Source organism: Clostridium sp. Marseille-Q7071 (genome assembly GCF_965112025.1).
Window position 1 is genome coordinate 2688973 of record NZ_CBCOPR010000001.1, and the last position, 115343, is coordinate 2804315.

Consider the following 115343-nt stretch of genomic DNA (forward strand, 5'->3'; position numbering starts at 1 on the left):
TGCTGCATTAAGACTTAAAGAAAGAAATATAGAACTTAATAAAGAACTGATGGGAAAAATCAATGAGGGAATAAATAAAGCAAATGAAAAAGGCAGTAGGGAGTCTCTAATTTTATATGAAAATATTGGATTGATTGCCAGTATAAAAAATAGAACTATAATAACTGCCATAGATAAAAATGAAAATCAATCAAATGTAATAACAAACATTGACAGTGTTGTATTACTATAGGCTGGACCATGTGTGGAGGCCATATTCTTATCGAAGGACGGAGATAAGAAAAGTTTAAATTATAGGGGGAAAATAATATGTTAAATGCAATGTATTCAGGAATTTCAGGATTAAATGCTAATCAAAGAAAGTTAGACGTAATAGGTAACAATATAGCTAACTCAGGAACTACATCTTTTAAAAGTTCAAGAGTTACCTTTCAAGATAGTATGAGACAAAGCATATCAAAGGCAACAGGCTCAAGTTTAAATGTCGGTGGTACAAATCCTAAACAAGTAGGTATGGGTGTTCAACTTCAAAGTATAGATGTAAATACAGGACAAGGTAACCTTCAGCCAACAGGAAGACCTCTAGATGTAGCTATAGACCAATCTGGATATTTTATAGTTTCTAAAGGAGCTGTAACAGGAAAAATTGGACTTGATGCTACTAATAATTCTATTAATGGTGGTGATATGGAAAACTATTTCACTAGAGATGGTGCCTTTAGATTAACTAGTGAAGGATATTTAGTAACTCCAAATGGATATAGAGTAATGGGATATGTAGTTAATGGCTCTATAACTCATAGTGCAGACGGAATAAAAGCTACATTTAAGAATGCAGATGAGGCTTTGACAGCAGGTACTGATTTAGTTCCTTTAGCAATACCAGAAACAGTAGAAAAAGATGGCAAAGAAATGAAGATACAAAGTTATTCAATAGAAAAAGATGGTCTTTTAAAAGCTACACTATCTGACGGCAGTGTTACTGTGTTAGGTCAGCTTGCTATGGCTACCTTTAATAATACAGGAGCACTAGAGGCAGTAGGACAAAATATGTACACTCCAACTAGTAACTCAGGAGCTGCAATAGTGAGAACTGGAAAGGGTGCTGCAGCTGATAATGGTAAAGCTTATGGTGATATGATTCAAGGATGTCTTGAAATGTCAAACGTTGACCTTGCTGAGCAATTTACAGATATGATAGTTGCTAGTCGTTCTTTCCAAGCTTGTAGTAAGGTTATAACTACAGGAGACGAAATACTTCAAGAGCTAGTTAACTTAAAAAGATAGTTAAAGCAGCTGACAAAGGATAATTAACAATTATAGATATTTCTCAGCATACTGAGAAATTGATAATCTACATTTTAGAAGTTATCCAGTAACTTTTAAGATAAGAATAATTCTTTACTTAAAAGATAATTAAAACAATTAAAAAATAATTTGCAATTATGGATATTACTCAGCAGCATGAGGGTTTGTAATCTATACTCTAAAATTTATGAGTAACCCTTAAAATAAAAAGTAATTTGCTGCTTAAAAATATAATTTTAAAATTCTCATATGCTGCTGATAAGTATCCTAAATTGTTCATTATCAATTCTCAATTCTTAAATTAAAGAACTAATTAAAATTAAATTGACAGAGAAAAAATTGTAGCTATGGATATTAATTAAATTTAAAATTCTCAGGTCACTGAGAATTATCCTAAATTGTCCATTCTCCATTTTCAATTGTCAATTACCTAAGTAGGTGAAGTTATGATAAAGGTTACTACACTTAATAAAAAAGATATAGTTCTTAATTGCGACCATATTGAAAAGATGGAAGCAGTACCAGAGACAATTATTACTTTGACCAACGGAAAGGTGTATTTATTAGCTGACACCATTGATGAAGTTGTGGAAAAGGTAATTGAATATAAAAATAAAATTTACAATTCAAAATTTTAGGAGGGTATGGATGTGAAAAAGCAAGATTTGCTAACAATAATTGGACTTGTTACCGCTATAGCACTTATGATTCTAGGTATGCTAGGTGGAAGCAGTCTCATGATATTCTTTGATCCATTCTCCATTGCTATAACAGTAGGGGGTTCTGTAGGAGCACTTTTAGTTTCTTACCCAATGAAGGAAATTAAAAGGCTTGGTAAGGTTATAGTTGAAACTTTTAAAGAAGAAACTACTTCAAAGGTAGATACAATAACACTTTTCACCAACTTATCGAGAAAAGCAAGAAGAGAAGGATTATTATCACTTGAGGATGATATAGCAAACATTGAAGATGAATTTACGAGAAAAGCACTAAACATGGTAGTTGACGGCATTGAGCCTGAGGCAATAAAAGAAATAATGCAGCTTGAAATTGTGGAGCTTGAAAAGCGTCATGAGGATGGATCTGCAATGCTAAAATCCCTAGGAGCTTATGGACCAGCTTTTGGTATGTTAGGTACACTTATTGGACTTATACAAATGCTTGCAGACATGAATGATGCTGCAAACTTAACAAAAGGTATGGGAAAAGCACTTATTACTACTTTTTATGGTTCTATTTTAGCGAATATAATAGCTATACCAATGGCACAAAAACTTGATTATAAAACTGCTCAAGAGGTTAATGGCATGGAGATGATTATTGAAGGTGTAATTGCTATACAATCAGGGGTGAATCCAAGAATTGTTGAGGATAAATTAAGTGCTTATTTATCACCATCAGAAAGAGCAGAAATTAAGGCTATGGGTGTAAATAACAATGAGGTGGCAGAAAATGTCTAAGAAAAAATCTGAAATTAAAACAGATGCCTGGATGAATACTTTTGCTGATACCATGACTCTGCTTTTAACTTTCTTTGTTTTGCTCTATTCATTTTCAACGGTAGATGCGGAAAAATTTCAACAAATATCAGCATCTTTTCAGAGCATGTTTTCAGGTAAAGCTAATACTAGCATGCTAGAGTTTAACATAGCATCTGGACAAGTACCTGTGGTAGGTAAACCTGAAAACACCACTGATTCTTTAAATGTAGATAATCAGGATATACAGGATAATTTATATGAGCAAGTATCTAAGTTAATTTCAGAAAGCAATCTTCAAGATGATGTGAAGGTTTTTGAAAATGAAAAAGGAATCAACATACAGCTAAAGGAAACAGTGCTTTTTGAATCTGCTAAGTCAGAATTGCTTCCAAATAGCAAGAAGATATTGAATGAAATTAACACATTAATAGCAAAGATAAATAACAATATAATAATTGAAGGTCATACTGATAATCTGCCTATTAGTACGGAACAGTTTCCAAGCAATTGGTATTTATCTTCTGCAAGGGCACTAAGTGTATTAGACTACTTTCTTATTGATAAAAAGCAGCCAAATCCTGAAAGATTTATTGCTAATGCTTATGGTGAACACAATCCACTAGTACCAAATGATAGTGATGAAAATAGAGCAATGAATAGAAGAGTTAATATTATTATTGTTACTGAGGAAAAGGAGTAATAACTTATGGGTGAAGATAATAAAAAAAGCAATGTTTTTAAGATTATTTTAATAGTACTTTTAGTCTTACTATTGATAGGAGGAGCAGCTTTTGCAGGATTTTTTATAGCCACTAAAAATTCTCCAAAGAATGATCCAAATGCAGTAGCTACTGGAACTAATGTTTTAAAAGATGAAGTTTTCTTTGAAGTAGACGAACTTTTAGTAAATTTAGCGGATGAAGGTAAGCCAAGATATTTAAAAATTAAAATAGCACTAAGCTATCAAAATAATGGAGGACTTACTAAAGAACTTGAAACTAAAAAGCCAAAAATAAGAGATGTAATTGCAAACATTCTAAGAACAAAGAAAACCACTGATTTATCACCAGAGGGAATAGATCCACTAAAAAAAGAACTGAATGAAAAGGTGAATGAAATCTTAAGCGAAGGAAAAATAGTTGATGTGTATTTTTCAGAAATTTTAGTTCAGTAGGTGAGACATAAATGGATGTGCAGTTTTGGAAAAGCCTAATACAGCTTTTGATTTTCCTACCTTTTATACTATTTTTAATATATCTACTTGGTAAATTGACTAATAAATTTTATATTTCTCCACCAGGTAGATATATGAAAATAGTAGAAAGGCTTCAATTATCCAAGGATAGTTTTATCATGGTTATTAAAATTGGAGATAAAGGATATTTAATGAGCTCAAGTAATAATAAAACAGAAATTCTAAAAGAATTAACTGAAGAGGAGCTTTTAAAAGCGGAACAAAACAGTAAGCAGTATTATGGTACTAACTTTAATAACAGCTCTAATTTTGTAACAAATTTAATAAGGAAAAATCATAAGAAGTAGCAATTAAACAAAAATGAAGAGGACGATTTTATGAAAAGTAAGTACAGTAAATATTTAAAAGTGATTTTATTTGCAGCTATAATAATATTCTTTAGCTATAAGGTTGCATATGCTACTGCTGGAAATAGAATTCCTATTCCAGATGTGAGCATTAATTTTAATAACGGAGATACTAATCCAAAGGAATTTGTAGATAATATAAAGCTAATATTACTGCTTACAGTTCTTACACTACTTCCTTCTATAATAATAATGACTACAGGATTTGTAAGAATTGTAACTGTATTATCACTGCTAAAAAATGCACTAGGAGTTCAACAATCTATTCCAAGACAAATTACAATTGGACTTTCACTGTTTTTAACTTTCTTTGTAATGGCACCAACTTTTGGAAAGATTAACAATGAAGCTATTACTCCTTATATAGATAATAAAATTTCTACAGAGGTGGCTTACGATAAAGCGGTACAGCCTCTAAAGGATTTTATGTTAAAACAAACAAGGGCAAAAGATTTAAAGTTATTTTTAGAGGTTGGTAAATTAGAGGATACTGTAAAAACTATAAAGGATGAAAATAATGTAGAAGTTCCATCTTATGATGAGGTACCTCTATATGCAGTAGTACCTGCTTTTATAATAAGTGAACTTAGAACTGCTTTTGAAATAGGATTTCTTTTATTTATACCATTTTTAATTGTGGATATAGTAGCCTCTAGTGTACTTATGGCAATGGGGATGTTTATGCTTCCACCAGCAATGATATCACTACCTTTTAAACTGTTGTTATTTGTATTAGTAGATGGATGGAATTTAATTTCTCAATCTTTAATTATGAGTTTTAAGTAGTGAGGTGAGGGTATGTCAGAAACTTTAGTAATATCTCTATTAAAAGATTTAATAAAAACATCTCTTGTTATTGCAGCACCAATGCTTATAGTGGCTACAGTGGTAGGTCTTATCATAAGTATTTTTCAAGCCACTACACAAATACAAGAGCAAACACTAACCTTTGTACCTAAGATTATTGCAGTGGCTTTAATTGGACTTTTAATGTCTAGCTTTATTATAAATACTATGACTACTTTTACAGAATATATTTTTTCAATTATAGCTAATATGTGATTTTAGGTGGGGGAAATTTTGATAGATTTAACAAACATAAGTGAATTAATAGTATTTATATTAGTATTTTGTAGGCTGACATCCTTTATTATGTATGTGCCAGCTTTCTTTCCAAGTGGTACTCCACAAAGATTTAAAATAGGCTTATCTTTAGTACTAACTTTTATATTTGTACCACTTATTAATATAACTAATTTAACAGTAAATAATTCTGCCGTTTTTATAGTATTAATTGGAAAAGAAATACTTATAGGACTTGCTTTAGGTTTTATAACCACATTATGCTTTAGTGTAGCACAAATGGCAGGACAATTATTAGATTTTCATGTTTCTTTTTCCATGTCATCATTATATGATCCTATATCTAATGAAACAGTAAGTATATTAGGAAGAGTTTTTTATTGGATGTGTTTAATAGTATTTTTATTAATAGATGGACATCATATAGTAATAAATTGCTTAGTAGAAAGCTTCCAATTAGTGAATATAGGTGGACTAGCTCTAAAACCTGAATTAGCTACTTATATGATTCAAGTAATAATAGAGTTTTTTACTATTGGTCTGAAGATGGCAATACCTATTGTACTGATAATTATTATAACGGATTTTACTTTAGGTCTTGTGGCTAGAGTAATGCCGCAGCTCAATATAATGATGCTTGGTATGCCTATAAAAATATTAGTAGGATTAGCTTGTTTTACATTATCTCTTCCAGTATTTATGAAGATGATTGTAAATAATTTTGATACAGTGCTTGAGGCAATAAAAGGATTATTCAATATAATGCCTTGTATATTTGTGTTTTTCGCTAGTGAAAGTGGTGAGAAAACAGAAGAGGCAACACCAAAGAAGAAAAGCGATGCTAAGAAAAAAGGACAAGTTGCCAAAAGTAAAGAATTAACTTCTGCACTAGGACTTTTAGTTATTACCCTATTAATATCAATTTTGGGTGGATATATAGTAAATAGTTTAAAAGAAACTTTAATTATGTTTTTAAGAGATTATCCTACGATTTCTATAGATAATAATAGCTTAAGGGGGATATTTATAACTTCTTTCATTAGGATAGCTATAGTATTTTTACCTGTGGCTGTACCAATAGCAATTATGGGGATTTTGGCCAATGTAGCGCAATCCGGTAAAATACTTACCACAGAGCCATTAAAACCTAAGCTAGAAAAAATTAATCCTATTAGCGGATTTAAGAGAATGTTTTCCTTAAAAGCAGTAGTAGATTTAATAAAAAATTTAATCATTATTATAATTATCGCTTATGTTGGATATAAGTTTATACTTTCAAATTATGAGCAGGTATTAAACTTTGGCGGTTTTAGGATAGAAGCAATTTTAACTTCTTTTGGAGAATTGATAGTTGATATATTATCCAAGGTAACCTTAGTTATGATTATTATAGGTGTTATTGACTTTGTATATCAAAAGTATCAATTTAATAAGGATTTAAAAATGACTAAACAAGAGGTTAAGGAAGAATTTAAACAGCAGGAAGGAGATCCTGTTGTTAAAGGTAAAATAAAACAAAAGCAAAGAGAAATGTCCATGAAGCGGATGATGCAAACTATTCCAGATGCTACAGTAGTTATAACTAACCCAACTCATATAGCGGTAGCATTAAAATATGAAGAAAATACAAAATCAGCTCCTAAATTAATTGCAAAGGGACAAGATAATATAGCTATTAAAATTAAAGAAATTGCTAAAGAAAATAACGTTCCAATAATTGAAAACAAGCCCTTAGCAAGACTTATATACAATGAAGTGGAGTTAGATACGGAAATACCATATGAAATGTACCAAACTGTTGCAGAAATTTTAGCCATAGTTTACAAACTAAATAAGAAAACTAAAAGCTAACATACTTTATCAATGCACAATGCACAGCTCACAATGCACAATTAAGAGAAATTTAATAAAAAGAAATCAATTTAAAACTTCTTCAAAAGGAGAAGTGTCTATAATTGCAAATTGTGTATTGTGAACTGTGAATTGATAAAGCTTATATAGTAAAAAGAACAAGAAGAAAAATAAACTTATAGTAGAGGATGAGAATTATGAGATTTTTTCAAAACTTTGATATAAAGAAAAATTCAGATATTATTATAGCCTTTGGAGTTATTGGAATTGTACTTATGATTATAATTCCTCTTCCTCCAGCACTTTTAGATATCTTCTTAGCAATAAATATTGCAATATCCGTTATTATAATGCTCATTACGATGTTTACCACTAGCATACTTCAATTGTCAGTGTTTCCAACACTGTTACTAGTAACAACACTATTTAGATTATCACTTAATATATCTTCTACTAGGCTAATATTAGGCGATGGATATGCCGGAGATATAATAGAAACCTTTGGACAGTTCGTTGTTAGAGGTGACTATGTAGTTGGTATTATCATTTTCTTAATTATTGTTATTATACAGTTTGTAGTTATTACTGCTGGGGCTGGTAGGGTATCAGAAGTATCTGCAAGATTTACTCTTGATGCTATGCCAGGTAAACAAATGAGTGTTGATGCGGATTTAAATGCAGGGATGATCAGTGAGGAAGAAGCGAGAGAGAGAAGAAAAAATCTCCAAAGAGAAGCAGACTTCTATGGAGCTATGGACGGAGCATCTAAGTTCGTTAAAGGAGATGCTATAGCAGGTATTATAATCACCATAATAAATATTGCTGCAGGTATTATTATTGGGGTAGCAATGAAGGGATGGAGCATAGGCGATGCAGCGGCTAAATATACTATACTTACCGTTGGAGATGGATTAGTATCCCAAATACCAGCATTATTAATTTCTACTTCTTCAGGTATATTAGTTACTCGTTCTGGTAGTGATGAAAACTTTGGTAAAGAATTAGGAGCACAGTTAACAGCTTTTCCTATGGTTATAGCAATGGCATCAGCAGTTTTACTTGTACTTGCTATCATACCAGGTATGCCAAGTGGAATATTTATTTTACTATCAGCAGCTAGTGGATACAGCGCTTATTTATTACATAAGGATGAAAAACAAAAAGTTATTGATGAGATGGAAACAGAAGAAAGAGAAATCATCGAAACGGAAAAACGTGAACCTGAAAATGTAATGAATTTAATTTCAGTAGAACCACTAGAAATAGAAATAGGTTATGGACTTATACCATTAGCCGATGATGCTGCAGGAGGAGATTTGGTGCAAAGAATTTCTTCTGTAAGAAGGCAATGTGCTATAGAAATGGGAATAGTTGTACAGCCAATAAGAATTAGAGATAATTTAAGGCTAAAAACCAATGAATACGTAATTAAAATTAGAGGAACGGTAATAGCAAAATCAGAGCTTATGCCTAATATGTTCTTATGTATGGACCCAAGCAATGAAGAGATTACAATGCCAGGAATTAGAGCTATAGAGCCAACCTTTGGAATACCGGCACTTTGGATTAATAAAGACCAAAGGGAAGAGGCAGAAATTAAAGGATTAACGGTAGTTGACCCAACTACTGTAATGATAACCCACTTGACAGAAACTATTAAGTGTCACTGTTATGAACTATTAGGTCGTCAAGAAACTAAGATGATTATAGATTCAGTTAGTGAAAAATATAGCACAGTAGTTGAAGAGTTAATTCCAGATTTAATGACTATAGGTGAAGTACAAAAGGTATTACAGAGTTTATTAAAAGAAAAGATATCAATAAAAGATATGGTAACTATATTAGAGTGTTTAGCAGATAATTCTAGAAATACTAGAGACATAGAATTACTAACTGAATATGTAAGATTTGCACTAGGAAGAAGTATATGTAATGAACTTGTAGATGAAAACAATAGTATTACAGTATTAACTTTATCACCGGATATAGAGAATATGGTATCTAATAGTATTCAAAAATCTGTTCAAGGTTCTTTCCCAGCAATGAACCCTGATATAACTACAAATATTTTTAATTCTTTAAGAGATCTTTTGGATGTCACATATTTTAATAATAATATTCCAGTGATATTGGTTTCACCTAAAATTAGACCAGCTTTTAGAAAACTTATAGAGATGGTTTTTCCAAGCCTTATGGTATTATCCTTAAATGAAATACCAAATGATATTGAGATAAGAGCTGAAGGAGTTGTATCTGTATAATGATAATAAAAAAATATGTTGCTACCAATATGAATGAAGCTCTTACTAGAATTAGACAGGAGCTAGGAAAAGATGCGGTTATTATAAGTCAAAGAAGAATTAAAAAATCTGGCATTAAAGGCTTCTTTGGGAAAAAAGTTTTAGAAGTTACAGCAGCAATAGAATCGAAGGAAAAAGAAAATTTTGAAGTAGATTTAGATATTAAGAATTCAAAAGAACCTCGGGAAGATGAGAAGAATCTAATCGATGCCATCTTAAAAAGTCAAATATCAAGAAATACTGATAAGTTTAGTGAAATTAAAAACGTTAAAAATGATGAAAAGCCTGTAGAAGAGAAAGAGAATAGAGAAATATACAAAGAAGTTATGGAAATGAAAAATATGATTACTTCTTTGTTAAATGGTGAAATAAATAGTTCTATAGGAAATACAGATAAAACAAACTTAGGATTAATTTTAGAAGATGCAGATGTTTGTAGGGAAGTAACAGAGGATATATTAAACTCCATAAATGCTGAGGGAAGTGAAGAGGAAAAACTAGAAGAAATAAAGAAAATAATAGAAGATATGGTTAGTATTGAAGAATTAGATGTAGAAGGTACAGTAGTATTTATAGGTCCCACAGGAGTAGGAAAGACTACGACCATTGCTAAATTAGCAGGGAGATTAGCTTTAGTTGAAAAAAAGAAGGTAGGGTTAATTACTATCGATACTTATAGAATAGGGGCAGTAGAGCAATTAAAGACCTATGCTGAAATTATGAACATTCCTTTCAAAGTAGTATTTACCATGAAAGATATGGAAGCTGCTATAGAAAGTATGAAAGATTGTGAGGTTATTTTAATTGATACTACAGGCCGCAGTAGTAAAAACACCATGCAACTGTCAGAGCTTAGAGCATTTGTCGAAAAGACAAATGCTAAAAGTATAAATCTTGTTGTTAGTGCTACTACAAAAAATAAAGATATCAAAATTATTGCTGATTCATATAAAGCTTTAAACTTTAATAGAGTAATAATAACCAAATTAGATGAAACTTCAACTTATGGATCAATATTAAATATTATTAAGGAAGTTGAAGTACCCTTAAGCTTCATAACTACAGGTCAAAATGTTCCAGAGGATATTAAATGTCCAGAAAGTAGTGAGATTGCTAGCTTAATAATAGGGGAGAAAAATATATGTTAGATCAGGCATCAACATTAAGACAATTAGCAGAGGAAAGTTATAAAATTAATTGCAAAAATGAAAATAGAACTACTAAAATATTGACTATTACTTCTGGTAAAGGAGGAGTAGGAAAAAGCAATATAGTGGTGAATTTAGGCATTACTCTTCAAAAAATGGGAAAAAAGGTATTAATATTTGATGCAGATATAGGTATGGGTAATGATGATGTATTAATTGGATGCTTTCCTAAATATAACATTTTTGATGTGATTTTTAATAACAAAAATATTGAAGATGTAATAATAGAAGGACCTTTAGGAATTAAACTCTTACCTGGAGGATCTGGTCTTTCAAGGGTGGATGATTTAACAGAGGTACAACGTAAAAGCTTTTTAAATAAACTAGAAAATATAGAGGGCTTTGATTATATTTTGATGGATACCGGTGCAGGAATAAACAGAAGTGTCTTAGGATTTATAGCTTGTAGTGATGAGTTCATAGTAGTAACCACACCGGAACCAACTTCATTAACAGATGCTTATAGTCTTATTAAGGCTGTAAGTCATTTTAAAATTAGAGAAAATGGAAGTGTAATAATTAATAGGGTTTTAGATGAAGAAGAAGGGTCAGACACTTTTGCAAAATTTAGCAACGCTTCATCAAGATTTTTAAATATCAAATTAAATTTTTTGGGTATGGTTTCTGAGGATGCTAAATTAGTGAAATCTGTTAGAACACAAAAACCACTTTGTATTAATTATCCAAACTCAGAAGCAGCAAGGGATATAGAGAATATTGCAAAAAAATTAGAGGGACTTGTACTTAGAGAACATAATCTAGGAGTACAAAGGTTATTTAAAAAGATATTTAGTATTTTTTCATAGGGGGATAGCCATGACATCAAATATAAATTTTTATCCTAACAATAGAATAAAAGTTATCACTGAAGAAGGATATGCAAAAAGCATAATTCAAGATGTGGATGAAAGGACGTTATCCATAGGATTACCAATAATAAACCACACTTATGTAGCCATGAGACAGGGAGAAGTCTATGAGGCTATATATAATGATGGAAATGGAAATGTTTTTAAGTTCAAAATAGATGTAATCGGACGTAAATTTGAGAAGATACCACTTATAGTTATAAGTAAGCCTTATGACATACAAAAAATACAGAGAAGAGAATATGTAAGGATTAATTATACAGGTATAGTAAATTATTATTTAACACCTAATTATCCAACACAGAACTTAAGAAATTATGATATTTTAGATTTTAATGTGGGATATGCATTAGACTTAAGTGGCGGTGGTATGAAGATAAAAATCGCAGAAGAAGTTAAGAATGGTGACTATATTATAGCTCAGTTAAAAATTGACGGTGAGGATATTATAGCATTGAGCAGGGTTGCTAGAGTAGAACGTGATAAAGATGAAAAATATATTTGTGGATTAAGTTTTTTAACCATTGAAGGAAATGAAAGAGAAAAATTAATTAAATATATATTTAATGAAATGAGAAAAACGCTTAAGACTAATAGGGGTGATGGACGTGAATAGTGCTGTAGAAGCAAAGGGGGAAGTTGTAAAAAAGTATATACCACTAGTAAAATATATTGCTTCTAGAATTATCATGGGGAAAACTAAGTATGTAGAATATGAGGATTTAGTCAGCTATGGTATGGTAGGCCTTATGGACGCCTTAAACAAATTTGATGAGAGCAAAGGTATGAAATTTTCAACTTATGCAGCAATAAGGATTAAAGGGACTATGATAGATGAACTTAGAAAAAATAGCCCTATTTCTAAAGGTTCCATGGACAAGCTTAATAAGTATAATGATGCTATTGAAAAATTGCAAAATAAATTGTTTAGAGAACCTAATAACTATGAGATAGCAGAAGAATTAGGAATATCTATTCAAGAAGTTACTCAAGTTGAAAACTACATTAATTATATCTCAGTAGTGTCCTTAGAAACTTTAATGTTCAGTGAAGAAGATGAGATTTCATTAATAGGAACTATTGAAGATAAAAAAAGCCCAAGTCCAGAAAAATCTTTAGAAGAAAAAGAGATATTAGAATATTTAGCTAAAGCCTTAGATTTATTGAGAGAGAAAGATAAATTAGTAATTACACTTTATTATTATGAAGGACTTACCTTAAAGGAAATAGGAAAAATTTTAAATGTTTCAGAATCAAGAGTATGTCAACTTCACAGTAAAGCACTAATAAATTTAAGAAAGATATTAAAAAAACTTAAGTACGATATTAATTCTTAAAATATTAAAATCCACAACTTAAAGCAATTGAGAATTGGCAAAGGACAATTGGCAATTAAGATAGAAATTATTTTTATTCAAACTAATTTCTTTAATAGATTTTTTTACTAGCAATACAATTGCTAGACTTTTATAAAAAGTTATTTTATAACTTAAAAGAAGAAATCAATTCAAAACTTCTCTTATAAAAGAGAAGTTTCAATAATTCTCAATTGTCAATTCTCCATTGTATAAGGGGGAGTAACATGCTAATACCATTATTGTTCATAGGTATTATATTAATAATTTTCAATATTAAGGCAATTAAGAAAGAAGAAAAATCTTTTGATAAAGCCTTTAAAGATGCAGAGTTTAGTACAGATGAAATAGATGTAAAATTAGGAGAACTAAGAAGAGAGTTTAGTGAAACTATATTAGAGCTTCAACAAGAAATATTAGAATTAAAAGAAAAATATGATGTTAAGTATAAAGAAAAAACTTACGATAATATATTAGAGGAAAAATTAGAATTAATTAATATGCCTATAATTAAAGAAAAACTAGAGGAAGAACAAAATAAAACAACTAATCTTGAAGAAACAAAGGAAGAAACTTTAGAAAATAATATAAAAATTCAACAAATAAAAGAGCTTTTTGAAAAAAATCTTAGCATAGAGGAAATAGTTGAAAAATCAGGCCTAGGAAAGGGTGAAATATTATTAATAAAGGAGTTATATCTAAAATAAAGGGATATATAAATTTTATTGCTGATAGAAAGGTATTACTAGGTATAGGCATAGGCATAATTATAGGAACAATATTTATGGGATTTTCTAAGTTAAACTATGAGCTTAGTGATGCACAAGTAGAGGTGAAAGCAAGAGCTTTAGGAATGAAATATCCCGATGAGGTAAAAATTATGATTAAGGATGAGGTGAAAAAATGATAAGAGGATTATATAATGCTGCTTCTGGTCTTATAACTAGTGAAGCAAAACAAAATGTAATAATGAACAATATTGCAAATTCAAACACTACAGGTTATAAATCAGAGAATTTATCTATTAAAAGCTTTGATGAAGTTATGATATCTAATAAAGATAGAAGTGTTAATGGTAAAAATTATAGGGTTAATATAGGAGCATTGAGCAATGGAGCAGAAATAAATGAAAAAAATATAGACTTTACTCAAGGACTAGTTAAAGATACAGATAGTAAATTTGATTTTGCACTAGAAGGAAATGGTTTTTTCACTGTTCAAAGAACAGGAGTTAATGATGCAGGCAACTACTATACTAGAGATGGACATTTTCAAGTTAATGCAGCAGGATACCTAGTTACTTCAAATGGAGAAATGGTATTAGGTAGAAATTTAATGACTAATGTATTAGAACCAATAAATGTAGGTAATGGAGAACTTACCTGTGATAAATTAGGTAATATTAAAATAAACGGCAATATGACTCATAGCTTTGGAATTGTAGATTTTGAAAATTACGATGGATTAAAAAAAGTTGGACATAATTTATATCAAGGAAACAATCCACAAGTAGCACAGGGAACTATGGTTAGACAAAATGCCTTAGAAGGATCTAATGTGGAAGTAATCGAAGAAATGGCTGATATGATGGCTGTTATGAGAAACTTTGAAAGTGATATAAAGGTTTTAAAAACACTAGATGAAACTTTAGGTAAAGCAGTTAACGAAATTGGTAAGGTAAGATAGTAGGAGGGGAAGAATTTGTACACTCTTTTAAATAGCAATAGGAGTGCAATGGTTGCACAACAAAGAAAATTAGACACTATATCTAATAACTTAGCAAATGTAAATACAACTGGATATAAAAAGTTAAAAGCTCAATTTTCTGATTTATATCAAGATACTTTAGAGCGTCAAGGATACCCTACTACTGATGGTGCGGAAAACTTGAACTATGGTACAGGGGTGAAAATAGGTAAAGCCGTAAGACAAGTAACTCAAGGAAGTCTAGTAGAAACCGGTAAGAATAGCGATTTAGCTATAGATGGACAAGGGTACTTTAAAATATATATGGCAAATAATACTGCAGCATATACAAGATCTGGAGACTTTAAAGTAGATTCTACTGGAGTTTTAGTTGATGGTAATGGAAATAGATTGAGTGTAATAGACAGAAATGGAAATGAAGTAAATTACCCTAATGGAAGAATGAGACTTACAAATGAAAATCTTACTGTTGATAAAAATGGAGTATTATATAGAAAAGAAAATGAAAATTTTATAGAAGTAGGAAGTATTAAGACATATGATTCAATAGGAGATACTTCTTTACTTTCAGTAGGAGAAAGTTTATTTGTACCTAGGGAAGGTACTACTATGTATGAAACAAGGAATAGAAATATTCAACAAGGTTATTTAGAGAACTCAAATGTCAATGTAGGTGAAGAAATGTCAGATATGATATTAACCCAGAGAGCATTCCAATTAAGCTCAACAGGTCTTAAAACCACTGATGAGATGTGGGGACTAGTAAATAGCCTAAGATAGTGAATTAGAAGAGTTAAGGTATATAAAATAAGTAAGAACATAGAATTTAAAATCACCTTAGGGGAAAGTATAGGCTTCCTTAATAGAAAATTAACTCATACATGATTTTAATTTTCATAACAAAAAATATTTTCTATGAATTAAAAATTAAGAATTAAAGATACGAATTATGTTTTAAACTCCAAGGGCAAAGCCTTTGGAGTTTTTTTAGAATAAATTTTATTTTAAGAAATTCACTAAGAGAGAATCTCATCCTAAAATTTTCATTAGTAACTATTAATTCTTAATTTCTAAGGGGTTAAGCTATTTTTATAGAAAATTTATTTTCCAATGGATATTTTAAGCTTCCACATTGCATCCCTATATAGGGTTCCACAATAAAAATTTAACTTATACATGATTTTAATTTCCATAATAAAAATTCTTTTCTATGGATTAAAAATTAAGAATGAAAAATGAAGAATTATGGTTAAAACTCCACTGCTAAAGCCTTTGGAGTTTTTTTAGAATAAATTTTATTTTAAGAAATTCACCTCTAGTGAATTTTTTCCTGAATTCTTCATTATTAATTATTAATCCTTAATTTCTAAGGATTTAAGCTATTTTTTAGAAAAATTATTTTCCATAGTATATTTTAAGTTTTCATATTGGATGCCTATAACTTATCTCTTAAGGTAGGTTTTTACTAAAAATTCAGAAAAAACATTGATTTTTTAAATTTCAAATAATATAATGATGTATGTAGGATATGTAATCAGTATATGTGATTTATTAAAATTGAATAGTTTAAATAGAGGAGCGAGTAGATGGTAATATATATTAAGAGGAATAACTTCTCATAATATATATGAAGGATTTTTACACGCCGAAAGTATATACTTTTAAGTATAATACTTGGGGATAGAAAGCAAATTTTCTATCACTGTCATAAAATATTATGATGCGCTATTTGTGTAATGAAAATATGAAATTTTTCGTGCATTTATAGCCTATTGTATATAATAAGAATTATTTAGGCACTGAAATTTCAGTGTCTTTTTAGTTTTTTGTTTTCTAATGCTAAAGGTATTACTCAATGAAAAAATTTATAGACAAGTTAATAGGATATATAGAAAATTTGAAAAGTATTATCTATAAATATAATAAATTAATAATCACTAGTTTATTATACTTTATTCTAAAAGAGGCATGTCCTACATATAATGTATAAACATATATACAATTGACAGTCAAGATGAAATTTAGTTTAAAATAAACTAGTTTCTTTAAATATAATTTTTACTAGAAGCTTTATTATAAGTGTATAGATAAAAGGGACAGTTTTGAAAAAATAGAATAATTAATATAATAAATGATTAATATAAAAGTTTTATTGAGGCATATTAAAAAATAAATAGTCATCAGTATACTTGTCTAATTTCCATCATACCGCGCTGTCAGAGCTACATGATGACTAAGTTATCATGAAACCTGTAGACAGTCTGATGTAAAGTTATGCGCTATATTTTTGACTGATTATTTTATTTTATATGCATTAGAGTGTAATTTAAAACGACTTTTAAAACTATCCATCATCTAATGTGTAATTTAAAAATAAAGGAATGGAGGAATTTTAATGGCGGTAGGATATATTTTTGGATGCTTAATTAGTATCATCTTATGGGGATTTGATAGAGAAAAGGTATTTTATAAATTTAATCAATTTATTCATAAAAAAATAAAATCTAGATTATGGATACAATGTTTTTATATAGCATTAATATTAATAGTAGCTTATTTCTTTTATTTGATGAAATATGAAGAACTTTATAATGCAATTACTGCATTTATTGTAATTGAGATTAGTAATACAGAAAGAAAGGCCCTTATTCCTGAAAATCCTGATAAGAGACATTTTTATGATAGCATGTCAATAATCTCATCTGCACTAGTATATGGGTTTATTGGTCCACTATTTTATATATTAATTTTTAATAACGGTATAGCTATTGCATTTACATTAATTCATTATATTTCTTATAGTAACGATTTTAAAATCTTTAATATTTTAGAAAAATATCTATCTATAATACCAACAGTTATTGCTTCCATAATTCTTTACATTATTTATATACCTAGAAATAAGACTATAAAGATTGATTTTAAAGGGGATTTTTTTATTAATATGGTGTCTAGACCTATGCTAAATGTATATATTTTGGCTGCTTATATTGAATCAGTTAATTTTTATTATCATGTAAATAATAATAATGTGGATTATTTAAAATCTTATGGTGTTTATTCTAAAAAGATAGATGATGACTCTATTAAAGATTATTTATCTATTACTTATAGTATTTGCATTGTATCATTTGTGATATTTTGGGTTCATCAAAGTCAAGTTTTACTTAAATTAATGGCTTAAAATGATGTGCAATTGATTATTTATAATAATTAAGAAGAATTGAGGTTGAAATTTATTAAAATTTCAATTGTCTGTACAATATTTGATAATGGGAACTAATTTGGAGTTTATGGCGAACACTGTTCGCCGCTACAGTTAGTAAATAAAAAATAGTAAAAAAAGGCGTAATATACGCCTTTTTTATTTCATTTGACCTATAGCATCTGTTAAAGGAGGAATAACCTGTTTCTTTCTAGATACTACTCCATCTAGATATACAGCATCATCCTTTAATGTTGAACTAAATGCTTTTATAAATAAATCCTTATTTCCAGCCACTAAGAATAATGAACCACCATTAAAAATATCAGTTATCATTAAAGTAATCATTTCAAGATCATTTGTAGAAACTACGTTATTCATAAGTTTCAATAAGTCTTCTTTTAAATCGTTAAAGCCCTCAATATAAGTTGTTGTAACTTGAGCTACACCAATTTTTATATCTCCTATAGTAAAGGTTTTAAAGTCTTGATAGAAAAGTTCTTTAGAAGATTTTCCTTCAAGAGATGTAGCAGCTTTAAACATTTGCTTAGCGAAATCTTCAATATCAATATCAGCTATTTGAGCTAATCTCTTAAGTATTATTTCATCAACTAATGTAGCTGTTGGAGATTTTAATAATAATGTATCAGAAATTATTGCGCCACATAATACCCCAGCAATTTTCTTGCTTGGTCTAATGCCATTTTCAAAGAATATTGATGCAACAATAGTTGAAGTACTTCCAACAGGTTCATTTCTAAAATATATTGGAAGTCCAGTTTGAATATCTGCAATTCTATGATGGTCTATTATTTCAAGAACTTCTGCATCCTCTATACCATCAACAGATTGAGCTTTTTCATTATGATCTAATAATATAACTTTTTTTCTTCTTTGATTGATTAAATGATAACGAGATACACTTCCAATTACTTTATTGTTTTCATCTAATACAGGATAGCTTCTATATCTTGTTTCAAGCATAATATCTTTTATTTCATCAACAAAATCAGCAGTATCAAAGCTTATTAAATTATTCTTAGTCATTACATGACTAATTGGAATGCTTTGAGTTATTAATCTTGAAGTTGTAAAGGTATCATATGGAGTAGAAATTATAGTACATCCAACTTTTCTAGCCTTATCAATAATTCCTTCTAAAGGCTCTTTATTTCCTGTTATTATCATTAAAGAGACTTTCCTATCAACAACACAATGTTGTAGTTCCTCTCTATCTCCACAGATCACAATATCGCCCTCTTCAATTATAGTCTTTGCTATATCTGGGGACATATTAGCTACTGCAATCTTACCATTTAGTACTACACCTTCTTCGTGTAAGTATTCAACTTTTGCAGATAGAGTATCTAATATATTTTCCAGCTTGGTGTTACTTTTAGCTAATATATAGTTATCCCAAATATCTAGATAACTAGAAGCTAGATTAGAAACAGAAGCAATACCAACTAGTCTATCGTTTTCATCTACTACTGGTAAAGTTTTAACATTGTTTTTTTTCATTATGCTCCAAGCCATCTTTAATGATATGTCTGGAGAAATTGGAGCTACAGTATCTATATCTAAATCTGATACTTGAGTTCTTACTGTTTTTATAAGCTTTGGGGCTTCAACACCAAAATAGTCCAATATAAATTTGGTTTCATTATTTAGTTCTCCTAGCCTAATCGCCATAGCAGGAGCTTTTTGAGTTTTACTTTTAAATTCTGCATAGGCTAGAGCAGAACAAATGGAATCTGAATCTGGATTTCTATGTCCTGTAATGTAAATTATATTTTTCAAATGCGCTACCTCCTTAAATAGAATTCCATAAATAAAAGAGTTACTATATGTATTTTATAGCTATAATCCATGTCTGTAAAGGAAAAAATTTAGTATTGCATATTTTTTCATATACTAGTAGGCTCGTACATATATTTTAGAGTAAGATAGTTGTTATTAAATATATAAACTTTAACTTGTACATTGCAGTTTAATTTAATAAGAATTCATAATTTAGTATTACCAATTAATGATGAAATTAATTTCTTTAGATATTTAATTGAGAAATATAATTTTTTAACTATTATCTAATAAAATAATAAATTTTATACTAATGTGAATTCAAATAATTCAATAATACAATTGTATGAATGCATAGATTAAATTTGAAAGTAGTCTATCTATATTGTATGTTGTTTTAGATTATTTATTATTTAAAAGAAAAGGGGGAATAAAAGTGCATGATAAAGAGGCTAGAGGACTTACTAATGATGAAGTAGAAAAAAAGTTAAAACAGTTTGGATTGAATGTTTTACAAAGTAAGGAACAAGTATCAGTAATTAAAATATTTTTATCTCAATTTAATGATTTTATAATTTGGGTTTTAATTGCTGCTACCATAATTTCAGGAATTATGGGAGATAGTGCAGATGCTATAACTATAATAATAATAATATTTATGAATGCTATATTGGGTTTTGTACAAGAATATAAAACGGAGAAATCATTGGAGGCATTGAAAGAGTTGGCTTCACCCACTGCAAAGGTAGTTAGAAATGGGAAAATACAAGTTATAAATTCTATGTATTTAGTTCCAGGTGATTTAGTAATACTAGAAACTGGAGATAGGATACCAGCAGATTGTTTGTTGGTTGAAGATAATAACTTTATGGTAGATGAATCACTGCTAACAGGGGAATCAGTAGGCGTTTATAAAAATGCTAATGATAGAAGTAATAATGATATTTACATGGGAACGATTGTGCTAACTGGAAAGGGCAAAGCAAAGGTATTATCAACAGGAATGAGTACAGAGATGGGGAAAATAGCTAATATGCTCGATAATATTGATAGTGAAAAGTCACCATTAAAGGAAAGGCTAGATTCCCTAGGGAAAATATTAGTTGTGTTATGTTTAGTAATTTGTACTTTAGTAACTATACTAGGAATTGTAAGAGGACAAGATCCCTACAATATGTTTTTATCAGGTGTTACATTAGCGGTTGCGGCAATTCCAGAGGGATTAGCAGCTATTGTAACAGTAGCATTAGCTTTAGGCGTGTCAAGAATGTTGAATAGAAAGGCGTTAATTAGAAAGCTACCTGCTGTTGAAACATTAGGATGTACCTCTGTAATTTGTAGTGATAAAACTGGTACTCTTACAGAAAATAAAATGACAGTAAAAAGTCTATATTTTAATAACAATATTTATAATATAGAGGATTTTGGAAAGAATCCAAATTTGATGTTGAAAAAAGCTTTTACTTATTGTAATGATTGTAATTATAATTTTGATGGTATCACATTAGAGAAGACTTTATTTGGAGATCCTACAGAGACGGCACTTATAACAGCATTTTTTAATAGCGGAAAGGAAATACAAAATTTTATATATAAAGGAAAAAGAGTATATGAAAACTCCTTCAATTCTACAAGAAAAATGATGTCTGTTATCATAGAGGAAAACGGCAAAAATAGTTGTTATGTTAAAGGAGCACCAGAAAGGGTAATTGAAAGATGTAGCCACATTTTAATAAATGGTAAAATAGAGCCTTTTACATACAGCCATAAACAAAATGTAGAAAAGGCAATTGATAAAATGTCTTATAAAGCATTAAGATGCATTGCTGCTGCTTATAAAGAAAATAATCTAGTAAAAAGTGAAGCAGTAGAACAAGACTTAATATTTATAGGTATAGCAGGAATTATTGATCCTCCTAGAAAAGAAGTTAAGGATGCAGTATTAAAATGCAAAGTTGCGGGAATTAAACCCATAATGATAACCGGTGATCATAAAAACACTGCTTTTGCAATAGGTAAAGAAATAGAGATATGTAAAAGTGTTGATGAAGTTATTACAGGGGCAGAGCTAGATAAAATCTCTGATAAAGAACTTCAAAAAAATATAAATAAGTATAAGATATTTGCTAGAGTAAGTCCAAAACATAAATTAAGGATAGTAAAGGCTTTTAAAAAAGAAGGAGTTATTGTTGCTATGACAGGAGATGGAGTTAATGATGCTCCAGCTGTTAAAGAGGCAGATATAGGAATTGCCATGGGTATATCAGGGACAGATGTTACTAAAGAAGCAGCTTCAATGATTCTACTAGATGATAATTTTGCCACAATTGTTTCAGCAGTAGAAGAAGGAAGAGTTATATATGATAATATAAGAAAATTTATAAGGTATTTATTATCTTGTAATTTAGGAGAAGTATTAACAATGTTTTTAGCTTCATTATTTTATCTTGATGTACCCTTACTTCCAATTCAAATATTATTTGTAAATTTAGTAACAGATGGGTTACCAGCTATTGCCCTTGGCGTTGATCCAGCAGACAAAGATATTATGCTACAACCTCCTAGAGCAAAAAATGAAAGTGTATTTTCAAGAGGATTAAAAGAAAAAATCCTTTTGAGAGGAACTTTGATTGGAATTTGCACAGTGGCAGCATTTTTAATAGGTAAATATTATAATATGAGCTTAGAGAGCTGCAGAACTATGGCATTAGGTACATTGATAACTTCGCAGCTAATACATGTGTTTGAATGCAGATCAGAAAGATATTCCCTATTTGAAATAAATCCTTTTACTAACTTATATTTATTAGGTGCAGTAGCTTTATCTATGATATCTTTAGTTTCAATTATTTATATACCGATGTTTCAAGCTATATTCCATACTTCTCCATTACAACTAGGACAATGGTTAATTATAATTTTCTTCTCAAGTATAATTTCTTTTATAAATAGTTTATATATATTCTTATCTCATAAAAAATAGAAAACTGTGGACATTGTGTCCACAGTTTTCTATTTATAACATATGCAATGAATTATAGAAGTTCCTATTTAAATCTTCTATCAGCCCTTACTCTTTGAGGTTTAGGCATTTTACCTTCAGTAGGAACCAATTCTGCTTTATTTGTCATGTTAATTAAATTTATTATAGAAATAGATTCCTTGGTATCTTTATTCTTTTTACTCTTTTTAGGCTTTAGTCCTTGAATTATAACAGAGTGACCTTGAGTTACAGGTATAAATTGTGGCTTTTTAAACCATTTTCTTTTCTTATAAACACAAGTAAAAACATTTTTTGCTGCATCAGGTTTTAATACTATAGTAACTGTTATCCAGTTTAATATTCCAAGAAAACTTTTGGTTTCAGGTTTGATAGAGAGAACTCTACCTTGTAATTGTGTAAGTCTATCACCATATTTATTTAAATATGCGTTAGTATAGCTTTGAGCTAGTTTGTCTTTAAATCCCATAAAAATAACTCCTTTTCAATGATATATATAATTCCAATTATAAGCACTATGACTTATTAATAACAATAATGAATAAAAACATTATATATTAACTTTCAATAATTAACAAGGCTTTATCAATGGAGAATTGAAAATTGACAATTGACAACGGATTGGCCCCCTCAAATGGGACACTATATACTAATTACTAGCTTATCCTTAAACTTACAATTTTTTAGATTATAGAACTCATCAGGAGTTCTATAATCTATTGATGAATGGACTCGTATCGTGTTATATCCATATACATATTTATCAATGATGGCTTCCGCCTCTTCTAAACTATTAAATATCTTGCCAGCTAGACACTCATCTTGAAGATACCTATGATATGACTCTATATGTGCATTATAGTTCGGGCTATGCACTGGAATCCTTTCATGGATCACCTTTTCTTTTATACATAGCTTTTCAAAGTCATGAGCTATAAACTGTGAACCATTGTCCGTACGGACAGTAAGTCCGTCAACAGCATCTTTGATGCTTCTGTTGTATAATGCTGTAAGCAATACTTCTTACGCTGCTTCAGCATTAGCAGAAGGTGATAGCTTGCATGCTATAATACTTCTATCAAAACATCAATAATTGAAGCTAAGTAAGCAACTTCACGTGTACCAGCAATATACACATACTTTGTGTCCATCTCCCAAAGTTGATTAGACTGTTTAACTAAGTGATTCTTACAAACACGTTTATATCTTGTAACTGGCTCCTTAGATTTCTGTATCATCCCTAATATACTCATTAGCCGATATACCTTTTTCTTGTTTATCTTTAAGCAATACCTTCGCTTAAGAACTGCTGTAACCTTCTTGTAACCATAGTGTCGTCCATGGTCACAGGACTTTATTTCCATAATGTACTTTTGTATTACTAAGTCACTTACTTTTACATTATCAATATTATAGCTAAATCATGGAATAACTCCCTCTTTTCTTACAATGGGTGTACTTCCATCTTTTTTAGCTTGTTTTCTTCGATAGTATGTAGCTTCGATAGTATGTAGATCTATTCAGTCCTAGTATCCTAAGAATGCTTGCTGCTGGTGCTCCACATGCTATCCATTCCTCTGCATACTCATAATAATCTATTTCATTTTCTTTTTTTTAATAAATCTCTCAATAATTGTCCATTGTCAATAGTCAATTCTCAATTGTATACATATTAGTATACTATGTTTTTTTATTTAATTCACAATTTGCAAAGATGTAATATCTATTCTTTCAAGGTTTACGGTAAAAAGTTAATGGAGAATTGAAAATTGACAATTGAGGATGAAATTATTTCTAGTAAAATAATTTCTTTAATTGATTTCTAACTAGCAATATAATTGCTAGTTATTCTGTGGCGAACACTGTTCGCCGATACAGTAAAAAGTTACCATGTAACTTCAAAAAACAATCCATTTAAAATTTCTCAGTTTCCACTGAGAAATATCCATAATTGTCCATTGTCAATAGTCAATTCTCAATTATATATATATTAGTATACTATAATTTTTTTATTTAATTCATAATTCACAAACTCTTATTATCTATTGATTCAAGGATTATGGTAAAAAGTTAATAAATTTGTTCCAAAAAACCATTTGCAGGAATATTAATATAATAAGTGATTTTTACCGGGAGGATAGTTATGAAGAGAAGGTTGACTCCAAAGGAAGTTATATATAATTTTGAATTTGGTGGTATTAACTCTAAGAGAGATAAATGTATGTTACCACAATATTCAGAAGCATATAAAAAGATAAAAACCGCCCTTGAAATAGATAAAGAAGGATATAATGTATATTTAGTTGATGATTATTCCATGGATAAGGTTAAAACAATTATAGAATATATTGAAAATGTGCTTAAAGATAGAGATAAGCCTGATGATATATGTTATGTAGTTAAAAATGATGAAAAAAAGCCAATACCTATATTTGTAAACAATGGTTTTGGAAAGAAATTCAAAGCTACCTTAGAGGAGATACAAAGTAGTTTAATAGAATATACTTTTGAATTTTATAATAATTCTATAAGTAAAGAAAAGGAAAAGCTTGTAGATACCATTCAAAAGAAACGAAATGAAATTATAAATAATTTAATTATTATATCTAAAAGTAGTGGATTTGAAATTAAATCAAATGATGGAGGATTTACTTTTATACCCTTAAATGATGGTAGAGAAATGACGGAAGAAGAATATGAAGATTTAGATTCAGATAAAAAAGAATTGATGATATCTAAGGTAAATGAACTTAAACTTAAAGCTAAGGAAATTTTGGAAGAGCTCAAGATTATGGAAGTAAATGAGCTGGAGAAAATAAAAGGTATTATGTATAATTATTTAAACGAAAAATTAGAAGATAAAAGGGAAGAATATAAAAAAGTTTTTCATAGAGATACAGAAGTAATAGAATATTTAGAATATGTATGCGACAGCATAGTAACATATTTGATTGACAACTATAGTATTAACTATGATGATGATGAAGATAAAATAAATGAAATAATTTATAAATATATGATAAATGTAATAGTAGATAATAGTGAACAAAACTCTCCGCCAGTGATTTTTGAAGAAGATCCTAATTTAAATAATCTTCTTGGAAGTATTGAATATGAAAATCACAATGGTATATATGTTTCTGATGTTTCACTGATAAAAGCAGGAAGTTTAATAAAGGCCAATGGAGGATGTTTAATTTTAAGAGTAAATAATCTACTAAGCAATTCACAGGCATACTATTATTTGAAAAAAGTACTTTTAAGTGAAAAGGTAGATTTAGATTATAACAAAGGATATTTAGAGCTCTTGGCTCTTAGTGGATTAAAACCCAAGCCAATTAATATAAGGCAGAAGGTTATATTAATTGGTGATTATGAAACTTATGATTTGCTTTATACTCATGATGAAGATTTTAAAAAGATATTTAAGATGAGAACAGAATATAATCCAATATTGGATATAAATAAAGATGTAAAAGGAGCATTAATCAGAGAAATAAATAGTTTTTCATCAGCAAATAATATAAGGACATTTACAGATGAAGCTATTAAACAAATAGCTAAATGCTTATCGAGAAAGGCAGAAAATAAAAATAAAATTTATTTTGAAAGTTATGAGTTAAACAATTTAATTTTACTTGCTAATAATAAAGTAAAAGAAGAAAATAGAAATGTAATTGATGGAAAAGATATTATTGATATTGCTTATGAAGAGGAGCTTATTGAAAAAGAAATTTTACAAAGTTATAAGGAAGGTAAGACTTTAATTGAAGTTGCTAATAGTAAGGTAGGTCAAGTAAATGGACTTTCTGTTATAGATACAGGATATGTAAGTTTTGGGAAACCTATAAAAATAACTTGCATATGTTATAAAGGAGAGGGAAATATAATTGATGCTCAAAGAGATAGCAATTTAAGTGGAAAGATCCATAATAAGGCATTAAGCATATTAAAAGGGTATGTTAGTACCTTAAATGGAGGTTATACAAAATTACCAGTAGACTTACATTTAAGCTTTGAGCAGATCTATGGAGTTGTTAATGGCGATAGTGCTTCTATAGCAGAGATAATATGCATGTTATCTTCTATAAGTAAGATTCCAATAAGGCAAAATATTGCTGTGACAGGATCTATAAATCAATTTGGAGAAGTTCAGCCTATAGGTGGGGTAAATCAAAAAATTGAGGGCTTTTTTAAGGTTTGTAAGGCTATAGATACTATAGAAAATAAGGGGGTATTAATACCTGCTTCTAATAAAGAGGACTTAGTATTGTGTGAAGAAGTTGAAATGGCAGTAAAAGAAGGGAAGTTTTCTATTTATACAATGAAGTCTGTAGAAGACGCTGTAAGAGTTTTATTAGATAAACCAGCAATAAACTTTGATAAAGTTACTAAAGCAATAAACAAGGAGATTGAAAAATATAATGATAAGAATAATATCCAAGGTAAAGATGGAGATAAAGCTAAAGGAATCAAAGATAAAATTATTAATGAAGAGGATGCCTAATTTAAAAGAGGTAATTCCAGAAACTATTAATGCGGGTTTAGAAAAGGTAGATAGAAAGGTAGATTTAAAAAAAATTAATAAAAAAATAAAAAAATCAATAAAAAAAATCATAGAATAATCTTTATTCATTGGAAAATTAATTTTTGACAATTATAATCAAAAAGATTTTCAGTAGACAGTGAAAATTTAATAGGTCAATTTCTTTTAAAACTATTAGCAAAGTATACTTTATTAAAGATAGTAAAAGCCATTAATTTACAAAATAAAATTTTAGTAAATTAATGGCTTTTATTTAAGAAATTAATTATTCATTATTAATCATCAATTAATTTAACTATACATTAAATCTAAAGTTTACAACATCTCCATCTTGCATTACATAGTCTTTACCTTCTAATCTGAAGTAGCCTTTTTCTTTTGCAGCTGCTTCAGATCCACATTCAACTAGCTTATCGTAAGAAACAATCTCAGCTCTTATAAAACCTCTTTCGATATCACTATGGATTTTACCAGCAGCTTGAGGTGCTTTTGTTCCTAATTTTATAGTCCAAGCTCTAACCTCTTGAACACCAGCAGTTAAAAAGCTCATAAGTCCTAATAATTTATAACTTGCTCTTATAAGTTTATCTAGTCCTGATTCTTCAAGTCCATATTCAGATAATAAATCTTTTCTCTCTTCATCATCAAGAGTAGATAATTCTTCTTCTAATCTAGCACAAACAACTATAACTTGAGAATTTTCACTAGCTGCATATTGTTGAACTTTTTTTACTAAATCATTCTCAACATTTCCTGACATTAAATCATCTTCACTGATATTACAAGCATATAATACAGGTTTAGAAGTTATTAAAAACAATCCTTTTATAAATTCATCCTCGTCATCAGTGACTTCTAAAGTTCTAACAGGTTTATTTTCTTCTAAGTGTTTTTTTATTCTTTCCATTAGAGCATATTCAATCTTAGCGGTTTTATCTCCAGAACGAACAAGTTTTAGAGATTTTTCCATTCTTCTATCTAAAACTTCAAGATCAGAAAAAATAAGTTCTAAATTTATAGTTTCAATATCTCTTATTGGATCAACAGATCCATCAACATGAACTATGTTATCATCTTCAAAACATCTAACTACATGTACTATTGAGGAAACCTCTCTTATGTGAGATAAGAACTTGTTTCCAAGGCCTTCTCCTTTGCTAGCACCTTTTACAAGACCAGCTATATCATAGAATTCAATAGCAGTATGAACTTTTCTTTTCGTATTATACATTTTTTCAAGCACATCTAATCTTTTATCTGGTACACTAACAACCCCTACGTTTGGCTCAATTGTGCAGAATGGATAGTTCGCAGATTCTGCCCCAGCTTTAGTGATAGCATTAAAAAGAGTGCTTTTTCCTACATTTGGTAATCCTACTATTCCTAATTTCATATATATTTTCTTTCCTTTCTCTTCTCTTCCTGTATATTATAAAAGCAAATTGAGTTTTAATTGTATTTCATATGCCTTATATAAAGTTTTTATAGTTTCTCCAAAACCTTAATATTTAAATTAGATATTCAATTTACAAGTTAATATAGATATATAACTACTTTGTAGATTATTATAATATACAATAATTTTACAAATTTATATCTACATTATGACAAATAACTTTTTAAAAACTCAAATAAATTCTTTTAAATTATACTCTACAACGGAATATATTTCAACAATTGTAGGGAAAACTAGGTTTTACAAAAAGTTTTATTATTATGGTGAGTTTAAAAGAAAATAATATTTTTCTAGAAAGAATTGTAATTTAATGTAACAGCATAAAGTGAGGGTTTTCAACATTTTCAAAGCGTTTTAAGAGAAAATTAAGAAAAAACAACAAATATTCTCTAAAAAAGGATTATAAAAAAATCCACCTTTTTGAAGGAATTTTTATATACTCATAGAATAATTTATGTTATAAATATTTAATAGAGTTTAAATTTTATACAAAGGAAGAAAATGATGATAAACGACCTTAATAAGTATAGTAATAATTTATTGAAGGAGACTTTAAAATGGACTTTAAACATATTTCAGTGTTATTAGAAGAGTGCATAGATGCGCTTAATATTAAACAAGATGGTATTTATGTAGATTGTACCCTAGGTGGTGCAGGTCATTCTAATGAAATACTTAAGAAGTTATCAAGTAAAGGAAGATTAATTGGTATAGATCAAGATTTAGATGCTTTAAATGCAGCTAAGGAAAGACTAAAGAATTATGAAAATGTGACTTTCGTGCATAATAATTTTTATAATATAAAAGAAGTATTAGAAGAGTTAAAAATTGAAAAAGTTGATGGCGTTCTTATGGATTTAGGTGTATCTTCCTATCAGTTAGATGAAGCTGAAAGGGGTTTTAGTTATATGAAAGATGCTCCTTTAGATATGAGAATGAATAGAGAAAATAGTTTTTCTGCATATAACGTAATTAATGATTATAGTGAAGAAGAACTTTCAGATGTTATAAAAAGTTTTGGTGAAGAAAAGTTTGCAAAGAGAATAGCTAATTTTATAATTAATAGAAGACCTATTAATACTACTTTAGAACTCTCTAATATAATAACAGCAGCTATTCCAACGAAATTTAGAAGAGAAGGAGGTCATCCTGCTAAAAGAACCTTTCAAGCTATAAGAATAGAAGTTAATAAAGAATTAACTATATTAAATAAAACTATTGAAGATGCAGTTGAATCCTTAAATAAAGAGGGTAGAATTGCTATAATTACTTTTCATTCCTTAGAAGATAGAATTGTTAAAAATAAATTTAAAGAATTACAAGATCCATGTACTTGTCCTAAAGAATTACCTATGTGTGTTTGTGGAAAGACACCAATAGTTAAGTTAATAAGTAAAAAACCTATTGAACCTTCTTTAGAAGAGAAAAATCTAAATTCAAGAAGCAAAAGTGCAAAGCTTAGAGTGGCTGAGAAAATTTAGTTCTAAAAATACTATGGGGGTAGTAAAATGTTAGTAGAAAAAGATAAAAATGTGATAAGTGGCAATACAGTTTTAAAACCTAAGACTACTTCTGTGCCTAAGAGGCAGGAAGATAAAAAACATTCACATAAAACTAAAATAGAAAAGAAACAAATTCTCAAAAGAAGATTAAAGCTTATAAGAAATATAGGACTTAGCTTTGTAGTGGCAATTGTAATTTTATTTAGATATTCTTCTATATATAGAACACAGGGTGATATTATTAAAAAGCAAGAAGAAATATATAATGTTCGTGAGCAAAATGAAAGCATGAAAGTTGAGCTTATCAAATTTAATAATTTAAAGTATATAGAAGATATAGCTACAACTAAGCTAAAAATGAAAAAACCTAATGCTGGAGTTGCTATATATTGCAATTTAGAGCAGGTTGAAGTACCCCATGGTGAAAAAGTCGTTGAAGAATCTAAGGAAGGTTTTTTTGAAAAAATCAAAAATATTTTATTTTAACAGTAAGGTTTTTTGGGGGAGTAATAGTGGCGAAAGGGGAATTGAGAGATAAGGTAATAATTAGAAAGAGATTAAAATATGCCTTATTATTGGCGCTTTTAATATTTATTTACCTCACTTATAGATTAATTACAATAATGTTTATTGAAGGGGATAAATATAAAAGTAAAGGCATTCAACAATGGACAAGTGATGTTAAAATTAATGCAAAGCGTGGAAGAATTTTAGATAGAGATGAAAATGAGTTAGCTATAAGTGCAAATGTATATAGAGTTGACTTGGATTTAAATACTTTAAGGGATTCTTTAAAAGATAAAAAACTAACTATGGAACAAATAGCTCCAGACTTAGCAAACATACTAAGCATGGATAATGATAAGGTGTTAGATATTTTAACAAGACCACTACCAAATGGTAAGCTTAGAGGAGCAGCTATTTTAAAAAGAAGAGTAGAAAAAGATGTAGCTGATGAAATTAAGTCTTATTCTAAGAGTAAAGAACTAAGAGGTGTAGTTGTTTCGCCAGATACTAAGAGGTATTATCCAAATGAGAATTTTGCATCTCATGTTATTGGACATACTAATTCTGATGGAGATGGATTAACAGGTATAGAGTTATATTACAATAAATACTTATCTGGTATGCCAGGAATAAAGATTTCTGAAACTGATAAAAAAAGCGAAGGCTTACCTTATACTATTTCAGATTACAGTAAACCAATAGATGGAAGAGATGTAGTTTTAACTATTGATGAAAAGATTCAATTTTTTGCTGAAAAAGCTGCAGAGCAAGCACTAAGTGATAATGATGCTAGTGCTGTATCAGTATTGGTTATGGATCCTAATACTGGAGAGGTACTAGCTATGGCAAATAAGCCAGATTATAATCTTAACAAACCTTGGCCTGAGAATCTTGATGAAAATGCTATTCAAAAATCTTGGAGAAATAGAGCTGTAAGTGACACCTTTGAACCTGGTTCTATTTTCAAAGTAGTAACAGCAACGGCAGCATTAGAAACTGGTGTTGCAAAAGAAAGTGATACATTTCAATGTGGTGGTTCTTCTAGAATTGGTGGTAGAACTATAAGATGTTGGAAAACAGCAGGACATGGGAGTCAAACTTTTCAAGAGATAATTAAAAACTCTTGTAACGTTGGATTTATGGCTCTAGGTGAAAGATTAGGAAGAGATAATTTAAACAAATATATAACAAAGTATGGTTTTGGACAAAAAACTGGTATTGATTTACCAGGTGAAGCAAAAGGCATAATTAAGCCTACAGAATCTATAACAAATGTGGATTTAGCAACTATTTCCTTCGGCCAAAGTAACACAGTGTCTGCAATTCAATTTATGACTGCTTTTAATGCTATTGCTAATGGTGGAAAGTTAATTACCCCTCATTTAATGAAAGAAGTTATTCATTATGATGAAAATAATAAAAGGATAGTGGATCAAGAGTTTAAACCAAAAGTGAATGAAGGAAATTTTAAGCCAGAGACTATGGCAGATATGAGACGTCATCTTGAAGTGGTTGTAGAAAGTGGAGGTTCTTCAAAGGCTCATATAGCAGGATATCATATAGGGGGCAAAACTGGTACAGCACAAAAAGTTGATCCACAAAGAGGTGGTTATGGAGCCGGAAAATACATTTCTTCATTTGCGGCAATGGCACCAGCTAATGAACCAAAAGTTACCGTATTTATATCAATAGATGAACCTAATCCATCATTATACTATGCTGGTCAAATTGCAGCACCAGCAGGAAAAGGTCTATTTTATGATATATTTAATTATTTAGGATTAAAACCAGATGCTACTTCAGAGGAAGTTAAGGACAGTTTATTAAAAAGTATAGCATTACCAGAAATAAGAGGTTCTAAGAAAAATGACGGTATTAAAATATTAAAAGATAATAATTTAAATGCTAGAATAGAAGGCGATGGCGAGTATATATCAGATATTAGTCCTAAGCCAGGATATATGGTTAAAGAAGGCTCTGAGATTATAGTATATACCAGTGATCAATTAGACTCAGATAACACAGTAGCAGTACCAGATTTGAATGGATATAGTGTAGAAAAAGCCACTGAGCTTTTAGATAGCTTAGGTCTTAAAATAGAGACTCAAGGTGAAGGTGTAGTATCTGAACAAAGTATTGCGCCGGGACAACATGTTAACAAAGGAACAGTAATTACAGTTCATTTACAAATAATTGCGGATTAATTTATCGTATTTCAATTCACAATTTTAATTAATGGAGAATTGACGATGGACAATTGACAATTAAGGTAGAAATTATTTTAAATAAAAATAATTTCTTTAATAGATTTTTAATAAAAGTGACTTGGTCACTTTTAAAGGAAATAAATTTAAAACTTCTCTTGAGAGAAGTATCCATAATTGTCCATTGTCAATAGTCAATTCTCAATTGTATAACGGTAGCATATAATTTATTATGCTACCGATTTGCCATATTTAAACAGAAAGAGGATGTGCACATAGAATTTTAGTGATTTAAAATAAAAAGTCTAAAGAAATTTTCTTAATAAAGCTGAAAGGTTTTAATATTAGAATTTTTGGAGGAATAATAGTGACAAAAGCAAAAACAAAAAATAAAACAATGAATAAGAAAAGAATAAAATATGCATTATTATTTACACTTTTAATATTTATCTACATTTCTTATAGATTATTTACAATAATGTTTATTAAAGGAGATGAATATAAAAGTAAGGGTGTGCAACAATGGACAAATGACTCTAGAATAGACGCAAAGCGTGGAAAAATTTTAGATAGAGATGAAAATGAATTAGCTGTAAGTGCTAATGTATATAGAGTTGACTTAGATTTAAAGGCATTAAGAGAATCTTTAGAAAAGAAAAAATTAACTATGAAACAAATAGCTCCAGATTTAGCACAAATATTGAATATGGATAGTGATACTGTGCTTGAAATTTTAACTGAACCATTACCAAATGGTAAGGAAAAAAATGCAGCTATTTTAAAAAGAAGAATTGAAAAAGAAGTAGCTGATAAGATTAAAGCTTATTCAAAAGAAAAAGATATAATAGGCTTAGTTATTTCAACAGATACTAAGAGATATTATCCCAATGATAATCTAGCATCTCATGCTATTGGACACACAAACTCCGATGGTGAGGGATTAACGGGAATAGAATTATACTATAATAAGTATTTATCTGGTATACCAGGGATAAAAGTTTCTGAAGCGGACAGAAGAAGTGAAGATTTGCCTTATAATGTCTCTGATTATAGCAAACCAGTAGATGGAAGAGATGTAGTTTTAACTATTGATCAAAATATTCAATTTTTTGCTGATAAAGCTGCAGAGAAAGCGTTAGCTGATAATAATGCTAAGGCAGTCTCTATAACGGTTATGAATCCTAATAATGGAGAGATATTAGCTACAGCAAATAAACCAGATTATAATTTGAATGATCCTTGGCCAGAAAATCTTAGTGATAGTGAAACTGAAGCATTATGGAGAAATAGGTCTGTAAGTGATGCTTTTGAACCAGGGTCAATTTTTAAAGTAGTAACAGCTACAGCAGCAATAGAAACTGGACACGTTAAAGAAAATGATAACTTCTATTGTAATGGTTCTTCTACAGTAGGTGGGCGTACTATACACTGCTGGAACACGGACGGACATGGAAATCAAAGTTTTCAAGACATTTTAAAAAATTCTTGTAATGTTGGCTTTATGACTTTAGCAGATAGAATGGGTAAAGAAACTTTAAACAAATATATTGAAAAATACGGTTTTGGCAAAAAAACTGGAATTGATTTACCAGGAGAAACAGAAGGAATAATTAAACCTACAGAGTTAATGGGTGATTCTGATTTAGCAACTATTTCTTTTGGACAAAGTGATACAGTATCAGTAGTTCAATATATGATGGCTTTTAATGCTGTTGCCAATGGTGGAAAATTAATTACTCCTCATTTAATGAAAGAAATTGTTCATTATGATGAGGAGAATAAAAGAGTAGTAGACCAAGAATTCATACCAAAGGTTACAGAAGGAAATTTTAAACCAGAGACTTTGGCGGAAATGAGAAATCATTTAGAAGCAGTTGTAGAAAGTGGTGCTTCATCAAATGCATACATACCTGGTTATCACATAGCAGGAAAGACAGGTACAGCTGAAAAGCCTGATCTTAAAAATGGTGGATATGAAAAAGGTAAGTATATTGGTTCATTTGTAGGTATGGCGCCAGCTAATGATCCTAAGATTACTATACTTATAACAATAGATGAGCCTGATTCATCCCAATATTATGGTGGTCAAATAGCAGCACCGGTAGGAAAAAGTTTATTCTACGACATATTTAATTATTTAGCACTAAAACCAGATGTTACTTCAGAGAAAGATAAGGATAGCTTATTAAAAAACATAGCTACACCTGAAGTGAGAGGAGCTAAAAAAAATGATGGGGTTAAAACTTTAAAGGATAATAATTTAAATGTTAAAATAGAAGGAAATGGTGACTATATAATTGATATTAATCCTAAACCTGGATATATGGTTAAAGAAGGAACAGAAATTACGGTGTATACAGGCAAAGAAATGGAAACTGATACTACAGTAGCAGTACCAGATTTAAGCGGATATAGTAAGGATAAAGCTAGTGAACTTTTAGATAGTTTAGGGCTCCGTATAGAATTTGACGGCGAAGGTACAGTATCAAAACAAAGTATTGCTCCAAGACAACATGTGAAAAAGGGAACAGTAGTTAATGTGACCTTAAAGGTATCTGGAGGTTAATTCAATTCACAATTCACATTTCACAATTGTGGATATTTCTCAGCAGAAGCTGAGAAATTTAGAATTGATTGGTTGTAGCGGCGAACAGTGTTCGCCACACACTAACTAGCAATTGCTAGTTAGAAATCTATTGAAGAAATTATTTTGCTAAAAATAATTTCACCCTTAATTGTGCATTGTTTAAGGTGTTTTTAATTAGCTTATAAGAATTTTTGCTATGAAAACTGAAATATTATATAAATTAAATTTTGACTATATGCAATTTATTGATAAGTCTTTGAATATAGTGTATAAATATATATGTTGATTAATTAAAAGTATTTATACTTTTAATTAATCTGTTATTAACTTTCCATGTTTAGAGAAAAGCTTAAAGGAGTGATATTATGAATTTAAATAAGCTTTTAAAGAATTTTAAGTTTGAATTATTAAATGGAAGCTTAGATATAGAAATAAATAATATACAATACGATTCTAGGAAAATTAATAAAGGAGATGTATTTTTTTGTATAGAAGGACTTACTTTAGATGGTCATAAATATATAAAAAGTGCTATAGATAAAGGTGCAGCTGCAATAATAGTGCAAAAAGAAGTACTAAATTATGAAAATATCACATTAATTAAAGTTGAAGACAGTAGGAAGGCTTTAGCACTAGCTTCATCAAATTTTTATGATAACCCAAGTAAGAAACTTAAGCTTATTGGGATAACGGGAACCAATGGAAAAACAACTTCTACATTTATGATTAAGTCTATATTAGAACAATGTGGTCACAAGGTTGGTCTTATAGGTACTATTGCAAATTATATAGGAGATAAAAAGCTTTATACTGAAAGAACTACTCCTGAATCTTTAGAATTACATCAATTATTCAATGAAATGGTTAAAGAAAATGTTGAATATTGTGTAATGGAAGTTTCCTCTCATTCATTAGAACTGGATAGAGTTTATGGAGTGGAATTTTCAGATAGCATATTTACAAATTTAACTCAAGATCACTTGGATTTTCATAAAACTTTTGAAAACTATTTTAATGCTAAATTGAAATTATTTTTGAATAGTAATATGTCTATAATTAATATGGATGATAGCTATGGGGAAAAAATTATAGATTCAATTGATGGTGATGTAATAACCTATGGATTAAAAAAGAAGGCTATGTTATGGGCTAAGAATTTAAAACTTCATTCAAGGGGAATAGAGTTCACTTTAGTTTATAACGGAGATGAAGAAAATATTAAACTTAGTATTCCAGGTAAATATAATGTTTATAATGCGCTAGGATGTATTGCAGCTACAATACATGAAGGTGTATCTATCCAAGATATAAAGCAGGCTCTTGAAAAGGTAACTGTTCCAGGACGATGTGAGATAGTTACTATAAATCATAATTTAGGATATGATGTAATTGTTGATTATGCCCACACTCCAGATGGCCTTGAAAACATATTAAACTCCGCTAGAGAGTTTACTTTTGGCAGATTGATATCTGTTTTTGGTTGTGGTGGAGATAGAGATAAAAGTAAAAGAGCTATAATGGGCAGCATAGGAAGTAATTTAAGTGATATAGCAGTAATTACTTCTGATAACCCAAGAACAGAAAATCCTATGGAAATAATTGAGGATATAAAAGTTGGATTAAAAAAAGAAAACTATATAATTATAGAAAATAGAAGAGAAGCAATAAAGTATGCTATGAAAATTGCTAGAGATAAAGATGTTATAGTCATAGCCGGCAAAGGGCATGAAGACTATCAAGTACTTAAAGATAAAAGAATTCACTTTGATGAGAGAGAAATTATAAGTGAAATCATAAAGGAGTTGTATGCTTAGATGGAATATTTAGATATAAAGGAGATTACAGACGCCTTAAAAGGTAAGCTTATTGTAAAAGGTACCATAGATAGATTTAATAATGTTGTCATAGATAGTAGAAAGGTAAAGAAAAATGACATTTTTTTTGCCCTTAAAGGAGAAAATTTTGATGGGCATGAATATGTGGTAAATTCTTCATATAAAGGAGCTTCATTATGCATAGTTCATAATGAAGATTTTAGTAAAGAAGACCTTTGTGAGTATACTTCAGTAATATTGGTTGAAGATACTAGAATGGCACTATTAGATTTAGCAAAATATTATAGAGATAAATTAGATATTAAAATAATAGGAATCACAGGTTCCACAGGAAAAACATCTACTAAAGATTTAGTAGCAGCAGTTTTAAGTGAAAAATATAAGGTTTTTAAAACTAAAGGTAATTTTAACAACGAAGTGGGACTACCGCTTATGATATTTAATTTAGATAACTCTTATGATATAGCAGTACTAGAGCTTGGTATGAGTAACTTAAGGGAAATACATAGACTATCTAGAGTTTCAAATCCAGATATGGCAATTATAACTAATATTGGATTGTCTCATATAGAAAATTTAAAGACACAAGAAAATATATTAAAAGCGAAAATGGAAATTACAGACTTTTTTCAGAAGGAAAATGTTTTAATACTTAATGGAGATAATGCTCTACTAAGTGAAATATCTTCAGATAAATATAAAATTATAAAAATTGGTATAGAAAATGATTATAATTTTATGGCAAGTGGAATAATTATAGGTGATAGCAATATAAAATTTAATATAAGAGAAAATAATGTGTTAATTGATGAGACTTTTGTTGTACCTGTTTTAGGAAAACATAATGTACTTAATTCATTATTAGCAATAGCTACAGCTAGAGAATTAAATATGGATTATAAGGATATAAATAAAGGTTTTAATAACTTAGAAGTTACTTCTATGAGACTTGATATATTAAATTGCAATAAGTTTACAGTTATAAATGATGCTTATAATGCAAGTCCTGATTCAATGAAAGCAGCTTTAGAGGTATTAAAGGATTTTAAAGGTGGTAGAAAAATAGCAGTATTGGGCACTATGAAGGAACTAGGAGATGAATCCTATAATGCTCATAAGGAAGTAGCACAGTATGCCAAACTTAAGGGTATTGATTTACTAATAGCAATAGGCGATTTTAAGAAAGCTTTTAAAGATGGTTTTCAAGATAAAAACTGTATATTATTTGAAAATAAAGAAGAAGTAGTAAAATACTTGAATTCTGAAATAAAACTTAATGATGTAATTTTAATAAAAGCCTCTAGATCAATGGAGTTTGAAAGTATTGTAAGTGAAATAGAAAACTTAGATGTTAAGGAGGGGATATAAAATGAGTAAAGTTGTTTATTCTGTATTAGTGGCATTTCTTATATCTTTACTTTTATCACCATTATTGATTCCACTCTTAACTAAATTTAAATTTGGACAGAATATAAGAGATGAAGGACCTAAAAGCCATCTAAAGAAAGCAGGTACTCCTACCATGGGTGGATTAATATTCATTATTGCTTCAGCTATTACTTTATTTGTAGTTCTAAGAACTGTAGCTGATGAGGCAATAATTGCCTTAGTTTCATTAGTTGGATTTGGAATTATAGGAATGCTAGATGATTCTTTAAAAATAATTCATAAGCATAATGAAGGTTTAAAATCATGGCAAAAGATGATACTATTAGTTATTCTTTCAATTTTTCTTGGATACTATGCTTCTACAAGAATTGGAACTGATGTGATAATACCGTTTTTCAATATAACCTTTAACTTAGGACCAATGTTTATACCTTTCATTGTTTTTTACTTTGCAGCGACCACTAACGCGGTTAATTTAACTGATGGATTAGATGGATTAGCTAGTTCAATAACATTATTAGTAATGACTTTTTTTGCACTTGTAAGTTTTGGAATGGGATATTATAATTTATCTATATTTTGTGGAGTGGTAGCAGGAGCATTATTAGGATTTTTACGATATAATTCTTATCCTGCACAGATATTTATGGGGGATACAGGATCTTTAGCTCTAGGTGGAGCTATTGGGGCTGTAGCAATGATACTAAAGCTTGAGCTCTTAGTGTTAATTGTTGGAGGAATATATGTAATTGAAACCCTATCTGTTATTATTCAGGTTATATCTTTTAAACTCACTGGTAAAAGAGTGTTTAAAATGAGTCCACTTCATCACCATTTTGAACTTAGTGGATGGCATGAAAGTAAAATTGTAGCAGTATTTTCTATAATTACTGTAGTATTATGTTTGATAGGATTCTTATCAATTACACCTTAAGGTATCTTAAAAAGCAGCTAATAAATATTCAGGTGTACTTTGTGTCATAGTGAATCAGTATAATTTATAGATACTAATATATTATCTATAGAATATGATTTTGGTCTGGCACAAGATATGTTCAAAATCTTTTACTGATAATTTTGTTTCAGATGCCTAAAATAATATAGGGGGATGAGATATGAAAAAATCCAAGACAAAGCTAGGAGAAATTGATTTTGTGTTATTTGCTACTATTTTAATGTTAGTATCAATTGGGGTGGTTATGGTTTATAGTGCGAGTTCATATTTTGCATCTTTTAAACATAATAATGCGGAGTTTTTTTTATGGAGACAGCTTGCATGGGCAGGCTTGGGGACTTTTGGCATGATAATAACCCTGAACATAGATTATCACAAATATAAAAAACATACAGGAAAACTTATGATTTTAACGGTAATTGTATTGTTACTAGTGTTTCTATTTCCCCCAGTTAATGGTGCTCAGAGATGGATAAAACTTGGGCCAGCATCTTTTCAACCATCAGAAATTGCTAAGTATACAGTGGTGTTATTTACGGCAATGAGCGTTGAACGAAAAGGGGAAAAAATTAAAAGTTTTACTAAAGGAGTTTTGCCATATTTGCTAGTATCTGGATTTTATGCTGGCCTCGTAATTGCAGAACAAAACTTAAGTATAGCTACAGTTATAATGATAGTGACAGTAGGAATGTTATTTGTTGCTGGTACTAAACTAAGATTTATTGGAGGACTAGTAGGAGGACTAGCAGGATTGGTAGGATTAGCAACTTGGCTAAAGCCTTATAGAATGATGAGAATAACAGGTTTTTTAGATCCTTGGGCAGATGCACAAGGAGCAGGATATCAGTTGATTCAATCACTTTTAGCACTGGGGTCTGGAGGGCTTACAGGGGTGGGTATAGGTCAATCAAGACAAAAATGCTTTTACATTCCTGAGCCTCACAATGACTTTATATTTGCAGTTATTGGCGAAGAACTAGGATTTATTGGATGCATGTTCATAATTACTCTATTCATAATATTTTTATGGAGAGGGCTTAGGGCGGCAGTACAAGCGAAAGATGTATATGGTAGCTTATTAGCTACAGGTATAACTGCAGTAGTAATAGTTCAAGCACTTATAAATGTAGCAGTTGTTACTGTTTCTATGCCTACAACAGGGGTGCCTCTTCCTTTTATAAGCTCTGGAGGTTCTTCATTGGTTATAAATATGATGGCAATGGGGATACTTTTAAACATAACTAGACAGAATGCTTATAGCGGTAATTAAAACATTCTAAAAAAAATAACAAGCTAGTATTTTATAGCTTGTTTTCTATCATATTGTGTTATTATAACCCGCCATAGAACCACTATGAGCGGGTTTTGACGTCTTATTTGATATAAAAATAGATTAACATCTTTAGTTTGTTATTTACTTTTATATATGTTATAAGAATAAAATTGACATGGTTATCATGTCAATTTTATTTTTCAGTTCCTAAAATTTCTAGAGTAAATTAATGGTTTTGTAATGAATTTTAATGAAATTAATGTTATTATGTAAGTAATGTAATTTTTCATATAAATATAATGGGTATAGTATAGGTGAAAATAATATGTCTAAATTAAAAAAACAACAAGGTAGTTATATATTAAAAAACAAAGAAAAATTATTAAATAAAAAAAGAAAAATTAAATTTATTAAAAGAGGTATTTTTTTATTTATAGTGTTAACAAGCGTTTTGGTTACTTTATGTTTAAATTTAAGCTATTTTAACATAGCTTCAATAACTGTTAAAGGGAATGAAAATTTGACTAAAGAGGAAATAATAGAAAGGTCTAATATAAAAGTTGGAGAAAACATATTTACACTAAAAACTAATAAAGCCATTAGTAGTGTGAGGGAAAATCCCTATGTAATTACTTCTCATGTTAAAAGAAAATTTCCTAATGAAATTATTGTAACAGTTAAAGAGAGAAAAGCAGCTTTTTATAGCAAATTAAATGAAGAGTTTTATATAATTGACAATGAAGGGATAATATTGGATAAAAAGAAAACCATAGAAAATCCTAATTTGGTAAGATTGGAAGGTATAAATCTTTCAAATCCAACTTTAGGTAGTGAAATTCCTATGGAAAATAAGAAGAAATTAAAGGATATTAATACCTTATCTGATATTATATATGATTATAATTCAACAGATGAGAACGTAAAAATTACCATGATTGAATTAAATAATTTTCTTGATATTAAAATTCATTGTAATAACAACGTTTATATTAAAATTGGTACTGATGACGATATACCAGAAAAATTAGCCAAAGCCTTTAGTATATTAAAGGATAAACAACTTAAAAATATGAAAGGGTATATTGATGTTAGCTTTGATGGAAACCCAGTAATATATAAGCAGGATTAGGAGGGGTTTAATTGAAAAAATTCTCATATCAAATTGCGATAGCACTTATATTTCTTCTTTTAGGATATATGTTAACTACTCAAATCTCAACTATAAATAAACAAACAATTTCTACAGATGAAGAAAAGGCTAATCCAGAAATTATAATTGAAAATGAACATTTGAGAAAGCAAAAGGAACAGCTTGAAAAGCAAATTGATGATCTCAATGCTAAAGCTAAAGAATTTGAAGAAGCAGCAGCAGGAAGAACTGAAGAAAGTACACTTCTTTTACAAGAATTACAACAAACTAGATTACAAACTGGAGCAGTAGATGTAAAGGGACAAGGTATAATTATATATATAACTCCTAAAAAAAATCTATTTGCAAATGATATAAATTTTAGGCCTATATATGATGAACAGTTATTAGGTATAGTTAATGAATTAAATGCAGCAGATGCAGAGGCAATTTCAATAAATGATATAAGATTGACATCACGAAGTGGTATTAGAGATGGTGGAGATAATATCATTATAAACAATGAGAGGATATCCCCTAAGCAGAGAGTTGTAATCAAAGCCATAGGTAATAAAAAATTGTTAGAGGCAGCTTTAAACTTTCCAGGGGTAGTATCAGACAAACTTTTAAAATTGTGTGATGTAACATTTGAAGCTTCAGACGAAGTTATGATAAAGAAAACCAGTGTAAATCAAAAATTTGATTATGCAAAACAAGTTGAAAATAAATAGAGGTGATTAGATGGTAGCATTTATAGGTCTATTAATTGGAATAATATTAGGAATTGTGTGGAATATAAATATCCCTATTAAATTTTCACCATATATATCTGTGGCAATATTTGCCTGTATAGATTCAGTATTTGGTGCAGTAAGAGCTTCTTTAAACAAAGATTTTAGACCAGATATATTTATATCAGGATTTTTCGGTAATGCCCTGTTAGCAGCACTTATGGTGTATCTAGGAGATAAATTAGGTATTCCTATATATTTGGCAGCAGTTATAGTATTTGGAGAAAGAATATTTAACAACTTTGCTGTTATTAGAAGATTACTTATGGATAGAGCAAAATTCCATAATTGAGGTGATTAAATGCAAACTAACGAAGCTACTATATTTTTGTTTATTGCTTCAATTATTGTAGGGTTATTAATTTCTATGAATATTGACCTTGGAAAGTCTAATGCTTTTTTAGATGTTAAGCAATACGAAATTGCTTATAATGAAAGAGGAGATTTACAAAGGGATATAAGCGATTTACAAGGAGAATTAAATGAATTAAATAAAAAAATTAAAAAGTATGAGTACAACTCACAAAATACTTATGGAGTTTTAAATGAGATAAATAAAGAATTAAATGAAAATAAAATGATTTTAGGAACTTTGCCATTACAAGGTGAAGGCATAAGGATTACACTAAATGACTCTCCACAAGTTGGCTTTGGAGGGAAATATGATAGGAATATGCTGATACATGATGCAGATCTTGTTAAAGTGATAAATGAACTTAGAAATGCAGGAGCTGAGGCTATAGCAGTTAATGATTATAGGGTGACTTACAATGCATTCGGAATTTGTTTTGGCTCTAATGTTAATATCAATGGAATAAAGGTAGTAGCACCTTTTTATATAACTGCTATTGGAAATAAAGATGTGATGGAAAATTATTTAGAGACTCAAGAAAATCATGTTAAAAAATTAAAAAGAAGAACATGTTATGTTGAAATTGAAACTTTAAGCAATGTAGAAATACAGTCCTACAATAGCACAATTAAAAGTAATTACTTAAATGAAGTTACAGAGAAATAATATACCAATTTTATGTATTTTTTTGCAGGAATTTTTCAATTTGATGAAGAATATATAAAAGAATATTAATTTTTGTTTTAAGAATCACCATAAGGAGGTCAGAATATTGTCAATTGGACATAATTATGAAGCTATAATGAATAAAATTTCAAAAGAGATTACCTTAATTTCTGTATCTAAGACTAAACCTGTTGAAGATCTAGTTGAAGCTTATGCGGCTGGAGCTAGAGATTTTGGTGAAAATAAGGTGCAAGAGTTAGACATGAAGTATGAACAATTGCCTAAGGATATAAGATGGCATCTCATTGGACATCTACAAAGAAACAAAGTTAAATATTTGGTAGGTAAAGTCCATCTCATACATTCATTAGATAGTGTAAGGTTAGCAGAGGAGATAGAAAAACAATTTTCAGCAAAAAATGAAATTGCTAATGTACTTATTCAAATTAATATAGGAAGAGAAGCTTCAAAAACTGGAATTAAAATAGAAGAGTTAGAAGAGCTAATAAATATTTGTGAAAGTTACAGTTCAATTAAGGTTAGAGGCTTAATGGCTACTATACCTATTGGTAATGAAGAGAGCTGTAGATATTATTTTAGTGAAATGAAAAAAATCTTTGATGACTTAAGTACCAGAAGCTTTAAAAATATCTCTATGGAAATTTTGTCCATGGGAATGACTCATGACTATGAAATTGCTATTGAGGAAGGTAGCAATATGATAAGAGTTGGAGAAGGAATTTTTGGCAAAAGACAGTATAACTAATAATTTAGGAGGTAATCATAAATGGAAAAGAATATGTTTAACAAAGTTTTAACAATTTTAGGAATGGATGACAATATTGATGAAGAAGAAATGGATGAATTTGAAGAGCAAGAAGAAAATGAAGATGCCATTGATATAGAAACTTTTGCTTCAACTACTAAAAAACAAAATAAAATTGTAAATATCCACACAGCAACTTCTGCTAAAGTAGTAATAATAAAACCACAAGAATATGATGAAGCAACAGCTATAGTGGACAACTTAAAAAATAGAAAAATAGTTCTTGTAAATATAAATGGTATAGAACAAAAGGTTGGACAGAGAATATTGGATTTTTTAATTGGAGCTGTATATTCATTAGAAGGAGATCTTCAGCAGGTAGAAAAAGGTGTATTTATACTATGTCCTTCAAATGTTGAAGTCACTAATGATTTAAAAAGTGAACTATCAAGTAAAGGACTTTTTAGCTGGCCTAAATAATGGTGGGACAAATGATAATTAGAATAGTAAATATCTTTTTTGAAGTAATTAAAGCTACAATTTTAATAGAAGTATTATTAACTTGGATACCTAATGGGAGATATAGTAAGGTAGGTCAATTTATAAGAACATTTACAGCTCCAATTATGGAGCCAGCAGAAAAAATAAATGATTTATTTCTAAAGGGTTTTGTTATTGATTTTTCTCCTATAATTGCTTATTTCTTAATATATGTTATACAGGGAATTATATTATCGGTATTGGTAAGAATATAATATGAATATTATAACAAAAGAAGCTTTTATAAATAATTTTTTAGAATATGAGAATAATTCAATATCAAAGCTTTATGATCAAATTATTTTAGCAAAAAAAATTAATGGGACAATATACAGCAAAGTTTTTACATACCCTGATATTTATAAAAAACTTAAGAATATGGAGAATAATCTACAAGTTAAGGTTTATTGTAATGGGGTTTTTGAAGAATTTGATAGAGCAATGTTAGCCTTTGACTGTTATGAAGAACCTCATTATTATCCTATAGATTTATTAAAGATATGTAATAAATCCAAATTTAAAAATCTACAACATAAGGATTATTTAGGTGCAATAATGTCTCTAGGAATAAAAAGAGAACTATTAGGTGATTTAATTCTAGAGGAAGAATGTTGTTATGTACCTGTATATAATGAAATTACAGATTTTATTATACTTAACTTGACTAATATTAACACTTGTCCTTGTGAAGTTATAATAGTAGATGAGTCATTAAAAAATGCACCTAAAATTAAATTTGAAGAAAGAACTATAGTAGTTACATCTTTAAGGTTAGATAATATAATTAGTTCCTTATGTAATGTATCTCGAAGTAAGGCTTTAGAACTTATAGAAGGTAACAAAATATTGCTAAACCATATTGGAATTTCAAAAAAGGATAAATTACTTTGTAGTGGAGATATATTGACTATTAGAGGTTATGGAAAATTTAAGATTTGTGATTTTATAAATAAAACACAAAGCCAAAGACTTAGAATTTCTATAAAAAAGTACAATTAATTAGGGGTGATTTACGTGAGATTAACTTCAATAGATATTAATAATAAAGAATTTAAAAGATCTATGAGAGGATATAATTTAGATGAAGTTGATGAATTTCTAGAAAAAGTTTCAGAGGATTATGAAGGAATTTATAAAGAAAATGCAACTTTAAAAGAAAGAATTTCAGTTTTTGAAGATAAATTAGATCATTATTCAAAAATAGAAGCAACAATTCAAAGTACGCTATTATTGGCACAAAATGCTGCTGAACAAGCTAAGATAACAGCACAAAATGAAGCTGAACTTATACTTAGAAATGCTAATGAATCTGCAAAGAAGATTTTAGATAAAGCACATAGTGATGTACTTCAAATTAATGATGAGTTTGACAAAACTAAGCAAGAGTTTTTAAAATTTAGAACTAAGTTTAGAAATTTTATGGTAAGCCAATTAGAAATGTTTGAATCTTTGGAAAAGGATTTTGATAAGAACTATAATATATCAAATATTATAGAAGAAAATGTAGAAGAAAAGGGCTTAGACAATTTAAAAGAACCAGATTTAGATAAAGAAAATTTAAATTATGATGCTACAGAACTAGAAGAAATAAAGAGCTTTTTTGCTAATAATGATTAAAATCTCACTTTTACAGTGAGATTTTTTTAACTAAAGTTTGGTATAATATGAATATATAGATACAATCTTTAAAGAATTGACTATTGACGATTTTTCTTAATTCACAATTCATGATGCACAATTCACAATTGAGGATATTTCACAGTGAAAACTGAGAAAATTAAAATTGATTCTGTAGCGGCGAACAGTGTTCGCCACATATTATTACATTAATATTAAATTATAAGACAGATAAAAAACTGGCGAACACTGTTCGCACCTACAAAAATGCATTAAAGAAATTATTTTTACTAAAAAAATTTCAGCCGCAATTGTGCATTGCGAATTGTACATTAAAATAATTGGTCGTATTTTAAAAGGAGAAAGTATATGAAAGAAATCTGTATAAATAGTAGAAACAAAAATTATAAGGTTTATATAGATAATGATATTAGTAAAATATTTTTAGCTTTTAATGAGCATAAATTAAAGAGTACAGATAAATTTTATATAATAACCGATGATAAAGTTTATTCATTGTATGAAAAAAAGCTAAAATTGCTAATGAGAAATTATAATTATAAAATTTTTGTTTTTAATCAGGGAGAAGAAAATAAAACTTATAAAACCGTAGAAGAAATTTATAATTTTTTGATAGAAAATAATGCAGATAGAAATAGCATATTAATTGCTTTTGGTGGAGGTATTGTTGGAGATATAGTTGGATTTGTAGCTGCAACATTTATGAGAGGTATAAAATATATAAATGTACCTACTACATTAATATCACAGGTAGACAGTGCTATAGGTGGCAAAGTAGCTTATAATATAAAGGGAATAAAAAATGCTATAGGTTGTTTTTATGATCCTATATTTGTGTTTGTTTCCGTTAACTTTTTAAAGACTTTAAATAAAATGCAATTTATAAGTGGTCTTGGTGAAGTTATAAAATATGGTCTCATAGAAAGTCCAGAGCTATTAAAGTATATAAAAGAAAATATTAAAGCTATAATGGAATTAGAAAATGATAAGTTATTATATATAGTTAAAGAATGTTTAAAAATTAAGGCTTCGGTAGTTGAGAAGGATTATGAAGATTTAGGATATAGAAATATATTAAATTTTGGGCATACTATAGGTCATGCTATAGAGTCAGATTCAAATTATTTAATTCCACATGGTATAGCAGTGGCTTTAGGTAGTTTAACTTCCATAAAAATATCTGAAATGAAATTAAAATTGAATACAAACATCTATAAAGAAATAGAAAATCTCTATAAAAAAATAAATATAGAAACCTTTTACAAAGTTGACAATTTGGACTTGTTTTTGTATTCTATAAAGCATGATAAGAAAATGGAAGGTAATAATATAAAATTTACATTGCTAGAAGATGTTGGTGCTTGTAAAATAAAGATAGATGTTAGTGAAGAGGAAATAATAGAAGCACTAAAGGAAAGCATAGGAAGGAGTTATTAATATGACAATTGGAATAATAGGTGCCATGGAAGAAGAGGTACAAATTTTAATAGATGAAATGCAGGTTGAAAGTAAAATTGAAAAGGCAAATATGTGCTTTAATAAAGGTAGAATTTTTGGTAAAGAAGTAGTAATTGTAAAGAGTGGAATAGGCAAGGTAAATGCAGCTGTTTGTACTCAAATATTAGTAGATGATTATAAGGCAAATGCTGTTATAAACGTTGGAATAGCTGGAGGTATAGGGGAAGAAATATATCCAGGAGATATAGTTATTGCTAGCGATTTAGTTCAACATGATATGGATACTTCAGCTTTTGGAGATAAGATAGGACAAATTCCACGAATGGATGTTTTTGATTTTAAATGTGATAGTAAGCTTATAAAATATGCAAAAAATGCTTGTGAAGATCTTAAGGACCATAAAAGTTTTGTTGGAAGAATAGTATCAGGAGATCAGTTTATTGCAAATGTAGAGAAAATTAGATGGTTAAAGAATGAGTTCGAAGCTTTAGCTTGTGAAATGGAAGGCGCTAGTATAGCTCATGTTGCATATTTAAATAATATTCCCTTTATAATAATACGATCTATATCAGATAATGCAAATAATGGTGCTCATATGGATTATGAGAAGTTTAAAGATATAGCAGTAGAAAACTCCAACAATATATTAAAGAACATGCTAAGAGCTATGTAGGTGAGCATTTTATGGAAAATTTATTAGTAGGAAATAATAGTGGTCCTAAAATAATAGTTAAAGTAAAAGATATAACTATTGGTGAAAAAGAGAAAGTAATAATATCTGGTCCTTGTTCTGTAGAAAATTATAATACTATGAAAGAAATTGGAAAAGAATTAAAAGATATGGGAGTACATATTTTAAGAGGAGGAGCTTTTAAGCCTCGAACTTCTCCTTATGATTTTCAAGGACTTAAATATGAAGGAGTAAAAATTCTTCATGAGGTTGGAAAAGAGTTTAATATGCCTATAGTAACAGAAATAATGGATGCAAGAGATATTGAAAAATGTATAGATTATATAGATATGATACAAGTAGGCTCAAGAAATATGTACAATTATACATTGCTTAAAGAATTAGGCAAGTGTAATTTACCTATATTATTAAAAAGAGGCATGAGTGCTACAATAACTGAGTGGCTCAATGCTGCAGAATATATTATGTCTAGTGGGAATGAAAGTGTAGTGCTTTGTGAAAGAGGTATTAGAACCTTTGAAACCTATACTAGAAACACTTTAGATTTAAATAGTGTAGCGGTAATAAAAGAAAAATGCAGAATACCGATAGTTGTAGATCCTAGTCATGGAACAGGTAGAAGAGAGCTAGTAGAAAGAATGGCTATAGCAAGCATTGCCAGTGGAGCTGATGGAGTTATGATAGAAAGTCATATAGAGCCAGATAGAGCAATTTCTGATTCAAAGCAAACTGTATCTATGGATATAATGAAATCTATAGTTTCAAAAGTTAATGAATTAAAAAATATTTTTTAGGAGATATAACTCTATGGATTTAGTAGTTGAAGGATATAAGAAGTTTAAAGATTTAGTTATTAATGTACCTGGAGATAAATCTATTGCACATAGATCCTTAATAATTGGTTCCATGCCAAAGGGAAATTATAATATTTATAATTTCCCTTTTAGTGAAGATTGTTTATCAACAGTCCAATGTATGAAAGAATTGGGTGTTGACGTTGTTTTACATGAAAATAAACTGTCTGTAACTTCTCCTGGCTATAAAAATTTCAATGATAAAGTAGAAGTTTTAAATGTTAACAATTCTGGAACTGCTGCAAGATTGTTAAGTGGACTTTTGAGTGGATGTAATATAGAAACTACACTAATTGGAGATAATTCATTGAGTAATAGGCCAATGAAAAGAATTGTAGAGCCCTTAAGATTAATGGGGGCGAAAATTTGTTGTAAAGATGAAAAACTTCCTTTGAAATTTAAGAAAAATAATGGATTAGAAGGTATTAAATATGAGCTTCCTGTTGCATCGGCGCAAGTAAAATCTTGTATTTTAATTGGAGGGTATTTATCAAAAGGAAGAACAGAAGTTATAGAAAATATACCTACTAGAGATCATACAGAAAATATGTTTAAATATCTAGGAGGCCATATTGAGAGAAAGGAAAACACTATTGCTATAGAGAACTCCTCTATGGATTCAAAGGACATATTTGTTCCTGGCGATCCTTCTTCAGCAGCTTTTTTGATTGGAGCAACCCTATTAGGAGAAAACTCTTCCATAAAAATTGAAAATGTTCTACTAAATAAAGGAAGGATAAAGTATATTGAAATTCTAAAAAAAATGGGTGGCAAAATTACAGTAAATAATAAAGGATATATAAATGAAGAACCTGTAGGAGATATTATAGTTTATAGTAGTGAGCTAAATGAAGTAATTGTAGAAAGTGAAGATATACCCAGTATTATAGATGAAATACCAATGTTAAGTGTAGTTGCAGCTTTTAGCAGTGGGAAAACTGTATTTAAAGAAATAGAGGAACTAAAATATAAAGAGTGTAATAGAGTAGAAGCTATAATAAACAATTTAAAGAGTTTAGGAATAGAGGCATATTATAATGATAATAATATTGAAATATTAGGATTAAATGATTATATTAGAAAAGATGCCTATATAAATTCTTATAAGGATCACAGAATTGCATTAGCCTTTTTAATAGCCTCTATGAGAAATAAAGGAGTAACTACTATTGGTGATTACCAATGTAGTAATGTTTCTTTTCCTAATTCATTAGTGTATTTTAAAAATATTATAAATATAATTAATGAATTGTAATAAAATTTAGCTATATTGAGAAAATAATTAAGAGTAGTAAATTTATTAGCTTTTATTTGAGGAGTGGATAAAAATGGACAAAACTAGGCTTAATTATTTTAGAGATAAGTTATTAAAGGAAAAAAACAAGGTAAATCAGATAATAAATCAAATTGAGAGCAATGGAACGGTAAATTCAAATGTGGAGATGTCTTCTGAGCTTTCACATTATGATAATCATGGAGCAGATGCAGCAGGAAATCTATTTGATATACAGAGAGATACGGCACTTAAGGACAATGAAGTAACTATTTTAAATAAAATAGATAATGCACTTAAAAACATAGAAAGTGGAGAATATGGCAACTGTAAAATATGTAAGAAGCCTATACCACAAGGAAGGCTAGAATTTATTCCTTATGCTGAACACTGTGTACATTGTCAAAATAGTATAAATGATGCTGTTCCTGATGACATTAACAATAGACCTTCGGAAGAACGGGTATTAGGACTTCCTTTTAGATATGGATTTAATGATAATACATCTTTAGTAGAGTTCGACGGAGAAGATAGCTATCAAGCAGTTGCTAGATTTAATGCTATGGATAACGTATATGATGAAGATTATGATGATGACAATTATTATGTAGATCACATGGATCTAATTAGTAATGAACAGTATAAAAATCAATTACCAGACTAAAAATTAATTTATATAATATTTCTGATAGCCTAGCTATCAGAAATATTATTTTACTCTAGGGGGAACAACTATGGCGTTAGAATTTATAATTATATTTTTAGGCATGATTTTAGATAGATTATCTAAAATATGGGCACTAAAAGTCTTAAAAAATAATGAAGGAATAGAGATAATAAAAAATCTACTTTCCTTTGAGTATTTAGAAAATAGAGGAGCAGCTTTTGGAATGCTTCAAAATAAGTTATGGTTTTTAGTAATTACTACTTTTTTAGTTGTAGGAGTTATATTATTTTATCTAATTAAATATAAGCCTAAATCTCTTTTAACAAGAATAAGCTTTGCTATGATAATATCAGGAGCTATAGGTAATTTTTATGATAGAGTAATTTATAAATATGTTGTGGATTTTATTTTGGTACATTATAAAGATGTTTACCATTTTCCAACATTTAATGTAGCAGATATATTTGTAACTTTAGGTACAATAGGTCTAGTAATTTGTATAATAAGGAACGAAGTTTAATGAAAATAGAAGAATTAGAAGTAAAAGAAGATGATATAAATAAAAGATTAGATGTATTTATCTCAGAGAAACTAGAAGATAAATCTCGTTCTTACGTTCAAGGGTTAATTGAAGAAGCAAAGGTTAAGGTTAATGAAAAACTAAAAAAAAGTAATTATAAGCTTAAGTTAAATGATTTAGTTATTGTGGAGGTTCCAGAAGTTACGACTTTAGAGATAGAAAAGGAGGATATACCTCTTGATATTCTTTATGAAGATAATGATATTATAGTAATAAATAAACCTCAAGATATGGTAGTACATCCAGCGCCAGGAAATTATAGTGGCACTTTGGTAAACGCATTATTATATCATTGTAATGATTTGTCAGGAATTAATGGAGTTGTAAGGCCAGGTATAGTACATCGTATTGATAAAGATACTTCAGGAATTCTAGTTATAGCTAAAAATGATAATGCTCATAGTAAACTAGCAGAACAACTTAAGGAACATAGTATGACAAGAACATATTATGCCTTAGTGGAAGGTAGGTTAAAAGAAGATAGTGGTACTATAAATGCTCCAATAGGAAGACATCCTATGGAAAGAATTAAAATGGCAGTGGTAAAAAATAATGGCAAGGAAGCCATAACTCATTATAAGGTTTTAGAAAGATTTAATCATTATACTTTGGTGAAGTGTAATTTAGAAACAGGTAGAACACATCAGATTAGAGTACATATGGCTTATATAGGTCACCCATTAGTAGGGGATATAGTATATGGATTTAAGAAACAAAAGTTTAAATCACAAGGACAAGTATTACATGCTAAAGAATTAGGATTTATACATCCTACTACAAATGAATATATGAAATTTACTTCAAATATACCAAAATATTTTGAGGATTTACTTGAAAATTTAAGAAAAAGTGATATATAAGGAGTGGTTATTGTGGAATTTAAATCTGTATTATTAGATAAGACAGCAATAAAAAGAACTTTGACAAGAATAGCTCATGAAATAATTGAGAAAAATAAAGGAATTGATAATCTAGTATTGGTGGGTATAAAAAGTAGAGGAGTACCTATAGCTGAAAGACTTGCAGATTTAATTGAAGTTTTTGAAGGAAAGAGGTTAGAAGTTGGTAGCGTAGATGTAACCTTATATAGAGATGATCTAACAACAATTTCGCCAGAACCTAGATTAAATGATAAAAATATAAATGTACCTATTGAAGGTAAAAAAATAATATTGGTTGATGATGTTTTATATACAGGAAGAACTGCAAGAGCTGCTATTGATGCTATAATTGATTTAGGACGTCCTGAAATGATTCAATTGGCAGTTTTAGTAGATAGAGGTCATAGAGAACTACCAATAAGAGCAGATTATGTTGGTAAGAATATACCTACCTCAAGGAAAGAAATCATCTCTGTTATGATTGAGGAAATTGATGGAGAGGATTCAGTAAAAATTTTAGAAAGCTAGGAGAAAAACGTATGATGTATACAATTGTTGCTACTACTACCTTTGGATTAGAAGCCATAACTGCTAAAGAGCTTAAAGAATTAGGATATGAAGATTTAAAGGTGGAAAATGGGAAAGTAACTTTTGAAGGAGATGAAATGGATATTGCTATTTGTAATATTCATCTTAGAACTGCTGAAAGAGTATTTATTAAAATGGCAGAATTTAAGGCAACAACCTTTGAAGAACTTTTTCAAGGGACTTTAAAGGTAAACTGGGGAGATTTAATACCTCAAGATGGAAAAATGCATGTAATAGGAAAATCAGTTAAGTCTACTCTTTTTAGCGTGCCAGACTGTCAAAGCATTGTTAAAAAGGCAATAGTAGAAAAAATGAAAGAAAAGTACAATACTAATTGGTTTAGTGAAGATGGACCAATTTATAAAATAGAAATAGCTCTGTTAAAAGATTTAGCTACACTTTCAATAGACACTTCAGGAGCAGGGTTACATAAAAGAGGATATAGAGAAAACGCAGGATCAGCACCACTTAAGGAAACTTTAGCTGCTGCAATGGTTTTATTAAGTAAATATGATGGATCAAGAATTTTAGCAGATCCTTTCTGTGGATCAGGAACTATTGCAATAGAAGCAGCTATGATTGCTAGAAATATTGCACCAGGCGTAAATAGAAAATTTGAAAGTGAGAACTGGCCTAATTTTGATAAAGAAATTTGGGATCAAGTTAGGCAAGGTGCAAAAAAAGCGGAAAATAATAGCGAACTTGAAATTTTAGCTTCAGATATAGATGGTAGAGTATTGAGAACAGCTATGAATAATGCGATTAAAGCTGGGGTAGATGATAATATAAAGTTCCAAAAAATTCCTATGCAAAGCTTTAGCTCAAAGAAAAAACGTGGAATAATAATTACTAATCCGCCTTATGGTGAAAGACTTTTAAAAGAAGATGAAGTTAAAGATTTATATATGGACTTTTCCAAGGTATATAATAACTTAGATGACTGGTCCTGTTACATACTTACTTCCTATGAAGACTTCCAAAAATGTTTTGGAAAAAAAGCGGATAAAAACAGAAAACTATATAATGGAAGATTATTATGCTATTATTATCAATACAACATATAAAAAAGTGGTGATTAAATATCACCACTTTTTTATATGTTACTTTAAAAGTTAACTTATATATGAATATAATTACCATTTTGGTATTTCAATTATTATGCTGAAAGATACCAATCATTTCTATCTATATATTAAATTTAGAGTTGGTATATTTATTCTATGCTTTTTAAATTTAATTGTTTTGGTGTTACATATAAAGTTTTGTTAGTATAGTAAATAACCATACCTGGTTTAGCACCAGAGATTTTCTTTACATTTTTTACTTCTGTATAATCTACAGGTACATTAGAAGAATTTTTAGCTTTGCTGTATAGAGCAGCTAAAGTTGCAGCTTCTAAAAGAGTATTTTCAGTTATATTACCATTATTTTTAATAATCACATGGGAACCAGGAATATTTTTAGTATGAAGCCATATATCATTTTTATTTGCAAACTTTAGTGTTAAATAATCATTTTGCATGTTATTTTTTCCTATATAAATATCTACATTATCACTAGATATAAAGTGCATAGGTTTTGAAATTTTACTTTTTTTACCCTTATGTGCTTTTTTAAAAGCAATATATCCGGTTTCCACTAATTCATTTTTAATATCTTCAATTTCAGTGTAATTATCTGCATTATGTATATGTGATAATACAGATTGAAGATACTCCTGTTCTTCTAATGCAAGTTTTATTTGAATTTTTGCATTTTCTTCAGATTTTTTTAATTTATTATATTTTTTAAAATAATTTTGAATATTTTCAGAAGGAGTTTTATGCTCATCTAACTCTATATTAATGTATTCATTATCTTCACTATAATAATTTAATACATTAATAAATCTATCTCCTTTTTTAATTGCATAAATATTTGCAGTTAAAAGCTCTCCATATAAATTAAGCTGTTGTTTTTCTTTACAATTTTCTAAAGTTTCATTTAATATATTTATTTTTTTGCTAACTCTATCTAAGTTGTTGTTAACAATTTTTTGTAGATTATAACTTCTAGCATTTAATCTATCAACTTTATCTTTCTCAAAATAAAAATCTTCTATAAGTCTTGAAGGTGACTCATATTCATTTAAGTTAAAACCATTATCTAAAAGCTCTTTGAAGGTTATACAATGAAAATCTTTAAGTACTCCACCCATATCATAGGAACCTAAAGCATAGATATTAGTTTCGATATAATTGAAAAATACTAATATATATTTATATATTTCTTCTAAATTATTTATAGTAAATTCAATATTATTTTCTTTCAAGCGATAAATCATCTCAGAGGAAAGGGCAGGACTTACACCAGTAAAAATATTAGTAAAAAATTTCTTATCAAAATCTTTATCCATATAGCTTTCTTTAACTTTATCTATAAACTTCTCTTTTGTAAAATCAAAGGCATTTAGTTTTGTAGAAGCTGGAGGATATTTATATTCTACTCCTGAATACAGTACTCTATATGTGTTGATATCTGGAGTAATGTGTTTAATACTATCCATTACAATATTGTCTCTTTGTCTTACTAAGCTTATATTACTGTGTCTTCCCATTATCTCTACAATAAGACTATATATACTATTAAAGCCTAGCTCATCTGTACTTTCAAAATCTAAAATAACAATTCTATCACTTTCAATTTGTCTTATATCAACTAATACTGCAGTATTTAAATATTTCCTAAGTACCATACAGAACATAGGTGCTTTTAAGGGATTTTCTTTTGAATTATTAGTTATTTGTATTCTTGGATAATTAGAACTAGCACTTATAAGCAGCTTTTGAGCTTTTCTACCTTTCTTAAAAGTTAAGGTTATTTCATCTTTTTCTGGTTGATTTATTTTTTCTACTCTTGCATTTACAAATTCCACTTTAAGTTCGTGAAGTATGCTGTGTAGATAAATTCCATCTAATGCCATATACATCTTCCTTTCTATATGGAATTTTTTCAATTATGTATAGTATAACATTAATGTTAAACATTGAAAATATAATATATTTTTCTATAATTTATGATAAAATAATATTATAGATTAAAAAAGAAATTTATAGATTTTAAATGATTTGATTTTAATACTTTAGTAAAAACTTATAAAAGGTGGTAGTGAGTTTGAGTTTAAATTTTACAAAGATGCAGGGAGCAGGAAATGATTTTATAGTTTTTGAGGATTTTGAAAATAAGTATGCGGATTTAGAAGCTTTGGCTAAAAGGTTTTGTGATAGACATTTTGGAATTGGTGGAGATGGAATATTAGTAGCTAGAAAAAATGACATTTGTGATATAGAGATGATAATAATAAATGCTGATGGTTCTTACGCTTCAATGTGTGGTAATGGAATAAGGTGTTTTGCTAAATTTGTTTATGAAAGTGGATATGTAAATAGTACGAGGATAAAAATTCAAACAGGAGATGGTATTAAAGAAGCATTACTTACTGTAGTAAATGATAAAGTTAGTGAAGTTACAATAAATATGGGATTGCCATCTTTTAATCCTTCAGATTATTATGGAAACAGTAAAGTGGAAATCATAAATAAGGTAATTAATATAAACAATAAAGACTATAATATTACTTCCATGTTAATGGGAGTCCCTCACACCATAATTATAGATGAGCTTAATAAATATGATGTGGAAGAAGGAAAGGATATAGAAAAATTTAATTTATTCTCCAAAGGAACCAATGTTAATTTCTGTGAAGTTAAAAGTAGAAATCATATAATAGTTAAAACCTGGGAAAGAGGTGCAGGTGCTACTCTAGCTTGTGGAACAGGAAGCTGTGCGTCAGTGGTTGCTTGTAATAAGTTAGACTTAGTAGATAATATAGTTAAGGTAACTATACCTGGTGGAGAACTTACCATTGAAATAACTAGTAGTGGAATTATGATGACAGGACTAGCAGAGGTTATATTTACAGGTAGAATATAAAATATTTATAGAAAAGCCAAATTTGGCTTTTCTTTTTTTGCATAAAATTTGTTACAAGGTAGTTATTTACAAAAAATTCATAATTTCATAGAGTAAAATTTAGATTTAGGGACAACATTAAAAGTAAGAAATGACAAAAAGTAGGTGATTTTACATGGAAGAATGCTTTTTAGATTTAAAAAATACAAACATTAATATTGATTTGATTAATATCCTTCCTAAAGAATTTGCACTAAAGTATAAATTGATTCCCTATAAGTTAGAGAAAGATACACTTTATATAGCTTCTAGTAAAGAATTACATCCATCAATAATAGAAGAATTGAGATTCATTACTTTTAAAAACATAAAACAAAGTATAGCAGATATAGAAAGTATATTAAATTTAATCAACTATTATTATGATAAAGAAAAAGCACAAAAAACACTAAAAATGCTTAAAAAAAATAATATTATTAAACTTACGGATAAAGAGGAAGATGCTCCAGCAGTAGTTATATTAGATTCTATAATAAAAGAAGCGATAAATAAAAAAGCTAGTGATATACATCTAGAACCTTTTAAAAACAGGGTAATAGTAAGAATAAGAATCAATGGAGACTTAATAAAAATAGAAGAATTTCCTATGGCGATATATGAAAATATTACTTATAGAATAAAAATTATTTCTAATATGGATATAAGTCAAAAATTATTACCACAGGATGGAAAAATAAGCTTTATTACAAATCATATTAATTATGATTTAAGAGTAGCTTCATTACCTACAATAAATGGAGAAAAGTTTGTAATTAGAATACTGTATAAAAATGATGAAATATATAATCTTAATAGTTTGGGATTTAATGAAGAAGATAATAAAATGCTAAAAAAAATATTAAAGTCCAATAATGGAATGATATTGTTAACAGGCCCTACTGGTAGTGGTAAAACAACTACTTTGTATTCTATGTTATTAGAAATAAATAGGGATAATAAAAACGTAGTAACTGTTGAAAATCCTGTAGAGTACGAAGTTGAGAAAGTAAATCAAGTAAATATTAATAATAGTTCAGGATTAACTTTTAGTAAATCACTAAGGACTATACTTCGTCAAGATCCAGATATTATTATGGTAGGAGAAATAATTGATGAAGAAACAGCACAAATTGCAATAACATCTTCTCTTACAGGTCATTTAATTTTATCTACGCTACATTGTAATGACACTGCTAGTTCTATTATTAGATTAGTAGATATGAAGATACCTAAGTATCTAGTTGTAGATTCTTTAGTAGCAGTAATTTCTCAAAGGTTAGTTAGAAAAATATGTAGTAATTGTAAGAGTACCTATAATCCAACTATGGAGGAAAAGGAAGATTTAAATTTAGAGAAGCAAGACAAACTTTTCAAAGGTGTAGGTTGTGAAAAATGCAATTATACAGGATACAGGGAAAGACAGATGGTGTATGAAATGATAGTTATTACAGAGGAACATAAAAGATTAATAATTAATTTTAATGATGTTAGTGAACTTAGAAAGTATAGTTTTAACAGAGGTAATAAATGTTTACAAGAAAAGCTTAAGGCTTTAGTAATAGATGGAATAACTACTTATGAAGAATATGTAGCTAATTTACAAGTAATTATTTAAGTATTAATGAGGTTGTATATGAAATATAGATTTGTTGCTAAAGATATAAATAATAATACTGTTAGAGGATATGAATTTGGAGAAAATAATATAGATTTTTTAAGAAAGCTTAAAAATAAGAGATTATTTTGTATTAAATATTTTGAAGTGAAAGATTTACCAATAAATCTTATTACACTGGTTTCCTACAAAGATATTGCGATGTTTTGCAAACATATGGCAATATCATTAAAATCTGGAATGAATTTTATAGATGTTTTAAATTTACTAATTTATAAAACTTCAAATAAAAGTTTAAAAAAGAGTTTAAAAGAAATAAAGCAGGATATAGAAAGAGGAAATAGTTTATACAATGCAATGAAAAATTACCCTAAAATTTATCCTAAGTTACTTATAAATATGGTCAGATTAGGGCAGGAAAGTGGAAATTTAGATGAAGTTTTTAATAATATGCATGATTATTATTTAAGCAGATATAAAATTAAAAAGAAAATATTATCTTCCCTAACTTATCCATCTATAGTTCTTATTTTAGGAATAATTGTACAATTATTTTTTATGACAAGATTATTACCTCAATTTGTAAGCCAATTTGAAGTTAGTAATGCTAACTTACCTAATATTACAATGTTTTATTTAAAATTAAGCAATTTTTTAATAGGACATAAGCTCATATTATTACTTTTATTTTTTATTGTTGGAATTACCCTAATATTAAAAAGGAACTATATATTTAAAAATAAAGTTATATCAAAACTAATTATAAATATACCTTTTGTAAGAACTATTACGATAAGAAGATTTCAAGAAAGTTTTAGTAGTAGTATGTATCTTCTTATACAAAGTGGAATAAACCTAGTAAAAGTTTATGAAATAGCAATTAGTTGTATTGATAATAACTATTTAAAAGAAAGATTAAATAATTCATTAAAAATTTTAAAATTAGGTAATAGCTTGAGCAATAGTATAAGTAGTGCTGGAGTCTTTCCTGATTTTTATATTAATATCATTTCAATAGGAGAGGAAAGCGGAAATTTAAATCAAAGCTTTAGAACCTTGAAAGATATATTAGATGATGAAATAAATGATTTTTTAGATAGATTAGTTTCTATAACTCAGCCAATAGCTATAATTTTAGTAGGACTATTAATAGGATCTGCTATAGTAGCTATGTTATTACCGATGTTTACTCTATTAGAAAGTGCAGTATAAATGAGGAGTTTCTATGAAAAAAGGCTTTTTATTAATTGAATTTATATTGGTTATAGGAATTATTTCTATAATATTGTCCATAGGTATGATATCTTTTAAATTTTTTAAGAACTATGAAAACCAAATAGCAGTTGAACACTATAGTAATGAAGTAGTAAGCTTTATTAATTACAGTAGGAGCTATAGTAGAAAAGAATATAATGACGTAATTATATATATTGATAGAGAAAGAAATGAAATCTCCTCTTATTGTAAAACTAAATTAATAACTAAGCTAAAGCTACCACAAAATATTAGAATATCTTATTTTAATCAAGATTCTATTAAAATAAATAAGTTTGGATATAGTGGAAGTGCATTTACACTAGAACTTACAGATAATAGTGGTGACATAAATACAATTACAATGTTGGTGGGAACAAATTATGTTAGTATCAAAAAATAAAAATGGATTTATCTTATTAGAATTAGTTGTTTCAATGACTTTACTACTTTTAATATGTACTGCAGTTTTTCAAACTATTATAGTGAATAATAAAGTCTCTAATGTTAATAGAGAAAAAAGTGAAACAGTTAAAATGATATATGAAATAGAAAAAATAATTCTATATAATTCTAACTATGAAGAACTTATAAGTATTTTAGATAAAGAAGTATATATTACTAAAGATAAGTTACAGAATCATTATGAAGGCAATCTCATAGATATTCTTCAATATAATAATCCTAAAGATGAGCAATACATATGCTTAAAAATTGGGATTAATGAAGAACTAGTAAAAATAACATTAATGGGATATTTTAAGGAAGGTGAAATACCTATTGAATACACTTTTTACAAAGGGAATTATTAAAAAGAGTAGAGGGCATGGTTTATTAGAATTAATTGTTGCAGTAACTATAATAACTATTGTACTTTCAGGGCTCACATCATCATTTGTTAGTATGAATAAATTTTTTCATAAAGATATAAAGGAAATGAGAGAAAAAATTGATTTGGAAGAAGCATTATACTTTATAGAAAATCAAATTCATAATCAAAGTAGAGATGTGAAAGTTATGGAAGATGTGGTGATTTTATATATGAAAAATGATCCTATAATTAAGGCGATAAAACTTATAGATAATAATTTATATATGCTTAATGGATATGATAGCAATTTTCCTAAGGATAGTGGGTATAAAAATTATATAGTTAAAAATGTAAAAAAATTTCATATAAAAGTTGTAGATAGACTTTTATATTTAGAGTTAGAAGGCATAAATGGAGTGAGAGTTAGAGGATGTTATTTAATAAGAAATTAAAGAAAAAAGGGGTTATGTTAATTCCTGTTATAATTATAGGAAGTATAATCATTGCTTTGAGCAGCTATATTTTTCAGAGAAAAATGCTAAATTTACAGTATGAAAATAATAATAATAATTACCTATTAAGAGAAAAGATAGATGAAAAATATAGAGAGATTTTATTAACTAAATTATCACTTTATTTAAAGTCTAATGATATAGAAGATTTCTCATCAGTTGATATAACTTTTCAAAATTCATATGTAAAATATGATAAACAATATAATTGTTTTATTTTAACTATTCCTTATAAAGGAAGACAGTTTAAAGAAGAATATTATGCTTTAGATGAGAAAACTGGAAAAGATTCTTTTAAATATATAAAAACTATTATTATAGAGAGGTGATAACTATATTTAATAATAAGTTAATCATTTATGGTAATAATGAAGAAGCAAAGGCAATAGAAGTTAAAAAAACTATACTTAATAATATAAAATTTAATAAAGAATATAGTAATGAACAAATTAAAAGTATAAGTTTAAAAAATAAAACTATTATGTTAGTAATTGAGGGAGAAGAGCTTTTCATTAAAACTATGAGTATACCTAAGGTAAGTAAAAGATATGTATACTATGTATTGAGAAATGAAATAACAGAACAATATGGAGAAAATGTGATGTTTTCTTATGAAATAATCAAAGAGGAGAAAACTTGTTATAATATCATCCTATATTGTTTTCATGAAAATAAATACTCTCTTTTAAAAAACTCTTCTATTTACAACTGTAATGGGTTAAGAATTAATTTTATACAAAACTATGTTAAAGACTTATATTTTAAAGAAATAGAAGATAAAAATTTTATTTTATTATTTAATTATAGAAATTACATATATTTATTAAAGGTGAAAAATAATATATTAACCTATAATAAAGTAATAAATTCATTAAATTTTACCTATGATGAAGTAAATGAAGCTATAAAAAGATTTATAGAGAAAAATAAAAAAGATTATAATATGTATTCTATAAACCTTAGTGAATATATACAGGATATCTATAATAGTATAGAACTATCGCCGCTTACTATGGAAAGAATATTGCAATATGTAATAATTAGGTGAATATATGAAAAAAAATAGGTTTATATCTAGTGGATACATAAGTGTAAGAGAGAAGAAAACAGACAATATAATAAAATTAGTTAGTATTATCCTATATGTTATTTTAATATTAAATTTATTTTTTCTTAAAATTAATATGGATAAAATACATAGTTATGAAATGTATAAAAAAGAAAATAAAAGCCTTATAGAGAAAGAAATTAAAAGAGAAATAGTAGCTATTGAAAAATTTAATGATTTGACTAAAAATTTAAATTTAGATAGCTTCCATATTAAATTTATTAATATCAATGAAGATTCTATTGAACTAGAAATATTTATTGAGGATAAAAAACATTATATAAACGCAGTAAAAATAATTGAAAGTAAATATAGTATTAAATATTTATCTCCTATAATTTATGAAAAGGAGAAGAAATATTTCAAGGTAGTATTATGAAGAGATTTAAATTGTTAAAACTTAATATATTAATAACAGTAACAGCTGTAATAGTAATTACTAATTTGTATTTATATAATTTTTATAGTAATATAACCAAAGAGGTAATTGGAGATTATAAATCAAAAGATGATAAAAAGAATTATGGATTTGTAGATGCTTTAGAAACAATATTATCTTATGAGAGTTTAAATATTGTTGAAATGAGCATGGATGGTGAACTATGTAGTTATAAAGTGAGCTTTAATGGTAGCTACAAAGAGTTTGTACCCATTGTTAATTATTTAAAAGGATTTCAATCTGTAGAATCCCTTAATAATATACTTATTATTCCTAATGAAAAAATTACTTTTGATATTACCTTTATTAAGAATAAATAATTATTATTTTAGGAGCATATAATGATAAAGGAATTAAATAAAAATATAATTTTTATTGGTATGAGTCTTAGTGGAAAAACTACTTTAGGATATGAAGTCAGTAAGAAGCTTTGCTACAATTTTATTGATACAGATAAGTTGATAGAAGAACGAGAAAATAATACCATAAATAATATTTTTCTTTTAAAGGGAGAGCAGTATTTTAGACAGTGTGAAAAAAATCTATTAAATGATTTAAAAAAAACTAAGAGAACTTTAATAAGCACAGGTGGTGGTTTTCCAATTTTCAATGACAACATGAAAACTTTAAAAGATATAGGGATAGTTATATTTTTAAAGGTAGACCTAGAACTTCTTATAAAGAGAGGAAAAAATACTGTGGATAGGCCCCTTTTAAAATGCGATTATGATAAGAAGTTTAAAAATATGTATAACGAAAGAATAGAAATATATAGTAAAGCACATATGACTATAGAGCTATCGGAGAATGAAGAAGAAAATATGGATTTAATAATAAATAATATAAGAAAATTTTAGAGATTTAAGCATGTTTAAAAATAGTTTAGTTATATTTTTCATTTTTAATTTCCACAGAAGAAACTTTATTATAAAAGTTGGAATACTATATAAATTAAACTTTTAACTAGGAAAACTATAATGTATTTTATTTCACATGTATTAATAAATTATATTAACAATTTTCTCAATTACAATTGCAAATAGTATTGAGTTTTGGTAAAATATTATTATTAGCGACTATGATAAGGTGGTTCAAAATATGAATATTTTAGTTGTAAATGGTCCCAATCTTAATTTGTTAGGCAATAGAGAAAAGAGCATTTATGGAGACTTAACATTACAACAAATTAATGAAGGAATTGAAAATAGATTTAAAGATGCCAACATAAATATTGATTTTTATCAAAGCAATTATGAGGGTGATATTATTTCTAAATTACATAGTGCTATAGATGTATATGATGGAGTAGTTATAAATCCTGGAGCATATTCTCATTATAGTATTGCTATTCTAGATGCCATAAGAGCCTATAATATTATTACTATTGAGGTTCATCTTAGCAATATTTACAAAAGGGAAGAGTATAGAAGAAATAGTGTTATAAGCGAAGGGTGTTATGGTGTCATAAGTGGATTTGGACATTATGGATATATTATGGCTATAGAAGCGATAATTAACACCTTGCAAAAATAAACTTAAAATTAAGTTTATTTTTTTGCCCTAAGGATTATAGATTTATTAAAATTAATGATTTAGAGGTCTATTTAGAAAAAACTATTTCATATGCATGTAATTTAAAAAATACCGTATTTTTTATATATACAGGTTATAAATTTAACGTATTTAAATAGATTTAGAGAGTTTGTTTTAATTTTTAGGACAATAAATTATCTGAGAAACACAGCTCTCACTAGCTTTGTATATAGCTATAAATTGGTATTAATTTATTTTAAATAGGTTATAATAAATATAATTAACAAATGTTTAACTATTTATATTAGGAGGTAACATTAATGATTTCAGCTGGAGATTTAAGAAAAGGAACGACTTTTGAAGAGGGTGGACAAGTTTTTACAGTTATAGAATTTTTACATGTAAAACCAGGTAAAGGTGCGGCTTTCGTTAGAGCAAAATTAAGAAACGTTTTAACTGGAGGAGTTACTGAAACAACTTTTAACCCAACTGCTAAATTACAAGAAGCAGTAATAGAAAGAAAAGAAATGCAATATTTATATTCTGATGGAGAATTATATTACTTCATGGATCAAGAAACTTTTGAACAAATTCCACTAAATTATGAAAAAGTTGAAGATGCTATAAAGTTCTTAAAAGAAAACATGTTTGCAATAATTAAGTTTTATAAAGGAGAAGCTTTCTCAGTAGAAGCTCCAAACTTTGTAGAATTAGTAATTACTCATACAGAACCAGCAGTTAAAGGAAATACTGCTACAAATGTTTTAAAACCTGCTACTGTAGAAACAGGAGCAATTGTTCAAGTACCATTATTTGTTAATGAAGGTGAAACTATAAGAGTAGATACAAGATCAGGCGAATATATGGAGAGAGTTTAATATTAAAATTATAAAGAGTCAATTTAGAAATATTCTAAATTGACTCTTTTATATTTGCATTCTAAAAATAACTAATCATTATTTTAATATACTATATCTTATATTAAAACACCAGATAGTACCACTATCTGGTTCTATTATTTTTTGATAGAAAATATTCCTAGAATTCTTGAACGATTATTTTATTTTAGATTCATTAAAAAATATAAATACTAGTAATAATTTGTCCACCATCTAAATAATAATGAAGTATGAAAGGGTGATAAAAATGGCAAAAGAAATACTAGATATATTACCTAAAAGTATTAGAGATCTTTTAGAGAGTACTGTAGATATAAATAAGCTACAGGAAATTAGATTAAAAGTGAATAGACCATTATATGTTTATTCTAATAATAATGAAAAATCTTTTCATTATAAAACATCTTTAGAAGAGATGAAATATGTTCTTCAAAAAATAAGCAATTATTCTATATATGCTTTTGAGGATGAAATTAAACAAGGGTATATAACTATAAAAGGTGGACATAGAGTTGGATTATGTGGAACGGTAGTGACAGAAAATAACATAATAAAAACTATAAAGAATATCGTTTCTGTAAATATAAGGGTTGCAAGAGAAGTAATAGATTGTTCTAAAGAAATATTACCTTATATGATAGAGGAAAATAATGTTTTAAACACTATAATTATATCTCCACCTAAATGTGGTAAAACAACTATCCTTAGAGATATATGTAGAGTGTTATCTACAGGAAGCAGTAGTTTAGAGCTTACAGGGAAAAATATAACTATTGTAGATGAAAGAAGTGAATTAGGAGCTTGTTATAATGGAATACCTCAAATGAATATTGGAGATAGAACAGATATTTTAGATAATTGTCCTAAAAGCCAAGGAATAATAATGGCAATTAGAAGTATGTCTCCACAGATAATAATTTGTGATGAAATAGGAACCTCAAGTGATATGGAAAGTATAATTGCAGCTTTAAATTCTGGAGTTAATTTAATCACTACAATTCATGGATTTGATGTGGAAGATTTATATAAGCGTCCAGTGTTTAGAGAAGTTATGGAAAATGGTGTATTTAAACGAGCAATAGTATTAAGTAATAGAAAAGGGGTAGGTACTATTGAATACGTATATGACTTTACAAAGAGAGGAGAAATAAGAGGTGATTACAAATGTTAAAATTAGTAGGTTCTTTTATGATTTTAATATCCGCTTCTCTTATCGGATATTTGCATGGTGAAAATCTTAAAAAAAGGGTCATACATTTAAGGGAATTAGAAGGAGCTATATATCATTTAAAAAATGAAATAAGTTATAGTCATGCATTGCTACAAGATGGACTTATAACTGTAGCGGAAAAGACAAAAAGTCCAGTAAATAAAGTTTTTTACAGTGTATCTAATATGTTAAGAAAACATGAGTGTGATAGTGTATATGAAGCTTTTATAAAATCCTTTGAGGATAATAAAGAAAGTTTAGAGTTAACTAAAGAAGATATAGGGATATTTCTAAGTTTGGCTAAGACTTTAGGGGAAATAAGTTTAGAAGGTCAGGAAGAAATGTTTAAGCTGACAATTATAAATTTAGAAAAAGCCATAAAAAATGCAGAGCAGTCCTTAGAGAAGAATTTAAAAATGTATAGATATTTAGGTTTTACTATAGGTGCTATGGTAGTAATAGTTCTTATTTAGGGGGATGAGATAATGTTAGATTTCAATTTAATATTTAAAATTGGAGCAGTAGGAGTTGTTCTTATAATAATAGATAAGGTTTTAAAAAGTGGTGGTAAGGAAGAATATGCTGTAATAGCAAATTTTGCAGGAATAATAATAATTTTGATGATGATAATAAGCCTAATAAGCAAACTTTTCACATCAATACAAACCCTATTTTATTTCTAAAAGGAGGACACTATGGAAATATTACAAATAGTAGGTTTTGCATTTTGTGCTCTCTTTATTACTCAAACCATTAAAGGAAAAAGAGATGATATTGCATTATTTGTGAGTTTAGTAGCAGGAATAATAATATTTTTATTTATGATAAGTAAGCTGACAGTTGTAATAAATTTTCTTCAAACCTTAGCAAATAAAGCAAATATTGATGTAATTTATATAGATACAGTATTTAAAATTTTAGGAATAGCTTATTTATCTTCATTTTGTAGTGAGGTATGTAAGGATGCCGGGGAAAATAGCATAGCATCTAAGGTTGAATTTGCAGGAAAAATATTAATACTTACTTTAGCAATGCCAATACTTATGGGAGTTATGCAAACTATATTAAAGATAATGTAGAGGTAGAATATGAAGAGGTTTTTGTTAGTATTAGCTATTATATTGTGGTTACCTTTTAATGTACAAGCTATAGAGGATACCACTAGATTAACAGAAGAACAAAATGTACAAATAGAAAAACTATATGATTATATAACTAATATACAAAGTGAATATGAAATATTAAATAATATGAATCCAAAAGAATTTGTAAAAAACTATATAAAAAATGGAGATAGTGGACTATCTATGAAAGAGCTATTTAAATACTTTTCCACATATGCATTTAAAGAGGTTTTAGTTGCTTTTAAATTAGTAGGTTCATTAATAATTGTAGCTATCGTATGTGCACTTTTAAATAATCTCCAAAATGCATTTAGTAATGAAAGTTTGACTAATATTGCTTATTTTGCTTGTTATTCTGTGATGATAATTCTAATAGTAAAGGGATTTTATATAGGTGTAACCTTAGCTAAGGATGCAATTATGGAAATGAGTAATTTTGTAGCTGCATTATTCCCTATATTAATGATGCTTTTAGCTAGCGTTGGAGGTTTTGTAGAAGCAACTTTAATGGATCCAATAATAATGGGAATAAGTAGTGTAGGAGCAAGATTTTATGCTACTGTACTAATACCGATAATTTGCATGAGTTTTGTATTGGAATTTGTTAATAATATTTCTGATGATTATAAAGTAAATAATTTATCAAACCTTCTTAGAAAATCAGCATTATGGACACAAGGAATATTTATGACTGTTTTTATAGCAATAATAACCATAAGAAGTATTGCGGCCAAAAGTCTTGATTTAGTAACTATGAAAACTGCAAAATTTGCAGTTGATAGCTTTATACCTGTAGTAGGTAAAACATTATCTGATGCTATTTCTACAGTAGCAGGTTACACAGTGCTTTTAAAAAATGCTATAAGCTCTATAGGTTTAATTGTAATAATAGTAATAATGCTACTTCCAATAATAAAAATACTAATTATGGCACTTATATATAAGCTTACTGCAGCTTTAATAGAGCCTATAAGTGATAAAAAAGTTGTTTCAGTGATTGATTCAGCTGGGAATTCTCTTATCATGATAAATTCTTGCATAATAAGTGTAAGCATAATGTTCTTCATAATGATTACCATTGTAGCTTCTACAGGAAAAAGTATTATAATGCTGTGAGGATAGGGTGATGAAAGGATGATAGATTCTCTAAAACAATGGATAATAAATATCTGTACTGCAGTGTTTTTTATTACAGCAGTACAGATGATATTACCAGATAATAAACTGAAAAAATATTGTAAATTTGCATTAGGTTTAATATTAGTAGTTATAATTTTAAATCCAATTGTTAAGCTTTTAAATTCTGAGGAAGACATTCATAGGCAGATTGAAAATTCTGCTGCATATATATTTGAAGAAAAGTATGAAGCAGATTATGAAAAATATAGACAAGCTAATGTAGAAAACACTATTAAAAATTTTGAGCAGAATATGGAAATACAGTGTTCAAAGGATTTACAAGATAAATATGGTAATAAAAAGTTTAATACAAAAGTAGAGGCTTCTTTTATTAAAGAATCTAATAGTTTTCAAATCGATAGTATAGAAGTTGGATTAAATGATAGCACTGTTGAAAAGATAAAGAAAGTAGAAATAGGAAGTGATAGTGTAACAGTGGATAAAGTTCAAGATTCGCAGGATGAAAATGCATTAGAAATAAAGAGGTATATCAGCTCTAAGTATAGTGTATCTGAAGAGATCATATATGTTTATAAAGAAAATTCATTATATAATAGCAATTAATTATATTAAACCTATGAATAAAAAAGGAGGAATAACTGTGAATTTTGATAGGCTCAAAAATATACTAATGGATTTTAACAAAAGTAAAAATAATAAGAATACTAGAATAAATAATCCTAATGAGGGAAAAAATAACTTAACAAGTAAAAAACTAAATTCAAACAACAAAACTTTCAATTTAATCTTACTTTTATTGGCTGGAATAGCTTTAACAATTGTAGGAAGTTTTTTTAAAGATACAAAAGCTTCTAATATGGTCAATAATGATAACAATAATAAACAACAAGAAGCTAGTATTATAGAAGCAAAAATGTCTTACAAAGAAAAAGTTCAAAATGAGCTAATAAGCATTTTAGGAAAAATTGAAGGCGTCGGGAAGATAGAGGCAATGATTTATTTTGATGGTGGGGAAGAACAAGTTCCAGCATTTAATGTGAATGATTCAAAAAGTACCACAAAAGAAAAAGATACCGGTGGAGGGGAAAGGGATATAACACAGGAGAATGGTGGAAGTACTGTTGTGATGTCTAATGATGGAGGAAAAACAGAACCATTAATAGTTAAAACTTATAATCCTAAAATAACTGGTATATGTATAGTAGCTGAAGGTGCAGGAGATAAAGTAACAGAGCTTAGAGTACGTCAAGCAGTTACTAATCTTTTCGGTTTAGAGGAAGAAAAAGTGCAGGTATATCCTATGAAAAATTAGCATATAATGAGTTAGAAATAAAATTTTGGGGGGAATATAAATGAATAAAAAACAAACTGTAATTATTTCTGCATTGCTATTAGTTATAGTATTATGTGGATATGCGGCAACTAAGGTAAATGGACCTTTATATGTAACTGATGATCAATTCATAGGAGAGACAGTTAAAGATGAAAAAACTAAGACTACAAGTAGTACTAATTACTTTACAGAATCAAGACTAAGCCGTGAACAAGGTAGAAATAAGGCTATTCAAACCTTGAAAACTTTATTAGATGATGAAAATACTCCTGCTGAGCAAAAAGCTGAAGCTGCTGAAGAGTATAAGAATTTAGCACTTAGAACAGATAAAGAAACTAATATCGAGCTTGCTTTAAAAGCACAAGGCTTTGAGGAAGCAGTATGCGAATTAGAAGATAGTAAAGCTAACATAGTTGTAAAAATTGATAAAGAATTAACTGATCAACAAATAAGACAAGTAAAAGATGTGGTAATGAATAAAGCTAACATTAAAGACATAAAAATAAAGGCTATGGAATAATATTTGTAATATAATTCTTTATCTGATATAATATTTTTAACAACTTTTACCTATGTAAATGTAAGGGGGTACTGATATGGAAGAAAATAAAATACATGAGGAAATCAACGATATGGAAATGGGTATTGTAAAAATATCTGACGAGGTAGTTAGTGTAATTGCTGGAATAGCGGCGTCTGAAATAAAAGGTATTACTGGAATGAGTGCTAGCTTAGTAGGAGAAATTAGCCAAATCTTTGGAGGAAAGAAAAATGTTTCTAAAGGAGTTAAGGTTAGTTTAGAAGAGGATAGTGCTGTTATTGATCTATATATTACAGTTGAGTATGGAGTTAAGATATCTGAAGTTGCGGAAAAAGTTCAAAATAATGTAAGAAGAACTGTAGAAACAATGACAGGCTTAACGGTATCAGCAGTTAATGTTTTTGTACAAAATGTTATACTCCCTAAATCAGATAAGGAAGATGCAAAAGAGAACTAGCAATAAACACCCTCTGATAAAGAGGGTGTTTTTATGTTTAGTTTTCTTTTATTGTGTCAACTATTTATGATATAATTATTTTTAGGTTGAAAATAATTATATCATAGGTTATTGTATATATCGGTAATAAAAATAATGAGATAAAATTTAAAGATATTTGATGTAATACATATTATTTCAGGACTTAATGCATAGACGAATATAGCTGACCCTTTAGATATTTCAATTCACAACTTTAATCAATGGAGAATTGAGAATGGACAATTGACAACTCATAGGCCCCTTTAGAATAGTAGACTCATAATTCGAATGGAATTATACTAGAGTTAATAGATGGGGGGGTGCATTATGAGTGAAAATTTTATTAGAAAATATACTGAAGAGGAACGAGTAAAAATTGTAGAAGAAGTTTTAGCATGTGGAAGTAACTCTTTAGTGGCAGCAAAGTACAATATACACAGTGGATTGATATCTAACTGGAAATGTAATTATAGAAGATATAAGCAAACTTTAAAGCCTAAAAATGCTAAGCAACCTAAAGATGACCAAATAATTATAGATTATAGAAAAGAGTATAAGAAAACGCAGGAAAAATGCAAAGAGCTTGAATTAGAAGTTGCTGTTCTTCGAGATTTATTAAAAAAAAAGAGATAAATGAAGAATTTGAGTTGCATTCTTATGCATCCGAATGGATTTCTACAGGTGCACCTACTAAAACTATATTACGAATATTAGGTTTAAAGAAATCTACTTATTATAAACACCAATTATTAATTAAAAGTGGAAATAAACCTTTAAACAAATCCGAAGGAAACATTCCAGGATATAGTTTAAATGTACATGGTGAAAAAATTTCTGATTTAGAAATTCAAAAATATATAATGGAAATAAAAAAGGATGAAGTAGGACAGTTTTATGGATATAGAAAGGTAAGAGTAGTTTTAAAAAGTAAATATAAACTAAAAATTAATAAGAAGAAAGTTTATAGACTAATGAAGAGTATGAGTCTATTAAACAAGAAAAAAACAGGCATTAAGAGATACTCTAAAGTGTGCAAAAATCACGTAATTACAGACTCAAATCAGTTTTGGGAAATGGATATGAAATATGTTTATATAGCTGAAACAAGGCAAATAGCCTATTTAACATCTATTATAGATGTATTTGATAGAAGTATATTAGCATATGATTTGTCACTTTCTCCAAATGCAGAACAGGCTAAAATTGTAGTAATAAAAGCACTTTATAATAGAGGTATCAAAGGAAAAACTTCGGAATTAATAGTTCGTACGGACAATGGATCACAATTTATAGCTAGTAAATTTGAAAAGCTATGTGTTCAAGAGAATATTACACATGAAAGAATACCTGTTCATAGTCCTAATTATAATGCTCACATAGAGTCATATCATAGATATTTACAACAAGAATGCCTTGCCGGCAGGCTGTTTAAAGACTTAGAGGATGCAAGTGATACTATCGAAAAATATGTGAATAATTATAATTTTAAAAGAATACATTCTTCAATTGGTTATAGGACTCCAAATGAATTCTATAATCTAACAAATAGTAATTTTAAGGATAATCTAGTAATTAGCATTTAGAGTCCACTTTTGGGGGGGCAATCCGACAATTATGGTGGAAATTAGTTTTAATCAAATCAATTTATTTAATAGATTTTTTAATAAAAGTGACTGCGTCACGTGAAAAAAATCAATTGAAAACTTCTCTTATAAAAGAGAAGTATCAATAATTGTCCATTGCTAATAGTCAATTCATATTACATAAGGTGGAATTTTTAATAATTTAGTAACACAATTATATAAATTTATAGATTAAATTGGGAAGTAGTACATCTACATATAAGATATAATAATTATAATTTAAATTTCAACATATAATTAAAAATGACATAAATTAATAATTACATATTAGGAGGCAATTTATGAATAGAAAAAAATCAAGAGAAATAGCTATGCAGCTATTATTTGAAATGTCAATAAATAAAGAAAGTTATACTGATATAATTGAAAGCTTTAAAGAAAATACTGACATAAAATTGGATGATGTGGATTTTGGGTACATAATAAGAATTTTAAAGGCTGTTAATGAAAACATAACTTTAATTGATGAAACTATAGAAAAAAATTTAGTTAAATGGAGCTTAAATAGATTATCAAAAATGAATTTAGCTATACTTAGAATAGCAGTTTGTGAAATTTTGTTTGAAGATGATATTCCTGAAAAGGTATCAGTTAATGAAGCTATAGAACTTGCAAAAAAATATGGAGAAGATAATGCTTCCTCCTTTATTAATGGAGTATTAAATAGTATAATTAAAGGTAAATAAAGAGCTGGAATAAAATAACTAGTTAAGACGAGAAAATATTTTACTCTAGACCAGTGCTGTAAGTTAAACTAATAGTAATACTATAGACACACTGGTGGCAAAGTGTGAAAATTAACTAATTATTTTTTTCATGCTTATTTAGATATAAAAAAGGGGGAATACTACAATGGGTATGAAAATTGATGGAAAACAAATTGCTGTGACTCATAGAGAAAACATAAAAGCTAGAATTGAAGAAAAAACATTAATAGGTGTAAGAAAGCCGTCAATGGTAGCTATTTTAGTAGGAAATGATGGTGGATCTATTTCTTATATGAAAAATCAACAAAAGCTTAGTGAATCCCTAGGTGTAAGTTATAATTCTCTAATATTAGATGAAGCTATTACACAGGAAGAACTTATAGATAAAATTAAAGAGTTAAATAATGATAATGCAGTAGATGGAATAATTCTTCAATTACCCCTACCAAAGAATTTTGATGAAAAAGAAGTGACTTCAGCAATCTGTCATAATAAAGACATAGATGGATTAACAGATATTAATACAGGAAGACTATACAAAGGAGAAAAATGCTTTATACCTTGCACTGCTAAAAGCATACTTGAGCTTATTAAGTATGTTGACAATGATATTAAAGGAAAAAATGCAGTAGTTATAGGAAGAAGTAATATAGTAGGGAAGCCAGTAGCACAGCTTTTATTAAATGAAAATGCTACTGTTACTATATGTCATTCTAAGACAAAAAACTTAAAAGAAGTTTGTAAAGAAGCTGATATATTAGTTGCTGCAATTGGTAGACCAGGATTTGTGACAAAAGATTTTATAAAAGATGGAGCAATTGTTATAGATGTTGGAACTACAATGGTAGATGGAAAGATTAAAGGAGATGTATGCTATGACGAAGTATTAGGGGTAGCATCTCATGTAAGTCCAGTACCAGGAGGAGTGGGCGCTATGACAACAACTATGTTATTAAAAAATACCTGTGAGGCGTGGAATAAAAATGTATAAAAAAATAATTAGTGTTACCGCATTAAATAGTTATATTAAAAAGACTATTGATAATGACTTTATACTTAGTAATTCTAATGTTAAAGGAGAATTATCTAATGTAAAAATTCATAGCAGTGGACACATTTATTTTTCTTTAAAAGACCATTCTTCTAAAATAAACTGCGTTATGTTTAAAAGTAATGCAAACTCATTAACATTCATACCAGAAAATGGTATGAATGTTGTTGTTAGTGGAAGAATATCTGTATATGAAAAAGAAGGTGTGTATCAACTATATTGTAATAGTATGGATGTAGATGGACAAGGTGAACTATATGTAGCCTTTGAAAAGTTAAAGAAAAAATTAGAAGCAGAAGGAATTTTCGACTCTTCTAGAAAAAAAGAATTACCTATTTTCCCTAGGACTATAGGAGTTATAACCTCACCTACAGGAGCAGCTATTAGGGATATTATAAATGTATCAACTAGAAGAAATCCTAAAGTTAATTTACTTATATATCCTTCCTTAGTTCAAGGAGCTAATGCTAGTCAAGATATAGTAAGAGCTATAGAGTGTTTAAATAAAATGGAAGATGTAGATGTAATAATTTTGGCTAGAGGAGGAGGATCTATTGAAGAACTATGGCCTTTTAATGAAGAAATAGTAGCAAGAGCTATTTCAGCTTCTATAAAGCCTATAGTTACAGGTGTAGGTCATGAAACGGATTATACTATAAGTGATTTTGTTAGTGATAAGAGAGCTGCAACCCCGTCACAAGCAGCAGAATTTACAGTTCCAGTTTTAAAGGATTTAGAAGAAAGATTAATGGGGTATAAAGGATTAATTAATATAAATATAGATAAAAAAATTAAAGAAGAAAAAAATAAATTAAATTTATATATAAAGACTCTTCAATTAAACAGTCCAGAAAATTATGTTATTAATCAGTATCAAACTATAGATAAATTTAAAAATTTATTAGATAATAAAATTGAGAGTATATTGGAAAAGCAACTATTAAAAATTTCTAAAAGCTATGAATTGCTAAGTGCTCATAATCCATTAAATGTACTAAATAAGGGGTATGCATTAGTTGAAGATGAAAATAATAATTTAATAACTTCAATTAAATCCTTAAAAGCAAAAGAGCAAATTAAAATTTTATTGAAAGACGGTAGTGGTGATTTTAAAGTTCAGTATAAGGAGAATGTTTAATGGCAAGAAAAAAAGAAAGTTATGAAGATAAATTAATGAAATTGACAGAAATAATCTCTGACATGGAGAGTAGTGAGCTAACTTTAGAAGATTCTATGAAACAATATGAAGCAGGAATTAAACTTTGTAATGAACTTTACAAAATGTTAAATGAATATGAAGGCAAGATTAAGTTATTATCCAATGGTGAAGAAAAGGATTTTAATTTTGAAGAAGTTGATTAATTCTAATTATTATTAAGTATATTACCTTTTATTTATATCAAATTTAAAAAAGAAATATGTACAATTAATAAATGGTAAATTTTCTATTATTAATTGTATATAATGGAAAGGAAATGGAAATGTTTATAAAAGATTATAAAAATTTAATAGAAACATGGATAAATGAATATTTCGAAAACAAGTCATCAGAAAATAAAGGGTATTTTGAGCCAATGATTTATAGTTTAAATATAGGTGGAAAAAGAGTCAGACCTATACTTTTACTTTTAGTTTATGGATTATATAAAGAGAATTATATAGAAGCATTACCTTTTGCAGCAGCCATGGAAATGATTCATACATATTCTTTAATACATGATGACTTGCCTTCTATGGATAATGATGAATTAAGAAGAGGAATGGCAACAAACCATATTAAATTTGGAGAAGCTAGAGCTATTTTAGCTGGCGACGGTCTACTAAATGAAGCTATGATAATAATGTTTAAGGAATGCTTAAAGTGTGAAGAAAGAAAAATAAAGGCTTCTAATGTTATAGCTAATGCTTCAGGAGCAGAAGGAATGATATTAGGACAAATTATAGATATAGAAAGTGAAAATGAAAAAATATCAGAAGGAACAATGCTTAAAATGCATAAAAATAAAACGGGACAACTTATAAAAGCTTCAATTATAAGTGGTGCAATTTTAGGTGGTGCAACAGAAGAAGAAATTTGCATTTTAGGAGAGTATGGGGATAAATTAGGATTAGCTTTCCAAATAAAAGATGATATATTAGATACTATTGGAGATGAAATCTTAATAGGAAAAAGCCTAAGTGATAGTAGCAATGATAAGACAACTTTTGTTACAATGTATGGTTTAGAAAAATGTATAAATTTATGTGAAGAAATTACTAAAGAATGCTTTGAATTATTAAATAAACTTAATAAAAACACATCTTTATTGAGTGAATTAACCATGTTTTTATTAGAGCGTCAATATTAATTTAAAAGAGATTTTTAAGTGGAATTTACGGTTTTGACATTTTTATTTCATGTGGTATAATGTGTTTCAAAAGGTGGTGCAGTATTCTAGTCAGGTAAGTATTTTTGAGGACGGGGCTAAAAATCCGTTAAAGAGCATATCGATGAAGTTCCTTGTGCTGGCTTATAACGCCCAGTTGTGGGTTGGTGCTGGGAGTAAGGTTGTGGGGCAATCGCAAAGGCATGCGACATTGACCCTACATCCGTGGAGACCATTGTATGTGCTTTGGAAGAAATATCCAAAGTACGGCAATGGATTAAACCTGTATTGTGGTAAACTTAGCTATGTGCAGAGTAGCTTGCCTTGAGTGGGGTGGGTAGAGGTGAGAACAAACCAATATGCTTAGGCCAAAGCATTGCGGTTATTGCTTACTAAAACCTATGCTGCAAAAGAGGATAAAAAAATACCTAACTGTTGAGGAAATCTCCTAGACTGTTTATTTTATAAAACATATTAGGGATTGTAGTGTGGACTAAGTGGTAATCTAGCCCTGTAGATTTGGTAACACTATAGATAGAGCATTAAAAGGAAACTACTGAAATGGCGACATTTTAGTTGCTCTATGGGAAATCCTGCTGGACCTAAGCCGCAAAATTTACTTAATATGTTACCACTTTTTGATTTTTTTGGAGGATTATATTGAGTAAAGATAGATGTAAAAAAAGAAATAAAAATTCAAAAAAAGAGGGTAAAAAAAAAGAAAATCGTTGGATTTTTGTAATTATTATATGCACGATGATTATAAGTGGTTCAGTTTCACTCTTATCTGAAGCTACACTATCACAGGTAAATGTACCAATAGCTATAGGAATATTACTTTTCATTGTTTTATTAGGAGTTATCTTTGATATAGTGGGTACTGCTGTGACTGCTGGTAATGAAGTGCCATTTCATTCAATGGCATCTCAAAAAATAGGGGGAGCCAATATAGCTGTAAAATTAATGAGAAATGCTAGCAAGGTTTCTAATTTTTGCAACGATGTTGTAGGCGATATATGTGGTATAATAAGTGGATCTGTAGGCGTAGTTATAGTAGAAAAAATTAAGCATTTATACCCAACCTTAAATTATGTATTTATAGCAGCTATAGTTAGTGCTATAATTGCTTCCATGACCGTAGGGGGAAAAGCTATGGGGAAGAAATTTGCTATTGCAAAAAGCAATGATATAATTTTTACGGTTGCAAAAATATTACATTTTGTAAAAAGAGGATAAAAAAATGACAAAATACTTACATAGTTATAGTGATTTTAGCAGTATAAGAGAGATGAATATACAGGAACTAAATGAGTTTGCTCAAGAAATACGCCAATTTTTAATAGAAAAAGTTTCAAAAACAGGAGGCCACTTAGCTTCTAATTTAGGTGTAGTTGAGCTAACTATTAGTTTATTTAATGTTTTTAATTTTGATAAAGATAAAGTTATATGGGATGTAGGACACCAGTCTTATGTTCATAAAATTTTGACAGGAAGAAAAGATAAATTTGATGGTTTAAGGAATTATGGAGGAATAAGTGGTTTTCCTAAAAGAGAAGAAAGTAAATATGATTTTTTTGAAACAGGTCATAGTAGTACTTCACTATCTGCAGCTATAGGAATGGCACGTGCAAGAGATTTAAAAGGGGAAAATAATGATATTATTGCAGTCATTGGTGATGGTGCTTTAACTGGAGGTATGGCCTTAGAAGCATTAAATGACGTAGGTGATAAAAAAACTAAACTTATTATAATATTAAATGATAACCAAATGTCTATATCTAAAAATGTAGGGGGAGTATCTACTTATTTAAGTCAAATAAGAATGGATTCTTTTTATAATAAAATGAAAAGCGATGTTACATCAACATTAGAAAAAATACCTACTGTTGGAAAAGGAATGGTAAATTCTATACATAAAATTAAAGATGGTTTAAAACAAATTTTAGTACCGGGAATGTTTTTTGAAGATATGGGTATTAAATATATTGGACCTATTGATGGACATAATATAAAAGAGGTAAGCAAGGTATTAAAAATGGCTAAAAATATAGATGGACCAGTTGTAATACATGCAATAACCACCAAAGGAAAAGGGTATTCTCTTGCTGAAAAATCTCCACATAAGTTCCATAGTGTAGGACCTTCTGATTGCAATAATGGTAAAATAAGTTCTAGCAAATGTAAAAGCTACTCATCTGTTTTTGGAGAGGAACTTATAAATATAGCTAAGGTGAAAAAAGAAGTAGTGGCAATTACTGCTGCTATGCCTGAAGGAACTGGGTTAGGGGATTTTGCTAAAGAATTTCCTAAAAGATTTTTTGATGTTGGAATTGCAGAACAACATGCAGTAACTATGGCTGCTGGTATGGCATCAGCAGGGTTAAGACCAGTATTTGCAGTTTATTCAACTTTTCTTCAAAGAGCTTATGATCAGGTTCTTCATGATGTAGCATTGCAAAATTTACCAGTAGTTTTTGCTATTGATAGAGCTGGGATAGTGGGACAAGATGGAGAAACTCACCAAGGAATATTTGATTTATCTTATTTATCACATATACCTAATATGACAATAATGAGTCCTAAGTGTGTAGATGAACTTAAAACTATGCTTAACTTTGCACTAAGTGAAAATTATCCCATAGCTATAAGATATCCTCGCGGCGGAGATAATGAAAATATACATTTATCTCCTATAAGGAAACTTATAAAGGGTAAATGGGAAGTGCTTCAAGAAATGAAAGGTAAAATAGCATTAGTAGCTACTGGGAAAATGGTTCAAAATGCTATTTTAGTTAGAGAGAAACTTCTAAAAAATAATATTGAAAGTACAGTGGTGAATGCTTGCTTTATTAAACCTTTAGACAAAAATTTAATAAAGGAACTTATAGAAAGTGGATATAGTATTGTAACTATTGAAGACAATGTGATATCCGGTGGATTAGGTAGTAATGTTCTTCAATATGTAAATAGCATTTCAAAAAATACTAAGGTTATAAATTTGGGATTTAATGATAAATTTATAACTCACGGTTCAGTAGATACCTTATATAAAATGTATAATTTAGATGTTGAAGGTATTTATAATAATATTATAAATCTTCTATAAAGGAGTTTATATGTGTAACAACAAGATAAGATTAGATGTTTTAGTCTATAATAAAAAAATTGCTAATTCTAGAGAAAAAGCTAGAGAGTACATAATTGATGGCAAAATTTATGTTAATAATATAAAGGAAACAAAATGTGGCAAGAAATTTGATGAAAATGTACTAATAGAGTTTAAAGGAGAAGTTATGCCCTATGTTAGTAGAGGAGGGCTAAAGCTTGAAAAAGCTTTAAAAATTTTTTCAATTGATTTAGAGGAAAAAGTTTGTTTAGATATTGGAGCATCTACTGGCGGTTTTACTGACTGTATGCTTAAGCATAGAGCTAAAAAAATTTACGCTATTGATGTTGGGACTAATCAATTGGTGGAAGACCTTAGGAGAAATTCTAGGGTAGTTTCTATGGAAAATACTAATGTCAGATATTTAAGTTTTGAAGACATTGGAGAGTATTGCGATTTTGCATCAATAGATGTTTCCTTCATATCTTTAAAAAAGGTAATTCCATCTGTGGTAGATCTATTAAAAGATGATGGAATATGTGTTGCTCTTATTAAGCCTCAATTTGAAGTTGGAATAGGAAAAGTAAATAAAAAAGGTGTTGTTAAAAAACTAGACATTCATAAAGAAGTTATAATTAAAATCGTAGAGTTTCTTAAAGAAATAGGTCTTAAAATAATAAATTTAGATTATTCTCCTATTAAGGGACCCAATGGTAATATTGAATATTTAATAGAATTTACTAAGAATCATAATAATAAGGAAGAATTTAGTTATGACCTTATTTCGAAGGTTGTAAATTCATCTCATTTTACATTATCTATGGAGGAGATATGAAAAAAATAGGTATAAATATTAATTCAACAAAAGATAAAGAAGGTAAAACAATAAAGTATGTTGAATTAATAGTAAGAAAATACTTTATAAATTGTGAAATATACAAATTCTATGATGCTCTTCATTTAGAAGAAGAAAAGAATAGGGATCTAGACTTATTGATAGCCTTAGGTGGAGATGGAACTATTTTAAGAGCCGCAAGAGCAGTAGAGAAATTTGAGACTCCTATACTGGCAGTAAATATAGGTCATTTGGGTTTTTTATCTAGTATAGAATTGTCCGACTTTGAAGAGGCAGTTAAAAGGATACTTAATAAAGAATTTCACATTGATGATAGGATGATGATAAAATGTTCACTTCCTAAAAGCAATAGTGAATATTATTATACAGCCTTAAATGATATTGTTGTATCAAAAGGAACTTTATCCAGAGCCATTAGTTATTATATATATATAGATAATACTTTTTATATAAATTATAAGGCTGATGGATTAATTATTAGTACCCCAACAGGGTCTACAGCATATTCATTATCAGCAGGAGGTCCTATAATTTATCCAACTTTGGATATTATATCAATAACACCAATTTGTCCAATTTCAGTAGGGATTAAAACTATAGTATTGCATTCGGAAAATAAGATCAATATTAAAATAAAATCTTATTCTGAAGATGCTTATTTAAATATTGATGGACAAAATGTAGTTGAACTTAATCATGATGAAGAAGTATTTGTAGAAGTGTTATCAAGAAAATGTAAATTAATAAAATTTAATGACTATAATTATTTTAAGGTATTAAGAAAAAAAATAATTTCTAGGTCAATAGAGTGTGAAGGTGATAATTCGTGAAAAGTTTACGTCATGAAAAGATTTATGAGATCATTAAATCTAAAGATGTTGAAACTCAGGAAGAATTAGCGGAAGAACTAAGGAATGAAGGGATTAATGTAACCCAAGCAACAGTTTCTAGAGATATTAAGGAGTTAAATCTTATAAAAATTTTATCTCATAATGGAAAATACAAATATTCAGCACCAACTAAAGCAAAAAATTATAATCCAAATGCTATGGCAAATATGTTATCAAAGACTGCTTTAACTGTAGAAAAGATTGATAAGTTTTTAGTAGTTAAGACTATATCAGCTTCAGCTTCTTTAGCTGCGGAAGCACTGGACACTTTTGAACTAGATGGAGTAGCAGGTACTATAGCTGGAGATAATACTGTTTTAGTTATTACTAGAAGCCATGAAAAAGCAGAAGAAATAGTATCACTAATTAAAAATTTGATTCATAGATAGGATGATTTAAAGATGCTTTTACAATTAAATATTAAGAACTTTGCATTAATTGAAGAATTATCTATAGATTTTGAAGAAGGTTTTAATGTTTTATCTGGAGAAACTGGAGCAGGAAAATCTATATTAATAGATGCAATTAATTATGTTTTGGGTGGAAAGTTTAATAAAAACTTAATTAGAGCTGGTGAAGAAAAGACTATAGTAGAAGCAATTTTTGCTATTGATAATGAAAAAACTAAAAATATTCTAGATATGCTAGATATAGATTATGATGATGTAATAGTTTTAACTAGAGAAAGTTTTAATACAGGAAAATCTATTGCAAAGGTAAATAATAAGACTTTAATACTATCAAAGATAAAATTAATTAGCGAAGTGTTGCTAGATATTCATGGTCAACATGAAAATCAAAATTTATTAGATAATAGCAATCATATAAATTATGTAGATGCCTTTGGTAGTGATAAAATAGAAGATTTATTAAAGTCTTACAAGGAAAACTATGATAAGTTATCCTCAATTGAGAAAAAGATTTCTGATTTAAGAGGTAATAATAATCAGAGGGAAAAAAATATGGATTTTATTAAATTTCAAATTGATGAAATAAATAATATAAATCCTAAATTAGGAGAAGATGAAGAATTAGAAGAAAGATTTTCACTTTTATCCAATGCTGAAAAAATAGAAAAAAGTTTATTATCCTCTTATAATTTATTAAAAAATAATCTAGAAGAAGGATTTTCTGTAATCGATGGTTTATCACATGTTATTAGGGAACTAAGAACTATAGAAAATCATAAGACTGAGATTAAAAATATATCTAATGCTTTAGAGGAATGTTATTATTTGATAGAGCAAAATACAGATGAAATTAGAACTTTAAAAGATAGTATTTATTATGATGAGAAAGAATTAGAATTTGTAAATTCTAGAATGTATCAACTAGGAGTCTGCAAGAAAAAATATGGAGAAACTATTGCTGATATATTAAACTATAAATCTGATTTAGAGCAAAGATTTGATGAATTATTTAATAGTGGTGAAATTATTGAAAAGCTAGAAAAAGAAAAAGTGCAATTAGTAGATATAATGCAAAAGCAAGCTCTAAACATTCATCATATGAGAATTGAAATTAGTGAGCAATTAGAAAAAAATATAAAAAAAGAGCTTGATTACATAGGACTTGATAAAAGCACCTTTAAAATAGAGATAATACACACTACAGAATTATCAAGTAATGGAAGTGATAAGGTGCAGTTTAATATTTCTACGAACCCAGGCCAACCGCTTCAACCTTTAGAAGAGATTGTATCTGGTGGAGAGCTGTCTAGAATTATGTTAGCACTTAAAACAGTATTTGTAGATAAGGATGAAATTCCTACTGTAATATTCGATGAAATAGATACAGGAATAAGTGGAAGAATAGCTCAAAGAGTTGGAGAAAAAATGTACTTAATTTCTAAGAATCATCAGGTTTTTTGTGTAACTCATTTACCTCAAATTGCTAGTATGGCAGATTATAATTATTTAATTACAAAAGAATCATTGGAAAATACTACTTATACCAATGTTGTAAAAATGAGTAAAGAAGATAAAAAATATGAAATTGCAAGAATGATAGGTGGTAGTGAAGTTACTAAATTAACTTTGGATAATTCAGAAGAAATGATTGAGATGGCAAATATTTTAAAGAGAAATATAATATAATATACATAATATAAAAAAGAAATGGCAAAATAAAACTATGAATTAATTTTGAATTAATTCATAGTTTTTTATTACAATTAACAGAATAAATAAATTAATAAAATTTAAAAAAATAATAAATAATGGTAGTTGTGGTAAAAAATAATTTTTAATTATTAACTTAAAACATTAGCACTTATTAAAACTTTTTAACATATATAGAATTAAAAATTAATAATATACAATTAATAAGATATTAAATTAAGTCTAAAATTTTCTAATATATAAGCTCCTACCTTTTCATAGTAATCGAAAGATAAGTATTCATTAAAGATCTTTTTCTTAACCTTTCTAAATAATAGTAATATCATATTAATTTTAACTTTTAAAGAAATATCCTCTCAACATAATAAGTATTAAAACAGGGCAATTTAAGAGTACAGACTTGAAAAGGAGGTATAGCATTATGAAGAGACGTAATGGTTTATGGTGCTTTTTTACATCAATTTTCTTATCTCTAACTATAAGCAATTATAGTTCTTTTAATGAATATATTTTTCATAATACATTAAAAGAAGAAAATAGGCATATAGAAGCATCCTATATTAAGGATCATGACCTAAATAATATACGAAGTGGCAACATTAATGATTTTAGTAATAACGATATATTATTAACTCAAAGCACATATGCTAAAACTTCCGAAATAAAACTATATCCGGGAGGTAAGCCTATAGGAATAAAACTTAATACTAAAGGTGCTTTAATAATTGCTCTGTCTGACATTGAAACAAAAGACGGAATTGTTAGCCCTGCAACAAAAGCAGGAATACAAATTGGAGATAGTATAATAAAAATAAATGGAGTAGATATAAAGAGTTCCGAAGATGTATCTACCTATGTAAACAGATGTAATGGTGATGAGATTACTATTACAGTTTATAGAAAAGATAAAACTTTAGATATAGCAGTGAAACCTGTTTTAAGTGCAAATGATAATAAATATAAAATTGGACTTTGGGTAAGAGATTCAACTGCTGGTGTTGGTACATTAACTTTTTATGATAATAACACAGGAAAATTTGGAGCATTAGGACACCCAATAACGGATGTTGATACAGGCAACATAATGAATATATCAAATGGAGAAGTAGTTTCTTCTAATATCGTATCAGTAAGAAAAGGAACAAAAGGAAATCCAGGAGAACTTAGAGGAATATTCGTTGATGAAGAAAAGTGTCTTGGGAATATCTACAACAATACTGAATGTGGAGTGTTTGGAGAAGGAAATATTGGTCTAGTAAACAACAGTTATTCTGCTCCATTACCTGTAGCATCTAGAGATGAGATAAGAATAGGTAAAGCGCAAATATTAACTACAGTGGAGGGAAGCGAACCAAGATTTTATGATATAGAAATTGAAAAACTTTTACCTCAAAAGGAACCAGGATCGAAAAGTATGATTATAAGAATAACAGATAAAGAATTTTTAGAGAAAACAGGTGGCATAGTACAGGGTATGAGCGGAAGTCCTATAATACAAAATGGAAAAATAATCGGTGCTGTTACTCATGTTTTAATTAATAAACCAGACACTGGATATGGAATTTATATAGATTGGATGCTAAATGATGCGGGGATTTTAACAAAATAGGTAGATTTTATGTATAAAAAATAATAAAATGTATAAGAGTAGTATTATTTTATACATTTTATTATTTTTAGCAATTTTTCACATTTTTATTTTTTTATGATTTTTTAAGAAGGAATTGTTTTAGTTTTGTCGAAATTATAAATTGTTAGTATATGGCAATTTATAGAAAAAGGGGAGTATAATAATATGGAACAAACTAGTATCAGTGTACTTATAGCAGATGATAATAAGGAATTTTGTAATATTCTTAATGATTATTTATTAAGCCAAAGAGATATAAATGTTGTTGCGATTGCAAAGGATGGTATAGAAGCTTTAAAACTAATACAGGAAAAGAAACCTGAATTAGTTGTTTTAGATATAATTATGCCACATCTAGATGGACTTGGAGTACTTGAAAAATTAAATAGTATGAATTTAGATCCTATGCCAAGAATAATTGTTCTATCTGCAGTAGGACAAGATAAAATTACGCAAAGAGCGATAACACTGGGAGCAGACTATTATGTAGTGAAACCATTTGATATGGATGTATTTACAAAAAGAATTAGACAAATGTTTAATAATACAATAACTAGTGATGATACTAAAAAACCAGTAATAGTAGATACACCAGAAGTAAAAGCTACGCAAAGTGAACCTATGAATTTAGAGGCGGAAATTACTAATATAATTCATGAAATAGGTGTTCCCGCGCACATTAAAGGATATATGTATTTAAGAGAGGCTATTACATTAGTTGTAAATGATATTGAATTTTTATCTGCAGTTACTAAGGAGTTATATCCAACTATAGCTAAGAAATATAATACTACTGCTAGCAGAGTTGAACGGGCAATAAGACATGCAATAGAAGTAGCTTGGAGTAGAGGCCAAGTAGATACCATAAATAAATTATTCGGATATACCATTCATAATGATAAAGGTAAACCTACAAATTCAGAATTTATTGCAATGGTTGCAGATAAGTTAAGACTAAAAAATAGGGTGGGATAATAGCGCAATATCAAGGGTTTACGGCTGATTCGCTTTTTATGAAAAAAATTAAATTTGTGAAATAGGTGTATTAATTTCTAAAAATAATTCAATAGACTTTCTTCGTTTATAGGATAAATGGAGGAGGTCTATTTTGATGAAAAATATTAACTTTTTAATTGATGAATTTATGATTTACTGTGAATCAAAAAACCTATCTAAAAAAACTATGATGAGTTATGAACAAACTTTAAGATTATTTTCTAAGTATTTAGAAGAGGAATTACAAATAATAGATGTAACAAAAATAACTGAAAAGTTATTGCGAGAATATATTAACTATATTAAAGACAGAGGAAAATATACAATTGCAATAAATGAAAGTACTCTAAAAATTAATGCTCCACATAGAAGAAAAAATTATAATAAAAAAATTTCTATAACAACTGTAAATAACTATATTAGGAATATAAAAGTATTTTTTAATTTTTTAAAAGAACAAAATTATATAAAAAAAGATATAGTAAAGAATATCAAACCTTTTAAAAACGAAAGAAAAATAAAAGATTTTATAACTGATGAGCAATTTGCTAATTTACTAAGATATATAAATACAACAAAATTTCATGAGTATCGTGACTATATTTGTATCCAAATTCTTTTAGATACTGGAATGCGGGTTGGAGAATGTTTAGAAATAAAAGTAGAAGATGTAGATTTAAATTATAGAAGTATTTTGCTTCCAGCAGAAAATACAAAAGGAAAAAGGGATACATATCTTTATTTTAGTCAAATAATGTATAGAGAATTAAGAAGATGGTTGCAATATAAAGATAGATATATAGAAAGTGAGTATTTATTTTGTACTAGTAAAGGAAGTCCTGTACTTATTAGAACTTTTGAAAAGAAATTAAAGGAATATGGAAAAAGAATTGGGATAGATATACATCCTCATCAATTACGTAATAATTTTGCAAAAAGATTTTTGATGGCAGGAGGCTCAATTCATACATTGGCTCAAATTTTAGGTCATTCTAGTGTACAGCCTACTTAGATTTAACGGATGCAGATATAAGAAAATCATATCAACAATTCAGTCCTCTTACTAATATGGGAGGAGGTAATAAATAATGATTAACTATACAATAATCCAAAATAACACAATTACCTCCAATTTAAGTAATGGTGCGTTTAGATTGTACTGCTTACTTCAAAGCATGTGCTACGGAGATAAGGATGCTTGCTTTCCTAGCCAGTCTTATTTAGGAGAGAAGCTAAATAAATCTGTAAGAACAATTCAACGTTATTTACAAGAGTTATATAATGCCAAACTTATCCAAAAACGTCGTAGAGGGTCTATAAGCAATGTCTATACAATCTTAGGTAGAAAGATATTAAAACAAGTAGATAAGGCTGTAAACAAGGCTAAAAACGCTTATAAAAGCTATAAGAACAAATATAAGAAAGAAAAAGTTTCTTCTTTTAATGATTACGAGCAAACACAATATAATTTTAATAACCTAGAAGCTATGTTATTAGGTGAAATGAAATATGATCCTGATGCTTTATTAGCTAAAGACTAGGATTAATAAGAAAGCAAAAGCACCTGCAGAGTTAGTGGCTCTACAGGTGCAACAATTAAATAAACCCATTTATTTAACAGCTATTTATATTATATCAAACTTTTTTAAAAATAATAGTAGAATAGGTGTATTTGTCATATAAAAAATTAATATAAATTTATAGTAAATAGTATTAAAAAATATATCATATAGTTTATGGTATGTTGTTTAATTCAGACACTTTCATCTGGAATAGAATCTTCTGAAGCTATGTATGTGCTAAACGATGCTACACTATTAGCTAAAACTGGATTCACTGATACATCAACAGCGATAGATATTCTTACAACTATGATTAACTCGTATGGTTTAAGCACCAAAGAAAGCACAAAGTTGACAGATCAGCTGATTATGACACAGAAATTAGGAAAATTAACAATAGATGAATTAGGTTCAAGCTTTGGAGCAATAGCAGGTTTAGCAGCTACTGCACAATTGCCATTAGAACAGGTTCAAGCAGCAATTGCCACCTTGACACAAGCTGGTGTCGGTGCTAATGAAGCTATAACTGGAGTAAGAGGGGTTTTAGCGGCTGTTATTAAACCAACCTCACAAGCACAAGAAGAGGCTAAAAGATTAGGATTGCAATTTAATTTAACTGCATTACAGAGTAAAGGTTTAAGCGGATTCTTAGAAGATGTACAGAAGAAGACTAGAGGGAACTCGGACTCAATGGCTAAGTTATTCGGTAGAGTTGAAGGACTTAACTCTATGTTTATCCTTACAGGAAAAGGTGCTGAAAACTATGCAAAGAACGTCCAAGAAATTACTAATGCAAATGGAACAGCTAAAGAAGCATTTGATAAGCTGCAAGTGCCTAGTGAAAAATTTTCATCGTCCATAAATGCTATGAAGAATACTTTGATAGAGGTTGGAGGAGCATTTGCACCAGTAATCGACGCAATATCTTTATTGCTAAAGGGTATATCTAAGATACCAGCACCTTTATTAGTAGTTATATCCATAGCAGGAGCATTAGCTTTTACAGTAGGTAGCGTAATGAAGGCGATTGTTAGTGCTTCACAGGTTACAAGTACATTTAACACGGTTTTTGCAGGGACTAACTTAACAATGGCTAAGATAACCGTAACTATACTGGGTGTTGCATCGGCACTAGCTTTAGTATTAGGGTTATTAACAGTCTTAACTGGCAAAGGTGGCGAGGCAAGCAGCTTGATAGATTCTATACTAGGCAAAACCAATAAACAGGTAGAAGACATTAAGAGAAATGCACAACAAGCACCTAGAAATGTTCAAGGTTCACATGCAACTGGTCTTAAAAGAGTACCTAGAGATAGATATGTGGCAGAACTACACAAAGATGAAGCAATCATCCCTGCAAGTCAAAATCCATATATAAATAATAATGGTGGCTTTGGTGGAGGAGATATCATCAACATAACAATAGATGCCAAGAATGTTGATGATTTTAATTCTGTTGTTCGCATGGCTAAGGAATATAAACAAACTGCGAGAGCGTACGGAAGGGGGTGAAATAAATGGCAACTAAAACATACCAAATTACAGAAGATACCTATATAAATGGACGTTTTGATGGGTATAGTACAAACCAAGACGGGAGTAATTACTCTACATCAAGTACACTTCAAGTTAATTTTAGAAGAGGAAGCAGCACTGGAAATGACGCTTATCAGTGCGCACTGTTAAAATTTGATATATCAGAATTGAAATATAAGAAAATAAATAGTGCAACACTATATTTGTATAAGATATCCTCTAATGATGATCCGTACTTTGGAAAGTGCAGATTTAGGGAACAATGGTCGGCTAGTAACATAACTGGCAATAATGTAACAAATAATGCATCTCCTACAGGAGTTAGTTATTATGAAAGTCCTAGCGTAAGTGGTAATTGGCATGGCTACAATCTAAGGCAACTATTGACAAATGCTCAAGATGAAGATAGAAAAAATGGCACTAATAGATTAAGTTATGGAGTTGGGATTCAACAAGATAGGCTATTAAGTGATACGATTACAAGTTATTATTCTAGCAAAGGTAGCAATAAACCTTATGTAACTGTTCAATACGAAGATGTTCCACCACTGCAACCAAGTGCAACAAGCCCTAGTGGAAGTTTTTGAAAAATACAGAAGTTATACGATTTACGTGGCAATATAATACAAGTGTATCAGATACACAATCCGGATTTGAATTACAGTGGCAAGATAAGTCCGGAAGTTGGAAAGCTGTATCGCAAACTACGGCAAATAACTATTATGATATGCCTAAAAATACATTCCCAAGCGGGAATATTAGCTGGAGAGTAAGAACAAAAAACCAATATGGAGAATATAGCTCTTTTTCATCAACTTTAAGTTTCACTGCAATAGGCACACCTTCAACACCTGTAATAAAATCTGTTGAACAGGATAAATTATCTCCAATTGTAAAATGGGAAGCTACTTCACAGCAAGTCTATCAGCTACAAATTTTAAGACATACTGAAATTATTTATGATACTGGATATATTGCTTCAACAAGCGAAAGAAGTCATAAGGTAAACATGCCTTTAAATGAAGGGCAGTATACGGCAAAAGTACGGATTAAGAATGAGTATGATCTAGTTTCTGAATGGGGAGAATTAAGTTTTATAATTAAATCAATAAAACCTCCTAAACCTGCTTTGAATATATCCCAAATTCCATATGGACTACTAATAAAAATTGATGCAATGGAGATTGACTATGGATTAGTTTATAGGCGCAAAATGGGTGGAAATAAGTTCACATGTATTGGTAAGTTAGAAACCTTTCAATACATAGATTACTCTGTTGCTAGTAAAAAGCATGAGTATTTTATTAGAGTATTTAAGGAAGAAGCTTTCGAAGATAGCGACATTCAAATTGCGAAATGTAATCTAAAATATTCTACTTTAGCACCAGTAACTAATTTAGAAGATTTACTTGTACTTAAAAGCAATTTAAACAATATCCCACAAAAAGATATAAGCTTAAATATACAAAGCACTAAACAACATTATACAGGAAGGGAATTACCAGTAGTAGATTACACCGTATTTGAAGATAATACATACACATTTGCTTTCTATCTAAAAGAGAAAGAAGTAGAAAAGTTTATAGATATATACCATTTAAAACAAATTGTATTATATAGAGATAAGTGCCTTAAAGTATATGGAAAAATAGACGGGGTAAATATAGTGAACACGGATTTAGACGGTTACACTGTAAAGTTTTCTATAATTGAAACAGATTATATTGAAGAAGTGGAGGTTTAAATGTTAGATTTAGCTGTTGATAGATACACAAAAGAAGAAGTAATGAAGCAACTACATTACGCTACAGGTTCAAGAGAGATAAAATATACTGTAGAGCTTTTAAATAAACACGATATTAAAATCGGTGAATTAGAAGCAGAGACGACAGGTAATATAGTTTTTAATTCTCTAGCGGAGATAAAAAGAACTGCTAATTTGGTTATAAAGGAAAACTTATTTAAAGATATAAACTGGTTGAGTGATAGAATTCGACCAGTTTTAAATTTGCGAATGAAAGATGGCGGATGGGCTAAATGGAATTTAGGTGTATTTTAAATTTCAACACCAACACGCAAAGAAGCAGGGAACATAATATTAAGAGACTTAGAGTTATATGATAAATCTTTAATTTTGAAAGAAGATAAATTTGAGAGTAGATATTTAGTGCCTAAAGGTACGAACTATGTTGAGGCAATAATAAATATTATAAATAACGCAGGAATAAGTAAAGTGGATATTAAGCCTTCAAATGCAACTGCAACCATAGACAAAGAATATGAAATAGGTACAAATAAATTAGAAGTTATTAATTCTTTGTTAAAAGAAATAAATTACACCAGTTTGTGGGTAGATGAAGCTGGTGTTTTTCGAGCGGATAAATATTTAATTCCAAGTGAAAGAGAAGCGGATTACACTTATAGAGATAATCAATTAAGTATAATCGAAAATGGAAGTATAGAGGAACTAGACTTATTTTCTGTACCTAATAAATGGGTTGTAGTTGCAAGTAACCCCGAAAAAGAAGCAATAATTTCTAAATATGAAAATGTATCCGTTACCTCACCAATCTCTATACCAAACAGAGGAAGAGTTATAACAGATTATAGAACCGTTAATGATATTGCAGACCCAATTACCCTAGATGCGTATACAAAAAGAATTGCATATGAAGCTAGTCAAGTGTATGGGGAGTTTAGATTTAACACTGCTATAATGCCACATCATAGCTATTTAGACTTGTTATTCATAGATCATAAAAACATGGGTATAAATAGCAAATTTACAGAAATAAATTGGAGAATAAATATTGGAAGCGGCAATATGGAGCATACATGTAGGAGGGTTATCTATATATGAGTGAAGTAATTAGAATAGAAGATTTAATGGACAGACCCCAAAATAAAATGAACGATTATAAACTAGGCAAAATAGATAAAGGCTATACAGGCGGTAGACCCAAGATACAATTTGACGGCGAGGACACTCCAAGTCTTAAAAGTTATCAATATATCTCCAGTTATACACCAAAAGTAGGAGATAGAGTATTATTACAAAAGGTTGCAGGAACTTATATTATATTAGGAAAGATTATGTAAGAATTGGGGTAGAGAGAAGGACTATAACAGGCTTTTTTTATTTAATTTTCTTTTGTTTTAAATTTTATACAAAAGCTGTATAATAATTGCGATGCGAAAGTTCATCATAATGGATGGTACAATAGCTAAAGAGATTGTTGGTAGTATGTATAAAAATTACATTTTTGATTTTAGATTGACAAATTTTCATATATCGTCTATACTGTATAAATGATGCAAATATTAGTAAAGAAGGGTTTAAGAGGTTAGAACAGATATTAATTTTGAAGAATATGAAAATTTAATTGGGAAACTAAGTAATCTAAAAGTAAGAGAATGGTATATTTACCATGATAAAAACATTGTTAATAAAATAGATAAATCATTAGCAATAAAAGAGCAAGCTATAGAGGCTCATTTATTAAGAAACAAATATAGAATGCAAGCTAGAAAATTAATGGAAGATAGAAAGTTAGCAGCATATTTAGATATTAATAATTCTAATTTACCATTTGAGTATTATGAAAATAAATATTTAAAGCAAGGATACACTGGTAATTTACTTTATAGAAAAATATTAGAAGCTTCAAACAGAACAAATAAAGAAGTAAATAAACAATTAGGAATAATATAATACGACATAAAACTAAATAAATGTTTTAAAGGCAAGATAATGGACCATAAGGTCTTTTTATTTTGCCTATTTTTACGATAAGAACTTAAATTAGATTACATAATCATAATTATGATTATTCAATTTAAAGTAAACTAAAACAAGAGGTGAGAATATGGAACAAGAAATAGTAAAAGTAGCAATTAGTCAAGGGTTAGGATACGCATTATTTGTATTCTTATTAATTTATGTTCTTAAAACTACACAAGAAAGAGAAAATAGATTAAATGCTACTATAGATAAAAACCAATCAATTATACAAGATTTAGCAACAAAATTAAATGTTATTGAGGATGTAAAAAAAGACGTACAAGATATAAAAAATAAAATCAATTAAGGATGTGATAAACTTGAAAATTGCTATAGATTGCGGACATACTCTTAGTGGTGCTGATTATGGAGCAGCAGGAATAAAAGCAGAATCTGTATTAACTAGAGAAGTAGGAAATAAAGTTATAAGTAAATTAAAAGCATTAGGTCATAATGTTATAAATTGTACTATAGATAATTCTAATAGTTTAGAAGAAAGTTTAAGTTATAGAGTAAATCAAGCCAATAACAACAATGTGGATTTATTCGTTAGCATACATTTTAATTGTTTTAACGGACAGGCACATGGAACAGAAGTATTTACATGGAGCGGAGAACAATTGACAGAAGCTGCTAGAGTATTGAATAATTTAGTAGGGCTTGGTTATGTAAATAGAGGAATCAAAGATGGTAGTAATTTATATGTAATAAGAAATACAAAAGCTAAAGCAATGTTAATAGAATGTTGTTTTTGTGATAGTAAAGAAGATATGAATAAATATGATGCAGAAAAAATGGCTAATGCAATTGTAGAGGGAATTATAGGTAAAGTTATATCTAATGATGATAATAGTAATTGGTATTCTTTAGATGGAAAAACTGGCATAGTAACTGCAAAGGATGGTTTAAATGTAAGGGAAGGTAAATCCACTAATAGTAAAATATTAGGTGTTTTAAAGCATGGAGAAAAAGTCAAATTATACATAAAAGAAGAAGATTGGATACATATTTATTACGGTGTACATGGTGGATATGTACATGGTGATTATATAGATATATTGTAGAGAAAGGTAGCTCTTGACTTGTTTAGGTTAGGAGCTATCTTTTTTTAGTTTATGAAAGCAAAGTTACGATATTATAAATATATAATAAAGGAATAAATATTATTGAAGCAAGGATATGGAAAAATTCAATAAAACTAAAATAATATTTAATATAGCTAGTAATAATAAATAATTATTGCTACTAATTCTATTAAGATAAAACCCTTTATACAAAAATTAAGAAATCACCCTTGTTGTTAGTAGGGTGATTTAGAAAAATAAATGTTGTTATATCCTTATTTCTCTTTTAATTTTACAAATATAGGGCTTAATAATGCTATAAATATAATATATAATATATAAGCTAAAAATAAAAAGAAATATGTGGACTGTGAACCTAAAAAAGGCACAAAAAATATTGGTAATGATATTAAGAAAGCAATTAATATTCTATATTGAGTCTTAATTTTGTATGTAGCACCACAATTTTGGCATGTTAATTTCTCACTAGAGATTACTGCATTTAAAAGTTTTTGTACTTAAAAACTTTATTACATTTTTCACAACTGAGTTTCATAAACTCACCTCCAACTAGTATAATTACATTATAACATAAACTTACATTTATATTCTATATATTTACTTTTTTATAAATAAAAGTTATAATGATTAAGTGAATAGTTTAGTTATTAAAAAGGGGGAGAATTATGAAAAAGTATTTAAGAAAAATATCTGCTATTCTAAGTATTATTTTAACTATGTCTGTAACTTCTTCAATCGCTTACGCAGACACTAAAGATTCACCTATTTTATTTGATGATTTACCGGATGAAACTGTTATTATGTATGTAGGTGGTGAAGAAGTTACTATTGGTGATTTGGATTCTGATAATAGTATAATTATCGAAGGTACCAAATATTTTTTTACGCCCAATGAAGAAATAGACGAATTAATTTTAAACGATAATTCAAATGATAATTTAAACGATGGAATGCCTAATTATGTAATCGATCCTGGTTATGACGGTTCAGGACCTCAAGCATTGGAAATACTTCCTTCTGGAAAAACTAATGCATTTGTGCAAAGAAGATTAAACACAACTGGATATAGTCAACAAACTGATACTTATTATTTAGACTCTAATACTGGAGCAAAGTTTGCTTATAATCTAGTATCTGGAAGTACTATGTCAATAATTGCTAACGGATGTCTTAGTATTGCACTTGGTGCAGCTAAATTTTACGTTGGGGCAATCTATTCGGCAGCAACTATGTTTTCTGCTCTCGCAAATAAATCAGTAGGGGATCAAATTATTAGTTACACATCCAGAGGACAAAAGGTTCGTATAACTAGTTGTAAGAGTCCTTATGGAACTTTGAAAGGTGTTTCTCAATGGAGTTCAAATGCAATAGAAATAACTTGTATAAATAATAAAACTACATCAGAATATATATACAATAAAGTTTTTTATTAATTTAATTATATAAATAATATGGAGCAAAACTAAAATGTTTTGCTTCTATTATTTAATAGAATAATTCTTATAAAACTAAAGAATCACCCTAATAGTAACAAGGGTGACTTCACGAATTAAACTATATATTTTAAAACTATAACCTTGTGTAAATAGATTACAGTTTCTTTTTTATTTGCTAAAAAGTTTAAATTGTATTGACTTAAAGAATTGAAATTATTTGTTTAATAATGTAAAATAATAAATGGTATAATTAAACTTTAATAGGGGGAATCCAATATGTATTTCTATTATATAAATTCATATTTACTTGCAGAGGACGATAATAATGATGAAGAATATGATACTTATGATTACACTACTGTAGCCAGTAATATAGAATATAATGAAGAAGAGCTATGGAAGCTAGTTGAAACAGCTTTAAATAATGGATGTAGATATGATGTTGAAGTTGCGGATTATTTAGTTAAAAATTATGGTTTTATAAAAGTAAAAATAACATCTGCTGCTAGTTTTAAAGAAAGAGACTAGATAGGGATAAAATGAAGATTAACTTTTTAGTGTTTATATATAGATAGAAAATAATATATTAAAGCTATAAAAGGGTTATTAGAAATTGTATCTAGTAATCCTTTTTTTATTTTAAATATATTAATACGTACTGTTTTCGTTAGAAGAGTATTGTTCCTGCAATCGCAGGAAGTAGATTTATATTTTATTAGTATATATGAATATGATTTTAGTGCTAAAATACAAATATTCTTTATCCATCAATGTGGATACTATAAAATAAAGTGTCGAATAAAGCTATATATAATATGTAGGGATTTTTTAAATAATGTTTGATTCTTTTAAATAATAGACGTATAATATGCGTATAAAGTAATTTAAAATAGTCCTATAAATGAATGAAAAATTTATTGGTATGTGTTTTTAGAAATTTACAAATAATATAAAGGTTTAAAGTTACCAAACCGTTGGTATTACTCAAGTAGATACCATAAATAAATTATTCGGATATACCATTCATAATGATAAAGGTAAACCTACAAATTCAGAATTTATTGCAATGGTTGCAGATAAGTTAAGACTAAAAAATAGGGTGGGATAATATAATATAAAAGGTCGACATTACTAAAATTAGAAAAATTGTATATATAAAAATGTTATGGCTATACATCAACTTATATTTTTTATTAAGTTGATTAAAAGGATATATTTTGGGAAAACCTCTTATTGATTGATTAGAGACTTCAATTAATAAGAGGTTTTCTTTTTTTGCCTAGATTAAAGGATATAATTTACACTTAAAAATGTTCTAGAAAAGATCTTTTAAAAATTCTGTAACAATTATTCATAATTATATAAAATTTTTAAATTATACAAAAAGAATTGACTATTAAAATAAAAATACCTTAGATATAAGAATATAGAGTTAATTTAATAAGCATAGGTATTTTATAGGAGTTTAAAACTGTGGAAATAAAACATTGTCTTATATTATAAAAATTAAGAGGATCAAATCTATTTTTATAGAATATTGCAATTATACAATAATTAACTAACAGTAATTAGCAGAAGGGATTTTATATATAAAAACAGTTTTTAATGAAAGAAATTGGAAGGAAAAATATGGCTATTATTGGTAACTGTATTATTTTTTTATGTATAACATTAGTTGGTTGCAATTCAAAAGAATTTAAAGAACAATATGAAAATCTTAGTATAGAAAATAATAAACTAGAACTAAATATCATTGATTATTTTGAAAAAATCTCTAGTTTAACTTCTTCTATAATAAAAAAAAATTGCTGATGAGTTAGATAATTTAATAAGAGAAGAAGAAAATATAAAGAAATATGAAAATTTAAAGTCATCAAAAGAATTGCAAGAAGAATATGATAATTTTCTTAAACTTTTAAATGAGAAAGATGAATTATATAAAGAGTTTGAAATATCCATTAGAGAGGCTAATAAGTTTACAATGAAATCTATACTTAAGGACATGATTAAAAATACAAAAGAAATGACTAAAATAAGTAATGAAATTAGCAATAAACTATCTAATCAAGATAAATAATTATTTTGTTTCTTGCTTGAAGTCCTGTTTTAAAAAATATTTAATTTAATTTAGATATTTTTTATTTGTCATTGATTTTTTTGGAGAAAGTATTATATAATAAAGTCAATAAACTGGAATTTTTAGGCTAATTAATAAAGAGACTTTAAAGATATATTCAGTAATTTAAATATAGTAAGTTTGAACTAGAAATAAATTTATTTATTAGCCTATGTATATCATTAAATATTACATAGGTTTGAACTTTTTAGGAGGTATTTTATGAAGCTTTATGAGAAAACCATTAATAAAGAATATATATATAAAGGAAAAATCTTAAATTTGAAAATAGAAGATGTAGAACTTCCCAATGGTAAGACTAGTAAAAGAGAAATTATAGAACATCCTGGAGCAGTGGCTATACTAGCTTTTAAAGATAAAGATACTTTAATATTAGTAGAACAATTTAGAAAACCATTAAATATGTCAATATTAGAAATACCAGCGGGTAAATTAGAAATTGGAGAAAATCCAGAATTATGTGCTATTAGAGAATTAGAAGAAGAAACAGGATATAAGTCAAAAAAATTGGAATATTTAGGGAAAATAGCAACTACACCAGGCTTTAGTGATGAGTATATTCACATATTTAAAGCCATAAATCTATATGAAGGAAATATAGGTGGAGATGAAGATGAGTTTATAAATCTCCATGAATATAAAATAGAAAAAATAAAAGAGATGATTAAGAATGGAGAAATAATTGACGGTAAGACTATCGCTGCATTAAGCTTCTTATAATTATTTTAATGGCATATAACTTTATCTTAATACATAAATATTAATTAACTTTATGTAGTTAAGGAGGAGTTAGAATGTCTTTAAGAACTTTATCAGAAGGAATTAATAGACAATTAGATGAAGATTTAATCTTATATTTTATTGCAATACTTTGTCTTTGTATAGGTATTGTTCTAGGTATATATGGAGTTAAAAAGCTAACAACTGTAGAAAAAGATTCAATTGTAAATTATATAACAGTAATATCTGATAGTTATTCAATAAAAAGTACAAGCTATAAATCAATATTCTTTCAAGGTGTGAAAAATAATATATTTATCATCTTTGCGTATTGGGGTTTAGGATTAACAGCTATAGGTATTCCAATAATATTGATACTAAATATTTTTAAAGGATTTACAATAGGTTTTACTTTTAGCTTTTTTATATCAAAATTAAGTAATAAAGGAGCTTTATTATCCTTTTTCGGAGTTCTTCCACAAAATTTTATTTATGTTCCATGTATTATCTTCGCATCAGTTTTAGGAATTAAATATTCTTTTTCTAAAATTAAGAACAAAGTTTACTATAAGAATATAGATTTAAAATCAAATACTTTAGAGTATTCAATCACTCTTCTATTTTGTGGATTAATTACTTTCATAGGCATACTTTTTGAAACTTTTATAAGTCCTTTTCTAATTAAGTTAATGTTATAAATATAGAGGTATCATTTTATGAATAAAGAATTAAGGGATTTTCTGATATTGTACCTTAGAACTTTAATCATCATAATTTTTATGGGGATAATATTACCAAATATATTAGATTATACACTTCATTTGATAACTAAAGGAACAACAATATACGAAAATAGTATTTTAGTTTGTAAATCTATTGATAAACAACGTGAGCTGTTATATAATTACATTCATATCTTTAAACTTTTTATAAATTTTTAGATTTTATGGAGTTTTATATGAATGAATTATTAAAAAAATATATTGAGCATTTACAGTTTAAAAATTTATCTTATAATACAATTGATGCATATAAAAGAGATTTAACCAATTTCATTGATTTTTTAAAGAGTAGAGATGAAGAGCTAAATACTATAGCTACTGATGTAATCATTCTTTATGCACAAAAGTTACAAAAGGAAGGTAAAGCTAATACTTCAGTTATTCGTAATATTATTTCAATAAGAAATTTTTATAAATACTTACTTATAAATAAAATAGTAGATGAAGACCCAACTTTAGCCTATGAACTTCCTAAAAATAAAAAAGAAATACCTAAAATTCTAACAGTAGAAGAAGTAGATAAGTTTTTATTACAACCAGATTTATCTACAGCTAAAGGTATAAGAGATAAAGCTATGTTAGAGGTTATGTATGCTACTGGGATAAAAGTAAGTGAATTATTAAGTTTAACAATCTATGATATAAATTTAAAACTTCTTTATATTAAGATTAGGAGCAAAGATGGAGATGAACGAATAATTCCTTTAGGCAGAACAGCATGTAAATATCTTAGCGAATATTTAGAAGTACGTGATCAATTTAATAAATATAACTTTGATTTACTATTTTTAAATATTAAAGGTAATAAGATGAGTAGACAAGGTTTTTGGAAGATAATTAAATATTACTCTAAAGAAGCAAATATAAATAAATATATGAATTCTTATACTTTGAGACATTCCTTTGCAGTTCATTTATTACAAAATGGCGCAGATATTAAATCTGTTCAGGAGTTATTAGGTCATAATAATATGAGTGCTACCCAAATTTACTCATTTATTTCTAGAAAAAATAAGATTGAAGAGATTTATAGAAAATCTCATCCTAGAGCATAGTAATATTGATAAACTGAAAGGAGTTAGGATTAGATGACAAAAAAAGTTGTACTTATAGTACTAGATAGTGTTGGTATAGGAGAACTTCCTGATGCAAAGGAATATGGTGATGAAGGAAGCAATACCTTAGGTAATATAGCCAAATCTATAAATAAATTTTCATTACCTAACATGGAGAAATTAGGATTAGGACATATAGATGAAATAAAGAATATAAAAACTTGTAATAATGTGGAAGGTGTTTACGGTAGATGCATAGAACTTTCTAAAGGTAAAGATACAATTACAGGGCATTGGGAATTAAGCGGTGTTGTATTAGAAAAACCATTGAAAACTTACCCTAAAGGCTTTCCTAAAGATATTATAGAAGAATTTGAAAGTAGAATTGGAAGAAAAGTGTTAGGAAATAAAGTTGCTTCAGGTACAGCAATTATTGAGGAACTTGGAGAAGAGCATATTCAAACAGGATACCCTATAGTTTATACTTCAGCAGATAGTGTGTTTCAAATTGCAGCACATGAAGAAATAATTCCATTACAAGAGCTTTATAATATGTGTAAAATTGCAAGAGAAATGCTTGTAGATGATAAAATGGTGGGAAGAGTTATAGCAAGACCATTTTTAGGAAATAAAAAAGGCGAATTTAAAAGAACTTCTAATAGACACGATTATGCATTAGACCCATTTGATAAAACCATTCTAGACTATATTAAAGAAAATAACAAAAGTGTAATGGCTGTAGGTAAAATAGAGGATATATTTAATAAAAGAGGTGTTACACATTCAGTTCATATAAAAGATAATATGGACGGTGTAGATAAAACTATAGATTATATGAAAACTGAGGATTGTGGGTTAATATTCACAAATCTAGTTGATTTTGATATGAAATACGGTCATAGAAATGATGTAGAAGGTTATGCTGAGGCATTAATGGAGTTTGATAATAGATTACCAGAAATACTAGCAAGCTTAGGCGAAGATGATGTGCTTATAATAACAGCTGACCATGGATGTGATCCTACTACTGAGGGTACAGACCATTCAAGAGAATATATACCAGTATTAGTTTATGGCAGACAAATAAAGCAAAATGTAAATTTAGGTACAAGAAAAAGTTTTTGTGATATAGGAAAAACTGTACTTGATTTATTAAATATAGAAAATCAGCTTAAAGGTGAAAGCTTTAAAGATTTATTAGTGAATTAGGAGGAATTAATATGGATATTAAAATAGTTATGGAAAGTGTGGACTACATTAAAAGTAAATTAAATTTTCAGCCTGAAATTGGAGTAATATTAGGTTCAGGACTTGGAGATATGGCGGATACGGTAGAGGAAAGAACTGTAATAAAATACTCTGAAGTACCTAATTTACCAGTATCTACAGTACAAGGCCATGCAGGACAATTTGTGGTTGGAAAACTTAATGGTAAAAATGTTATAATGATGCAAGGTAGATTTCATTATTATGAAGGATATGATATAAGCACTTTAGCATTACCTATATACATAATGAAAAATTTAGGAGTTGAATCATTAATAGTTACAAATGCTGCTGGTGGAGTAAATACTTCATTTGTACCAGGAGATTTAATGCTTATTAATGATCATATTAATTTCTGTGGAAATAGTCCGTTAATTGGAAAAAATGATGATAAGATTGGACCAAGATTTCCAGATATGTCCGAAGCATACTCAAAAGATTATATTAAGCTAGCACATGAAGTTAGTAGTGACCTAAACTTAAAGTTACAAGAAGGCGTATACATGATGTTCTCAGGCCCAACTTATGAAACTCCATCAGAAGTGAGAATGGCTAGAATTTTAGGTGCAGATGCAGTAGGAATGTCAACAGTTCCAGAAGTTATTGCAGCTAGACATTGTGGAATAAAAACTTTAGGAATCTCATGCATAACAAACATGGCAGCAGGAATATTAGATCAGCCATTAAATCATAATGAAGTAATAGAAACTTCCACTAAAGTAAAGTCACAATTTATTAAATTAGTAAAAGAAATAGTAGCAAGAATGTAATTTATATTAGTTAAGCACTTCCTTTTAAACATTAAAGGAAATGCTTAACTAAAAAACTTTGGAGGGAAATATGGAATTATTAGAAAAAATTAATGGGGCTAGAGAATATATTTTAAATAAAGAAAATAGGAAAATTGACTTAGCTATAGTACTTGGAAGTGGTCTAGGTGGAATAGTAAAGGACATAACTAATACTACTATAATTAAATATAAAGATATTCCAGGATTTCCTGAGTCTACTGTAAAAGGACATGCAGGGGAAATGATAATTGGGGATTTAATGGGAAAACGTATTCTTGCAATGAATGGTAGATTTCATTATTATGAAGGATATTCTATGGAGACTGTAACTTTCCCAGTAAGAGTAATAAAGTCTTTAGGAATTGATAAGATAATTATTACTAATGCTGCCGGAGGTATGAATCCAGAATTTGAGGCTGGGGACTTAATGCTTATTAATGATCATATTAATATGATGGGGGATAATCCACTAATAGGTAAAAACTATAAAGAACTAGGACCAAGATTCCCAGACATGTCTAATGCTTATGATAAAGAATTAAGAAGTATTGCTAAGAATGCAGCAAATACATTAAATATAAAGTTGCAGGAAGGAATATATTGCCCTGTAACAGGTCCTACTTATGAAACACCATACGAGCTCAGGATGCTAAGAAAAGTGGGCGGAGATGCAGTAGGAATGTCAACAGTACCAGAAGTTATTGTGGCTAATCATATGGCTATGAAAGTTTTAGGAATATCTTGCATTACTGACATGGCAATAGCAGAGGATTTGGAACCATTAGATCATTCAAAGGTAGTTGAAACAGCAAATAGAGCAATGAGCAAATTTATATCCTTAGTAAAGGAAATAATAAAGAATATGTAACTTAAGGAGGTGGAATATTTTTATTGGCATAAACTTTTATTGTGCACGATAGAAATAATATACTATGAGAATGTACGATTTAATATTAAAAAAGAGAAATAATGAAGAGTTAAGTACTGAAGAAATAAATTTTATAGTAGAAAACTATACTAAGGGAATAATACCAGATTATCAAATGTCAGCTATGCTTATGGCAATATATTTTCAAAAAATGAATGCAAGAGAAACTGCTGATTTAACTATGGCTATGGTTAATTCAGGAGATATTATAGATTTGAGTCCTATAAGAGGAATTAAGGTTGATAAACATAGTACTGGTGGAGTAGGAGATACAACTACATTAATACTTGCACCTATGGTTGCAGCACTTGATATTCCAGTAGCTAAAATGTCAGGAAGAGGTCTAGGTCATACTGGTGGTACAATAGATAAACTTGAGACTTTCAAAAACTTTTCAGTGGCTATGAGTGAAGAACAATTTATAAATAATGTTAATAACATTAAAATTGCTGTAGGTGGTCAAACTGCTGATTTAGCACCAGCAGATAAGAAATTATATGCACTAAGAGACGTTACTGCTACAGTAGACAATGTTTCGTTAATTGCATCTAGTATAATGAGCAAAAAAATAGCTTCTGGAGCAGAGTGTATTGTTTTAGATGTAAAGGTTGGAGAAGGTGCCTTTATGAAAACAGTAGAAAATGCCCGTGAATTAGGAACTGAGATGGTTAAAATAGGAAGGTCTGTTAATAGAAATACTATAGCAGTATTATCAGATATGGATCAACCACTAGGTTTAGCAATAGGAAATGCATTAGAGGTTGAAGAAGCCATAAATACACTTAAAGGCAATGGTCCTAAAGATTTAGAAGAATTATGCTTAACATTAGGGAGCCATATGGTAGTTTTAGCAGAAAAAGCTAAAGATGAAAATGAAGCAAGAGAAATGCTTAAGGAAGTAATAAAAAATGGTAAAGCTTTAGAAAAATTTAAGGAATTTGTTAAAGCTCAAGGTGGAGATGAATCTGTAATTGATCATGTTTCAAAACTTCCTAAAGCAAAATATGTAATACCAGTTTTAAGTCCTAAAGCTGGAGTTATTGAAAAAATACATGCTGAAAAATTAGGAATAGTTGCTATGGAACTTGGTGCAGGCAGAGCAACTAAAGAGTCAATAATAGATTTAGCTGTAGGAATTGTTTTAAATAAAAAAAGAGGAGATAAAGTTGAAGAAAATGAAGTTTTAGCATATATTCATTCCAATGATGAAAGTAATATAGAAAGAGCTAAAGCTGGAGTGATTAGTAATTATGTTATATCTCCAAATTATGAAGATAATATACCATTAATATATGATGTAATAAAATAGATAAAAAGCTTTCTGTGTTGTGCAGAAAGCTTTATTTTTATAAAAATAAGCTTAGATAAAATAAAAGGTGAAAATTTATTATGTAATTTAAGGCTATATTAGAGATTTAACAAAGAGAAGTATATTTATTAAATACACATAGTAATTAAATTGATAATTTTTACAGTACATAGATAACAATTTTAATCAATGTAAATTTTCACAAAATATATTAACTCTGTATAGTATTTTTTTACATTATATAAATTTTAATAGATTCTGTGATAATATTCTTATTTTAGGTAAAAATAAGCTTAGATAATTTTTACTTAAGGAGGATAACAATGAAAAAAAATAAAAAAACTCTATTGAGCTTATTATTAAGTTTTATATTATTAAGCCAGTTCTTAGTTATTCCAGTAAAAGCTGAGGATAAAATAAATAAAGAAGCAACTACAAATGCTGTAGAGGTTGATGCTAAATCAGCATTATTAATCGAGCCTTCTAGTGGTAAGGTGATTTTTGAAAAAAATCCTAATGAGAAATTTGCACCAGCATCTGTTACCAAAATCATGACTATGTTATTAGCAATGGAGGCTATAGATTCTGGTAAACTCAAATTAGATGATAAGATTGTTTGTAGTGCTAAAGTAAAATCTATGGGTGGAAGCAGCATGATACTCGATGAAGGTGAAGTTAGGACTGTTGAAGAAATATTAAAAGGTATAGCTATTGCTTCTGGAAATGATGCTGCAGTAGCAATGGCAGAACAAGTAGGTGGTACAGAGGAAGCTTTCGTTGAAATGATGAATAAAAGAGCACAAGAATTAGGAATGAAAAATACAACTTTTAGAAACTGCACAGGACTAAGTGCTGATGGACATTTAACTACAGCAAATGATATTGCTATTATGTCTATGGAATTATTAAAGCATCCTACCATATTAAAGTATTCCTCAATCTATATGGAAACTATAAGTGAAGGTCGTAAAAGTCCAATAGAATTAGTAAACCATAATAAATTAGTAAGATTCTATGAAGGCTGTGATGGACTGAAAACAGGATTTACAGAGGAAGCAAAGTATTGTATTTCCGCAACATCTGTAAGAAATAATGTAAGAATGCTTGCTATTATTATGGGTTCTCCAACTTATAAAATAAGAAATGCAGATGCAAGTAAACTTATGACCTATGGATTTGCCAAATTTGAAAGCAAAGATGCAGTTAGAAAAGATGAAGAAATCGAAAGAGTAGCTCTAAATAAAAAAGGAGATAACTTCTTTATAGCCAAAGCTAAAGACAATTTAAAAGTAACAATGGAGAAAAATAGTGAAGAAGAAATAGTGAAAAAAACTACTATAGATACCACAAGAAAGCACTATAAAGAAGGTGACATTGTAGGTTATTGTGAGATCTATGTAGGGGATAAGTTATTAGGAAAAGTAGAGTTATATAGTGATAGAGAAGCAAAACAATCTGAATTCTTTAAAAATATTAAAAATAGTATTTCTGATTTGTTTGATAAAGCAATTTAAGACATGTAAAATAATTAATAAAAGATACTGTACAATAATCAGTTGTTTTATAAAAAATATTAAAGTGAAATCCTAGGCATTATGCCTAGGATTTTTACTTTAATAATGAATTTTAACTATAAAGATGCTATAATACTAGAGAGAAATTATTTTAGAAATTAATGTGTTTTTATATAATTGAGGATTAATAATACTACTCAATATACTCTTGCAGTGAATTCTCAGCGAAGCCTGAGAATTTTTCAATTGCCTTATTAAAAATAATAAATTTTTTTAATTAATATAGTACATAGAACACAGTAGTTTAAACTGAATAATAAAGTATAACTTAAGGCACTGTAATAAAATAATTAGTTAAAATGAAAGAAATATTTTTTATCATATGAGAAAGCAGGTTCTACTAATAGAGATAATATCATTGGCTTTTGATGATATATGATATGCAAAACTTAACATGATGACTAGTTACCTTTAAAAGATGCCTAATATAAAAAAGGAGTATTCTTATGGCATTAAGTATTAAAATAACTAACTTTGAAGGTCCTTTTGATCTATTGTTACATTTAATTAAAAAGAATGAAATGGATATTTATGATGTAAAAATAATGGAAATAACGAACCAGTATTTACAATATTTAAATGATATGAAGGAAATGGATTTAGAAATAACTTCAGAGTTTATTGTTATTGCTGCTACACTTATTGAAATTAAGTCAAAGCTTTTATTACCTAAGCCTAAAGTTGAAGAAAGTGAAAATGAAGAAGATGCAGCTAAGGAACTTATTGAAAAGTTAGTTCAATATAAAAAATATAAATTAGCTTCTGAGTTTTTAGCATCTAAACAAAGGGAAACAGGGGCGGTATTTAGCAAAAAACCAGAGATAATTGAAGAAAAAAACAGTAAAAAAGAAAATCCATTAGATTTACTTAAAAATGTAACAATGTTGGATTTATATAATTTATATAATGAACTAATAAATAATTATGTGAACAAGATGAATATAGGCTCAAATTTCCAAGATAAGATTCAAATAGAAACTTTTAAAATTGAAGATAAGATGGAAGAGTTAAAAAGTTTAACATCCTCTTCTTCAAAACTTTATTTTACAAAACTTATTCGTAAATATGAAAGCAAAACTGAAGTTATTGTTACTTTTTTAGCACTGTTGGAATTGATAAAGTTAAAAACGGTGAAGGTTATACAGGAAAAAAATTTTTATGATATATACATAGAAAGGATAGAGGATAGTGAGTAAATATGATAATAATCAATTAGAAATAGAAGAAGTGTCTCATAAAAAAGTGTATTATTCCATTATAGAATCATTGCTTTATGTTAGTGGAGATCCATTAAGTGTAAATACTATAGCATCTATAATAGAGTGTTCTGTAGATTATACAGAAAAGCTAATGAAAGAATTAATGAAATTATATAGAGAAGAAGAAGTAAGAGGAATTAAAATAATAAAAAACAATAAGGAATATCAATTTGTAACTAAGCCTCAAAACTCTGATTATATTCAAAAATTACTGAAGACTAATGTAAGACAATCTTTATCTCAAGCAGCTTTAGAAACTTTAGCCATAATTGCTTATAAACAGCCAATTACGAGAGTAGAAATTGAAGAGATTAGGGGAGTCAAAAGCGATAGAGCAATTTATACTCTTATAGAAAAAAATCTAATTAAAGAAACAGGAAAAAAAGAGGTTGTAGGAAGACCTAATTTATATGCTACTACTGATGAGTTTCTAAAACATTTTGATTTTGGAAACATAGAGGAAATTCCAAGTCTAGATAGTTTTGAAGATGAAGAGTAAAAAGAACCATGGAAACATGGTTCTTATATTTTATCATTGTTAGAGTTAGGATTAAGGCTGTTGAGGTGGTTGAGGAGGTTGATGTTGTTGTGAAGTATTTTCATTACCTTCGCTATCATTTTTAAATAGGTCTTTAACCATATCAAATAATTGAGGAACAGTATCAATTATTTTATCATAAGTATTGTGGTGATCAACAGATAGCAATCTAATAGAGTCACCTTTAACTACTAAAAATCCAACAGGTTTAATTGTTACTCCTGCACCAGATCCTCCTCCAAAAGGATGTTGAGGTGAAGTGCTATTTCTTACACTTTCAAATTCTGTGCCTCCACAACCAAATCCAAAGCATACCCTTGATATAGGAATTATAACTGTACCATCATAAGCCGTTACTGGCTCACCTACTACAGTATTGACATCAATCATGTCTTTTATGTTTTCCATTGTACTTTTCATTAAATTTTCTATTGGATGATTTTCCATCTATGTTTCCTCCTTAATTTGTAGTTTTTTACATTGATGTAATGTATTTTCATCTTTAATACTTTTATTGATTATATAGTAGATATATATAAGTTTTGCAAAATTAAACAAAACTATACCTTTTATTTCTAAGTTTATATAAGACTTATTATATTCAGCCTTTATTTCAGTATTAAAATCTTTAACATAAAAAAAGTGATTTAAGATTCCATAAGTAAGAGAAGAAGCTTGATGAAGAAAACCATAGATTATAGCAGTTGCTGCAGCATCTTCAAAAGAATAATTTATTTTAGTATATAGTTTAATAGTAATTTTATATTTATTTCTTCTTAAATTACTTAGCATTCTTCTATAATGATTAATATTAAGCTTTTTACTGTGAATTTTATCCTTATATTTAAGCTTTTTATTTACTTTCTTAATTTTAGCCCTGTCCTCTTTTTTATCTAAATTAAATTGCTTATTATAAATCCATAATTGAAAATTTTTGTTTAAATAAATAAGTTTTATTTTTAGAGGAATAGGTAATAATAATATCATTGCAAAAATCAATAATAGTATAAAAAAAATTTTCATAAATTATCCTCCAGTCTATTGTTAATATTCTAGCCACAATGGGGAAAGTTATTCATAATTAGACTTAATATGGTAATTAATTATTTAATCGAGGTGATACAATGAGAAAGTTCTATTTAAGATTTATTTCAATGATTTTAACAGCATTAATCATAAGTTCATCAATGTTTTATACCTGTTATGGTAAAGAATTAAATGTAAATGCAGGAAGTGCAATAGCTATAGATGGTAATAGCGGTAGGGTAGTTTATGAAAAAAATGCATATTCTTCAATAGCTATAGCTAGTACTACTAAAATAATCACAGCTTTAGTAGCTCTAAACTATGGAATTTTAGATGAAGAGTTTGTTATATCAAAAAATGCTGCCAGCATAAGAGGATCAACTGTTGGTTATAAGGAAAATGAAAAAATAACACTTCATGAATTATTATATGGACTTATGTTTAAATCTGGTAATGATGCGGCCATTGCTATAGCAGAAGGAATTTCAGGATCTGTAGAAGAATTTTGTAAGCTAATGAATGAACATTGCTTAGAGATTGGATTAATAAATTCCCATTTTGAATCTCCTCATGGATTAGACAGCATGTATCATTATTCTACAGCCTACGATTTAGCAATAGCTACTAAAAAGGCAAAAGAAATTCCTAAATTTGAAGAAATAGTTTCTTCTAAATCCATTTCTAAAGAGCAATATAATTTTACAAGAGATTATCAAAACATAAATAAATTACTATATCAGATGCCAAATGCTAATGGAGTAAAAACAGGGTATACAGGAAAAGCTGGAAAATGTTTAGTATCTTCAATAAATATGAATGGAGGAGACATTATAATAGTGACTTTAAATTGTACTCCAAGATGGGAAGAAACTAAAAAAATATTTAATTATGTTAAAGAAAATTATGAATATAAAAAACTATTTTCAAAGGGTGAGTTAGTTAAGGAAATAGATACTCAAGATGGAAAAGAACCTTTAGAATTGTCTGTAGATAAGGATATAAACATGCTTACAAAAAAAGATGAAGAATTAAAAGTAGAAATAAAAGCTCCTAATACCTTAAAAGCACCAGTTAATAAAGATGAAATGGTAGGGTCAATAGTCATAAGTGATGAAAAAGAACAATTATTATGTGAGCCTTTAATAACTAATAATCATGTAAATAAGAAACCTTTCTATCGAATACTTAAAGAAAAAATATTTGATTAGATGCAGGAGTTTATAACAATTATTCTTTTATTTTTTATAATTTAATATAAAAATAGAGCTTAGATGAAAAGAAAGATTTCTTTTCATCTAAGCTTTTGTTTTAAAACATACAACAACATAAAAGTTGATAATAAGTCTATAAATATTGATGTTAAATAGATAAGTATTATAGAGCATGAAGAGATGTGAATAGTCTACATGACATATCAAATAATTCTATATTAAAAATAAATAATTTATGTTGAATTAAATTGTTGAAATTTTTCGAAAAATGGCAAATGACTTATTGTAATTTATTAAATAAATAATAAAATAAGGTAATAATGTAAAATTATATTTTTTTATTTATAAAAAAGAATTTTTTAAGTATTCTAAAATGAAGTTATTGAAAAAATAGAAAATCCTTATCTAAATACTTCTATAAATTAAAGAGTAAAATTGCTGGACAGGTTATGATAATCTGATTTTTATACAAGATGAGTAGCTGTAGATTTTGTGAGGATATTATTCTGATATACATATAACTTAATTATAAAATAAAATTTATTAAGTGAAAGGAATAGATCTAATTATGGAAAAATTAGATTTAGAATATAAGATAACTGGAAAAGGAGAGCAGATACTTGTTATAGAATCAGGGATAGGCGGCTCATTTTACGATTGGCATGCTTTGATTAACGATATTAAGGAGGATTTTACTATAATTTTGTATAATAGAGCTGGCTATGGGAAAAGCAAAGCTTCAAATAAATGTAGAACTACTAAAAATATTTCTGAAGAACTCAATAGTCTCTTAGATAATATAGGAGTTAAAGAAAAGTTTATTTTAATGGGACACTCATTTGGAGGACTATGTGTACAACAATATGCAAAAATGTACCCTAATAAAATAAATGGGATAGTTCTTGTAGATTCAACTTCTTATAATTTTAAGCAATTATACAATCTTAATATACCAGTAATGGATTCACTTATAAGTATTAATAAAATGATTGAATGTAATATTAATAATTCAAAAAAATCAAAGGAAGAACTTAAAAATCAATGTAAAAATATTATATCAGGATATAAAAATACACTATCTGAAAATGAAATTGTAGATTGTGAAGAATTTTTAAGTAACCCTCTACTTTATAAAATGATGGCAGATGAATTTAAAAATTGGGAAAGAAGCAGCAATAGCATAAAAGAAATGGGGGAATTTCCTAATATTCCACTAAAAGTAATTGCAAGGGATAATAAAGTAGCAGAAAAATATTGGATTAATTTAAGCATTCCAATTGAAGAGCCATTTTATATGAAAACAAATGGCGTGAATTACAAGTTGAACTATCAAAATTGTCTAGTAAAGGTGAATTAATAATCGCAGAAAATAGTGATCATGAAGTATATTTAGATAGACCTGACATTTTAATTAATTGCTTAAAATCATTAATTTAATCTGTTATGAATGATTAAATTTGTATTAAGTGAATTATATAGGCGAGGATATTCTAAATGTTTCCTTTGGTGCTTAGTAGGCAATCCTGCTGAGTATCTATATAAAATAGAAGGTTTTGTAATAGAAGATTTATGAGATTATGAATATGTTACTAAGTAATTGTAATTAGTATATATATGATAGAAGTTATAAAATAATAATAATTCAATATTTTAAGTAAAAGACGTAAATATATGAACAATAATTTTAATCCATAATTCAAGAAGATAAAAAAGCTCTATTTAATAAGAAATTTAAGAAAGGAGAGTATACAAATATATAATAGTATACAATCAGTTATGATTAAATATAATCTTGAAATGGAATTAATTAAAATATTAAAATTGAATATTCAAAATGACGAAAAAAAAGCTTTGAATGAATTCCTTGAATTTTTAAAGGAAAAAGGAAATCCAATTATTGAACCAATAAATGATGAACCAGACAATTCATTAGTTACAATATTTTATTTTGCTGAACAACCGATTAATAATGTGCTTATAATGTCACAAATATTACCAGCCTTAACTGATGAGAATATTGAAGAACATCTCCTTGATCGTATTGGTGATACAAATTTATGGTATGGAACTTATAAAATTAGAAATGACATAAAATTTTCGTACAATGTGTTTCCTAATGACTCTCTACTTATAGGATGTAAAGAATGATACAAAAATATGAGAGCAGATAAATTCAACAAAAACAAACTGATTTTCAATAGACCTGGTAGTTTTAAGGTGGAAATACCATATGTTAATATGCCTAACTCAGACGAAAATTTTTGGCTTGAAGAAAGAATCAACATCCCAAAAGGAACTATTACAAAGTATGAATTTGAAAGTTCATATTTCATAGAACCTAGAGTTATAAACGTTTATAAACCCTCTGGTTATAGCAAGGATTCATCACCTTATGGTTTTATTACATTGACAGATGGATATGATTATATAAATGTTCTTAAAGCAGAACAAGTCTTGAATAATTTGATTGCTGATAAAAAAATCCCGCCTATTGTAGCAATTTTTATTGATTCAACAGATAAAAGGTCTAAGGATTTATCGTGTAATGATTTATTTTGTAGTTCCGTAGCAAATGAAATGATTCCTTGGATTAGAGGAAAATATAACTTATCAGACGATCCACAAAAGGCAATAATCGGTGGGGTGAGCCTCGGAGGATTAACAGCTACATATATGGGGCTAAAACATTCTGATGTATTTGGAAACGTACTTTGTAAATCAGGTTCATTTTGGTATAAGCCTATAAAATCAGATAAAAAAAGCAATATCAAGTGGAGCTTGAAAAGAGAGGTAGTGAACTTGATTGTTGGATGAGTGTACAAATAAAATTAAGTCCAAAACTGCCACTTAAGTTTTACATGAATGTAGGCGTTCTTGAAAATAAACAAACAATGATTAATAATTCAGTGAATGTTAAGAAGACATTAGAATCATTAGACTATCATGTTGATTTTGAATTTTTTAAAAGTGGACATGACTACCTGAGTTGGGGGCAGACACTTGCTACTAGATTAATTTCACTTATTGGATACCAGGATGATAAAGAATAATATCAATTTCACATAGGGTTTCAACAGTTGCTGGATCAGAGAACATGATAGTATTGCAATTTGTAAGAAAGTACAAAAAACAAAGACTTAAAAAGTTAATTATAGGGGGAAATTATGGAGTTTAATAGATCTAAAATATTAGAAATAGTAAGAAAACAATTGGCAAATGATTATGGAACGAGGGATTGTACCTTATTATGGAACTGCTTCATCAAATATAGCATCGCAATCTGTTGCATATATAAGTGGATTTATTCCAGCGTGGATATGTTCATATAAAAATACCTTTGACGGAACAGCACCATATGATACATACTATATAAATTATAAAAGATAGATTGAAAATTAAAAAAGAGTATGGAGTGACTAAGAAATATTAAAAATATTGAAAATCATGATTGTATAAATTTATATAAGAATCAAGCAAAAAATATTAAAGGTGAAAGAGAAAAATTTAATGTCAGTAAGAGTTGTAGAAGTTCATAAAGAACGGTATAAGATTATAACAAATTTTAAAGGAATTTTTACAAACTAAACGGAATAGAATAGAGAACTATTATGAAATAATCACAAAATATCTAAATACCTTTACTCATTGGAATTCAGTTGTAAATAAGAGAATAATTTAGCCAATAAAATAATAAATTGAAGGAAGGTAAGGGCAAATATGACTAAAGTTATTATTTCAGATCTTGATGGGACATTGTTAAGAAGTGACAAAACAATTTCAGATTATTCTATTAATGTTTTAAAAAAGTGCAAAAATGAAGAAAATCAGCTTATATTTGCTACAGCAAGACCTCCAAGAGATATATATAAGTATATTCCACATGAGTTAAAGAATGATATTATTATTTGCTATGATGGTGCTCTTGTAATTAAAGGTGAGGATACTTTATATAAAATGGAGATGTCTAAAAAAGCTATCTTAGATATTATGGATGCAGCAAAAAAGTATAATCTTAATAATATTTGTATTGAAATAAATGATAAACTTTATTCAAATTTTGATGTTTCAGATTATTTTGGTAAAGCACCCTGTGAAAT

The 115343-nt window shown here is 28.2% G+C and carries 126 protein-coding genes, 1 pseudogene and 1 riboswitch (2 of these 128 only partly in view); of the genes and pseudogenes, 119 read left to right on the top strand and 8 right to left on the bottom strand.

Annotated features, from left to right (window positions below):
- The 20 genes from ACWPW7_RS12585 to ACWPW7_RS12680 form a co-directional block, all read left to right on the top strand.
- Positions 1–232, top strand: partial view of a TIGR02530 family flagellar biosynthesis protein gene (locus ACWPW7_RS12585; protein ID WP_454053786.1) — the 3' portion only. 173 nt of this gene lie to the left of the window's left edge; only the last 232 of its 405 coding nucleotides appear in the window; its start codon lies beyond the left edge, outside the window; the stop codon is at positions 230–232.
- Positions 233–309: 77 nt separating this feature from the next.
- Positions 310–1287: a flagellar hook-basal body complex protein gene (locus ACWPW7_RS12590; protein WP_454053787.1), complete on the top strand. Its 978-nt coding sequence runs from the start codon at positions 310–312 to the stop codon at positions 1285–1287.
- A gap of 467 nt (positions 1288–1754) precedes the next feature.
- Entirely contained in the window at positions 1755–1946 is a 192-nt protein-coding gene (locus tag ACWPW7_RS12595) for a flagellar FlbD family protein (protein ID WP_454053788.1), read from the top strand.
- A 12-nt stretch (positions 1947–1958) separates the two neighbouring features.
- Positions 1959–2768: a motility protein A gene (locus tag ACWPW7_RS12600; protein ID WP_454053789.1), complete on the top strand. Its 810-nt coding sequence runs from the start codon at positions 1959–1961 to the stop codon at positions 2766–2768.
- The gene (locus ACWPW7_RS12605; protein WP_454053790.1) at positions 2761–3489 is read left to right on the top strand and encodes a flagellar motor protein MotB; all 729 of its coding nucleotides are present in this window, start codon (positions 2761–2763) and stop codon (positions 3487–3489) included. Before ACWPW7_RS12600 ends, ACWPW7_RS12605 begins: the two co-directional genes overlap by 8 nt.
- Positions 3490–3495: 6 nt before the next feature.
- Complete coding sequence (locus ACWPW7_RS12610; protein ID WP_039632547.1) at positions 3496–3963, top strand: flagellar basal body-associated FliL family protein; 468 nt, start codon at positions 3496–3498, stop codon at positions 3961–3963.
- A gap of 11 nt (positions 3964–3974) precedes the next feature.
- Positions 3975–4331 carry a flagellar biosynthetic protein FliO gene (locus ACWPW7_RS12615; RefSeq protein WP_454053791.1) on the top strand — a complete coding sequence of 119 codons (357 nt, stop codon included), beginning with the start codon at positions 3975–3977 and terminating at the stop codon, positions 4329–4331.
- A gap of 30 nt (positions 4332–4361) precedes the next feature.
- The gene (gene fliP / locus ACWPW7_RS12620) at positions 4362–5177 is read left to right on the top strand and encodes a flagellar type III secretion system pore protein FliP (protein ID WP_454053792.1); all 816 of its coding nucleotides are present in this window, start codon (positions 4362–4364) and stop codon (positions 5175–5177) included.
- A gap of 12 nt (positions 5178–5189) precedes the next feature.
- Positions 5190–5453, top strand: coding sequence for a flagellar biosynthesis protein FliQ (fliQ, locus tag ACWPW7_RS12625; protein ID WP_039632551.1), 264 nt, complete (start codon positions 5190–5192; stop codon positions 5451–5453).
- A gap of 18 nt (positions 5454–5471) precedes the next feature.
- Positions 5472–7325: a fused FliR family export protein/FlhB family type III secretion system protein gene (locus ACWPW7_RS12630; protein ID WP_454053793.1), complete on the top strand. Its 1854-nt coding sequence runs from the start codon at positions 5472–5474 to the stop codon at positions 7323–7325.
- 197 nt (positions 7326–7522) lie between these two features.
- Positions 7523–9586 carry a flagellar biosynthesis protein FlhA gene (gene flhA / locus ACWPW7_RS12635; RefSeq protein WP_312573554.1) on the top strand — a complete coding sequence of 688 codons (2064 nt, stop codon included), beginning with the start codon at positions 7523–7525 and terminating at the stop codon, positions 9584–9586.
- Positions 9586–10773, top strand: coding sequence for a flagellar biosynthesis protein FlhF (gene flhF / locus ACWPW7_RS12640; RefSeq protein WP_454053794.1), 1188 nt, complete (start codon positions 9586–9588; stop codon positions 10771–10773). Before flhA ends, flhF begins: the two co-directional genes overlap by 1 nt.
- Entirely contained in the window at positions 10767–11639 is an 873-nt protein-coding gene (locus ACWPW7_RS12645) for a MinD/ParA family protein (RefSeq protein WP_454053795.1), read from the top strand. The genes flhF and ACWPW7_RS12645 overlap by 7 nt, the downstream gene beginning before the upstream one ends.
- Positions 11640–11649: 10 nt before the next feature.
- Positions 11650–12318, top strand: coding sequence for a flagellar brake protein (locus ACWPW7_RS12650; protein ID WP_454053796.1), 669 nt, complete (start codon positions 11650–11652; stop codon positions 12316–12318).
- Positions 12311–13039 (top strand): FliA/WhiG family RNA polymerase sigma factor, encoded by a 729-nt coding sequence (locus ACWPW7_RS12655; RefSeq protein ID WP_454053797.1) that lies wholly within the window; start codon positions 12311–12313, stop codon positions 13037–13039. The genes ACWPW7_RS12650 and ACWPW7_RS12655 overlap by 8 nt, the downstream gene beginning before the upstream one ends.
- A gap of 245 nt (positions 13040–13284) precedes the next feature.
- On the top strand, positions 13285–13764 hold the full coding sequence (locus ACWPW7_RS12660) for a hypothetical protein (RefSeq protein WP_454053798.1): 480 nt from the start codon (positions 13285–13287) through the stop codon (positions 13762–13764).
- A gap of 77 nt (positions 13765–13841) precedes the next feature.
- A complete protein-coding gene (locus ACWPW7_RS12665; protein WP_257788834.1) occupies positions 13842–13964 on the top strand; it encodes a hypothetical protein in 123 nt (40 codons plus the stop codon).
- Positions 13961–14743 (top strand): flagellar hook-basal body complex protein, encoded by a 783-nt coding sequence (locus tag ACWPW7_RS12670; protein ID WP_454053799.1) that lies wholly within the window; start codon positions 13961–13963, stop codon positions 14741–14743. The genes ACWPW7_RS12665 and ACWPW7_RS12670 overlap by 4 nt, the downstream gene beginning before the upstream one ends.
- Positions 14744–14758: 15 nt before the next feature.
- The gene (locus tag ACWPW7_RS12675; protein WP_454053800.1) at positions 14759–15544 is read left to right on the top strand and encodes a flagellar hook-basal body complex protein; all 786 of its coding nucleotides are present in this window, start codon (positions 14759–14761) and stop codon (positions 15542–15544) included.
- A 783-nt stretch (positions 15545–16327) separates the two neighbouring features.
- Positions 16328–16500: riboswitch (Lysine riboswitch) on the top strand.
- 659 nt (positions 16501–17159) lie between these two features.
- Positions 17160–17948: a hypothetical protein gene (locus ACWPW7_RS12680; RefSeq protein WP_454053801.1), complete on the top strand. Its 789-nt coding sequence runs from the start codon at positions 17160–17162 to the stop codon at positions 17946–17948.
- Between the two features lie 180 nt (positions 17949–18128).
- Here the strand turns inward: ACWPW7_RS12680 and ACWPW7_RS12685 are convergent, their stop codons facing one another.
- Positions 18129–19769 (bottom strand): putative manganese-dependent inorganic diphosphatase, encoded by a 1641-nt coding sequence (locus tag ACWPW7_RS12685; RefSeq protein ID WP_454053802.1) that lies wholly within the window; start codon positions 19767–19769, stop codon positions 18129–18131.
- A 436-nt stretch (positions 19770–20205) separates the two neighbouring features.
- Between ACWPW7_RS12685 and ACWPW7_RS12690 the strand changes: the two genes are divergently transcribed.
- Entirely contained in the window at positions 20206–22752 is a 2547-nt protein-coding gene (locus ACWPW7_RS12690) for a calcium-translocating P-type ATPase, SERCA-type (RefSeq protein ID WP_454053803.1), read from the top strand.
- A gap of 64 nt (positions 22753–22816) precedes the next feature.
- Here ACWPW7_RS12690 and ACWPW7_RS12695 read toward each other — a convergent pair whose 3' ends face one another.
- The 3 genes from ACWPW7_RS12695 to ACWPW7_RS12705 all read right to left on the bottom strand — a co-directional run bounded on the left by ACWPW7_RS12695 (position 22817) and on the right by ACWPW7_RS12705 (position 24134).
- Entirely contained in the window at positions 22817–23239 is a 423-nt protein-coding gene (locus tag ACWPW7_RS12695; RefSeq protein ID WP_291559755.1) for a hypothetical protein, read from the bottom strand.
- A gap of 173 nt (positions 23240–23412) precedes the next feature.
- Positions 23413–23787 (bottom strand): transposase, encoded by a 375-nt coding sequence (locus ACWPW7_RS12700; RefSeq protein WP_454053804.1) that lies wholly within the window; start codon positions 23785–23787, stop codon positions 23413–23415.
- 47 nt (positions 23788–23834) lie between these two features.
- Complete coding sequence (locus tag ACWPW7_RS12705; RefSeq protein WP_454053805.1) at positions 23835–24134, bottom strand: IS3 family transposase; 300 nt, start codon at positions 24132–24134, stop codon at positions 23835–23837.
- A 779-nt stretch (positions 24135–24913) separates the two neighbouring features.
- Here ACWPW7_RS12705 and ACWPW7_RS12710 point away from each other — a divergent pair.
- Positions 24914–27277 carry an AAA family ATPase gene (locus ACWPW7_RS12710; protein WP_454053806.1) on the top strand — a complete coding sequence of 788 codons (2364 nt, stop codon included), beginning with the start codon at positions 24914–24916 and terminating at the stop codon, positions 27275–27277.
- Positions 27270–27395 carry a hypothetical protein gene (locus tag ACWPW7_RS12715; RefSeq protein WP_454053807.1) on the top strand — a complete coding sequence of 42 codons (126 nt, stop codon included), beginning with the start codon at positions 27270–27272 and terminating at the stop codon, positions 27393–27395. The genes ACWPW7_RS12710 and ACWPW7_RS12715 overlap by 8 nt, the downstream gene beginning before the upstream one ends.
- 216 nt (positions 27396–27611) lie before the next feature.
- Here the strand turns inward: ACWPW7_RS12715 and ychF are convergent, their stop codons facing one another.
- Entirely contained in the window at positions 27612–28709 is a 1098-nt protein-coding gene (gene ychF / locus ACWPW7_RS12720; protein WP_291561959.1) for a redox-regulated ATPase YchF, read from the bottom strand.
- 620 nt (positions 28710–29329) lie between these two features.
- Here ychF and rsmH point away from each other — a divergent pair.
- The 26 genes from rsmH to ACWPW7_RS12850 all read left to right on the top strand — a co-directional run bounded on the left by rsmH (position 29330) and on the right by ACWPW7_RS12850 (position 54962).
- The gene (gene rsmH, locus ACWPW7_RS12725) at positions 29330–30253 is read left to right on the top strand and encodes a 16S rRNA (cytosine(1402)-N(4))-methyltransferase RsmH (RefSeq protein WP_454053808.1); all 924 of its coding nucleotides are present in this window, start codon (positions 29330–29332) and stop codon (positions 30251–30253) included.
- A gap of 27 nt (positions 30254–30280) precedes the next feature.
- The gene (locus tag ACWPW7_RS12730) at positions 30281–30760 is read left to right on the top strand and encodes a septum formation initiator family protein (RefSeq protein ID WP_291561965.1); all 480 of its coding nucleotides are present in this window, start codon (positions 30281–30283) and stop codon (positions 30758–30760) included.
- Between the two features lie 26 nt (positions 30761–30786).
- Positions 30787–32985 carry a stage V sporulation protein D gene (locus ACWPW7_RS12735; RefSeq protein ID WP_454053809.1) on the top strand — a complete coding sequence of 733 codons (2199 nt, stop codon included), beginning with the start codon at positions 30787–30789 and terminating at the stop codon, positions 32983–32985.
- Positions 32986–33352: 367 nt separating this feature from the next.
- Positions 33353–35551: a stage V sporulation protein D gene (locus ACWPW7_RS12740; protein ID WP_454053810.1), complete on the top strand. Its 2199-nt coding sequence runs from the start codon at positions 33353–33355 to the stop codon at positions 35549–35551.
- A 386-nt stretch (positions 35552–35937) separates the two neighbouring features.
- Positions 35938–37386 carry a UDP-N-acetylmuramoyl-L-alanyl-D-glutamate--2,6-diaminopimelate ligase gene (locus ACWPW7_RS12745; RefSeq protein ID WP_454053811.1) on the top strand — a complete coding sequence of 483 codons (1449 nt, stop codon included), beginning with the start codon at positions 35938–35940 and terminating at the stop codon, positions 37384–37386.
- Positions 37387–38775 (top strand): UDP-N-acetylmuramoyl-tripeptide--D-alanyl-D-alanine ligase, encoded by a 1389-nt coding sequence (locus ACWPW7_RS12750; RefSeq protein ID WP_454053812.1) that lies wholly within the window; start codon positions 37387–37389, stop codon positions 38773–38775.
- Between the two features lies 1 nt (position 38776).
- Complete coding sequence (mraY, locus tag ACWPW7_RS12755; protein WP_454053813.1) at positions 38777–39730, top strand: phospho-N-acetylmuramoyl-pentapeptide-transferase; 954 nt, start codon at positions 38777–38779, stop codon at positions 39728–39730.
- A 181-nt stretch (positions 39731–39911) separates the two neighbouring features.
- A complete protein-coding gene (gene spoVE / locus ACWPW7_RS12760; protein ID WP_291561983.1) occupies positions 39912–41021 on the top strand; it encodes a stage V sporulation protein E in 1110 nt (369 codons plus the stop codon).
- A 328-nt stretch (positions 41022–41349) separates the two neighbouring features.
- Entirely contained in the window at positions 41350–42153 is an 804-nt protein-coding gene (locus tag ACWPW7_RS12765; protein WP_454053814.1) for a cell division protein FtsQ/DivIB, read from the top strand.
- Positions 42154–42164: 11 nt separating this feature from the next.
- Complete coding sequence (locus tag ACWPW7_RS12770) at positions 42165–42884, top strand: DUF881 domain-containing protein (RefSeq protein WP_291561990.1); 720 nt, start codon at positions 42165–42167, stop codon at positions 42882–42884.
- A gap of 10 nt (positions 42885–42894) precedes the next feature.
- A complete protein-coding gene (locus ACWPW7_RS12775) occupies positions 42895–43236 on the top strand; it encodes a small basic family protein (RefSeq protein ID WP_291561992.1) in 342 nt (113 codons plus the stop codon).
- A 9-nt stretch (positions 43237–43245) separates the two neighbouring features.
- Positions 43246–43962: a DUF881 domain-containing protein gene (locus ACWPW7_RS12780; protein WP_312573560.1), complete on the top strand. Its 717-nt coding sequence runs from the start codon at positions 43246–43248 to the stop codon at positions 43960–43962.
- Positions 43963–44068: 106 nt separating this feature from the next.
- The gene (locus tag ACWPW7_RS12785; protein ID WP_454053815.1) at positions 44069–44728 is read left to right on the top strand and encodes a YggS family pyridoxal phosphate-dependent enzyme; all 660 of its coding nucleotides are present in this window, start codon (positions 44069–44071) and stop codon (positions 44726–44728) included.
- A 21-nt stretch (positions 44729–44749) separates the two neighbouring features.
- Positions 44750–45208 (top strand): cell division protein SepF, encoded by a 459-nt coding sequence (locus ACWPW7_RS12790; RefSeq protein WP_291561998.1) that lies wholly within the window; start codon positions 44750–44752, stop codon positions 45206–45208.
- A gap of 11 nt (positions 45209–45219) precedes the next feature.
- The gene (locus tag ACWPW7_RS12795; protein WP_291562000.1) at positions 45220–45483 is read left to right on the top strand and encodes a YggT family protein; all 264 of its coding nucleotides are present in this window, start codon (positions 45220–45222) and stop codon (positions 45481–45483) included.
- A 1-nt stretch (position 45484) separates the two neighbouring features.
- Positions 45485–46267, top strand: a complete 783-nt coding sequence (locus ACWPW7_RS12800; protein WP_454053816.1) for a YlmH family RNA-binding protein — start codon at positions 45485–45487, stop codon at positions 46265–46267.
- Between the two features lie 15 nt (positions 46268–46282).
- Entirely contained in the window at positions 46283–46885 is a 603-nt protein-coding gene (locus ACWPW7_RS12805; protein WP_291562006.1) for a DivIVA domain-containing protein, read from the top strand.
- Between the two features lie 369 nt (positions 46886–47254).
- Entirely contained in the window at positions 47255–48343 is a 1089-nt protein-coding gene (aroB, locus tag ACWPW7_RS12810) for a 3-dehydroquinate synthase (RefSeq protein WP_454053817.1), read from the top strand.
- A 1-nt stretch (position 48344) separates the two neighbouring features.
- Positions 48345–49037 (top strand): 5'-methylthioadenosine/adenosylhomocysteine nucleosidase, encoded by a 693-nt coding sequence (locus tag ACWPW7_RS12815; protein WP_454053818.1) that lies wholly within the window; start codon positions 48345–48347, stop codon positions 49035–49037.
- Between the two features lie 11 nt (positions 49038–49048).
- On the top strand, positions 49049–49849 hold the full coding sequence (gene aroF / locus ACWPW7_RS12820; protein ID WP_291562014.1) for a 3-deoxy-7-phosphoheptulonate synthase: 801 nt from the start codon (positions 49049–49051) through the stop codon (positions 49847–49849).
- Between the two features lie 13 nt (positions 49850–49862).
- Entirely contained in the window at positions 49863–51164 is a 1302-nt protein-coding gene (gene aroA / locus ACWPW7_RS12825) for a 3-phosphoshikimate 1-carboxyvinyltransferase (RefSeq protein ID WP_454053819.1), read from the top strand.
- Positions 51165–51237: 73 nt separating this feature from the next.
- Complete coding sequence (locus ACWPW7_RS12830; RefSeq protein WP_454053820.1) at positions 51238–51846, top strand: TraR/DksA C4-type zinc finger protein; 609 nt, start codon at positions 51238–51240, stop codon at positions 51844–51846.
- Positions 51847–51916: 70 nt separating this feature from the next.
- Positions 51917–52369, top strand: coding sequence for a signal peptidase II (lspA, locus tag ACWPW7_RS12835; RefSeq protein ID WP_454053821.1), 453 nt, complete (start codon positions 51917–51919; stop codon positions 52367–52369).
- Positions 52369–53289, top strand: a complete 921-nt coding sequence (locus tag ACWPW7_RS12840; RefSeq protein ID WP_454053822.1) for an RluA family pseudouridine synthase — start codon at positions 52369–52371, stop codon at positions 53287–53289. The genes lspA and ACWPW7_RS12840 overlap by 1 nt, the downstream gene beginning before the upstream one ends.
- Before the next feature lie 12 nt (positions 53290–53301).
- Positions 53302–53838, top strand: coding sequence for a bifunctional pyr operon transcriptional regulator/uracil phosphoribosyltransferase PyrR (gene pyrR / locus ACWPW7_RS12845; RefSeq protein WP_291562027.1), 537 nt, complete (start codon positions 53302–53304; stop codon positions 53836–53838).
- Between the two features lie 11 nt (positions 53839–53849).
- Positions 53850–54962 (top strand): THUMP domain-containing class I SAM-dependent RNA methyltransferase, encoded by a 1113-nt coding sequence (locus ACWPW7_RS12850; RefSeq protein ID WP_291562029.1) that lies wholly within the window; start codon positions 53850–53852, stop codon positions 54960–54962.
- A 149-nt stretch (positions 54963–55111) separates the two neighbouring features.
- Here the strand turns inward: ACWPW7_RS12850 and ACWPW7_RS12855 are convergent, their stop codons facing one another.
- A complete protein-coding gene (locus ACWPW7_RS12855) occupies positions 55112–56860 on the bottom strand; it encodes an Rqc2 family fibronectin-binding protein (protein WP_454053823.1) in 1749 nt (582 codons plus the stop codon).
- 212 nt (positions 56861–57072) lie between these two features.
- On the opposite strand from ACWPW7_RS12855, the gene dapF reads away from it, so the two are divergent.
- From dapF to scpB, 63 genes and pseudogenes are all read left to right on the top strand, one after another.
- Positions 57073–57870 carry a diaminopimelate epimerase gene (gene dapF, locus ACWPW7_RS12860; protein WP_454055506.1) on the top strand — a complete coding sequence of 266 codons (798 nt, stop codon included), beginning with the start codon at positions 57073–57075 and terminating at the stop codon, positions 57868–57870.
- Positions 57871–58024: 154 nt separating this feature from the next.
- Positions 58025–59503, top strand: a complete 1479-nt coding sequence (locus tag ACWPW7_RS12865; RefSeq protein WP_454053824.1) for a GspE/PulE family protein — start codon at positions 58025–58027, stop codon at positions 59501–59503.
- Positions 59504–59521: 18 nt separating this feature from the next.
- Positions 59522–60715, top strand: coding sequence for a type II secretion system F family protein (locus ACWPW7_RS12870; protein WP_454053825.1), 1194 nt, complete (start codon positions 59522–59524; stop codon positions 60713–60715).
- 13 nt (positions 60716–60728) lie between these two features.
- Entirely contained in the window at positions 60729–61160 is a 432-nt protein-coding gene (locus tag ACWPW7_RS12875) for a hypothetical protein (protein ID WP_291562040.1), read from the top strand.
- The gene (locus ACWPW7_RS12880; protein WP_454053826.1) at positions 61141–61569 is read left to right on the top strand and encodes a prepilin-type N-terminal cleavage/methylation domain-containing protein; all 429 of its coding nucleotides are present in this window, start codon (positions 61141–61143) and stop codon (positions 61567–61569) included. The genes ACWPW7_RS12875 and ACWPW7_RS12880 overlap by 20 nt, the downstream gene beginning before the upstream one ends.
- Entirely contained in the window at positions 61538–62020 is a 483-nt protein-coding gene (locus tag ACWPW7_RS12885) for a type IV pilus modification PilV family protein (RefSeq protein ID WP_454053827.1), read from the top strand. The genes ACWPW7_RS12880 and ACWPW7_RS12885 overlap by 32 nt, the downstream gene beginning before the upstream one ends.
- Positions 61999–62409 (top strand): hypothetical protein, encoded by a 411-nt coding sequence (locus ACWPW7_RS12890; protein WP_454053828.1) that lies wholly within the window; start codon positions 61999–62001, stop codon positions 62407–62409. Before ACWPW7_RS12885 ends, ACWPW7_RS12890 begins: the two co-directional genes overlap by 22 nt.
- The gene (locus ACWPW7_RS12895) at positions 62406–63128 is read left to right on the top strand and encodes a hypothetical protein (RefSeq protein WP_454053829.1); all 723 of its coding nucleotides are present in this window, start codon (positions 62406–62408) and stop codon (positions 63126–63128) included. The genes ACWPW7_RS12890 and ACWPW7_RS12895 overlap by 4 nt, the downstream gene beginning before the upstream one ends.
- A 4-nt stretch (positions 63129–63132) precedes the next feature.
- On the top strand, positions 63133–63567 hold the full coding sequence (locus ACWPW7_RS12900) for a hypothetical protein (protein ID WP_454053830.1): 435 nt from the start codon (positions 63133–63135) through the stop codon (positions 63565–63567).
- A complete protein-coding gene (locus tag ACWPW7_RS12905) occupies positions 63564–63947 on the top strand; it encodes a hypothetical protein (RefSeq protein ID WP_291562056.1) in 384 nt (127 codons plus the stop codon). The genes ACWPW7_RS12900 and ACWPW7_RS12905 overlap by 4 nt, the downstream gene beginning before the upstream one ends.
- Before the next feature lie 21 nt (positions 63948–63968).
- A complete protein-coding gene (locus ACWPW7_RS12910; RefSeq protein ID WP_454053831.1) occupies positions 63969–64484 on the top strand; it encodes a shikimate kinase in 516 nt (171 codons plus the stop codon).
- A gap of 241 nt (positions 64485–64725) precedes the next feature.
- Positions 64726–65160, top strand: a complete 435-nt coding sequence (gene aroQ / locus ACWPW7_RS12915) for a type II 3-dehydroquinate dehydratase (protein WP_454053832.1) — start codon at positions 64726–64728, stop codon at positions 65158–65160.
- Positions 65161–65480: 320 nt separating this feature from the next.
- Positions 65481–66038: an elongation factor P gene (gene efp, locus ACWPW7_RS12920; protein WP_039632650.1), complete on the top strand. Its 558-nt coding sequence runs from the start codon at positions 65481–65483 to the stop codon at positions 66036–66038.
- A gap of 268 nt (positions 66039–66306) precedes the next feature.
- A complete protein-coding gene (gene spoIIIAA, locus ACWPW7_RS12925) occupies positions 66307–67230 on the top strand; it encodes a stage III sporulation protein AA (RefSeq protein WP_454053833.1) in 924 nt (307 codons plus the stop codon).
- Entirely contained in the window at positions 67224–67742 is a 519-nt protein-coding gene (gene spoIIIAB, locus ACWPW7_RS12930; RefSeq protein WP_454053834.1) for a stage III sporulation protein SpoIIIAB, read from the top strand. Before spoIIIAA ends, spoIIIAB begins: the two co-directional genes overlap by 7 nt.
- Positions 67743–67754: 12 nt before the next feature.
- Positions 67755–67952 (top strand): stage III sporulation protein AC, encoded by a 198-nt coding sequence (gene spoIIIAC, locus ACWPW7_RS12935; RefSeq protein WP_039632654.1) that lies wholly within the window; start codon positions 67755–67757, stop codon positions 67950–67952.
- Positions 67953–67964: 12 nt separating this feature from the next.
- Positions 67965–68348 carry a stage III sporulation protein AD gene (gene spoIIIAD / locus ACWPW7_RS12940; RefSeq protein WP_291562076.1) on the top strand — a complete coding sequence of 128 codons (384 nt, stop codon included), beginning with the start codon at positions 67965–67967 and terminating at the stop codon, positions 68346–68348.
- Between the two features lie 9 nt (positions 68349–68357).
- A complete protein-coding gene (gene spoIIIAE, locus ACWPW7_RS12945; protein ID WP_454053835.1) occupies positions 68358–69509 on the top strand; it encodes a stage III sporulation protein AE in 1152 nt (383 codons plus the stop codon).
- 18 nt (positions 69510–69527) lie between these two features.
- Positions 69528–70136: a stage III sporulation protein AF gene (spoIIIAF, locus tag ACWPW7_RS12950; protein WP_454053836.1), complete on the top strand. Its 609-nt coding sequence runs from the start codon at positions 69528–69530 to the stop codon at positions 70134–70136.
- A 67-nt stretch (positions 70137–70203) separates the two neighbouring features.
- Entirely contained in the window at positions 70204–70845 is a 642-nt protein-coding gene (gene spoIIIAG, locus ACWPW7_RS12955; protein ID WP_454055507.1) for a stage III sporulation protein AG, read from the top strand.
- A gap of 40 nt (positions 70846–70885) precedes the next feature.
- On the top strand, positions 70886–71386 hold the full coding sequence (locus tag ACWPW7_RS12960; protein ID WP_039632663.1) for a SpoIIIAH-like family protein: 501 nt from the start codon (positions 70886–70888) through the stop codon (positions 71384–71386).
- 76 nt (positions 71387–71462) lie between these two features.
- Positions 71463–71864: an Asp23/Gls24 family envelope stress response protein gene (locus ACWPW7_RS12965; RefSeq protein ID WP_454053837.1), complete on the top strand. Its 402-nt coding sequence runs from the start codon at positions 71463–71465 to the stop codon at positions 71862–71864.
- Between the two features lie 348 nt (positions 71865–72212).
- Entirely contained in the window at positions 72213–72518 is a 306-nt protein-coding gene (locus tag ACWPW7_RS12970) for a transposase (protein WP_454052550.1), read from the top strand.
- Positions 72519–72532: 14 nt separating this feature from the next.
- Positions 72533–73468 carry an IS3 family transposase gene (locus tag ACWPW7_RS12975; RefSeq protein ID WP_454052549.1) on the top strand — a complete coding sequence of 312 codons (936 nt, stop codon included), beginning with the start codon at positions 72533–72535 and terminating at the stop codon, positions 73466–73468.
- Between the two features lie 341 nt (positions 73469–73809).
- Positions 73810–74214 (top strand): transcription antitermination factor NusB, encoded by a 405-nt coding sequence (gene nusB, locus ACWPW7_RS12980; RefSeq protein ID WP_454053838.1) that lies wholly within the window; start codon positions 73810–73812, stop codon positions 74212–74214.
- A 166-nt stretch (positions 74215–74380) separates the two neighbouring features.
- Positions 74381–75226, top strand: coding sequence for a bifunctional 5,10-methylenetetrahydrofolate dehydrogenase/5,10-methenyltetrahydrofolate cyclohydrolase (locus ACWPW7_RS12985; protein ID WP_454053839.1), 846 nt, complete (start codon positions 74381–74383; stop codon positions 75224–75226).
- On the top strand, positions 75219–76424 hold the full coding sequence (gene xseA, locus ACWPW7_RS12990; protein ID WP_454053840.1) for an exodeoxyribonuclease VII large subunit: 1206 nt from the start codon (positions 75219–75221) through the stop codon (positions 76422–76424). The genes ACWPW7_RS12985 and xseA overlap by 8 nt, the downstream gene beginning before the upstream one ends.
- Positions 76424–76648, top strand: a complete 225-nt coding sequence (locus ACWPW7_RS12995; protein WP_291562099.1) for an exodeoxyribonuclease VII small subunit — start codon at positions 76424–76426, stop codon at positions 76646–76648. Before xseA ends, ACWPW7_RS12995 begins: the two co-directional genes overlap by 1 nt.
- 119 nt (positions 76649–76767) lie before the next feature.
- Complete coding sequence (locus ACWPW7_RS13000; RefSeq protein WP_454055508.1) at positions 76768–77634, top strand: polyprenyl synthetase family protein; 867 nt, start codon at positions 76768–76770, stop codon at positions 77632–77634.
- Positions 77635–78312: 678 nt separating this feature from the next.
- Positions 78313–78888 carry a hypothetical protein gene (locus ACWPW7_RS13005; protein WP_454053841.1) on the top strand — a complete coding sequence of 192 codons (576 nt, stop codon included), beginning with the start codon at positions 78313–78315 and terminating at the stop codon, positions 78886–78888.
- A 4-nt stretch (positions 78889–78892) separates the two neighbouring features.
- Positions 78893–80758, top strand: coding sequence for a 1-deoxy-D-xylulose-5-phosphate synthase (gene dxs / locus ACWPW7_RS13010; protein ID WP_454053842.1), 1866 nt, complete (start codon positions 78893–78895; stop codon positions 80756–80758).
- A gap of 10 nt (positions 80759–80768) precedes the next feature.
- The gene (locus ACWPW7_RS13015) at positions 80769–81593 is read left to right on the top strand and encodes a TlyA family RNA methyltransferase (RefSeq protein WP_454053843.1); all 825 of its coding nucleotides are present in this window, start codon (positions 80769–80771) and stop codon (positions 81591–81593) included.
- Positions 81590–82444 (top strand): NAD(+)/NADH kinase, encoded by an 855-nt coding sequence (locus ACWPW7_RS13020; protein ID WP_454053844.1) that lies wholly within the window; start codon positions 81590–81592, stop codon positions 82442–82444. Before ACWPW7_RS13015 ends, ACWPW7_RS13020 begins: the two co-directional genes overlap by 4 nt.
- Positions 82441–82893 (top strand): arginine repressor, encoded by a 453-nt coding sequence (locus ACWPW7_RS13025; RefSeq protein ID WP_454053845.1) that lies wholly within the window; start codon positions 82441–82443, stop codon positions 82891–82893. Before ACWPW7_RS13020 ends, ACWPW7_RS13025 begins: the two co-directional genes overlap by 4 nt.
- Before the next feature lie 12 nt (positions 82894–82905).
- Positions 82906–84600, top strand: coding sequence for a DNA repair protein RecN (gene recN, locus ACWPW7_RS13030; RefSeq protein WP_454053846.1), 1695 nt, complete (start codon positions 82906–82908; stop codon positions 84598–84600).
- A 445-nt stretch (positions 84601–85045) separates the two neighbouring features.
- Positions 85046–86233, top strand: coding sequence for a SpoIVB peptidase (gene spoIVB / locus ACWPW7_RS13035; RefSeq protein WP_454053847.1), 1188 nt, complete (start codon positions 85046–85048; stop codon positions 86231–86233).
- Positions 86234–86419: 186 nt separating this feature from the next.
- Positions 86420–87229 carry a sporulation transcription factor Spo0A gene (spo0A, locus tag ACWPW7_RS13040; RefSeq protein ID WP_454053848.1) on the top strand — a complete coding sequence of 270 codons (810 nt, stop codon included), beginning with the start codon at positions 86420–86422 and terminating at the stop codon, positions 87227–87229.
- 136 nt (positions 87230–87365) lie between these two features.
- Entirely contained in the window at positions 87366–88262 is an 897-nt protein-coding gene (locus tag ACWPW7_RS13045; protein WP_454053849.1) for a tyrosine-type recombinase/integrase, read from the top strand.
- A gap of 76 nt (positions 88263–88338) precedes the next feature.
- Positions 88339–88791 (top strand): helix-turn-helix domain-containing protein, encoded by a 453-nt coding sequence (locus ACWPW7_RS13050; RefSeq protein ID WP_454053850.1) that lies wholly within the window; start codon positions 88339–88341, stop codon positions 88789–88791.
- A 195-nt stretch (positions 88792–88986) separates the two neighbouring features.
- The gene (locus ACWPW7_RS13055; protein ID WP_454053851.1) at positions 88987–90324 is read left to right on the top strand and encodes a phage tail tape measure protein; all 1338 of its coding nucleotides are present in this window, start codon (positions 88987–88989) and stop codon (positions 90322–90324) included.
- A 5-nt stretch (positions 90325–90329) separates the two neighbouring features.
- Entirely contained in the window at positions 90330–90935 is a 606-nt protein-coding gene (locus ACWPW7_RS13060; RefSeq protein WP_454053852.1) for a DNRLRE domain-containing protein, read from the top strand.
- On the top strand, positions 90932–92092 hold the full coding sequence (locus ACWPW7_RS13065) for a hypothetical protein (RefSeq protein WP_454053853.1): 1161 nt from the start codon (positions 90932–90934) through the stop codon (positions 92090–92092). The genes ACWPW7_RS13060 and ACWPW7_RS13065 overlap by 4 nt, the downstream gene beginning before the upstream one ends.
- Entirely contained in the window at positions 92093–92407 is a 315-nt protein-coding gene (locus ACWPW7_RS13070; RefSeq protein WP_454053854.1) for a hypothetical protein, read from the top strand.
- A 75-nt stretch (positions 92408–92482) separates the two neighbouring features.
- The gene (locus ACWPW7_RS13075; RefSeq protein ID WP_454053855.1) at positions 92483–93208 is read left to right on the top strand and encodes a hypothetical protein; all 726 of its coding nucleotides are present in this window, start codon (positions 92483–92485) and stop codon (positions 93206–93208) included.
- A complete protein-coding gene (locus ACWPW7_RS13080) occupies positions 93205–93447 on the top strand; it encodes a hypothetical protein (RefSeq protein WP_454053856.1) in 243 nt (80 codons plus the stop codon). Before ACWPW7_RS13075 ends, ACWPW7_RS13080 begins: the two co-directional genes overlap by 4 nt.
- Positions 93448–93865: 418 nt before the next feature.
- Complete coding sequence (locus ACWPW7_RS13085; protein WP_454053857.1) at positions 93866–94060, top strand: hypothetical protein; 195 nt, start codon at positions 93866–93868, stop codon at positions 94058–94060.
- A 154-nt stretch (positions 94061–94214) separates the two neighbouring features.
- Positions 94215–94436, top strand: a complete 222-nt coding sequence (locus ACWPW7_RS13090) for a BhlA/UviB family holin-like peptide (RefSeq protein ID WP_291562131.1) — start codon at positions 94215–94217, stop codon at positions 94434–94436.
- Positions 94437–94449: 13 nt separating this feature from the next.
- Positions 94450–95193, top strand: a complete 744-nt coding sequence (locus ACWPW7_RS13095; RefSeq protein ID WP_454053858.1) for an N-acetylmuramoyl-L-alanine amidase — start codon at positions 94450–94452, stop codon at positions 95191–95193.
- Between the two features lie 686 nt (positions 95194–95879).
- Complete coding sequence (locus tag ACWPW7_RS13100; RefSeq protein ID WP_454053859.1) at positions 95880–96647, top strand: hypothetical protein; 768 nt, start codon at positions 95880–95882, stop codon at positions 96645–96647.
- 279 nt (positions 96648–96926) lie between these two features.
- Entirely contained in the window at positions 96927–97178 is a 252-nt protein-coding gene (locus ACWPW7_RS13105; protein WP_454053860.1) for a hypothetical protein, read from the top strand.
- Between the two features lie 457 nt (positions 97179–97635).
- A pseudogene (locus tag ACWPW7_RS13110) lies at positions 97636–97758 on the top strand (sporulation initiation factor Spo0A C-terminal domain-containing protein); the annotation flags it as partial.
- Positions 97759–98279: 521 nt separating this feature from the next.
- Positions 98280–98462, top strand: coding sequence for a hypothetical protein (locus tag ACWPW7_RS13115; RefSeq protein ID WP_454053861.1), 183 nt, complete (start codon positions 98280–98282; stop codon positions 98460–98462).
- Positions 98463–98532: 70 nt separating this feature from the next.
- Positions 98533–98727 carry a hypothetical protein gene (locus ACWPW7_RS13120; RefSeq protein ID WP_454053862.1) on the top strand — a complete coding sequence of 65 codons (195 nt, stop codon included), beginning with the start codon at positions 98533–98535 and terminating at the stop codon, positions 98725–98727.
- A 261-nt stretch (positions 98728–98988) separates the two neighbouring features.
- Positions 98989–99507, top strand: coding sequence for an NUDIX hydrolase (locus ACWPW7_RS13125; protein WP_454053863.1), 519 nt, complete (start codon positions 98989–98991; stop codon positions 99505–99507).
- A gap of 74 nt (positions 99508–99581) precedes the next feature.
- The gene (gene spoIIM, locus ACWPW7_RS13130) at positions 99582–100205 is read left to right on the top strand and encodes a stage II sporulation protein M (RefSeq protein ID WP_454053864.1); all 624 of its coding nucleotides are present in this window, start codon (positions 99582–99584) and stop codon (positions 100203–100205) included.
- A 260-nt stretch (positions 100206–100465) separates the two neighbouring features.
- Entirely contained in the window at positions 100466–101344 is an 879-nt protein-coding gene (gene xerD / locus ACWPW7_RS13135; protein ID WP_291562151.1) for a site-specific tyrosine recombinase XerD, read from the top strand.
- A gap of 33 nt (positions 101345–101377) precedes the next feature.
- The gene (locus ACWPW7_RS13140) at positions 101378–102553 is read left to right on the top strand and encodes a phosphopentomutase (RefSeq protein ID WP_454053865.1); all 1176 of its coding nucleotides are present in this window, start codon (positions 101378–101380) and stop codon (positions 102551–102553) included.
- An 11-nt stretch (positions 102554–102564) separates the two neighbouring features.
- Positions 102565–103380, top strand: a complete 816-nt coding sequence (locus ACWPW7_RS13145; RefSeq protein ID WP_039630252.1) for a purine-nucleoside phosphorylase — start codon at positions 102565–102567, stop codon at positions 103378–103380.
- A 70-nt stretch (positions 103381–103450) separates the two neighbouring features.
- Positions 103451–104269 carry a purine-nucleoside phosphorylase gene (locus ACWPW7_RS13150; protein WP_454053866.1) on the top strand — a complete coding sequence of 273 codons (819 nt, stop codon included), beginning with the start codon at positions 103451–103453 and terminating at the stop codon, positions 104267–104269.
- A 64-nt stretch (positions 104270–104333) separates the two neighbouring features.
- Complete coding sequence (locus tag ACWPW7_RS13155) at positions 104334–105638, top strand: pyrimidine-nucleoside phosphorylase (RefSeq protein ID WP_454053867.1); 1305 nt, start codon at positions 104334–104336, stop codon at positions 105636–105638.
- Between the two features lie 323 nt (positions 105639–105961).
- Positions 105962–107152 carry a D-alanyl-D-alanine carboxypeptidase family protein gene (locus ACWPW7_RS13160; protein ID WP_454053868.1) on the top strand — a complete coding sequence of 397 codons (1191 nt, stop codon included), beginning with the start codon at positions 105962–105964 and terminating at the stop codon, positions 107150–107152.
- Between the two features lie 506 nt (positions 107153–107658).
- Positions 107659–108408, top strand: a complete 750-nt coding sequence (locus ACWPW7_RS13165; protein ID WP_291559957.1) for a segregation/condensation protein A — start codon at positions 107659–107661, stop codon at positions 108406–108408.
- A complete protein-coding gene (scpB, locus tag ACWPW7_RS13170) occupies positions 108401–108970 on the top strand; it encodes an SMC-Scp complex subunit ScpB (protein WP_291559959.1) in 570 nt (189 codons plus the stop codon). Before ACWPW7_RS13165 ends, scpB begins: the two co-directional genes overlap by 8 nt.
- Positions 108971–109021: 51 nt before the next feature.
- Here scpB and ytfJ read toward each other — a convergent pair whose 3' ends face one another.
- Positions 109022–109456, bottom strand: a complete 435-nt coding sequence (gene ytfJ, locus ACWPW7_RS13175; RefSeq protein WP_454053869.1) for a GerW family sporulation protein — start codon at positions 109454–109456, stop codon at positions 109022–109024.
- Positions 109457–110032 (bottom strand): DUF2953 domain-containing protein, encoded by a 576-nt coding sequence (locus ACWPW7_RS13180; protein ID WP_454053870.1) that lies wholly within the window; start codon positions 110030–110032, stop codon positions 109457–109459. It abuts the gene before it with no gap.
- A 101-nt stretch (positions 110033–110133) separates the two neighbouring features.
- On the opposite strand from ACWPW7_RS13180, the gene ACWPW7_RS13185 reads away from it, so the two are divergent.
- From ACWPW7_RS13185 to ACWPW7_RS13215, 7 genes are all read left to right on the top strand, one after another.
- Entirely contained in the window at positions 110134–111243 is a 1110-nt protein-coding gene (locus tag ACWPW7_RS13185; RefSeq protein ID WP_454053871.1) for a D-alanyl-D-alanine carboxypeptidase family protein, read from the top strand.
- A 571-nt stretch (positions 111244–111814) separates the two neighbouring features.
- Positions 111815–112603 (top strand): alpha/beta fold hydrolase, encoded by a 789-nt coding sequence (locus tag ACWPW7_RS13190; RefSeq protein WP_454053872.1) that lies wholly within the window; start codon positions 111815–111817, stop codon positions 112601–112603.
- A gap of 419 nt (positions 112604–113022) precedes the next feature.
- Positions 113023–113394 (top strand): hypothetical protein, encoded by a 372-nt coding sequence (locus tag ACWPW7_RS13195; protein ID WP_454053873.1) that lies wholly within the window; start codon positions 113023–113025, stop codon positions 113392–113394.
- A 69-nt stretch (positions 113395–113463) separates the two neighbouring features.
- Positions 113464–114060, top strand: coding sequence for an alpha/beta hydrolase (locus tag ACWPW7_RS13200; protein ID WP_454053874.1), 597 nt, complete (start codon positions 113464–113466; stop codon positions 114058–114060).
- The gene (locus ACWPW7_RS13205; RefSeq protein ID WP_454053875.1) at positions 114057–114296 is read left to right on the top strand and encodes a hypothetical protein; all 240 of its coding nucleotides are present in this window, start codon (positions 114057–114059) and stop codon (positions 114294–114296) included. Before ACWPW7_RS13200 ends, ACWPW7_RS13205 begins: the two co-directional genes overlap by 4 nt.
- A 172-nt stretch (positions 114297–114468) precedes the next feature.
- The gene (locus ACWPW7_RS13210; RefSeq protein WP_454053876.1) at positions 114469–114633 is read left to right on the top strand and encodes a hypothetical protein; all 165 of its coding nucleotides are present in this window, start codon (positions 114469–114471) and stop codon (positions 114631–114633) included.
- Between the two features lie 330 nt (positions 114634–114963).
- On the top strand, positions 114964–115343 hold the start of the coding sequence (locus tag ACWPW7_RS13215; RefSeq protein ID WP_454053877.1) for an HAD family hydrolase. Its footprint extends 394 nt past the window's final position; 380 of the gene's 774 nt are visible here — the first part of the coding sequence; it begins with the start codon at positions 114964–114966; its stop codon lies off the right edge, out of view.

Coding starts and splice junctions, on each gene's coding strand:
- spoIIIAF (WP_454053836.1), top strand. CDS start 69,528: ATGATAGATTCTCTAAAACAATGGATAATAAATATCTGTACTGCAGTG.
- xerD (WP_291562151.1), top strand. CDS start 100,466: ATGAATGAATTATTAAAAAAATATATTGAGCATTTACAGTTTAAAAAT.
- ACWPW7_RS12910 (WP_454053831.1), top strand. CDS start 63,969: ATGATAAAGGAATTAAATAAAAATATAATTTTTATTGGTATGAGTCTT.
- xseA (WP_454053840.1), top strand. CDS start 75,219: ATGTATAAAAAAATAATTAGTGTTACCGCATTAAATAGTTATATTAAA.
- ACWPW7_RS12645 (WP_454053795.1), top strand. CDS start 10,767: ATGTTAGATCAGGCATCAACATTAAGACAATTAGCAGAGGAAAGTTAT.
- ACWPW7_RS12765 (WP_454053814.1), top strand. CDS start 41,350: ATGTCTAAATTAAAAAAACAACAAGGTAGTTATATATTAAAAAACAAA.
- ACWPW7_RS13165 (WP_291559957.1), top strand. CDS start 107,659: ATGGCATTAAGTATTAAAATAACTAACTTTGAAGGTCCTTTTGATCTA.
- ACWPW7_RS13045 (WP_454053849.1), top strand. CDS start 87,366: ATGAAAAATATTAACTTTTTAATTGATGAATTTATGATTTACTGTGAA.
- ACWPW7_RS12650 (WP_454053796.1), top strand. CDS start 11,650: ATGACATCAAATATAAATTTTTATCCTAACAATAGAATAAAAGTTATC.
- ACWPW7_RS13100 (WP_454053859.1), top strand. CDS start 95,880: ATGAAAAAGTATTTAAGAAAAATATCTGCTATTCTAAGTATTATTTTA.
- efp (WP_039632650.1), top strand. CDS start 65,481: ATGATTTCAGCTGGAGATTTAAGAAAAGGAACGACTTTTGAAGAGGGT.
- rsmH (WP_454053808.1), top strand. CDS start 29,330: ATGGACTTTAAACATATTTCAGTGTTATTAGAAGAGTGCATAGATGCG.
- ACWPW7_RS12710 (WP_454053806.1), top strand. CDS start 24,914: ATGAAGAGAAGGTTGACTCCAAAGGAAGTTATATATAATTTTGAATTT.
- ACWPW7_RS12780 (WP_312573560.1), top strand. CDS start 43,246: ATGCAAACTAACGAAGCTACTATATTTTTGTTTATTGCTTCAATTATT.
- ACWPW7_RS13000 (WP_454055508.1), top strand. CDS start 76,768: ATGTTTATAAAAGATTATAAAAATTTAATAGAAACATGGATAAATGAA.
- spoIIIAA (WP_454053833.1), top strand. CDS start 66,307: ATGGCAAAAGAAATACTAGATATATTACCTAAAAGTATTAGAGATCTT.
- aroA (WP_454053819.1), top strand. CDS start 49,863: ATGGATTTAGTAGTTGAAGGATATAAGAAGTTTAAAGATTTAGTTATT.
- ACWPW7_RS13085 (WP_454053857.1), top strand. CDS start 93,866: ATGCAAGCTAGAAAATTAATGGAAGATAGAAAGTTAGCAGCATATTTA.
- ytfJ (WP_454053869.1), bottom strand. CDS start 109,456: ATGGAAAATCATCCAATAGAAAATTTAATGAAAAGTACAATGGAAAAC.
- spoIIIAC (WP_039632654.1), top strand. CDS start 67,755: ATGTTAGATTTCAATTTAATATTTAAAATTGGAGCAGTAGGAGTTGTT.
- ACWPW7_RS12850 (WP_291562029.1), top strand. CDS start 53,850: ATGATGTATACAATTGTTGCTACTACTACCTTTGGATTAGAAGCCATA.
- ACWPW7_RS13055 (WP_454053851.1), top strand. CDS start 88,987: ATGGTATGTTGTTTAATTCAGACACTTTCATCTGGAATAGAATCTTCT.
- ACWPW7_RS12815 (WP_454053818.1), top strand. CDS start 48,345: ATGACAATTGGAATAATAGGTGCCATGGAAGAAGAGGTACAAATTTTA.
- ACWPW7_RS13090 (WP_291562131.1), top strand. CDS start 94,215: ATGGAACAAGAAATAGTAAAAGTAGCAATTAGTCAAGGGTTAGGATAC.
- ACWPW7_RS12680 (WP_454053801.1), top strand. CDS start 17,160: ATGGCGGTAGGATATATTTTTGGATGCTTAATTAGTATCATCTTATGG.
- ACWPW7_RS12750 (WP_454053812.1), top strand. CDS start 37,387: ATGGAATATTTAGATATAAAGGAGATTACAGACGCCTTAAAAGGTAAG.
- spoIIM (WP_454053864.1), top strand. CDS start 99,582: ATGTCTTTAAGAACTTTATCAGAAGGAATTAATAGACAATTAGATGAA.
- ACWPW7_RS12800 (WP_454053816.1), top strand. CDS start 45,485: ATGAATATTATAACAAAAGAAGCTTTTATAAATAATTTTTTAGAATAT.
- ACWPW7_RS13190 (WP_454053872.1), top strand. CDS start 111,815: ATGGAAAAATTAGATTTAGAATATAAGATAACTGGAAAAGGAGAGCAG.
- ACWPW7_RS12610 (WP_039632547.1), top strand. CDS start 3,496: ATGGGTGAAGATAATAAAAAAAGCAATGTTTTTAAGATTATTTTAATA.
- spoIIIAE (WP_454053835.1), top strand. CDS start 68,358: ATGAAGAGGTTTTTGTTAGTATTAGCTATTATATTGTGGTTACCTTTT.
- ACWPW7_RS12665 (WP_257788834.1), top strand. CDS start 13,842: ATGGGATTTTCTAAGTTAAACTATGAGCTTAGTGATGCACAAGTAGAG.
- ACWPW7_RS13050 (WP_454053850.1), top strand. CDS start 88,339: ATGATTAACTATACAATAATCCAAAATAACACAATTACCTCCAATTTA.
- ACWPW7_RS13105 (WP_454053860.1), top strand. CDS start 96,927: ATGTATTTCTATTATATAAATTCATATTTACTTGCAGAGGACGATAAT.
- spoIIIAB (WP_454053834.1), top strand. CDS start 67,224: ATGTTAAAATTAGTAGGTTCTTTTATGATTTTAATATCCGCTTCTCTT.
- ACWPW7_RS12615 (WP_454053791.1), top strand. CDS start 3,975: ATGGATGTGCAGTTTTGGAAAAGCCTAATACAGCTTTTGATTTTCCTA.
- ACWPW7_RS12595 (WP_454053788.1), top strand. CDS start 1,755: ATGATAAAGGTTACTACACTTAATAAAAAAGATATAGTTCTTAATTGC.
- spo0A (WP_454053848.1), top strand. CDS start 86,420: ATGGAACAAACTAGTATCAGTGTACTTATAGCAGATGATAATAAGGAA.
- ACWPW7_RS12840 (WP_454053822.1), top strand. CDS start 52,369: ATGAAAATAGAAGAATTAGAAGTAAAAGAAGATGATATAAATAAAAGA.
- ACWPW7_RS13150 (WP_454053866.1), top strand. CDS start 103,451: ATGGAATTATTAGAAAAAATTAATGGGGCTAGAGAATATATTTTAAAT.
- ACWPW7_RS12985 (WP_454053839.1), top strand. CDS start 74,381: ATGGGTATGAAAATTGATGGAAAACAAATTGCTGTGACTCATAGAGAA.
- aroF (WP_291562014.1), top strand. CDS start 49,049: ATGGAAAATTTATTAGTAGGAAATAATAGTGGTCCTAAAATAATAGTT.
- ACWPW7_RS12865 (WP_454053824.1), top strand. CDS start 58,025: ATGGAAGAATGCTTTTTAGATTTAAAAAATACAAACATTAATATTGAT.
- ACWPW7_RS13020 (WP_454053844.1), top strand. CDS start 81,590: ATGAAAAAAATAGGTATAAATATTAATTCAACAAAAGATAAAGAAGGT.
- ACWPW7_RS12605 (WP_454053790.1), top strand. CDS start 2,761: ATGTCTAAGAAAAAATCTGAAATTAAAACAGATGCCTGGATGAATACT.
- fliQ (WP_039632551.1), top strand. CDS start 5,190: ATGTCAGAAACTTTAGTAATATCTCTATTAAAAGATTTAATAAAAACA.
- ACWPW7_RS12790 (WP_291561998.1), top strand. CDS start 44,750: ATGGAAAAGAATATGTTTAACAAAGTTTTAACAATTTTAGGAATGGAT.
- ACWPW7_RS12880 (WP_454053826.1), top strand. CDS start 61,141: ATGTTAGTATCAAAAAATAAAAATGGATTTATCTTATTAGAATTAGTT.
- ACWPW7_RS12830 (WP_454053820.1), top strand. CDS start 51,238: ATGGACAAAACTAGGCTTAATTATTTTAGAGATAAGTTATTAAAGGAA.
- ACWPW7_RS12730 (WP_291561965.1), top strand. CDS start 30,281: ATGTTAGTAGAAAAAGATAAAAATGTGATAAGTGGCAATACAGTTTTA.
- ychF (WP_291561959.1), bottom strand. CDS start 28,709: ATGAAATTAGGAATAGTAGGATTACCAAATGTAGGAAAAAGCACTCTT.
- ACWPW7_RS13125 (WP_454053863.1), top strand. CDS start 98,989: ATGAAGCTTTATGAGAAAACCATTAATAAAGAATATATATATAAAGGA.
- ACWPW7_RS13080 (WP_454053856.1), top strand. CDS start 93,205: ATGAGTGAAGTAATTAGAATAGAAGATTTAATGGACAGACCCCAAAAT.
- ACWPW7_RS13145 (WP_039630252.1), top strand. CDS start 102,565: ATGGATATTAAAATAGTTATGGAAAGTGTGGACTACATTAAAAGTAAA.
- aroQ (WP_454053832.1), top strand. CDS start 64,726: ATGAATATTTTAGTTGTAAATGGTCCCAATCTTAATTTGTTAGGCAAT.
- spoIIIAD (WP_291562076.1), top strand. CDS start 67,965: ATGGAAATATTACAAATAGTAGGTTTTGCATTTTGTGCTCTCTTTATT.
- ACWPW7_RS12870 (WP_454053825.1), top strand. CDS start 59,522: ATGAAATATAGATTTGTTGCTAAAGATATAAATAATAATACTGTTAGA.
- flhA (WP_312573554.1), top strand. CDS start 7,523: ATGAGATTTTTTCAAAACTTTGATATAAAGAAAAATTCAGATATTATT.
- ACWPW7_RS13070 (WP_454053854.1), top strand. CDS start 92,093: ATGTTAGATTTAGCTGTTGATAGATACACAAAAGAAGAAGTAATGAAG.
- aroB (WP_454053817.1), top strand. CDS start 47,255: ATGAAAGAAATCTGTATAAATAGTAGAAACAAAAATTATAAGGTTTAT.
- ACWPW7_RS13155 (WP_454053867.1), top strand. CDS start 104,334: ATGAGAATGTACGATTTAATATTAAAAAAGAGAAATAATGAAGAGTTA.
- ACWPW7_RS12705 (WP_454053805.1), bottom strand. CDS start 24,134: ATGGAAATAAAGTCCTGTGACCATGGACGACACTATGGTTACAAGAAG.
- dxs (WP_454053842.1), top strand. CDS start 78,893: ATGACAAAATACTTACATAGTTATAGTGATTTTAGCAGTATAAGAGAG.
- ACWPW7_RS12670 (WP_454053799.1), top strand. CDS start 13,961: ATGATAAGAGGATTATATAATGCTGCTTCTGGTCTTATAACTAGTGAA.
- ACWPW7_RS13210 (WP_454053876.1), top strand. CDS start 114,469: ATGGAACGAGGGATTGTACCTTATTATGGAACTGCTTCATCAAATATA.
- ACWPW7_RS12995 (WP_291562099.1), top strand. CDS start 76,424: ATGGCAAGAAAAAAAGAAAGTTATGAAGATAAATTAATGAAATTGACA.
- ACWPW7_RS12875 (WP_291562040.1), top strand. CDS start 60,729: ATGAAAAAAGGCTTTTTATTAATTGAATTTATATTGGTTATAGGAATT.
- ACWPW7_RS12905 (WP_291562056.1), top strand. CDS start 63,564: ATGAAGAGATTTAAATTGTTAAAACTTAATATATTAATAACAGTAACA.
- ACWPW7_RS12660 (WP_454053798.1), top strand. CDS start 13,285: ATGCTAATACCATTATTGTTCATAGGTATTATATTAATAATTTTCAAT.
- ACWPW7_RS12695 (WP_291559755.1), bottom strand. CDS start 23,239: ATGGGATTTAAAGACAAACTAGCTCAAAGCTATACTAACGCATATTTA.
- flhF (WP_454053794.1), top strand. CDS start 9,586: ATGATAATAAAAAAATATGTTGCTACCAATATGAATGAAGCTCTTACT.
- fliP (WP_454053792.1), top strand. CDS start 4,362: ATGAAAAGTAAGTACAGTAAATATTTAAAAGTGATTTTATTTGCAGCT.
- ACWPW7_RS13060 (WP_454053852.1), top strand. CDS start 90,330: ATGGCAACTAAAACATACCAAATTACAGAAGATACCTATATAAATGGA.
- nusB (WP_454053838.1), top strand. CDS start 73,810: ATGAATAGAAAAAAATCAAGAGAAATAGCTATGCAGCTATTATTTGAA.
- ACWPW7_RS12970 (WP_454052550.1), top strand. CDS start 72,213: ATGAGTGAAAATTTTATTAGAAAATATACTGAAGAGGAACGAGTAAAA.
- ACWPW7_RS13015 (WP_454053843.1), top strand. CDS start 80,769: ATGTGTAACAACAAGATAAGATTAGATGTTTTAGTCTATAATAAAAAA.
- spoVE (WP_291561983.1), top strand. CDS start 39,912: ATGAAAAAATCCAAGACAAAGCTAGGAGAAATTGATTTTGTGTTATTT.
- ACWPW7_RS12715 (WP_454053807.1), top strand. CDS start 27,270: ATGCCTAATTTAAAAGAGGTAATTCCAGAAACTATTAATGCGGGTTTA.
- ACWPW7_RS13160 (WP_454053868.1), top strand. CDS start 105,962: ATGAAAAAAAATAAAAAAACTCTATTGAGCTTATTATTAAGTTTTATA.
- spoIIIAG (WP_454055507.1), top strand. CDS start 70,204: ATGGATTTTAACAAAAGTAAAAATAATAAGAATACTAGAATAAATAAT.
- ACWPW7_RS13185 (WP_454053871.1), top strand. CDS start 110,134: ATGAGAAAGTTCTATTTAAGATTTATTTCAATGATTTTAACAGCATTA.
- ACWPW7_RS12960 (WP_039632663.1), top strand. CDS start 70,886: ATGAATAAAAAACAAACTGTAATTATTTCTGCATTGCTATTAGTTATA.
- ACWPW7_RS13195 (WP_454053873.1), top strand. CDS start 113,023: ATGATTAAATATAATCTTGAAATGGAATTAATTAAAATATTAAAATTG.
- ACWPW7_RS12775 (WP_291561992.1), top strand. CDS start 42,895: ATGGTAGCATTTATAGGTCTATTAATTGGAATAATATTAGGAATTGTG.
- recN (WP_454053846.1), top strand. CDS start 82,906: ATGCTTTTACAATTAAATATTAAGAACTTTGCATTAATTGAAGAATTA.
- lspA (WP_454053821.1), top strand. CDS start 51,917: ATGGCGTTAGAATTTATAATTATATTTTTAGGCATGATTTTAGATAGA.
- ACWPW7_RS13180 (WP_454053870.1), bottom strand. CDS start 110,032: ATGAAAATTTTTTTTATACTATTATTGATTTTTGCAATGATATTATTA.
- ACWPW7_RS13205 (WP_454053875.1), top strand. CDS start 114,057: ATGAGTGTACAAATAAAATTAAGTCCAAAACTGCCACTTAAGTTTTAC.
- ACWPW7_RS12855 (WP_454053823.1), bottom strand. CDS start 56,860: ATGGCATTAGATGGAATTTATCTACACAGCATACTTCACGAACTTAAA.
- spoIVB (WP_454053847.1), top strand. CDS start 85,046: ATGAAGAGACGTAATGGTTTATGGTGCTTTTTTACATCAATTTTCTTA.
- ACWPW7_RS12795 (WP_291562000.1), top strand. CDS start 45,220: ATGATAATTAGAATAGTAAATATCTTTTTTGAAGTAATTAAAGCTACA.
- ACWPW7_RS12900 (WP_454053830.1), top strand. CDS start 63,133: ATGAAAAAAAATAGGTTTATATCTAGTGGATACATAAGTGTAAGAGAG.
- ACWPW7_RS12965 (WP_454053837.1), top strand. CDS start 71,463: ATGGAAGAAAATAAAATACATGAGGAAATCAACGATATGGAAATGGGT.
- ACWPW7_RS12745 (WP_454053811.1), top strand. CDS start 35,938: ATGAATTTAAATAAGCTTTTAAAGAATTTTAAGTTTGAATTATTAAAT.
- ACWPW7_RS12590 (WP_454053787.1), top strand. CDS start 310: ATGTTAAATGCAATGTATTCAGGAATTTCAGGATTAAATGCTAATCAA.
- ACWPW7_RS13140 (WP_454053865.1), top strand. CDS start 101,378: ATGACAAAAAAAGTTGTACTTATAGTACTAGATAGTGTTGGTATAGGA.
- dapF (WP_454055506.1), top strand. CDS start 57,073: ATGCAGGGAGCAGGAAATGATTTTATAGTTTTTGAGGATTTTGAAAAT.
- mraY (WP_454053813.1), top strand. CDS start 38,777: ATGAGTAAAGTTGTTTATTCTGTATTAGTGGCATTTCTTATATCTTTA.
- ACWPW7_RS13115 (WP_454053861.1), top strand. CDS start 98,280: ATGGCTATTATTGGTAACTGTATTATTTTTTTATGTATAACATTAGTT.
- ACWPW7_RS12890 (WP_454053828.1), top strand. CDS start 61,999: ATGTTATTTAATAAGAAATTAAAGAAAAAAGGGGTTATGTTAATTCCT.